The following is an 82003-nucleotide window of genomic DNA, read 5'->3' on the forward strand; positions in this document are numbered from 1 at the left end:
TAAGTTTACCGAGACGAGTTCCTTGCCCACCAGCAAGAATCAAAGCTAACATTTCATTCTTCATTTTCTACTCCTTTTTGGTTTTTACTTGTGACAGTTTTATCAGATTTCAAGCGACGCTTGATTTTCCATATACTAGCTCCCATAGCAGGCAGGGTAAAGGTCAAGGTCTGCTCATAATCCTTCCATAGTCCTTCTTGCGTTTGAACAGTTTGATTGTGTTCTTTCCAGACACCGCCCCACTCTTCTAACTCAGTATTCCAGACTTCTTCGTAAATTCCTGCAATAGGAAGTCCGATTGTAAAATCTTTTCGTTCAACAGGTGCCATATTAAAGACACAGACTAACATATCGCCCTTTTTACCCTTACGGATGAAGGACAGAACACTCTGGTCTCGATTATCCGCATCAATGATTTCTATACCATCATAGCTGGTATCGATTTCCCACAGACAGCGATGGTCTTTGTAAAACTGGTTTAGCTGAGAAGTGAAAGACTTCATCTTAGCATTCATTGGATCTTCTAGATTAGACCATTCTAGTTGTTCTTCAGATTTCCATTCTAGGAATTGTCCATATTCACTACCCATGAAGAGCAATTTTTTACCTGGGTGACAAATTTGGTAAGTGTAGAGATTGCGCAAGCCTGCGAATTGATTATATCGATCTCCCCACATCTTGTGCATCATACTCTTCTTGCCATGAACCACTTCGTCATGCGAGAATGGTAGGAGATAATTCTCCTTGAAGACATACATAAAGCTGAAAGTCACCAGGTTAAAGTCATATTTACGATAGATCGGATCTTCTTCGTAGAATCGGAGGATATCATTCATCCAGCCCATATTCCACTTATAATCAAATCCTAGACCATCTGAATCCTTGGTGTCAGTAATCTGAGTAGCTGATGAACTTTCCTCAGCTATCATCATAACGTCTGGATGAACTTGTTTAATCACATCGTTCAAGCGTTGAAGGAAATAATAACCCTCATAGTTGAGATTGCCGCCATCTTTATTAGGCGTCCATGGCGCATCATCATAGTCAAGATAGAGCATGTTGCTAACCGCATCCACGCGAATACCGTCTAGATGGTAAAAGTCAATCCAAAACTTAATGCTAGAAATCAAGAAGGACTGGACTTCATTTTTCCCAAGGTCAAAATTGAGTGCTCCCCAACCGTAGTTATGAGCCTTATTATGGTCTTGGTATTCAAAAGTCGGTGTTCCATCATAATAGGCTAAGGCATCATCATTAATAGTAAAGTGACCAGGTACCCAGTCTACAATAACTCCAATATTGTTTAAGTGACATTCCTCAACAAAATCTTGAAACTCCTCAGGTCGACCATAGGCATGCTCTAAAGCGAAGTAACCCATAAGCTGATAGCCCCAACTCAAACCTAGCGGGTGAGACATCAGAGGCATAAACTCAATGTGAGTATAGTTCATCTCAACCAAGTAAGGAATGAGTTCGTCTTTCAATTGAGCAAAACTATAGGGGCTGCCATCAGGATTTCTCTTCCAAGAGCCAGCATGAGCCTCGTAAATATTGACAGGACGCTCTTCAAAGCTCAAGCGTTTTCTACGGGCCAGCCAGAGACCATCCTTCCATTTCTTTTCTGGAATATCTGTTAAAATAGCACCAGTCCCAGGTCGTGCCTCATACCTTACAGCCAAAGGGTCAATCTTCATCAGCTGATGACCATTTGCACGCGTGATATGGTACTTATAAATTTGGCCTTCTTGAGCAAGACTGGTAAAGACTTCCCAAACTCCAAATTCATTCCGTTCCATTGGGATTTGATTTTCAACCCAATTGGTGAAATCCCCTACCAAGTGTACAGCTTGAGCATTGGGTGCCCACACACGAAAAGTGTAGCCATACTCACCATTTTTTTCTTCCCTATGAGCTCCCAGATAGTGCTGGAGGTGAAAATTTTCACCTGTCATAAAGGTTTCTAAAGCTTGTTTCTTATCCATACACCCTCCTATTTCTGTAAGCGTTTTCTATAGATTTATTATACTACCTTTTTAGAGAAGATTCAAGTAAATTACGGAATTTGCTAAAAATTCTTTTGAAAGCCTTCAACAAATTCACTGATCTATTCACTTGTAAATCAAGAAATTTTCAGAAACGCTTTGAAAACGAATTGTTTTTTTTACAATACTACCATAAAGTTCGTTATTTAGCTAACCAAAATATAATTTTAAGTAAAAAAATAAATCAGGAAAGCAATTTCCTGATTTTATTGTTTTTAAGAGATAAAGTACTGCAAATAAATTTAAATTGTAAATCTATTCTACAAAACTTTAAAGACGCTGGCGCTAACGCCACCAACCGTGTCTTTATCAGCTAAATGGCTATTGGTCACCAAGAGTTCTAGATTTCCAGCATTTTCAAACTGGAAGTCTTGCCCTTTAGCATTAAAGACAACCAATAGATGTTCTTCCCCATGAATTTCATAAATAATCCAACCACTATGCTCATTTGCTGAATGAACAAAGACATGATGGTAAATGTCATCATAAGTAGGGTAAGAAAAGGCGCTGGTTTCGGTCTTCAATCGAATCATCTGACGAATAAACTCAATACTATCTTGACGCTCATTGATCAAGTCCCAGTTGACTTGATTCACACTGTCAGGAGCATTGTAGCTATTCATAGCACGTTCTCTATCATCATGGGTCAACTCACCAGTTGCAACCAGTTTGGTACGACCAAATTCTTGACCGATTTCCATAAATGCCATCCCTTGCATGAGTAGGTTCATAGCTGTGGCTGTCTCAACCTTGCGCATAATTTGTTCTGAACTTTGGTCTGGATGTAGGGTTGCCAACAAATCGTGAAGATTGTAATTGTCATGGGCTTCTACATAGTTAAGCACCTGATTTGGATGTGTATAGGTACCTAATTCACGACTTCCTAGAATTGCTTTGGCTAAAATTGGCTCTGTAGCAGCACCACTAACAAAACCTGACTTGATAGCACCATAAACTTCTCCCCCTTTGACAGCATCACGCTGATTGTCATTAAAGAAACCAATATTTGGCATCTGGTAGGCATTGTCTTTCTTAGCCTTATCATATGGAGCAAGACCTGTTCCCATATCCCATCCTTCTCCATATAGGATAATGTTAGGGTCGATTTCATCCAAGCTCTGACGAATCATCTGCATGGTCTTGACATCATGAATCCCCATTAAGTCAAAACGAAAACCGTCAATATTGTATTCCTGCACCCAGTATAGGAGGGAATCAATCATATACTTGCGGAACATTTCGTGTTCGCTGGCTGTTTCATTTCCAACACCCGTTCCATTCTGGAAGGTACCGTCTGGATTCATACGATAATAGTAATCAGGGACTGTTGTTTGGAAAGGTGCATCAACAACTGAGAAGGTATGGTTATAGACCACATCCATAATGACACCAATACCCGCATCGTGATAAGCTTGAACCATGGTCTTCAAATCTCGAATAACCTGAGCTGGATCCTCTGGATTTGTTGAAAGGCTCGTTTCTGGTGCATTATAGTTTTGTGGGTCATAACCCCAGTTGTAGGTTACATTCCCATCCGCATCGTATTCTTTGTGTCTATCTGCAATTGGTTGCAACTGAACATAATTGTAGCCCAGCTTTTTGATGTAATCAAAAGCAGTTGACTGACCGTACTGGTTAACTGTTCCAGTCTGAGCAGCACCTAAGAAAGTTCCTCGAAGATCTTCATCCACACCCGAGGTCTGTGATTTGGTCAAATCACGAATATGCATTTCACAAATAACTGCCTTACATGGATTTGCCAAGCGCCAAGTAGCCTCCGAACCGTGCTTGACCTCAAAGTTTTCAACTTGCTTTTCTTCATGACTCAAAATAGCTGAACGTTTGCCATCAGGACTGGTCGCAATTGTGTATGGGTCGCGTGTCAGTGTTTGGTGATGAGGAAATTGGACTTGATACTGATAAGCCTTACCAGTCAAATCTTCCTCAACATCCAAACTCCAGACACCGATTGTATTGTCCTTATGATTATAAGAGTAGCTATTGCCTCTTTCCATCTCAAAAGTCTTCCAAACAGGGGCATCGTTAGCAGCTGATTCATAAACAACAACCTGCACTTCTGTCGCTGTTGGAGCCCAAAGGGCAAAATGAGCCTGATTATCCTCTATACGGCAACCCAATTCCCCTTGATAACCCCAATGATGGTCAAAACTAGCACTATTAATGGCCTTATCAAAGGCAAAAGGATTTTGATTTTTATAAGCAGGACTTGCAATTGCAGGATTTTCAGAATAATAAATCCTATCATCCCCTTCCAAAATCCAGACCTCTGTTAAAAGAGGGTAGTGATTGAAACGGATAGCATATTCTTTACTGGTTTGTCCTGTATGAACCACAAAATTCAAGCTTTCTAGGGGATGAGCGCTTGGATGTTCAAAACTAAATAAGGCACCAAAATAATCTTCTTTATAGGTCAGCAAATCAATCCGTTGATCCTGACTTTTTACAAAAGAGCAAGTGTCATATTCACCATTCTTACGATGGTAATGAATACGCATAGGGTAGTTATACATTTTTTATTTTTCCTTTATATTTCTTAATTTATTTCTATTTGACTAATAAGTTCTAGACCGATTTTGTTCCGATTAACAAACATAGTCCTCTTATCTAAACTCTGCTTTTAAACGATCATTACAAACTTTCTAGCCAAGCTTCGTCTCGAACCTCGATACCAAGCTCTTGTGCTTTTTGCAGTTTGCTTCCAGCATCTGCACCTGCAACGACAAGGTCGGTCTTTTTAGAAACACTGCCTGTTACCTTGGCACCCAGACTTTCGAGTTTACTTTTAGCTTCTGAGCGCTTGAGCCGTTCCAATTTCCCAGTCAATACCACTGTCAAACCTGACAAGGCTGCATCCTCTACTACCGTCTGACCTTTATAGTCCAGATTGACTCCTGCTTCTTTCAATTCTCTGAGGAGAATTTCAGAGCCTTCTGTCGCAAAATAAGTCTGAAGACTCTTGGCAATCACGCTACCCAGACTTTCAATACTAGCCACTTCCTCTGGAACTGCCTGAGCCAGATTTTCAATCGAATGGAAATGTTGGAGTAAGAGCTGACTGGCCTTGCTTCCGACATGGCGAATTCCTAGACCAAACAAGAGCTTCTCAGCAGAATTTTCCTTTGATGCTTGAATGGCTTGATACAGTTTACCAGCAGACTTTTCCTTGACCCCCTCTAAAAGGAGGAAATCTTCTTCTTTCAAACGATAAATATCCGCAACATCCTTAACCAGATTAGCAGCAAAAAGCTTCTCAACAATAGATGGACCAAGGCCTGTAATATTCATAGCATCACGAGAAGCAAAATGAATCAAACCTTCCATGATTTGAGCAGGGCAACGTGGATTGATACAACGCAGGGCCACTTCATCTTCGAAATGCAACAAGTCAGAGTCACAACTTGGGCAGCTTGTTGGGATATCTAGTTTTTCTTCAGAAACCCGTTTGGACTCTACCACACGTAAAACAGCAGGGATGATGTCCCCAGCCTTATAGACGATAACCGTGTCGTCTTTGCAGATATCTTTTTCAGTAATATAATCCACATTGTGTAGGGTCGCACGGCTAACAGTCGTACCAGCAAGCTGAACTGGTGTCAGATTTGCAGTTGGGGTTACAACACCCGTACGGCCAACTGTCCAATCAACTGAGAGTAGTTGAGCTTCTTTTTCCTCAGCAGGGAACTTGTAGGCTACTGCCCACTTTGGAGCTTTAACGGTAAAACCGAGTTCCTCTTGACCTGCTAGGTCATTGACCTTGATTACTACTCCATCAATATCATAAGGTAGATTGTCCCTTTCATGCCCTACTTCTTGGATAAAATCCCAGATTTCATCTATGTTTTCAGCCAAGATTCGCTTAGGATTGACCACAAAACCAAGTTGTTCTAGGTGCTTCAAAACCTTTTCTTGACTATCACGAGTTGAAGGGCTGGCTTCTTGATAGAGGAACGTTGCAAGATTGCGCTTGGCAACTACTGCTGTATCCAGCTGACGCAGTGTTCCTGCCGCTGCATTACGAGGATTGGCAAATTCAGGCTCTCCATTTTCTTGGCGAGCTTGGTTGACCTGATCAAAAGAAGCGCGTGGCATATAACATTCCCCACGAACTGTGATATCTAATTCTTCTGGCAAGGTCAAAGGAATGTCCTTAACGCGCTTGAGGTTTTCCGTGATATTTTCCCCAACAGAACCATCTCCGCGCGTTGCCCCAGCAACTAAAATCCCCTTTTCATAAGTAAGAGAGATTGATAAGCCATCGATTTTCAACTCACAAATATAGGTTGGATGAGCCACTTCCTTACGAACACGCGCATCAAAAGCTTCAAGCTCCTCACGTGAAAAAGCATCCTGCAAACTGTAAAGAGGATACTGATGACTGTATTTTTCAAAACCATCTAAAACCTTACCACCAACACGATGGGTCGGACTGTCTGCTAACACTTGATCTGGATAGGCAGTTTCTAACTCAACCAACTCTCGGTAAAGGCGGTCATACTCACTGTCAGAAACCGACGGATTATCGCTGGTATAGTACTCAGTCGCATAGCGATTGAGCAAGGCGACTAACTCATTCATTCTTTTATTCATAAGACCATTTTACCACAAAGTAAGCCCTCCTCACAAACGAGAAGGGCGGAAAAAACACTTAGATTGGAATTATTTTTAAAATGCAAACAGACTTATGTCTCTTTTTCAAAATGAGTTCGAACATACACGAGGGATAGACAAGACAGGATGATAACCCCGCTTCCAATTATCAAGAAAGAAAAGAGATGTACACTTGGTAGCACTGTCATAAAACCTTTGGCAATAGGCATAAATAGAATAGCTAAGGTAAAAATTGTGCTTAATACTCTCCCCAAATATTCCCCCTCAACCTTGGTTTGCACCTGAGTAAAAAAGTGAATATTAAAAATTGTCATAAACAATTCACAAACTAAATTTCCAGAAAAGGAAAGCAAATTTGGAAGTGGTAATCCCATCATAAGAACTCCGACACCTGTCAAAGCCAGTAAAATCAAAAGATTATAAACATTAGCTTTAATTTTACTAGCTAGAAGAGCCCCAATGATGGAACCAATAGCCCCCATAGTCAAAATACTTGCGTAAGCTCCTTCTACTCCGTAAAGCCTATTTGAAAAGGGGAGGAGAAATTCAAAGGCGGCAAAAAAGAAATTAACACTGGAAGCTACTAACAAAAGGAAAAAGATTTCTTTCTGGCGCCAAATATAGCCAAGTCCATCTTTCATATCAGCAAAAATGGCTTTCCAGCTGAAAGTCTTTTTCTCTTGTTCCTGAGTCTCTTTTTTAGGGAGAAAAGCTACCAAGGTAAATGCGATGAAAAAACTAATGGCATCTAAAACAAGCGTCGTATGGAGACTGGCAAATTGTAAAACAAGGAAGGAAAGTACAGGAGAACTTACAGCTACAACCTGCAAGGCTAACTCTAAACGAGCATTGTAGGTCACAATCTCGTCTTTCTCAACAACCTCAGTTATGATAGCTTTATTGGCTGTACGAGAAAATGCAAATGCAACCGCCTGAACAATATTGGCAAAAATCAAAGCCCCAATCATCCAGCTGTCATTCCTTATGAAAGAAATAGCCAGACAAAGAAGCCCACAAACAAGGTCTGTCGTCATTAAAATCTTACGACGAGAAAAACGATCTGAAATGACTCCGCCAAAAGGGTTTACGAGAATGGAAGTAACGAGTTCAGAAATCTGATACATTCCTAAAACTGTTTGTCCGATAGCCCCCATGGACGCCAACCAAACACTATTTCCATAATCATAGAGCATATTCCCTATCTTGTTAATAGCTCCACGACTAATCAACTGTACTGCATAGCGATTCATATAAAAACTCCTCTCAAATTTTGAAACTATTGTATCAAAACTGAAAGGAGCTTTTTATTTTTTCCCTTATTTGGGAAAATTAATCTTTGACAAATTTCTCGTAGTGTTCCTGATAGTAGGCTACTTGCTCTGGAAGACCTAGTAGGTCAAAAATATGCATGGCCTCTTGCATTTGGCTACAACCTTCTTTACACTGTCCTTTTTGGTACAAGGAAAAGCCTTTTAGATAATGGAAAATATTACGCTCATACAGTTTGATCCCTTTACCAATAATCTTCTCTGTATAAGTCTCAAAATAGCTTGCATTGTCAAAAGAAAGATGCTCTAAACAATGCTGGTAACAATTGAGGGCCAAAATCAACACTAATCTCTTATGGCGCCCAATTTCTTGATAAAATTCCTCCCTCTCCATAACTTCTCTGCCAATCCGAGTGACATAGTCCACATCGTAGAAACTATAGAGGTTACCGAAAAGAATCAACTCATACATGGTCCATTCTTCTGTTTTGAAGAGATAATCTGCCACCTTATCCAAATCATCCTGCTTCATATCATAGCTCGCATCTCTTTGACAAATCAGACCTTGCAACAAAATCCAGTTCAGCTCAAAATAAAGGGGAGTCGTCGAACTCTTAGCTTTTTCAAGTTGTTCCCTTTGAAGCTTTTGAAAACCTGCAATATCATTTGAATAGTAAAGAGGCACAATTTGTCCCATCATGGCAACATGTTCATGATTATGAAAATTCCTTGCCTTGTCCATGAAATTTTCGATTGTGACATGAATGTTATCCAAAATCTCAAAAAAACGTGAGACTGCTAGGTCAGACTCCCCAAGCTCAAAGCGAGATAACTGGGAAGTTGAACAGGACTCCCCTGCCGCTTCCTTTAAAGAATAATTTCCACTTGTCCGAAATTCACGAAATACTTTTCCAAGATGTTCCATCTTTACACCTGCTCTGATAATTCTTCCCACTCAAGCATCGCTTCTTCCTGACGGTGGCTGATTTTGTCCAACTCAGCCTGTAATTCCATCAATTTGTCTGCATCGTTTGTTTCCAACATTTGTTCAGAAATGGCTTGACTTTGACTTTCTAACTCTTCAATTTCAGCTTCTAGATTTTCGATTTGTCTCATGAGCTTGCGAACTTCTTTTTGACTTTCTTTCTGGGCCTGGTAATCATTGACTAGACTTGATTCTTTTACTTGATTGTTAGTTGAAGCTTCCTCAGTCTGGCTCATTTCTACTTCTGCTTTCTTCTCAACATAGTAGTCGTAATCTCCCAAATAAAGAGTCGAACCATTCTCAGACAATTCCAAAACATGAGTTGCCACACGATTGATAAAGTAACGGTCGTGGCTGACGAATAGAAGGGTACCATCAAAGTCAATCAAGGCATTTTCTAGCACTTCCTTGCTATCAATATCCAAGTGGTTGGTTGGCTCATCCAGAATCAAGAAGTTGTTATTTTCCATAGACAATTTAGCCAAAAGCAAACGAGCTTTTTCGCCACCTGACAGCATGCCGACTGATTTTTTAACGTCATCTCCTGAGAAAAGGAAGGCACCTAGACGGTTGCGGATTTCAACTTCTGGTGTCAGTTTAAAATCATTCCAGAGTTCATCCAACACAGTATTACTTGGTGTCAGCTTGCTTTGGATTTGGTCATAGTAACCAACCTCAACATTAGCGCCAAATCGCTTTTCTCCCTTAATAAACGGAATCTGGTCCACAATAGACTTGATAAAGGTTGACTTACCGATACCATTTGGACCAACAATAGCGACAGCATTCATCTTACGAAGGTCTAGGTTAATAGGTCCTGACAATATTTCCCCGTCATAGCCAATAGCCGCATTTTCAACAGTCAGAACAACATTACCAGACGTTTTCTCAGACTGGAAGGTCATGTTGGCTGCTTTCTTACCAGCTTTAGGCTTGTCTAAACGCTCCATTTTTTCCAGTTGTTTGCGACGAGATTGGGCACGTTTGGTCGTTGAAGCTCGGACTAGATTGCGATTGACAAAGTCTTCCAGAGCTGCGATTTCCTTCTGTTGCTTTTCATAGTTTTTTACCTCAGTAGCTAGCTTTTGCTCCTTCAGCTCAACAAAACGAGAGTAATTGCCCACATAGCGATCCAAGGAATGCTTGGTCAAATCCAGCGTAATCGTCGCAACCTTATCCAAGAAATAACGGTCGTGGCTGACAATAATGAGGGCACCGCTATAGTTTAGCAAGTAATTCTCTAGCCAGGCAATCGTTTCAATATCCAAGTGGTTGGTTGGCTCGTCTAGTACCAAAAGATTAGGTCTTTCAAGGAGCATTTTGGCTAGAGCCAAACGAGTATTTTGACCACCAGAAAGTTCAGCTATTTTCATCTGCCACATAGACTCGTCAAACTTGAATCCATTCAAAATCGCTCGAATATCAGCTTCATAGGTAAAGCCACCTGCTTGGCGAAAATTCTCAGATAAGCGATCGTAATCTGACATCAGTTTATCCAAATCAGCACCAGACTTTTCTCCCATCTCTAGCTCCATCTGACGCAGTTGTTTCTCCGTCCGACGTAAGTCATCAAAGACATGAAGCATCTCATCGTAAATGGTATTTTCAGACTCAAAACGGCTATCTTGGGCTAGGTAAGACAGAGAAATATCTTTTTTCTTATTGATTTCTCCACTAGTTGGCTCCTCTTCTCCAACCAAAATCTTCAAAAGAGTAGACTTACCTGCTCCATTTTTCCCAACAAGGGCTATCCTGTCTCGTTCATCAACCTGCAAGTTGATATTATCAAAAAGAACCTCTCCTGCAAAAGAACGTTCAATTTTATTAGCTTGTAAAATAATCATACAAGTAGTATAGCATGTTTCCCTAAGGCATTCAAGACTTGATAAACATACATATGTCACCACTATTATGAAAATTATGCTACCGTTTTACTAAAACGCTAAAAAGTGCTATAATGTGAACGGTTAAAACAATTTACAAAAGGAGAATGTTAATGTCTTACCAAGAAAATTACCAGAAATGGGTTGATTTTGCGGAACTTCCTGACTACCTTCGTCAAGATTTGGAAAATATGGATGAAAAAACAAAGGAAGATGCCTTCTATACAAATCTTGAATTTGGTACTGCAGGTATGCGTGGCTTGATTGGTGCGGGTACCAACCGCATCAATATCTACGTTGTTCGCCAAGCTACTGAAGGATTGGCTCGTTTGATTGAGTCAAAAGGTGGAAACGAAAAAGAACGAGGTGTAGCAATTGCCTACGATAGCCGTCACTTCTCACCTGAGTTTGCCTTTGAATCTGCGGCAGTTCTTGCTAAACATGGTATCAAATCTTATGTATTTGAAAGCCTTCGTCCAACTCCAGAACTATCATTTGCAGTTCGTCACCTCAACTGTTTCGCGGGTATCATGGTCACAGCCAGCCACAACCCTGCTCCATTTAACGGTTACAAGGTTTACGGTGAAGACGGTGGACAAATGCCTCCACACGACGCAGACGCTTTGACTACTTATATACGTGCAATCGAAAATCCATTTGCGGTAGAAGTTGCTGATGTGGAAGTTGAAAAAGCTTCTGGCTTGATTGAAGTTATCGGCGAAGCTGTTGACGTAGAATACCTTAAAGAGGTTAAGGACGTAAACATCAACCCAGCCTTGATTGAAGAATTTGGTAAAGACATGAAGATTGTCTACACACCACTTCATGGTACTGGTGAAATGTTGGCTCGTCGTGCTCTTGCCCAAGCAGGATTTGACTCTGTTCAAGTCGTTGAAGCGCAAGCAACTGCCGACCCAGACTTCTCAACTGTAAAATCTCCAAACCCAGAAAGCCAAGCAGCCTTTGCTCTTGCTGAAGAACTTGGTCGTCAAGTTGGTGCAGATGTTCTTGTGGCAACTGACCCTGATGCTGACCGTGTTGGTGTTGAAGTTCTTCAAAAAGATGGTAGCTACCTCAACCTTTCAGGTAACCAAATCGGTGCCATCATGGCTAAATACATCTTGGAAGCCCACAAAAACGCTGGAACTCTTCCTGAAAATGCAGCTCTTTGCAAATCTATCGTATCAACTGACTTGGTAACGAAGATTGCTGAAAGCTACGGCGCAACCATGTTCAACGTTTTGACAGGTTTCAAATTTATCGCTGAGAAAATCCAAGAATTTGAAGAAAAACACAATCACACTTACATGATGGGATTTGAAGAAAGCTTCGGTTACTTGATTAAACCATTCGTACGTGATAAAGACGCTATCCAAGCTGTTCTAGTCGTTGCTGAACTTGCTGCCTACTACCGTTCACGTGGTTTGACACTTGCTGACGGTATCGAAGAAATCTACAAAGAGTATGGCTACTACGCAGAAAAAACAATCTCTGTTACCCTTTCAGGTGTCGATGGTGCTGAACAAATCAAAGCGATTATGGCTAAGTTCCGTAACAATGCTCCAAAAGAATGGAACGCAACAGCTATTACGGTCGTAGAGGACTTCAAGGCTCAAACAGCTACTGCTGCTGACGGTACTGCTACAAACTTAACAACTCCTCCAAGTGATGTGTTGAAATATACACTTGCTGACGGTTCATGGATTGCCGTTCGCCCTTCAGGGACAGAACCAAAAATCAAGTTCTACATTGCAGTTGTAGGTGAAACCAACGAAGAATCACAAGCTAAGATTGCTAATATCGAAGCAGAAATCAATGCTTTTGTAAAATAAGACACTATAAAAGATGAGACCAACCAATCTCATCTTTTTTTCGTATCAAATCTAAGCAATTTTAGAAACTTTATGGCATACTAGACTTATCAATGAAAGCGAGGTAATCTCATGGAACAATTTTTAGATAATATCAAAGACCTTGAAGTCACTACAGTTGCGCGTGCACAAGAAGCACTTGATAAAAAAGAAACTGCAACTTTCTTCATCGGTCGTAAAACTTGCCCTTACTGCCGTAAATTTGCTGGTACCTTGGCAGGTGTCGTAGCTGAAACTAAAGCTCACATTTACTTCATCAATAGTGAAGAGCCAAGCCAACTCAATGAGTTGCAAGCATTCCGCTCACGCTACGGAATCCCAACTGTACCAGGATTTGTTCACATTACAGATGGACAAATCAATGTCCGTTGCGACTCTTCAATGTCAGCACAAGAAATCAAAGAATTTGCAGGATTGTAAAAGATATAAAAAGAAGGCACCCGCCTTCTTTTTAATTATTTTCAAAATAGGAATCAACCAACTCCTGAATTCTTCCTTCTTTAGCTGCTGGAATGGTATCTTCTAAAACAAAGTTCTTTCTACTAATGTCTTGTGAGAGATTTCCAAAGATAAAATTAGTGGAAATGTTATAGATAATTTCGGACGGTGCAAAGCCATAAACTTGATTTTCCAGGATATGTTTTAAGCGTTCTTCAGAATTTGGAAATGCATCTTTCAAGCCTTCGCTATTATATAGTCGCTTAACAAGTTCAGCAATATAGAGACCAGACTTCATGTACAAATCAATGAATGTCTTAAATGGATCATCAAATATTCTTGGATTTTCTTTTTCAAGATCATCTACCATCCTCTTCACTACCCGTTTAGGAGTAAAAATCTGATTGGTTTTCTGTGGTGGAATATAGTCGAAAATATCTTCTTTTTGGTCTTTAAAATAATCCGCCAACTCCTCTTTCTTGCGAAGAAATTCTTGGATTGCTTCATCAAATGTTGCTCGATCAAAGAGATGTCCTGCAAAATCTTGTCCACCATCTCTCAAATAACGAAATTGGTCAATCGTAATACCAGTCACCTCAAAGAAGACTTGCTCAGGAACAAAGGTATCAAAATTATCAAGTGTTAGAGATTGATTGCCATAGGCCATGATGAAACTTGGAATTGTTCGTGCAAATCCACGAAGATGGTCACGAATCTCATCTTGAGCTGATTGTTTCAACTGTTCAACACGTTTTATCTCAACCTGTTCAATAAACTTCTCAGGCATTTTTTCCACTTCTTTTTTGAGTGTTTGCTCTAGTTTTTCTCTGTGAATGAGATTATTTTCTTCTAAACGTTTATCAAAATCTTCTTGAATCTTATCCTTCTGTTCCTTATCAACCGCTTCCTTGATTTGTTGCTGCAATTCTTCCCTGATATGAGCTTCAGAAATTTTTCTTTCGATATCATTTTTTCGAATTTCATTCTCAAATGTTACTGTAATTTGTTTCTTAATTTGCTCAGTTTCCCGAGTTTTTAGGTTGTATTCACCTTTCAAATCTTCTACAATCACTGAAGAAACTGTCTTGCTCAAATCATTAACCAGCTGTTTTTGAGTTCTGTCCTTATCCTTAGTGAACAAATCTATCACAGATTGACTAAGTCCATAGACTTTTTCACCAAAAAGTCGCATTTGCTGATTAACTACAATTTCATGGTCAACTACTTCATTGCCCTCATCATCTACTGTAACATCTGAAAAGTCTAATAAATCAGAAGGTTTTTGAAGCTTCCCTTCCTTTTCAACTGGTAGCTCATTTAAAATATCTAGAACTGTTTGACTAGCTTGGAAAATACCGCTGATATTATCAAATAATAGATTGGACATAAAGCCTCGTTTAAGAACTTCTCTAGCTTTTATCTGGCGAGGGATGGTTAGAACTGCCTTAGCATCAATTTCAACCATCTTACCAGCACGATCTTCGGCTATGACAGGGAAGAAATTTAGTAATTCTCTGATATTTTCTTCACGAGTCGCAGAAGTCCCACCACCTCCTGCGGTTGCTAGTGATAAGTTGTTAGCAAACTCATCAAAGAGAATCAAGGTTCTTTCTGGCGCAAAGTCAAATACATAGGCTTTTTCTTTGCGGAAGTGATTTCCTTTGTTATCGCTCCATGAGTATGGATTTTGAGCACGGAAGGCGGCCTGCATATAAAGTGCAGGTGATTTCATGTTCGATAACATCAATACACCTGTCCACTCAGGGATAGTGACACCTGTCGTCAATTGACCGACGGATAGGGTGATGGTTTTGTCATTCTCTGCTATCGCTTTCCTAACCAAGTCTAACGATTTCAGTTTGACTTTATCGTCTTCTTCGGACATACGTCCGTCACCAGCAGCTAGAACAATCTCATAGTTTTCATAGATTGGGTGTTCTTCTAGTAGTGCTTTTAAAGCCTTAGCTGAGGCTACACGCTCCAACAACCAAAAAGTATGCTTGAGTTCATTTCGAAGTTCTTTGGTTGAAAATGGGTATTTTTCATTGCTCGATAGAGTATCTAACCAATTTCTGACATCTTGCTCATGGATAAATTTCCCTTTATCATCTGTAGCGAAAAATTCACTCAAGTCAAAAGCATAGTCAATATTTTTACCATCGAGTTGAGCGCCTTTTTCTAACTCTTCACCAATCATCTGAGACATTTGATAGGTAAAGAGATTCAACTGAGGCAAGCTTTCATAAGGATTTTCCTCTTCTTGCTCAGGAGACCAAGTAAATTTGGCAGACTGTTCATCCGCATAAGACCAGTTGTAAATCTGCTCCTCTGTAAAATCTCCTTTAGCCAATGCTTTAAATGGAGTTCCAGAAAGGTGTAAGGTAAAGTTTCGACGGATCTTATTAAAAGCTTGGTCTGTCTTAAAGGTATCAACTCCTTCGTGAGCCTCATCGATAACCAACAAATCCCAATGCAGATCAGTAACCCATTTGAGTTTATTGTGCTCTCCACCAAGATAAGCAGAACCTTTCAAGTCTTGGAGACTGATAAAAGCAAGTTGTCTTACATCGTCATCTAAAATACCAACAAATTCTTTACGTGACAAGGTTGGACGACTCTTAAGGCTATCTGATTCAGAAACAAACTTATAAGTCGTTTGACCTGCTATGAATGTTTCAAAATCATCATACCATGAGTTAGCAATGGCAGGGCGGTTTGTTACAATCAGGACATTAACAGCTTCCATTCGGCGAGCTAGGTCATAGGTAGACAAGGTTTTACCAAATCGTGGCTTGGCATTCCAGAGAAATTTTCCTCCTGGATAATTCTTGAAATAAGCTAATGTCTTAGCAATCGCTTCTTCTTGCTCCTGTCGCAGAGTATAGTCCTGTCCTTTTCCAGGCTGATAACCAGACAAATCATGCTGAACAAATTTATCGAATAGATTTTTTGATTTCTCAGGAGTTCCATTAAAGTAAAACCATTCCGTCTTAGGGCGACGTTCTACATCATGGAAAGAAAGGAAATGGTGGAAATCATGATCCTTGAAAGTTTTCCCCTTATCAGGATCTTCTGTATAGGTCGCATCGCCAGTCCATAAGACATCTGTAGCTATATGAGCAGTGTGCGTTTGCTCCTTGATACGTTGTGTGACATCACGTTCTGTATAACCAATCTTAATCCAGCCTTCATTACTGGTTACCGTAGGAGTTGTGTAGGCATAGATTTTAGGATGAATCTCTTTAGTGGTTTTAATTTCTACTGGCATAAGTTTTCCTTTTTTTAAAGAACTAAGATAATTTTTCTAACTCTGTTAAATCGATTCCCATCGTGTTTAAAATGTCATCAAACACTACAGTTTTAAATTCATCAGCATACTGATTGAATAGATTCATTAAAGCTTTATATAATCTTTGAAAATCTTTCTTATCAAGTACAATTTTTAAAAATAGAATAACCACTATAAAACGTTTATTATCATATCTCCTTATCCCAAAATGGTTTGCTATTTGAGATATTCTGACATTTCTTAAATTAACATTATACAGTCGTTCATCATGTGCACAGATATTTCTAACTAGGTTAGCCACTTTCAAACATGCACTTAAATCTGCACTAGATAGTCTGAATGTATTGTCTTTATTTTGTGTTCTATATTTATCTGTATAAAATTTTGCAATGATATTCTTTGTACTATCCGTTAAAATATTGTAAAAATTAGCAATGTTTCCCATTGTAAGAAAATTAACTAAAACCCAAAGTGGTACTTCCCCATGTTCCTCAATGTAATGTTTAATAGCGCCAGTTCTATCTACCTTATCATGAATCGTCTTGGTTAAGATAGAGATTTGTTGAAGAACTTTTTTAGGATCATTGTCTACAAAATTTGCAATATCTAAATAAGCATTCTTACGAGGGTGTTTTTTAGAGAATTCATATGCAACTGTTGTCTTTATTGAATTTTCGAATATCAATAAATATTTCAATAATAATATCCTTAATTCTCTATCAAATAAAAACAAGGCCTTTAGTTCGTTAAAGTGAGTTCCTTTTTGATAAATTTCAGGTTCAACAGGTCGATTATTGCTGTCCTTTACTAAAAATAAATCTTTATAACCGTTTATAACATTGTAATAGTTTTCTTGTTCTAAAAATCTCTTTGGCTTCCCATTCGTTGGTACTACAACACCCCTATTTCTTAAGATTGTTAACTGTTGATTAAATGTTTTATGTTCCTTCAAACTTATCTCCTATAAAATAAAAAGGGTCAGGGCATCGTATGCTTCCTGACCTAATCCTATGTGTCTATTATAGATCACTGAGCGCTATTTGTCAAATAAAATACTTCTCTAATCCATCTCCCTTACATGTGTCTCAATAAAGGCAATTTCCTCTGGAGAAAGACCATATTTTTGATAGAGCTGACGGTCAATATCAGCCACTGATTGTGTCCAATCAATGTCTGAATTGACCGTAAAGTCTTGGAGAGGGACATATTTCCATTTATCTTTAGTATTATCTTGGGTAATTTTTAAAATACCTAACATAGCTCGAGCAAATTTAGACTTTATGTATTTCAACATAGCTTTAGCTTCATTTTCAGTATCAAATGCACCAAAAGAGATAAAAGTATCTGTGAAACCCACGAGTGGGGTACCCACGAGTGGGGTCGATAGGACTTCGCCAATCGCCCCACTGCCGTTAGCAGCAGGTACTAGAACTTTATATTTCAAAAGATTTTCATGTGGAGCTATATATTTTTTGGGAATATATCGATAAACTCTTTCATTGTTTAATCTGCCTAAAATTTTAAAACAATCCTCTGTTTCTTCTTCAGAAAAAATATCAAGTCTTCCTAGAATTGGTTTTCTTAGTCTCTTATCTTTACCATTACTGCCTATTAAACTTTTATAATTAGGATAGTCTTTATAGAGTTTTTCCAAATCAAATTTTGACTGTGTATAAATTATTTCCATTATTGATCTAAAGTCAAAATTATTCTCAACTTTTTTTAATATACTATTAGGTTCTTTAAAATGAGTAAATGTACCTATAGGTCCTTGCATTTTTTGAGCATCATAATAGGTAATTGCTACACCACCCTTTATATCAGTTCCAACAAAAACTTCTGAACTATTTTGTTTATAATAACACACCTTATAATTTTTGCTACTAAGAATTTTTTTATTCCATGATTTCGGTGTTTTTCCAGCATTGAATAAAAATCTTGCTGGTGTAATTAAGATTGATTTATCTGAAATTTTACTCGCTTCATCAATAAACAAATGATATACTGGGTCATCACTTGTACTTGTTCCCTGTGCCTCCTCCTGATATGGCGGATTTCCTATCACGACATCAAATTTCATTTCACTTTCCTCACTTGATAGGCGCTCAAAACCTATCATTTTATTCTTTTTCCAGTCTTTGATTTGGGTTTTAGATTCTTCTGCTTGTTCTACTTCCAGCTCATCTGAAAACAAGCTTAACTGTTGAGATTTCTCTTGTCTAGCTGAATAAGGACTGATTTTATTCAATCCATCCATTTGAAAGACATTGTAGGAGATAATAGTCGCAATTTCTTTCTTTTGCTCTAAGGTCGGTTGATTTCCAGTCTTTGCAAGATAGTAGTCCTCAAATGTTGCTAAAAGATTTTCACGCGCCAAAAGGAGAGAATCTCCTTGATACTCATAACCATAAGAAGCTCGATAAGCTTTTTTAACAAGTTCATAGAAGGTAGCTTCGTCCGAGACCTCACGACTAATGCGCTGCAATTTTCTATCAACAAAACCAACTCGCTCAGATAATGGAATTTCCTCACCAGTCACTGTATCATAGCGAGTAACCATATAAGGTGCTTCACCACAGGTAATTTCTAGCCAGCGCAATTGTATATAATCTTCAAGATTCAGAGTTTCAAGTTCAGCTTCCACGTAACCATTTTGCTTTTCAACTAACCAAGTTGGTGTAAAAACTTCGGCTCTAATCTTAGTTCGGTCTTTTTGCTCATACTTAGACTTTTTTGATCGGGGCTGAATCAAGTTTGCATAGGTTCCCGTCACCTTACTTGGATTGATGCGATCACTTGGAGCAAATCCCTTTCCTAACAATTCATAAGAATGCGTTGCCCAAACAATATTTTTCTTGGTCGTTCGATCTTTTAAAAGAATTTTTAATAAGTCATCCGATTCTTTAGATAAACTTTCTTCACTAATATCTATTGTCATAAGCAACCTCTCTTATATTGTAAGCCCTATTATATCATATTTTAATACTCTTCGAAAATCTCTTCAAACCACGTCAGCGTCGCCTTACCGTACTCAAGTACAGCCTGCGGCTAGCTTCCTAGTTTGCTCTTTGATTTTCATTGAGTATAAAGAATGAAAATTTACTTGGAAAAAAGTAATTCAATAAATATCTCTCCGATGACCAACTTCTAAAGTAGCAATGACTAATTCATCATCTACAATTTGTACGATAACTCGATAATTACCAATTCTATAGCGCCATTGACCAACGCGATTACCAACCAAAGCCTTTCCGTGTCGTCTTGGGTCTTCCAAAACATTGGTTTGTAAATAGTTTGTAATTAGCTTCTGCGTATAACGGTCCAATTTTTTCAATTGCTTGATGAATCGTCTTGTCGGAACTAATTTATACAAATTATTCATCCTCCAAGCCTAAATCATGCATCATTTCTTCCCAAGTAATGGGTTCAACTCCTTTTTCCAAGTCGTCTAAATACTCTTGATAGGCTAAATCTGCCACACGAGCGTCGTATTCGTCTTCTAAAGCTTCAAGAGTTTTAGTGCGGATAAGTTCCGACAGAGAAACTCCTTCAAACTTAGCCATTGCTTTCATAAATGTTTTATCAGCTTCAGAAACTTTTAATGTAATAGTAGCCATCTTTTGTGCTCCCTTTTTTAACGGTAACACCATTGTATTACTTTTTAGGTCTTCAGTCAATATAAAAAGAACACCTTCTCAGCGTTCTTTCTATATCTCTGTCAATGGTGTTGCGGTATCTGGTGAGGTATCATAAACCTTAAAGTCTACTCCAACTCCCAGATCAGCTTGTGCTAGTTGGTTGACCATGGTCATGTGAGCCAGTTCCTTGATATTGTTCTCCTTAGATAAATGCCCAAGGTAGATTTTCTTAGTGCGGTTTCCCAAGGTACGAATCATAGCTTCAGCGCCATCCTCGTTAGAAAGGTGACCCAGATCCGATAGGATTCGTTGTTTGAGTCGCCAAGCGTAAGAGCCAGCTCGCAAAATCTCAACATCATGATTGGACTCGATAAGATAGCCATCTGCATTTTCGACAATCCCTGCCATACGGTCACTAACATAACCTGTATCTGTCAAAAGGACAAAACTCTTGTCATCCTTCATAAAGCGATAGAACTGAGGTGCAACTGCATCGTGGCTCACACCAAAACTCTCGATGTCAATATCTCCAAAGGTTTTGGTTTTGCCCATTTCAAAGATATGCTTTTGTGAAGAATCTACCTTGCCAAGATACTTGCTATTTTCCATAGCTTGCCAAGTTTTTTCATTGGCATACAAATCCATACCATACTTGCGAGCCAAAACACCCACACCGTGGATATGGTCTGAATGCTCATGCGTAATCAAGATGGCATCCAGTTCTTCTGGTTTGCGATTGATTTCAGCAAGTAGGCTAGTGATTTTCTTACCAGACAAACCTGCATCCACTAAAAGCTTCTTTTTTGGGGTTTCCAAATAAAAGGAATTTCCACTGGAACCCGACGCTAAAATACTGTATTTAAAGCCTGTTTCACTCATTCTAGTCTTCTACTTCGTCCTCCCATACTTCTTCTTTCACTGCATCCTTATCATAAGGGAGCACAATGGTAAAGGTCGATCCCTTATCGTATTCACTCTTAGCCCAAATAAAGCCCTTATGTTGTTTGATAATTTCTTTAGCAATAGCTAATCCCAGACCAGTACCACCTTGAGCACGACTTCTAGCACGATCCACACGATAAAAACGGTCAAAGATACGTGGTAAATCCTGCTTTGGAATACCCAAACCTTGGTCTGAGATGGATAAAATCATCTGATCATCAGTTGTCTTCATGGTCACTGTGATTTTCCCACCGTCTGGAGAATATTTGATGGCATTGTTGAGAATGTTATCAATCACCTGTGTCATCTTGTCTGTATCAATTTCAATCCAGACTGAGGTAATTGGATAATCTCTCACCAGTTCATATTTCTTCTCTTCATCCTGCCCTCTTATCTGATCAAAACGGTTGAGAATAAAGGTTATAAAGGCAGTAAAATTAATCAATTCCACATCCAGATGACTGGTTGCATTATCAATTCGAGAAAGATGAAGAAGGTCTGTTACCATCCGCATCATACGGTTGGTTTCGTCTAGAGACACCTTGATAAAGTCTGGTGCTACAGGTTCTGACAAGGCCCCCTCATCCAAGGCTTCAAGATAGGATTTTACACTAGTCAGAGGTGTCCTTAACTCATGACTAACATTAGAAACAAAGAGTCTCCGTTCGCGCTCTTCCTTCTCCTGCTCCGTCGTATCATGCAAAACAGCAACCAGACCAGAAATAAAGCCAGACTCACGACGCACCAAGGCGAAGCGTACACGAAGGCTCAGATACTCACCATTGGCATCCTGAGAATCAATCATTAGCTCAGGAACTTGGGTAATCAAATCACGAAGTTCATAGTCATCTTCAATCTTAAGCAATTCTAAAATACTTTTATTAAGAACATCTTCTTTCTGAACGCCTAATTGTTTCTTAGCCATGTCATTAATCATGGTAATCTTACCGCGACGATTAGTCGCAAGGACGCCATCTGTCATGTAAGAGAGGATACTATGTAAACGTTTGCTCTCTTGTTCCAGATTTTCTTGGGTTAAACGAATTACTTCTGATAAATCATTGAGATTATTGGTAATGTTAGTAATTTCAGAGCTTCCCTGCATATCCAAAACCTGAGAATAATCTCCTGCAATCAGGTCTTTTACCTTTTGATTGATTTGCTTCAACCGAATATTATCCCGACGATTTTCTAGCAAAAGTAAGGTCACGACTAAAATAAAGCCAAGTAGAATGAGGATAAAGATAAAATCACTGGTTAAAACTGTGTCTTTTATTAGTTTAATCATTATTTCTCATATAATAACCAACGCCGCGACGTGTTAGGATATACTCAGGACGACTTGGTGTGTCTTCAATCTTCTCGCGCAAACGTCTGATAGTTACGTCAACAGTCCGAACATCTCCGAAATAATCATACCCCCAGACCGTTTCAAGCAAGTGTTCACGCGTAATCACTTGACCGATATGAGAAGCCAAATGGTACAAGAGTTCAAATTCACGGTGAGTTAAGTCTAGTTCTTCACCGTATTTCTTAGCAACATAGGCATCTGGCACAATCTCCAAGTCCCCAATTTGCAAGGGTTGGGTTTTCTTTTCATCTGACTCTTGATTATCTACAGAAGTCAAATCTGTACGACGAAGAAGAGCTTTGACACGCGCCTGCAACTCACGATTTGAGAAGGGTTTTGTCACATAGTCATCCGCCCCAAGCTCTAAACCGATAACCTTATCAAATTCGCTATCCTTAGCAGAAAGCATGATAATAGGCACACTACTAGTCTTGCGAATAGTCTTCGCAACTTCTAAACCATCAATTTCTGGAAGCATCAAATCCAGAATAATAATATCTGGTTGCTCTGCTTCATATTGCTCTAACGCTTCACGACCATTAAAAGCAGTTACAACCTCGTAACCTTCCTTGGTCATATTAAACTTGATAATATCCGAGATTGGTTTTTCATCATCTACAATTAATATTTTTTTCATTTGTTCACCTTTTTCTCTACTATTATACCAAAAAATAACAAGAAGACACAATAGCTAGTCTTTTCTACTGTCTAAGTTGGCTTTTGCATAAGCCTGCCAGATTTTTTGTTGGGGTTTGGCAAGTGGAACATCCTTGAACTCTTCTGGTGAAAGCCAGCGAACTTCCCTATCTGAAAAATTATGGAAGTCAGTCACCTGACCTGCTACAATTTGAACATGCCACTTACGATGGCTAAAGACATGCTTGACAGTCTCAAAATGCAGATTAAGCCAATCAACATCTAAATCATAGTCCTGCTGGAAACTCTCTTCTGGACTTGGGCCAAAGTTCACACTTTCTTCTGAAACTTGATGAAAGAGGTCAAACTGCTCTTCTTGCGAAAAGTCATCTACTTCTATCAAGGGAAAATGCCAAAATCCTGCTAACAACTTTTCGCTTTCATTTTTTTCAAGAAGAAATTTTTCCTGACTATTTTTTACCACCAAGGCTTTAAAATAAATAGGGACAGGCTTTTTCTTGGGAGCCTTGATTGGATAACGGTCCATAGTTCCATTCTGATATGCTGCACTAAAGTCCTTCACTGGACTCTCTTTTGGTCTAGGATTTACAGGAGCCTCAATGTCTGAACCCAAGTCCATCAAGGCTTGATTAAAGTCACCTGGCCGCTCTCGGTCAATCAAGATTTCCATCATCGCCTGAAAAATTTTACGATTACTTGGAATACCAATATCATGGTTGACTTCAAACAGACGTGCCAAAACACGCATTACATTACCATCTACAGATGGCTCAGGCAAGTTAAAAGCAATACTGGAAATAGCTCCTGCTGTGTAAGGTCCAATCCCTTTCAAACTGGAAATTCCTTCATAGGTGTTCGGAAATTGTCCACCAAAGTCAGTCATAATCTGTTGAGCAGCAGCCTGCATATTGCGAACTCGAGAATAATAACCCAAACCTTCCCAAGCCTTCAACAAACGTTCTTCAGGCGCATTCGCCAAACATTCTACTGTTGGAAACCAGTCCAAGAATCTTTCGTAGTAAGGGATAACCGTATCCACCCTGGTCTGCTGGAGCATGATTTCAGATACCCAGATGTGATAAGGATTTTTACTTCTTCGCCAGGGTAAATCTCTTTTGTTTTCATCATACCAAGTGAGAAGTTTCTCACGGAAAGAAACAATCTTCTCATTCGGCCACATGACGATACCGTATTCTTTCAAATCTAACATATCTCTAGTATAACACAGAAGATTCTAACTGTCCTTTTCCTAGTATTAATACTCTTCGAAAATCTCTTCAAACCACGTCAACGTCGCCTTGCCGTAGGTATGGTTCCTGACTTCGTCAGTCTTATCTGCAACCTCAAAGCAGTGCTTTGAGCAACCTGCGGCTAGTTTCCTAGTTTGCTCTTTGATTTTCATTGAGTATAAAAAGCCTCTTCCCAAGGGAAAGAGGACTAAATCTTATTGATGAACAGCTTGGGCTGCTGTGATGAGGGTCAACTTGTAAACATCATCTGCGTTACATCCACGAGAAAGGTCGTTAACTGGCTTATTCAAACCTTGTAGAACAGGTCCAACAGCCGCAAAACCACCAAGACGTTCTGCCATCTTGTAGCCGATATTTCCTGCCTCGATACCTGGGAAGATGAAGACATTGACTTGACCAGCTACCGTACTTCCAGGAGCTTTCAGAGCTGCAGTTTCTGGAACAAAGGCCGCATCAAATTGCAACTCACCATCGATTTCAAGGTCAGGACGCAAGTCGTGAGCAATTTTAGTTGCTTCAACAACCTTATCAACACTTTCTCCAAACCCTGAACCTTTAGTAGAATAGCTTAGCATAGCAATTTTAGGCTCGATTCCAAACATCTTAGCTGTGATTGCTGAGTTGATCGCAATTTCAGCCAAAGCTTCTGCATCTGGATTGATGTTGATAGCACAGTCCCCAAAGAGGTAACGTTCCGTACCACGAACCATGAGGAAAGCACCTGAAGTACGAGTCACATTTGGACGAGTTTTGATGATTTGAAGGGCTGGACGAACTGTTGAAGCAGTTGAATGAATCGCACCTGACACCATTCCGTCAACCAAGCCCAAGTACACCAACATAACACCAAAATAGTTGACATCTTCAACTAACACCTTACGTGCTTCTTCTTCAGTCATTTTACCCTTGCGACGCTCTACTAAAGCAGCAACCATTTCTTCAAATTGAGGATAATTTTGAGGGTCGATGACCTCATAACCATCCATGATCCCTTCAATTTCAAGATAAATTTTAATTTTTTCAGGATTTCCAAGCAAAACAGGAATCACTTCTGTTTCTTTTACCAAGCGTTTAGTTGCTTGAAGAATACGAGGCTCTTCCCCTTCAGGGAGAACGATACGAGCATTTTTGCCAACAAGGTTGGCTTTGAGACTTTCAAAAACTTCCATGAGTTTTCTCCTTTAAAATAATAATTATACTCTGAATCAGTTTTTATAGAGTATTAGTTGATAACTGTTTAATAAGGTTACTGAAATCATCCGGCAAGGGACTTTCTAACTGCAAGTCTTGCTCTAAAAATGGATGATAAAAAGATAGGTAATGGCAATGCAGAGCCTGACGTTGGATACCGTCGTCCAGACTACCACCATACAAATCATCTCCCAACAAAGGAAAACCAATATGAGAAAAGTGGACTCGGATTTGGTGGGTTCGACCAGTATGCAGGCGAATGTCAACCAAGTGAATATTCCCATAAGAAGCTACAATCTTGTAAGAAGTATGGGCATATTTTCCACCTTTAGCCACCCGTCTAGTGATAATGGAGTCTTCATCACGCGCAATAGGAGCAATAATTTCACCCTCTGGTTCCAAATATCCATCACCTTTAACCAAAGCAAAGTAGCGTTTCTCGATAGATTTCTTCTGCAACTGCTTGTCTAATCGTGCATGGGCATAGCCGTGCTTAGCAAAGAGCATCAAGCCAGAAGTATCTCTATCAAGTCTAGTTACAATGTGAACCTGCTGATTTTCATAGTTTTGCTTGACATAGTAACCCTTGATAAAATTAGCGATAGTGTTGGAGTGATTGACACTAGGAATAGAAGCCACTCCATAGGGTTTGTTCAAGACTAGAAAATGGTCATCCTCATAGAGAATATTCAGTGGACGCTCGATAGCTTCCAGAGTTTCAAAACCTTCCTCAGCAGGAATATCAATGGTAACGCGGTCTCCAAGATCCAATAGATAGGTTGCATTTTGCGGTTGGTCATTGACTAGAATAGCTCCACCTCGAAACTTAATCTTGGCCAGCAGTCCCTTCGAAACCTCGTGCTTTTTTAAGAAGGTCTTAACCTTTACATGCTCATCTGCGATAAATTCAAACCTCATTCATCCACCTCGCCGATAAATGCATCCTTAACACGATTCCAGAAACTGGTGTGGCTCGGAGACGCGACAAAATGAATCTTATGATGGTCGATTTGATACTCGATTCGCTCAATATTGCGGAAGGAATAGACACTATTGTCAACCGAAATGGTATGGTAATCGTTTCTCGTTGGAATGAGTTCAATCTTATCCTTTTTAGGAACAATAATGGACGAACCCAGCGTTCGATAGACCCGATTGTTAAGACTAGCAATTTCCGTTAATTGCAAAGCTTCAATGGTAGGGTGTAAAACAGCTCCACCAAGTGATTTGTTATAGGCTGTACTACCAGTCGGTGTTGAAACTGTTAGCCCATCTCCTCGAAAACGTTCAAAGGGGACACCATTGATTACAATATCTGCCACCATTGTTCGATCCGACCTGCGGATACTGGCTTCATTTAGTGCCCTGAAAATCTTCACTTCACCATTTTCAAGAAAGACCTTCGCATTTAGAACAGGGTAAGAGACTCTTGCTCCCGTATCTAGCTGCAAATTAGTCACTAGCTTATCCAACTCAAAATCACGGTAGTCCGTATAGAAGCCCAGATGTCCCGTATGAACACCAATAAAGCGTACCTTGTCAAGCTGGTTTTCATACTTATGAAAGGCCGACAAGAGCATGCCATCCCCACCAATGGAAATAACGATATCTGGATTGGTATCATTGAGTATAAACTGATTTCTCTTCAAACGATCTCGCAATTCATACAAAACCCTTTGACTCTGCGGTTTTCTATTGGCTATCAGGTCAATTCGTTTACCTGTATTCTTCATCTGTATCGTCACTGTTTCCTACACCGTCATTTAATTTTCTACTCAAAGGATCAAAAAGTGCCTGGGCTTCCTGGATATCATCACGAATTTTACCCATTTCTTCATCTAACTGATGGGCAATCTTGGATGTAATTTCCAGTCGCTTCTTAATCTCCTCTGGGAAATCCCCTTGGTACTTGTAGTTGAGAGAATGTTCTATCGTTGCCCAGAAATTCATGGCCAAAGTACGAATTTGAATTTCTGCCAAAATGGTCTTGGCTCCATTGATGGTGTCAACCATATATTCTACTACCACATGATAGGAACGGTAGCCTGAAGCCTTTCGATGAGTAATGTAATCTCGCTCCTGTATGATCCGCATATCCTGACGCTTACGCAAAATAGCTACAACTTCTTGGACATCATCTACAAACTGGACCATCACACGCAAGCCAGCAATATCTTGCAAATCGTGCTCTAAGGTCGCATAAGTAATACCACGTCGAGCCATTTTTTCCTTGATACTTTCAATTGGCTTGACTCGACCAGTCACAAACTCAATCGGAGAATGCTTATTTTGCTTACGATATTGCTTACGAATCCCACGTAGTTTAATCTTTAACTCACCAACAGCTTGAATGTAAGGATCTAGAAATTCTTCCCATTCTAAGGTCATATATTCTCCCTTATTCTCATATTATCCTTCAAAAATATCTTTGATTTTTTCTCCAGATGCATATACAATAAATACAATGCTTATTATACCATAACTGAAAAGCGTTTACAAATAGTTATTATCGCTTTTCAATAGTTGAGTTTTTACTTATTTTTCATTAAAATCATTTTCATTAATTACTATCATTTTTTAAAATCGTATTCATTTTCATGCTCATATTTGCCCGCATAGCTGAGAAGGGTTTTAATTTAATTCTAATAGTTTACAAAAGAATCAGTGAGTAATTTCACTGTTTTTTTCTTTGTCTTAAAAGGAGTACTACTTTCAGGAAGACACCTAAATATGACTTAGAAACTGACAAAAAACTCCACCTGATTGGGTGGAGTTAAGGGAGATTATTATGAAAAAGGTAAAATAAAATCTTATTAAATCAACACTCTTGGAGGGTGTCCCCTCCAACTCCCCGACCTCTGGACAAGGTCTATTTTTTTGAAAAAAAGTTAAAAAACTTCATCAAAACTATTGACATTATACAACTTTAGTTGTATAATGGATACATAAGGTTAAGGAGGAAACCTTAGACAAGGAAACTAGTAGAAAGGAAAACAAAATGTTTAAGTTCAAAAAGAAGCCACTCAAAGTCAAAACAAATAAGCTCGTAGTCAAAATAAACTTATTTATAATCAGCTTTGAATGGCACCTAGAAATTGGATAGTGAGAAATCACTATCCACCCCTTCGGGGGTGTACTTAAATTATAACAGGAAAAACAATGAAAGTAAATCTTAAAATTAGAAAAACCACCAAGCGTGAAAAAGTTGAATTTATTATTGGACTTCTTCTACTCCTATTTGCAGTTTGGTATTTTACGAGGTAATATATGTCAGTAGATATTAAAGCTATCCGCTGGCTTTTAGACAACGCCACAGCCTATGCTATCAGCAAAAACTGTGGCGTATCTATTCAGGCAGTAGATAAGTATAAAAACGGTGTATCAGATATTATGAACATGCGTTTAAAACACGCTATCAGCATGACTTCTTACGCCCAGGAACTAAATAAGCAGTGATTTCAGTCACTGCTTTTTTTATTGCAAACAAAAAACCGCAAGCCTAAGCCTGCGGTGGAAGAACAATTTAGAAAGTTTCCTTTCATTTTATTTTTTGAAATTTTAAATAAAAAAGGAGCATTTAAGCTCCCTCCTTTGAAATAACGGACACTTGGCTGGTCGGTGTACCCAGCATCTCAGATACCTTTTTCAAGGTGCGGCAGGAACCTTTCTGCCCTCAAATGTCTTTCGTTAATGTTATTCTAGCACTATCTGCTTTTTTTGTCAAGCTTTCTCAATCTACCAGATTTAATACGATTTTGTAATTTAAAATCTTGTAAGCGATACATGGTCGGAACATAAAAGAAATCCCCACTTTTATGTAACTTGATGGCAACGAGAACATTATCATCAAATCTTTTTACATATTCAAAACTGACGTCTTTCTCTCGTGGATTGACCCCAATGAAATCTGGATTCCTTAGTATAAGTTCCAAATCTTCAATATGATGAATCACATCATTATGATGGCGTTTCAACATATGGCTTCTCAAACCTTCTTTGTTGACTTTGATTTCACTTGCTTCAAGAACAATATTAAAAATTTCTTTTACTTCGTCAGTCACCTGACCGATTTTTTCGTGATTCATAATTTCCTCCGTTATTTCATAACCATTATATCACATTTATTTAGTCGTAATAAGCCCATCAGGCTCCACAGTAAATGCAGCCTTGTCTGCCAAGCGACCATCTGGAAGAAGCAGATAGTATCCGCCATTGTACGGCACAAATGTGTTCGATTTCATATCGCCATTGACGGCATCCAGGTAATACCATTTTTCATAGTATTTCACCCAGCCAGTCTGCATAGCGCCATCACGATTAAAGTAGTACCATAATCCACCAATTTTCTTCCAACCAGTAACCATAGCGCCACTAGTATCAAACCAATACCAATATCCATCGATATGTTTTAACCAGCGCTCAGCATACATATAGCCAAGAGAATCAAAATAATACCAAGTATCTGCAATCTTTTCAAATTTTGAAGTAGGATACGAGCCGTCTTTACGACGCCACCACCAACCAGTGTCATCATGCTTCCAGCCTGATTCATCCTCTTCAGGCGGCACGATATACCCCACAATCGAATCAACAGAGCGCTCGTTGTAGCGACAAGGACCACCGACTTCGAGATAGTCCCAGTTACCATCGATATTCTGCTCAATCGTCTTGATGGTAGAACCGTCAGAGTCCTCGTAGACAAGACCAGTATGGCCATAATTCACTCCATCTCCTGCCACGAAGTTCTTAACGAAGAACCAACCAGCTTTTGGATGTTGAGCGCCATAGACCACTTGCAAGCCTGCTGATTCTGCAGACCGTAGCAAGTCGATAGCATTCCCCCATAGACGAGTACCGAAATACTCGTAGATTCCATAGCACGTCACATCAGCACATTGATATCCGTACATTTTATCATAATCAACCCCAGTTCCTGCATCAGCGTGAGCCATGAAGTCGTTAATCATATCTTGTTTCTTAGACATTAGCATCGTCTCCTTTCGGTGCTTCATACTCAAGTGCTTGCTTGCTATCTGTGATACCGCTTGTTGTCGGATCAGAAACAACCCCAATCAATACAAGCAATGCAAGAGCTGTATTAGCTACATCATTGATGTTGTCAGGCAATTTAAAGCCTAGTTGTTGCGCTAGCAAGATTGCTGTAGCAACGATAGCGGCAAGAGTCGCCTTGTTCTTAAAGCGTAGTTTCCAGTTGATTTTCATGATTTCATTCCCTCACTTCTAAAATATTGTATTTTTTATACAGGCTATCAATGTACCCATTTCCGCCTAATTTCTTGTAATTTTTGTGCATTTTGTGCACAATGTCCGACTCATGGACAGTAGTGTATCCACGATTGATAGCAGTAGTCATGTCTCTCTCTAGTCTCAGATACATTGTAACTAGATGAGCCTCGTCATGGACTACTAGCTTGTCGTTGACCTCACTGATTTTCTTGTTATTATCCTCTCCCACTACTCGGATGTCGTTTACTGATGATTGAATAGTACCTAGCTCGTCTTTTAACTCATTAAACTGTTGTTTGTTGAGATTACCAGACTTACCAGCACGCATACCAAACCACCCCGTAGCGATGACACCGATTGTTGTAGGGTTTGTCAAGGCATTTATTATTTTTTCGATTATATCAACCCATGTCATACCCTCTCCTTACTCAATACGAGGCATGACCACAGTAAGCACGCCTTGCTGAAGCATATCAGATAGCGACTGTTCTTTCCAAGTGTAGCCCTCTGTTACTTGCATCTGGAACTTAAAGATAGTCTTGGTCCCACTCGGCCATTTTGGATTCGTATCAAACGGATAAGGCATAGCTACGATGTCGCCATTTGCATAGCGAGTGCTCTTGACAAGTGGCTTGATGAACCCAGCAACCTTGTTGTAAGCATGAGTAGGCATGCCTCCGTTTTGAGAAATAGCCAAAGCGATCAGAACCTCAGTGATAGATGATACCGTGTCAAGATTTTCCTTATTCTCTACGGCCGCTTGCTCTACCTTAGTTGCCATTTCCTTATTTTGCTTGAGTTGCGCCTCTACCTGGTTAAATTTCTCATTTTCAGCACGATTTGGGAAATTCTCTTGATAAAGAGCCTCAAGAGCTAACTCAAAAAGTTCGCTATTTGATAGGCTGATTTTGTCAGCTGGTAGCAAGATAGGTACGATAGCACCGTCTGAATTAACAAGTGTGACCTTTGTAGCTGATGCTGTTCCGCTTGCATCAAATTCTTGGGACTTTGTCCCGTACTCTAATTTCATATTTCCTCCTTAAATTTTGAATGATATGTTGTCAAAGTTGAGCCATGTAGCGTCAACGTTCCTCTTGACAGCTACGTCACCGCTCGGATAGATTCCGATAACCGCAGAACCATAATCATTATTTAGTGCGGTCTTATATAATATTGTGGATGGTCTGAAATTTTCAGGCAAAGTAAAGATAATTGACTCACGGGTAGTCTTTCCGCCTTTACAAGTACCTTTTAAATAAACAATACCGTCAAATGTTTTTGAAAATTGAACATTTTCATAATCTCTATGATGAACCCATCCATTTTGTAAATTAGCATTTTGCCAGTTAGTTGAAGTGATCATCCTTGAAATATCATCTTTGGTAGCAAGATACTTCCAAGGTTTCCATGTTCCATTTACTTTCGCACGGATTGCCCCTATTTCACCTCCAAAATCATAGGCTACTTGTACTACCCAGTTGTCATTGTATTTAAAGACCTGCACATGTTTCCAACCATTGCCCCCCTGAGGAGAGTTTGATAGATTATAACCCATGTATTGACCTGAATCTGTGTAGTTGTTCCAATCAATTTCAGCGCTCAAGGAGTTTCCTCCATTTTTTGTCAACTGATGTTGCTGAATGGGCTTGTTGTCTGCGTAGATGTTGCCCTTGACATCAAGAGCGCCCTGCTCACGAATTTTGTTGACCCCAACTCCTGACCTGTCATAAGACAAGACTACGCTCTCTGTGGCCACGTTGACCATGAAATCAGACCGTGTGAATTTGTCCTCTAACGTGCCTATGACAACCCATGACTGATTAGCTAGATAATTACCTGCAAGATTAGCCTGAGAATTGACTAGGTTTGAGATACTTGTCCAGGATCCAGTGGCTGATCCTGTGTCTACTTGAAAGTTAGTAGTCCCAAGCCTTGCGACCTTGAAAGTCAGCGACATTGTGTTTTTCTGACTCCCTGAGACAGTCAAAGGCGCTACTCTGGCGTTTCTTGTAACTGTCAAGGTACTAGAGGTTGAGCCTGTTCTGGCTATGCTAAAGCTAAGAGCAGGAGCGAAATACTCAAGCACGGTTACAGATACCTCTCTAGTATCCGACCAACAGCCACGGCTATCAGAGACTCTTGCTCTGATTTTGATAGCTCCGTGATAATTCATAATGCCCAGACTGCCACCGTTTGAACTTGTGGATTGGTTTTTACCAACAATTTCAGCATAATATCCAGTGATGGATGAGCCGTAGACTCCCTGAGCACCACTGAAAGCCACTTTGATATTAGAGATGACCTGAATGAACGTGTCAGATTTTGGGATGAGATTTTGTGCTGCACCATTTAGATCTGACAATGAAACCCCTGCAAAAGTAGGCTTGATATTAGCTGGCACGCTAGCCGTCAGTGTGGTTGACTGTGTGCCTGTTTTGGTACTTCCTGAATAGGTATCTACATAGATAGTACCTATTCCACTTGCAGAGTTTGGAATGTCGTTGGCAAAATCAAGAGGGATCGTCCAGCTGGTGGATGTGTCTACATTCGTTGCAATCGTCCCTGACTTACCTGCCCATGAATAGCGCACCGTATGCTTGAAGCTTGAACTTTGACGGTTAATATTGATAGTAACCGAACTACCAATAACTCCAGCGCTCACGCTTACAGAGCTAGAGCGTGGTATAGTCGTCAGGCTAAGGCTTGCTGATACTGTGATAGTTCCATGCAAGCCATTATTAGGATTGAACGTACAAGAAATAGGGAGCGTTTTAGTCCCGTCTGCATTGTGGCTGATTGTGCTTGAGCCACTAGCAAGAGTGTACTCCTCGCCTGATGTCTCCCACGTCGGATAGCTGTAATGCACGTTACTACCGTCTAAATTGAGAGACAACGTACTGTCTCCTTGATGGTTATAAGTGTAATAGGCGCCTGTCCTACTAACTGTCATCCGCCAGTTAACGGTTGAGGTGTTAGCTGTGATACTCTGAGAGCCCTGTTCTACATAGACATTGAGATACAAGCTCCCATTTGAATTACTAAACTTTGCCATTTTTCCTCCTTTTAACCTACATACCTGATGACATTCATGTCAGGGTTGATATGATACTGTTCCTCTCTAAAACGTCCAATTTGGATAGTTTTAGAGAAAATCCCGTTTTCAATGTGGATTACTCCTTGACTGATGTACATAACCTCTACACCAGCGCTAAACATAGAAATACGGCCATTAGGGTTGAACATCATACTAGAGCTACCATCGTTCTTACCAATGACAAGACCCTCATTACTAGAGCTCATATAAGTATCAATGAAATTCCAGCGGTCAGATAATTCTCCAAGATCCTTAGCAATGTTAGAAACACGCTGACTAGCTGAAATTAAATCTTTCTCAGCTTGTGCCCTTGCGGTCTCATTTGCGTTGACAACGTCCTTATAAGCCTTTATCCAGTTATCAAGCGTGTCAGCGCTAGCCTTGCCCTCAAGCTCAGCTTGGATAATTCCAGCTTTCTCATTGAGAGCGTTCAGTTGCTCCTGAGTTAGCCCTTGATCGGCTTTAGAGTCTATATCCCTCTGAACATCTTCGGGAGCTTCTGAAAAGTCTGTAGAGACTGTTCCTACCTCTACTTTTGGAAAGGCAATCCAAACAGTAGCAGCAGTAAAAACATGTAAAATCAACTCATTACTTGCATTGGAATTTTCTTTTTTCGTCAACTCGATGTCATAAAATTTCCAATCCGTAGTGAGCGAGACACCTTGCATAGTATTTCTATACCCTGCTCTAGCTTGAAAATTCGTATTATTGACAGTAGATTTTGCCCAAAAACTGAAACGAACAGATTTATTTTTCATCTCGTCAGCGGTGCCCAAACGTGTATCCCCACCGGTTCTAAACGTAACTTTTTGATTAGTCGCCTTACCGTTATAAGTAGATACAATTTTCAAAGTATTAGCTCCTCTGAATTTGCTATTAGTATCTATGCTTAAGGTAAGTTGTCCTTGTGTTTGCTCCTGACTATCATCTAAAAAGTAAGTGGAGTATCGCTCTCTTAGACTACGTTTGAATAGTGAATTAAGAAAGAGATTTCTTCCACCGACCTCAACTTTAGCCCAACGATCAGCCCATTTGTACTTCGTTTTATCTGCGCTATCAGGTTTCTCATAATCTGAATAATGACCAAAATAACGCTGCCCGTTATCTGTCATTGTTAAACCAGAACCATCCGCATTGTCAGAATAAGCAAAGTGAACATACGGTGTTCTTCCATCTGCTCCAGCTTTACCTGGTAATCCATCAGCACCATCCTGACCACGCCATCTCGTCCATAAATATTTCGTGGGATTGTTGCTATTGGTTTCAGTAAAATCTTGATAAACGCCTATAAACGCCTTGCCCTGTCCTGAAAAGCTAAATCCCCCACCGGTTGCATTGTCAGCGTAAGCAATATGGGTATACTGAGTGCGGCCATCTGAACCTCTTTCACCAGGCAAGCCACGGTCACCTTTCACTCCAGGTAAACCACGTTCTCCCTGTATGCCTTGCTCACCTCTTGCACCAGCATCTCCTTTATCTCCCTTTTCTCCTTTTTGACCATCAAGAACATTTGCAAAAGAAATCTCGTCAACAGCAACTTGATTGTTCTCAATGTAAGCAGCGACAGTTAGCGTAGATGTACCTCTTACGCTTGAGCCTCTAACCAAGTAAGTCATCCCTGTTGTTACTTCTCCATCGAGCGCCCAACGCCAAGTAACACCAGTTACAATAGGTTTCCCTCCCTTGTATAAGGTTGGGGCTACTAGACTCTGGCCAATCTGATTTTTAAAGATAACACCATTGTCCGTTGATAATTTAATAGTATATGGCTTAGCAGCCTCAAATAATCTCTCAAAAGCCTCTTGTATTCCGTCTGATAACTGATTTTCAAAGGCTTTAAAGTTTGAAAATACTGTTTTGTTGCTTGCTGGATTTGAAAAGCTGATTTTCTGTTCAGTAACTCGTGCTTGAACTACCAGCAAAGGATTGAAACCAGCATCATGAATTTTGACTGTATCGCCGATTTCAACATCGACAAAGCCATCGACTTCATAAGTGATTGCTGGATAACAATGTTTTTTCAGTTCATTGTATGCCAAACGTCTTAATTCTTTAGGGTTGTCAGTATCGTAAGAAAAATCTTTTCTTATGTACTGGTCTAGTTCACCTGTTGAATTTGTGAAAGTTGACGGATACAGTTGCATTGATATAGGTGCGACAAGATAAGCACCTATTTGATAAAATTCACAAATGCCATCTTTATTAAACTTTTTCCAATCATCATTCAATCCTTGGATAGTTACTACTTCTTCTGTATCTTCTTTTCCTTCATTTTTGACCGTTCTTTTACCGGTTGGACGAATTAAGTTAAAGATACCTGTCTTGTCTATTTTTCTAGTGATAGATGTGATGTTGTTACCGTATTTTAAATGTATATCATTTCTAATACGGCCTACTCCTTGGTGGTCATCGTCATTTTCGTGATAAACATTGATGCAAAACTTCTTGATTGTGCTGTCCGCATTTAGCTGTGTATCGAATTCTATTTCGGCATCAAAGCGATTTGCAAGACTAAGTAAACGAGAAAGTTTAGTGTCTTGCCCTGACCATTCAAGTGTAAGTTTTTTATCTGACACCTCATTGATACCAATAGAAAGATGAGAATAGTTTAAAATACCAAACTCATTACAATATTCAACGAATGTCATTGATTTTGTGGCTTTATATGGATTGGCTAGTTCGTTAATTAGTTCGAGATTGAGATTTTCACAATAGCATTTAATGGTTTGTTCGTTCTCCTCAACTTGCATAACGTTAAAAAGAAAACTCTTGCCATGATATTTGAAAGATACCCATGCTCGTTCATTAAGGTACGAATAGGCTTTTTGTGTTGGAGTGTCTGACTTAATAGCCTTTTTGAAAACAGTAAATTCAAAAGTGGATGATCCTGTTTGCAAACTCCTAGTCCATGTATCACCATAGTAATTAAGTGTGTTTTGTTTACTATTATCTACAAAAGCGACCTTTTGCAAATTTGTATCATGAATAGTTAAAAGCATGATTAAATCCACCTTTCTTCAAATTCGATAGTTACTGTTGGTTTTTTCTTGATAAAGCTAGAAAAATACATCTCAAGTTTGGACTCTCCAGGCGGTATAGATAGCCATTGTGAGCCATCAACAACCTCTCCAGCTTTAGCGATGCCATCAATGTAGACCGTATCATCTTCACTGTTGATAACAACATTTGAACCGATAGGATAACGGTTAGGAATATCTCTTGATACTTGCACAAAGTCCTTACGATACATCAACTCATCGAGATAGAGATGAGGGATGATTGGCTTTCCGTGAAAAGCACCTACTGTAACATGAATCTTAGCTGATTTTTTACTTTTTATTTCAGGAACGAAAAACTCATAATGTGATCCGTTGAAATAGACCTGAATCCTCTCATCATTTCTCGTAATTTCAAACTGCCCTCTTGTTTTCGCAAAAGGGTTTTTATTCGCGTCACTTGATGAGTCAAAATCAAAAGTTTTTAAGAAATTATAGTCATTATTGTTATTTGTTGCGAAAACATTGAAACCACAGTATAATCCTTTATATCGCTTGTACGTTTCAACTCCATACAAAAATTGTCCTGCTGTATCTGATACAGCTACCTTGATAAAGCCACATTGATTTATTGACTCTAGCTGATAGACCAATTTGCAAAAGATGTAATCGTTGAGTGAGCCTTTTTGACCTGTTGAGTCTGCAGGTATCTCCCATGACAGCCCTGTTGAGTAGCTGACATTATATGTTCCTCCAGATTGTTCTATCAATTTGACACGTTTCTTGCCATCTACTGTGACTAGTTCAGATGTCCCAGTTATGTTCTCCCATCTACTATTGGTTACTGAGCTATTTTTCACTGCTCTAGCAAAGCCGTCAGCGATTTTGTCGCCTCTAAAATCAAGCAAGACCTCAGACCGTTTGACTGTTTCAGTATCAGCCTCCTCACGGTTTCCCATCTCAAAAGCCGTATTATTATTGACAAGGCCAATATATCCATTTTCAGCATTATGCTTAACTCTGATAATTGGAAAGGTCTCAACCGTCCCATTGTTTACTAAGTCAAAAACCATTTTATCGCTTGTAGTTTGTGCATTTGAATCGCTATTGAAATTCTTATAAGCTGAGCTATGGGCTACACCGTCTGGAACAATAAATTTTATAGAACCAGTTGACCTTCGACCGCTCGTTTCTTGCATTGAAATACTCTCAATCGGCATGACCAGATAGTATTTGTCTGGCTCATCTGAAAAGGTCAACTCTTTCGGGCCATCAACATTAAAAATACCCGCAAGTTTGTGCTTGAGGGTATTTCTGTCTTTGGACCAGATGGAAAAGTCCACCTTGATATATTTTGCATCAATGGTTTGGTGCTGGATATTCACTCCGATTCTTGGTGCATGGTCAATAGAGATAGAGCGATTATTTCCGACATCACGTTGGATGTCATGAATTTCAATAAGCTCTCGTAAATCTGTTTTATTAAAACGAATAGTCACTTCGCTCATTCAATCACCCCTTTCATTCTTAGTAACATTTTCTCACGCTCTTTCTGAGTTTTAGTGATAATATCCGTAACTTTTGTGTTATCCAGATAAGCGTTTGTGTCCTTGTTAAGGATAGCAGTAAGCAATTTTTCTAAACTTGACCTCAGGATCCTCATCTCAGACACGACTTTATCTGTATCTTGCCCACTTTGGACACTAGTGGTCTGAATAGTGATATTACGTTGAGCTTGTTCGATTTCTTTAAGAAATTTAGCATCGCTCGGGATTCCGATACCAGAAGCATATTTAGGAACACCCATCTCACGCATCAATCTTCTTGTCTTATCCGCTCGCAAGACCTTTGAACCTTTTGGAAGAGGGAGCAAGACATCACGACCTTGTGGGATGAAACTCCTACCATTTGGCAGTGTAACCATTTCCTTATAGTTGCTGTTCCTTTGGTCGTTGACGATAGCAAGACCACCAGGGTGATAGTTGGTACCGTGAGCATGCTTACTCACAGAGATATTCGTAAAGAAATTACCAGTTACACTATCAATCCAACTCCTAATACCTGATAGAACTCCAGAGGCATTATCTCGAGCGTTAATAGTAACAGTTTTGTCCTGAATACCGTTCACTCCCGTTTTCACCTCATTAACAGTACCATAAGTGCTATTCTTAGCAAGAATATCCACTGGATTATATTGCTTAATAGCATTGATAGCACTGCTTGTCTCATTTCGTACACCAGCAGTCTGATCAGTCGCAAACAAATTGATAGGAGCTTCTTGTTTCGGAGAGTTTACACTTGCTTGAGCACTTCCAACAGCAGCACTCGTATTATCTACTGCATTTAAAGATTTAGTCTCGACAGCCGCAAAATTCCAAGCTGTAATCTTGTCAATAGATAACCGACCATTGTTCAGAACATTAGTAGGGTCTACCTTCAAATCTTTTGTAAACGGTGTGGTTGCATTCCAGGTTGTCAGAGTATCAGTAGAACGAGCAACTGCCTTTCTTAGACTTTCATCAGTAGCGAGTAATTCCTTCTGTTTTGGTTTCAGAGCTTCATAGTTAGACAGAGCCTTTGAGGCTTCCTCCGCCTTGTTCATGATGTCTGTATTCTTCATGAGAAGTTCTTTGACTTCCGCTGGCATACTGTTCCATGTTTTAAGATGGGTTTCGCTATCAAAGATAGCTTGTAGACCAGTTTGATTCTTGACAATAACTTGTTTCTCTTCGAGAGTCATGTCTTTCCATTTGCCGGATTCGACAAGAGCCTCAGCAATTGTAGCACGAGCATTTGAATTGATATTCGCATTTTTAACAATAAATTGCAATTGTTCCCAACCTTCAGCTGACTGGGTGGCCTCGCCAATTACTTCTTTTACATTAGATTTGACTTCAAAATTACCATTTTCATTGATATTTGCAACCAACAAAGACCATGCATCATTTGCTTCTCTTGTTTCCTTGGTCATATTACTAGTATACTTAGCAAGGATGCTATGGGAATCACCCATTTTTTGAGAAGCTTCTGCTGCCTTTTGACCGATTACTTCATAAGACAAACCATATTCTTCCAGAACCTTTTTAGCTTCTTCCCAGTAGTTCCAGCTTTGACCAGTTCGAGCTTTTACCTTAGCATCAAGATTTTGCATGACCTGGTAATACTTACTTCCTAAGGCTTCCATGGTTTGCTGGTGATTTGTTTCAAGTTCTTGAATTTTTTTATTGTAAGTTTCTTGATCGATACGTTTAGCGTCTAAGAGTTGTTTCAAGCCATCTTTTGATGTTTTGTATAATTGATTTTCTTCATCAAGAGCTTTCTTCAAAACATCTTTAGTGTGTTTTAGCTGGGTCTCGTTTAAAGTGCTAATCTCTCCATTCAGAGCCTGAAGCGCAGCCTTCTGTTGTTCGCCAGATAATTCCATCATTTCGATTCTAGCTTTAATCATCTCTCTCTGATTATTTAAGACGATTTCTTTTTCTTCTTGAGAGAACTTGCTAGCATCTCCATTATGGCGTTTGTAAATCTCACTAACTTGATTAGCCATAGCATCTGTATTAGCCACTACTTGTACGTTTCGTGACTTCATTTTAGCGATTTCTTCATCGCTAAATCCCAACTTCTTAGCCAATTCTTCCATACGTTGATTAGCTTTTTCAGCACCTGCCGCTACTTCTTCATGAAGTTTTCGAAAAGCACTAGAAACTTTTTCAGCATCGCCAGCGTGGGTTCCAAAGTTGGCTACTGCTGTGCTGGTATCATCTACCTTACTTTGGAAATCTCTTAACTCTTTCCTTGCAGTATCACTCAACTGTGAACCAAATTCCTCCGCCTTAATGCGCGCCTCGTCTTTCTTATGTCCTAGATAGACCAATCCTCCAGCTAGTAAAGCAGTACCACCCACAAGCAAACCAATCGGATTTGTCAAAGCCCCAATAGCTCCAGACAAGAGACCAGAACTAGATGCAGCAGCACCAGCTCCTTCCGCTAAAACAGTGGCTTCACTTCCTACTTTAGCAAGACCGAGACCACCTTGTAAAAGTCCTTTTAATTTACCAGCGTGTTTTATCAAGATACTAAGAGCTGTCGCACCATTGCCTAGGAAGTTCAATAAAGGATATCCTAGAGCCAAAAAACCACCAATACCACCCGCCAAGCTCTGAACGGCTGGAGGAGCCTTACTTAACCAGTCGATAAATTGATTCACCTTATCAATCGTAGGAGTCAGTAAGGGTAATAATTTCTGACCAATGTTAATCTGTAGAACTTCCAAACTAGATTTAAAACGCTCCACCCCATTTTTAGAAGACTTAGATAATTCATTTGCTAAATCCTTTGTATAAGTTGTCGCGCCCTTGGTTTCATTAGCGAGATTACGCAAAGCATCTCCACCTTGGTCAACCAAGATATTCATCGCTGTCTGAGCTTCTGTACCAAATGCTGTAGCAATCAAGGCTGATTTCTGAGCATCTGTCATCCCTTCCGTATTCTTTTTGATACGATCCAAAATATCAGGTAGCTTAATCGCCCCACTACGAAATTCTTCTGCAGAAAAACCAAGCTTCTCCATTGCATTTGCATTTTGCTCTGATGGTTTCAGTAGCCTTGTTAAAGCTCCACGCAGAGCCGTACCAGCCTTTTCACCAGCAATACCATTGTTGGACAAAAGACCAACAGCAGCGGCAGTCTCTTCCAAGTTCATACCAACGTTTTTAGCAACGGGACCAACATACTCCATTGCAGCCCCCATATCAGCAAAACCAGCAGCCGTTTTATTGGCGACAAAGGTTAAGCTATTGGTTACTCGCTCTGTATCCTGAGTAGATAGCCCAAATTGTTGCAAAATATTCGTAGTGGCGTTCATAACCGTATTGAAGTCCTCACCAGACGCCTTTGCAGCATCCAGGATAGCAGGCATGGCTTCGATTGTTTGATTGGCATCAAAACCTTTCTTGATAATTTCTTGCATCCCTTCATTGATAGATGCAGTAGAAATCCCATACTGCTTCGCCCAATTTTTTGAACTTTCTCCCAGCTTTTGTGTGGTACTGTTCAGTTCATCCGCTGTTGGAATGGTATCAGCTAACAGAGATTTAGTTGTATTCATCTGACTTTCAAAGTCAATAGCTTTCTTAGTAGAAAGCGTAAAACCAGCTAATAAAGCAGCAGACACAGGCTTCATTGCATCGCCCATAGCCCGCAATTTTTCTCCACCTTTAGCAAATCTCTCACTCAAGGCATCCATCTTACCAGACCAACTATTTTCACGCCCTACATCTTGCAAAGCTTTTTCAACACCACGTAGCTGACCTTCCATTGCTGCTAACTTGGCATTCTCACGCTGAATATCAGCAGCAGCCTTGTCAAACTTAGCTGTTCCAGGATCAAGTTTATCAAAACTTTTCTTCATCTCATCCAAAACTTTACGTTGTGAATCAATGGCTTGTCCCAAAGTCTTGTATTTCGCTTGAAGTAAGCTAGCGTTTTTTTCATTCCCCTTTAAAGTACTATCCAAAGAACGGACATTATTTTGAAAGTACTTTACAGCGTTTTTTGCACCAGTTAGAGTAGGATTGAAATTCGACACGTCCAGCCCTAGCTCGATATACATTGCTCCTAACGGCGTACCGCTTGCCATTTTGTTCTCCTTCCTAACTCCTCAGAGCAAAGAAAAAAGCCCTTACGGACTTTTCATCATTCTTTATAAAAATCATCCATTGCCAGGCTCATAAAAGCCCAGATAAACAAACCAAGAAATAGATAAGCATAGAGCGGCAGGGAACCAATGATAAAGGGTGATAATAAAATCATACCCACGGTATCTCCAAAATTTGTACAAATACAATACAAGCCAAAAGCAAGATAAAGGACAAAAATGGTAAACCAAAACCAATATCTTCTACACGCCTTTTCTTTTCGAGACATTTCTTCCACCTCCCTTATATAGCTCTATTATATGCCTACCTTTCCTATTTGTAAAGCAATGACTTATAGACTTTCCAAAAAATCTGCCAAGGCAAGCACTTCTTCTTGTTCACTCGTTTCCATTGTTCCCAAGACCCCCATCAAGTCCTCCCAGCTAGTATCCATCACATCACGAATACTCATACCATAAGGACCCTCTGTAACTTGCTTGACAAATCCATAAAAACGTTGAATAGCTTGCCCAGGTGCTAGCTCTTTCCCTTTGGGGCTACATCACCTACCAGATGAGCATAAATGTCTGTAAAAATAGAAATCGCTTTTGCAAAATCTGTGTATTCTAGTAATTGTTCTACTGTCACATCATCAAATAAACTAGCAATAAATCCCAGTTGCTTATCAAGCTTCTCTACCTCAGATAAATCACTTGTCAAAGAGTCGTTCATGACCAAATAATCACGATAATCACGAGTTGTGATTTCCTTGCTCGTTTTTAGGACATCTTCTCCCTTGTCATTTTTGATTGTAAATTGAACCTTAGCCATATACTTTCCTTTCTAGAAAAAAGATAAAAAGAGAGCTTGCGCCCTCTTCTTACCCTGCAGCAACCATTTTAAGTTGACCTTTCAATTTTTTCAACTTTTCAGCATCTGAACCATAGACAATAGCTCCATAACGACCATTAGTTGCAGCGTCTGAACTAGCTGTCGCAGCGAAATTCACATTAGTAGTAGCTAACTCATTCGCCTTATCCTTGATTGTTTCAAAATCAATAGCATCCATAGAAAGCTGTCCTTTGTAAAAACCATAGTAAACTGGCTCTCCATTAGCGGTGTTACTTTCAATGAGAATGGAAACATTCTTGGCAACTGTGTCTGCACCGAAGTAATAGATACCATCATCATCGCCATACCCCAAAGCATTCGTATATAAAGCCAATGGGACATCAAGCAACCCCATCTCTACTTTAACATCACCTACCCCTCGATTGGATACGTGATAAGCCACATTACTACCATAAGTCTTTACAGGATCGCTAGATAATCCAGTTACTTTAGCGGTCTGTGTAGCCCCTTCATTATCTTTACCTTCTAGTGTGAAAAGATTCTCTCCAACTGTTGGAGTCTTTCCATCATGCACACAAATGGTAACTGATTTAAGTCCAATAAGTGCAGTTCCTTTTACTGTCATTTCTTTTTCCTTCTTTCTAGTATTTCTTATATAGAGCGCTCATACCACGATAAGTCCGAGCGTCTACATAGCGTTTGATATCAGGAATCCATTGTTCCAGACCACCTTCAGTCTGATAAAATCCCTGATCTTCCATTATTTTTTCAATTCTTCCTTGGAGTTCTTTACACTCCACTCGATTAGTAGACTCTACATTGATTTGATAGAGAAAAGTCTTTGCCAGGCTAGTATTACTACCGTGAACGCTCTGCATTGGAGGTCCTACAGGGATAATGACAATACTCGTCTCGTCATCTCCCAAGGTCTCAGGACGTTCAAATGACTTGATACTAATACCAGATAAAGACTCATCCTCCTCCAAAGCGTTAGAGAGTTCAGTTAATTTGTCTTTAATCATTACAAAAACTCCTGTTTTAACTTCATGCCAACTTTAGATTTAAAAACTGGTTTGCTACCCTCAAAAAAGCGGCGCATAATACCGAAACCACGAGGATGCCCATTCTTTGCGTATCCAAATTCGTTCAAGTGAATTAGGGTCCAACGAGGACTTTTAAATCCTAATTTAACCATTGGAACACCGCTGGATGTACCAGTCACATTCCCATGGACGACAGCTCCGACCGTCTTACCAGTGTCAGCGTACACTGCCATAGCTCGTTTGAAAGTCGGCTCAAACTCCTCAACTGTACCCTTCAATACTTTGTTGACTTTTCTACGAACTACTGGCTCTCCTAGTCGAGCCTCAATCTTCCTCAAAACATCATCAAATCCTTTTAGATTTGCTCCACTAGACATCACGACTACCTCCGATAATAACTATCAAAAAATCCCGATTATCATAATCAGGACGCACATCGATAACCTGCCATTTCTTACCAACTAAACGGATATCTCCTACTTCGACAAAATGCCGACTTTCAGGCTGATAGTCTGTCAGAGGGTCACGAATCTTCAAAGTCATCTTAGCTTTCATAGCTTTTCCTGTAGCAATCTCAATATCTTTGAAACTAGGTGAGTAAACTTGACCCATCGTATAAAAAGCCTTCTTGTAACTCACATCACGGCCATCAACCCCCTCTTTAACTTTAGAAGTATAGAAAGTCAGAGGAGTTCTCAGGTCTCCATTTTGAGACTCAGGCTTTTTATAACGATAACTGGGGCGATTAGTATGATGGGCCATCAGGAATTATTACTTCTGTGTGTTTTTCTGACCATTCAACAAAGTTAGGCAATGCTTCATTGATTTCATCAAAACGTTCTTTTGTCGCTTCAAATTCTGAACCAACTGAGCGATATTGACCTTCTTTGAGGTCATAAAATTCTTTCAAAACCTTAATCATCTATTTCCTCCAATTTGTAATTTTCTAGTGATAACGCCATCAAATCTCCTTGAAAGTTTTGATAAAAAAATTCAACTTGATCATTGTAGGCATATCGTGCACGCTCTAAAATAAACTCTCTCACTCGTGGATTGTGGTTTGTAGTACCCACGATTTGAAAAATAGCCTGTTCAGAACTTTCTAACATTCTGGAAAGGTTAGCATCCTCTCCGTCGTGAAAAATCCTCATTCTCCCCTTAAACGCATCAAGGAGAGAATGAAGTTCTACTTCGGCAGTCATGACTCAACCCCTAAATTAAGCTTCAGGGAATTTTAAAACCCAAACAGCAGCAGTCTTTTCATCATGAGCTTTACCGTAAGCAAATTGCTTCGCAGTGTAAAGATTCAAATCTTCCAAAGCGTATGTTTCGGTAAATCGACCAAATTCGATACCACCACCAACAAAAGCATCGTAACGACCTTTGACAAATGTAGTGACTTTACCTGTAGTTTGTGCTACAGATTCAACTAAGATTAGGTTGTAAGGCATTGCAGTAACATAAACACCTTGAGCATTCAAAGAAGTGTATTGTTTCTTTACATCCCAAGCATCGGCTGGGTTAACAACCATCACGAGATTTCCTTCCACTGCAACTGGAGTTTTTCCGTCTGCTTTAACAGAGTGATGTTTGTAAACCTTTGTCAATTCTTTGACTACGGTAGCTGAGTCGGCAAATGTCAACTTAGTAGTTTGAGCTGTTTTTTCATCATGAGTTGTATGGTCGCCTGAAACAGTTCCTGTAAGAGTGCGAGAAAGCCCAATAGGTTTATTATCCCCATCACCGTTCAAGAAAGCAGCTTCAAGTGCGACTGCAAAGGCTTCTGTGATTTGAACAGAGACGAATTTTGCCAACCAAGCTGGTCCAAATTTTTCGGCATCTTTTGGAATTACAACGAAAGCAGTCAATTTGTGTTGGATTGCTTCTTCTTCGTTGAATTTTTGTTTGAGTTGTCCTTGGATTTCTCCATTGATTTTCCCCCAAACAGCTTGACCTGTTTGTTCTGATTTGAGGAATTTCAAGCGGATACCAGCGTTTTTAAGGCCAATGTGTTGAAGGAGAGGGCGAGATTGTACCAGATCTTCAAAGATACGGTCAATAATTTCTTGTGGGATGAACTTCTCAATCCCTTGAGGTGCTGCCTTTTCAATGTTATTGAAGAACTCACGAGCTTCTGCAGTCAGCTTAGCATCGTATGGATTCAAAGCTGAAACTTCTTCACGAGCAGCATCACGAGCTTGAGCCATCATTTCATTGGTCATGGACTCAATCATGTCATTGTATAGCTTCGCTTGTTCTTCTTGAGGAGCGCCATTTGTAACGGCATCCAAAAATGCCTGACGTTGTTTTTCAAATTGATTAGATAATTTCATTGTCATTCTGTTTTTTCCTTTCTTAAAACATAAAAAGACCGAACCCTTTAGGAACAGCCTTGTCTGTGTTATTTTCTGGACTTTCTGGAAGATTGAATCTCTTCTGTAGAAATTCACTATTTTCGAAAGCCTCTTTGTCGATTTGTACATCTGGCAGTTTAGTTTTTAGCTTTTCAGCTACCAGTTCAGCGATTTTATCAATATCCGGTGTCATTGCTGACCTCATTTTCTCGATAAAGTCACTAGGGATCATAGGAGTTTCACTCGCAACTAAAGTCGGAGCGACTTCGTTTGTAAACATAATCTTGTCTACAAATCCGTGATTCAAAGCTGATTCAGCATCAAACCAAGTAGTCTTGTTCATCAATCCAAGCAAGTCATCAAGAGCCTTGCCGGTCTTATGAACATAGGCACTAGCAATAGATTTGTTAAAACCTTCTAGCACACCAGCCTCATGAAGCAGGACATTGTGGTCTCCGTTCACTTGCGTTGAAACGTTATGGATCATGATTTGGGCAGTCGGACTGATTTCAACCGTATCTCCTGCCATTGCAATCACACTTGCTGCGCTCGCTGCAATACCGACAATCTTCACGGTCACATCACCAGGATACGAACGTAGAGCAGTATAGATTTCACTACCAGCATAAACATCTCCACCACCCGAATTGATATGAACCTCAATCGGTTCCCCATTCTCAGGAAGGACGACATCTTTCGGAGCGGTTGCATCCCACTCAAGCCAATCGTAAAGCCATCTGTCATTATTTGACACAATCGTACCCTTAATCGGAATTACTTTCATCTTCTTTCTCACCTCCTTCCTCTATATGCCCACCAATTTGATAGTTTTTGGTGATGAGAGGTTTATCCCCCCATGGAACAGCTTCTAACCCAAGCTCAGCTCGAACTTCATTAATCAACATTGAACCAGAAGAAATAAGTTTATCAATGCTTTCAGCAAGTGCAAATTTATCTCTTTGACCTTCTCCTACGATGACAAAGCGGCTTAAATCGTCATATCTTCTTCTTGTTAGCAATGAAAAATTTAAACCATCACTCATCTTCTTAACAAGAGACTGAAAACAATAACTATTGAACATTTTTTGACTATTCTCCAGATTAGCCATGTCACCATGTAGCAAAGCTGTTGGAATACCCAATATATCAGCAACTTCATCATCAAATTGTCTTCTGAGTTTTTTTAATTCTTCAACAGATATATTTGATATTCCTGTTGTGTTGGTTAACTCGCTATATTCCATTCCATCCTGAGATGGAACAATTGCAATCGTTTTGGTGCTAAATGACTTAAAAAGTCCATCGGCATAAGCTTGAAGTTTTTCACGCATTTTATCATTGAAACTCCCGTTTGTTCTCGTGCTAAGAGTCCCCCTGATTTGATTCGTTCTCGCCAAAGCTTCGACCAGACGCGTATGAAGTTTCTCATAATCTGAAAATAAATCAGATACATACTCTTGCAATCGATTATTGTTATATTGCAAGAAAATCACTTCACTCATCCTAAATCTTTTTTCAAAAGTATAGCCCCTACAAGATACATACTCAAATACATCGTCATAAACAGCATATTTAGTTCGTGTAAAGGCATCTGCAACAAGCAACTGATCATCATCAGTAAGAAAAATTAGAACTTCATTCTTAGTAATTAACCTGTATACGACTTTTTGCCAAAAGTCTGACGCAGATTCATTTTTGTTTGGCCTTACATTCAGCAAGTAGTCCCAATCAGAAGGCTTAACCTTACCGTTTTCTTGATATTTAAATGCTGACTTAGCAAAAATCCGAGCGATGAACTCAGCTGACTTATCAATCGCTAAGCTTTTGAGTTGCAGATTCCCAAACATCCGCTCAAGATCCTCGAACTCAAAACCAACCTCTGGTACTTCACGCTTAAATAAATTCAGTAACCCCAATGCACTTCCTCCTTTCTTTTAATTTCTGCCGACCACCCACCCAAAATTTATGCTTTAAAAATCCCAACTATCAATCATGTCAAGGAATTCCCCAACATTCGACTCTTGCACCAGCTCCCTCTTGTAAAGAGCAGCTATCAAAGCATGGAACCCATCTGTCTTTCTTCTGACAGGTTCTTTCTTCAAGAAACGCTTATTGCCATCCTTATCCTCTTTGACATAGGTATTATCCGTATACCAAATCATAGAGTTGTCACCCTCAAAGATAAAACGCTCATTGGCAAATCCGTCTTCGATAATTGGCGCAACCTTAGACTGGATAGCCCCTGGATTCCGTAAGAACTCATAGTCAAAACCAGCCTCTTCCAAAAGAGGTTTTAATAAGTCCATTCTAAAACCATCGGCACAGACTAGCTCGATTTGATACTCTCTGCTCCAGTCATTCAATTTTTCAACCAATAAACGAGGGTCAATACTAGGACCATCCACGATGGTAAACAAGCCTCTGTCTGCCCATTCTTCAATAGGCGCTTTTAGTTTGAAAGCTTTCAAAAACGCTTTACGAGCAAATGAATGTTGCTTCCAGATGAACTCATCACCATTCTTAAATAGCAAACCAACACTCGCAAAGTCTCGGATGCTCGCATAGTCAAACCCAGCCACACATGACCGACCTTTCAAGTCAATACCAGGCTGACGCAAACAAGCAAGTAATTTTTCACGAGATGTCACATCTTTCTCAAGGTCAGCTTCAGGAAGATTCATCCGTTTAGTCATGAACTCCTGACGGCCAGACGGCTCCAGCTCAAGGTCATCATAATCAGCCTTGGTTCTTGCAAGCAACCTTTTAGTATAAGGAGTGCTTTCATCCAACATCGGATTAGCTTTCGGCCAGTTCTTCATATCATCTACTTCGTCCACATTGTCTAGCTTGCAAATGAAAGGAAATAGCCTGAAATCATCAACCTCTCCATTCAAGATTTGCATAGACTTCTCTATCAGCTTGTCATAGAATCCCTCACGCACATACCCATTCGTACCGTTGTAGAAAGTCCGAGCATGAGCAATCTTACCAAGACCTGACCGTTGAACCTTCACGGCCTTATCATCTTCAAACTGGTGAATCTCATCAAACTCAAGACAGCCATCACGAGCAGAGTCCATGGTCTTCGGATTATTCGTCCGAAAAGAAAAGACCGAGTTGTTCGCTCGACCTGTAATAGACATTTTAGTTAGATAGAAATGGTCCTCAAGGCCACGCCTTTGAATAGTCTCATAGACCTCCTCAAATGAAACCTTGCCCTGTTTCTCAGAATTGGCAGTGATAGTCACATCATAATCTCTGATAGGGTAGATAGGACTGATAAAGAACGATGACCTGGCAGACATAAACCCATTCTTACCACCACCACGAGCCAAAGTATACAGATACTCATCGAAGTGTGGTTCCCCGTCTTCCTTCCGAAAAAGGAAAATAAACGGAGTCAAGAAAAGCTGGTACTTAGCCAGAGGAAAAAAATTCTTTTCCGCAAAACGAATGAACTTGTCAATCAAGTCATTGTCAAAATACAAATCATCACGAGGATAGATTTTCTCCTTGATAATTTTAAACAGCAGCTTTCTTTCCTTGTTGACGACAATTTTTCCACTCTCGGCCATTTTGATGTAGTTATCAACCAGCGGATGAGAAATCATAACAGATCACTTCCAGACGTAGCTTTCTCAACAGGCGAGTTTTCCACCTCAAAATCAAACGATCGCTCAATAGCTAAAAGCTGGTTGCTTGTTGTGTTGATTTCCTTGATGAGAGAATTCGCTTTTTGAAATCTCTGTTGCCCATTGTGAACAGTGATGACCAAGCCGTCTTCATGAAGTTTAGCTTTCAGCTCGTACAGCAATCTGACAAGATAAAGATAACGATTCACTTTTTCGTACTGGATTGCATCCTTTTTTCTAGGACTGAAATAGCCGATTTTGGAAAGTAGCTGATTTTCTAATTCTTTTATATTTTTTTCCGAGTATTCTTCCATTACCCCCCACCCCCTTTAATTTTTTGTTAAAAATTTGGACAGTCGAGTGCAGACCGCTTACCGACATCTTTAAAAATTTCCGATTTTTTTGACCGGGGGGTGTTTATGTTCCATTCACCTAACCCCACCATTCATCTTTTCTGAAATTTCTGTCATTCTTATCAAAACGATCATGCCTCTTATTATGACATGCTTTGCACAGTGTTCTAAGATTATCTAAGTCAAGAGCGAACTCTGGATAGAACTCTAGCTCCTTGATGTGGTCAACTTCCAAGTTAGCAGTCGTGACCTTGCCTTCATCCCTACACCATACACATTCGTAATGATCTCGTTTAAGTGCTTGCCTTCTTATGGTTCTCCACTCGCTGGAATTGTAAAATTGGTTTCGTTCTTCTCGAGTTGAAACTTCAATCATTTTCGTGAGGTAGAAACTTTTAGTTCAAACTCATTAAGCTTGTCAAGGCAATGATTTAAATAATTAATTGCTTCAGCTGTCTCTTTAGCTAATTGACGAAACTCTGAACTATTTTCAATTTCAACACCGATTACAATTTCTCCTAATGGTTTTTGTCTATTGGTTGTTTTATTAAAAAGTCTTTTAATAATGCCTTTCATAACTATGTAAACTCCTTTGTTTTCACTCTCTCAATTCCTTGTTTTACATATTCTAATGAATTCGCTACATGAGTTTTAACTCAGACTTATCAAGCGTTTATCTTGCATGCTTGAAATGAAATCATCATAACCTTAAAACAATGAATTGATGTTAAAATAAAAAAATTAAAAGCCTTGAAACTTCGTCATGGCTCGGTCTTGTGAATCTTGATTTTTGCCGATATATCGTAGTGAAATACTCTGGCTTGAGTGGTTCAGTAGGTCCATTATCAGAGCGACATCCTTGGTTTGTTCGTACATGAATAAGCCAAAGGTCTTTCTCATCGAGTGAGTAGCTATGTTTTCTAGACCAACTTCTTCAGCAGCTCTTTTGATAATCTTATAAGCTGTGTTAGGTTTTATGTGTTGGTGCTTACCGTTTCGGCTTGGAAAGAGGAAGTCTTCATCTTTCTTGTCTTTGATGTACTGTCGCATAGCATTCTTGAATTTCTTTGGCATCTTTCGTTTGGTTGGCTTGTCTGTCTTTTCATCGACGATCTGGACATGCCAACCTTTAACGTGCTTTACTTTCAGTTTAACAATATCGCCAATACGAAAACCAAGATTAACACCAGACAAAAAGAGCATGAGGTTACGTTGTCTATCTAACTCTTTGACTGCGCTATGCAACGTCAGCCATTCAATCATAAGCTGAACATCATCTCTATTTCTGATTGGTTCGACAACTACCACATATCCTCACCTCCTTTTCTAGGGCACAAAAAAAGCAGAGGTTTTCTCTGCTATTCTTCATGATACTAATTTACCACATTAAAATTATCATTTGCTATCATTCTTATCATACATTTTAGATAATTTTAGTAACGCTTTATGTTTTGCTCGCTGGATGGTTGCAGGGCTACAATTTAGTTTGATTTGAACCTCTTTCCAAGACAATCCGTCAATATACAATAATCGCATCACAATGTTTTCCACTGGATCATCGAGCGACTCAATCGCTTGAACGAGTTCGTCACGTTCGTGGTACATTTGTTTGATTTCTTCATATAGCTGATCTGACTTGTCAATGATCAACACATTCAATTCTTCAGTTTGATTCTTGTTGCTTTTTGATTTCGGCATGCTATCGAACTGCTGCCCTCGTAAAATACCTGACTTCAAACTGATGATTTCCTGGTGCTTTGACTTCGCTTTGATATCAATATAAGGCAGAGCCTTCAATCTTTTTTTGATGTCTATTGCCAAACCTTACCTCCTGATGTATTTTTACGCAATTGATAATATTTTACTCATGATTAGTAATCACGTTGCCCGCACCGTTAACAGTGACCCAGCCGTGTTTCTCTCTGGCTCATGCTCCATCTCCTCAATCAACCAATCAAGGTTCTTGCGTGCTTTCTTCAGGTCCTCAAGACCATTCTTTTTCTGAAACCGAAGCATATACTTGATTGCGTTGCCCCAAAAGAAAGCAGACGCTCCAGAAAGGTTCCCAACGAAGTTATGCACAACATCGATAGCCTCAAGACCGTTTGCGCCTTGGTAGTGGCTTGGTTTATTTACGTTATCAATTATTTCTGGTTTCATTCCTTATCCTCCAAAAGTTCAGGGTTTTCATAGACGTTGCCAACAACTCTATAAGAGTAAGTTTCATCGCTAATAATTTCATGAAAGGGTGCAATATCATCTACACTTATTGCTTCTATCATAAAGACAGCTTGCTCATTATCCCAAGTCAATTTTGCATTCCCAAGGACTTCTCCTTCATCTTCAATTTCAAGAACATCCCCATCAAAGATTTCCTTGCCGTTCTTATCTTTGAGTCCTGTTGATTGCATGAGATGAAGGTCGTTGTTTACTATCCAGTCACCAGCAACAGAGTCCTCATCAATAATCCAAATATCGCCATTTCCAACCATCACCTCGTCTGGTTGATACATACGATTTAATGAGCCGCCATCATACGCTCTAAATTTTGGTGTCATTTTTCTTCCTCCTTAATCTTCTTCATTTTTCTATTTATCCTCAAAACTGCCCTTTTTCTCTCAGTTCTGCGTAGTCATTTAAAATTCCTCGCAACTCTTCTGGTTCTACTTGAAACTCTTTGAACCAACTACCACTGAGCGATATATGCATATACTTCATATCTACAAAATCCATTGGAAGCAAGAGACAATAAGGGTTGTCAACGCCTGTACTTTGTTCTCTTTCCAAAAATGCAACTATGAAATCCTGCTTACCTTTGCACCTAATCCTCCAATAATTTGTATTTCCTCCAGAATATAACGAACTATATTTCACATCAATCGTCATATTTTTAAAAACAAAATCATAGACAGGGTTATTTTTCTCGAAAAGCGAATTGGCATCAACAGCGTCAGGTACTAGAGTCTGAAACAACTGTTCTGCTTGTCCGCCTAACTTAGCTCCTTTACTACCAAATTGGATTTTGTCAGTAATCTTCAAGACACCAGCTTTACGTAATTTGATATGTGCAATGTGCATTGGTAAACCACTCAAGCGTACAGCTGTTCTAAAATCTCCATGCTCCAGATATAAATCTACAATATCCATTACAACTCCTTTTAAATATTTTCAACATGTCCAGTTTCTAGCGCTTTTTGTGAAAATTCTTCAAACTGCTTAATACAATCATCGTATTTTTTGTTACAAAGTGTCACAGCATCACCTCATCCCCAACTTTGACTTTCTCATACACGTCCTTCGTAACCACGAACACCCCGTAGTCACGAATGGTCACTGTATACAACTTCCCATGTCGTCCTTTCTCAAGGACTCTACCGAATATCTCAGCGCCTGCGTTATCTGCCTTGTAGATAACCATAGGACGCTTCTCTTCCAAATCTCGAATCCTGTCCATTTGCCAGATGTTTAGTCCAGCAGATACAAGAATCCAGATTGCGATAAAACGTTTCATTCTGTAATCTCCTCAACAGTGAATTTAATTCGATGACTTCCAATGTTGAAGAAATTATCAACACCTATTTTCTTTTCACTTGATACAATTTTCATTGCAGATTCCATCACTTTTTTACCAAATAAAAATTGATTTTCATAAAAGCGTTTTTGAACTTCGTCTAATTTTTGGTAAGGCGATACATAATTTTGTTCAACCGTCATTTCTTCTTCAAATCTCCTATTTTCATCATCAGGAGAAAGGGAATGATTGTAGATTTCTGGGAAGTTAAGCTCTTTTAACTTTTCTAACCCTCTCATCATCTCTGAATAAGCATTTCTTTCTTTTGCGTGTTTCTTATAATTCGTAACGCCTGGTTGTTGCTTAGCTAAAAATTTAATCTCTGCATTGGAAAGTTTGTACTTGATACACATCTGGGCATCTATCCAAAAAACATCTGCGTCTCCTCTATGCCAATTAAAATCATTTCTTTCTAAATCTAATAGCAAATCAACGACTTCTTGGCCACGTTGGCTTTCTAGCAAATCATTGTCAACAGGCTTAGTTACCATAACCTCGGCAATCCAGTCTAGCCAAACACTGTCTTCCATCACTCCACCTCCTTAATCTCAATCCCTGGGCAATCAAACACCCAGCCGAACCCAACTTCTTCAAGCTCTTTTCGGGTGTGATTTGTGCGATGATTCTTAGAATTACCACTTATACCAAAGTACCAAGTAGCAAGTTTTTTGTTATTGGCTAGACATCCATTGATACGATTCATACCTTTCACCTTCACCAAGTACCGCTTCTCTTTCTCGACCTCGTAGCCGTCCAGCCATGCACGAGCGAAGAGGTCTTGGTTGCTCGCCTTTTTAATCCATAATATAAAATCGAAACTTTGGTTGTGTTCTTTCATAAAGTTTGGAGTCATAGCAGTATATAGACTAGTTGTTAAATGTTCTTTACAAACCTCAATCCAATCCGCCACAACCTGCGGAACTTTGACTGGTTGCGGTTCGTCTAATTGTTCTAAATCTTGTAAAAAGATTTGGCGCGCTAGCTCTACCCTTTCATCCCATACACCCTCAAGTTTTTCATACTTCTCAATCAATCGCTGTACTTTCATCTTCCGACTCCTTCACTTTCTTTCTTAATTCTTTATTCTTTTTCTTCAACAAATCACGCTCCAGCGCTCTAATCCGTCTCTTGCGTGAATCGCACGGCTTAGAATACTCGATTATCTTTTCTTCGTTTTGCTCGATTGTACGTTTCAGTCCTTTAATGACTGACTGTTTGCTGTATTCCATGTTTTATCCTGTTTATAAAAATCCAGCTCTTGCCCCTCATGGCTCAAAGACACAAGAGCTAGCAAATTCTTTATACGTCATTCGTCCAAGTCTGACGCATATTCTAGCTCGCTTTTAACGTGGTTCGCGGCACGTTGATTTTGTTGCTAAGTAATAGCAATCTACCGCACCATAATCAAACCTCACATCGTCTTTTCCGATATATTTTTTGAATTTTGGTCTGGTGATACCAGAGAAAGCCCACTGATGGTCTTCCATCTGCTCAATGAGATCATCGACATTGTCAAACCTCCCAAGGTAAAACTTGCAGTGCCCATTGTAGACGAAGTAGAGATTTAACATCACTCCACCTCGACAGGGTAGAAGTTCCCAAAGGAACCCCTCAATGCCTTGCCGACCTGTACGGCGGCCGACCGAGAAATAAACCGCATGGCTTTCTTCTCTTCTGAACATGAAATGTCCAAGCCAGTCACTCCGATAACTGCGGACATCAGAAACGGCTTATCCTCTCTTGTCCCATGCTTTAAAATAAACATCAGCCACCTCCATTCTAGAAATATTGCTTCCGCTTGTTTGTCAAATCATTGAAAACCATCAAATGGTCTTTATCCACACCCTTCATCAGTCTGGACATGAAGGGTCTCCCATATCTTTTCTGAATATCCGCAGAAATCAAATTCGTGGTAATGATTGTATTTGAACGCTTATTAAGGATATTGTAGAGAATAGTAAACGACCATTCGCTATCCTTCTCCATGCCCAAATCATCCAAAACCAAGAACTTAGCACTAGCAATCTTATTGACCAGAAACTCTTCCTGACTAAAATCAGCTTTAATTTTCATCAGCAAGTCCGTCACGTTGATAAAAATAGCAATCTCTTTCGTGTACTCAGATAAAGCTTTTACCATCGCAAAGGCCAAATGGCTCTTACCTGTCCCAGCTTCTCCTTGTAGCACGATGTTGTTCCTAGCACCCTCAGACCACTCACGACAAATCCTCTTTGCAAAAGCTAGCTTTTCTGCTTCTTTTTCAGTGGGTATCTCAAAGTTGTCCAAGGTCGCATTTTTCAAAACCTCATCATAAAGAGAAAACTTCTCAAGATAGTATTTCCTCTTTCGCTCATTCTCAGCGTCGGCCAGTTCATTCACTCTTGCTTGATTTTCCTCATGGATCCGCTCAGATTCACACATGCGACATACAACACTGTCAGTACGCAATATCTTTATCAAAGGGATGTTATGCTTTTCGCAAAACTCATCTTGTTGTTCAGTATTCCTGTGATAAGATAAGGCAATTTCCTCAAACACATTGTCTACCATACTAGCCGACCTCCTCATTCATGCCAGCTGGCCATTTCAGACAAGCAGGCAATCACTTGATGAATTGGCTGGCTTGCTAAAAGAGTTTTCTTCTCGTAGCTTAATGGATAGTAGTCTATCTCGAATTGCTCAATTAGTTCTAGTACCCCCATTCGTCCTTAGCCTCCTGTTCTTCTTTCTTATCCTTGTTCTTCTTTTCCGATTGACGAACCTGTTCAACAGTGGTAACATTGTTCATCTGCCAATTTCTTAAAATCCCACCAATATATTTGATGTTCGGCTTTCCTGAGTTAATAGCAGTCTTCAGTGCTTCTTTCACCAAATCCACATCATTCTCATTTAGTAGATGGTTGATTTCTTCAATTTCAAATCCAGATAAGAGCCTACGAAATTCAGATTGAAAAAGTTCTAAAATATTTTCTTCACTACCACTACTAGTAGTAGTTATTCTTTTCTTATTCTTATCTTTATCTAATCTATTCTTATTCTTATCTTTATCTTCTTCTAGTGCGTTACCATGCGTTACTGTAACGTTACCTGTAACGTTACCAAGAGCAAGATTTTTCTGTTTTTTACGGTATTTGGCTACACGGTTGCGTGTCTGTTCCTTGATTTTCTCCATTCCGTCAACGTTTTGATGTTTTTCCCAATTTGGCAAGCTAATGATACCATCAATAATCTCAACCATCCCAAACTGTTCAAAAACTCCAATAGCCATTCTTACTGTATTCAATGGTCTACGAAAAATAGTAGCTAACATTTCATCTGTATAGTGAACCTTATCAGTCATCATCAGCAAACCATTACTGTTATGTTTTCCAGCAAGTGTCAAAATCTTGAACCATATCACTAAGACGGCATCAGGATCAGGCAAGGCGTCAATCAGACAAATCTTTTCATCGTCAAAAATATCGGTTGTGATTTTAATCCACTTGATTTCAGACATACCGAGCCCCCCACTTCCTACGGTTGGCACGGTACTTCATCCGCATATCCTCATAGATGTGCCTACCTTCTAACTCTAGTTTTTCAAGCTTGAGCAGACGATTTTTAGAGACCACATCACGATAGTTCTTAGCTAGTTTTTCATAGTCATTTAGGTATTTTTTGATAAGTGAAATTTTCTTGTTTTCCTCCTCTGCAAGGAGCTTGAAGTCCAATCTTTCTTGGTTGGATGCGATGGTATGGTTGTTTAGTTGGATTTCACAATCCAGCCATTCAATCAATTCTTCCATTTCCTGACCTCCTCATTACAAAAATCTGATTGTAGACTGTTTCGGCTCTGGCAAGGCTAGAGGCTCAGGGCGCAATCCTACAGGCGGTTCGTTGTCATAGGTGAATCCTTTGAAGTCTCTACGGATATTCTTGCGAATTTCTTGCCATTTGTCCTCTCTACCACGTTCGTATGCACGATTACGCACTTGGATAATCATAGACGCAAATTCTTGCTCTTCTCGTCTTTCTTCTTCCTTGCGTTTTTCCTGCAATTTGATATGACGGCAAAGCCCTGCAAATCCAAGTAGCAAGGCTCCAACACCCATTAACTGGTCTAAAATCGGTGGTTCAAACATTTTTATCTCCTTATGCTCTTAATTTTCGTACTTCTTTCTCTAATTCCAAAATCTCATAAACATCATTGATATCGTACATAATATATTTCCCTTGCTTACGAAATCTCAATCCTTTACGTTCTAACTTCTTAATATAGCCATGAGTGAAGCCAAACTTCTCCATCAAAGCCTGTTGATTGATTGGCATGCGATCATTCTCTAACTGCTCCTTGACTTGCTTTTCAGCAAAGGCCAATAATTGATTCGTGAACAATTCAGCACTTTCGCCATCCAATCGTAATTGTAACGTGATACCTTCCATTTTCTACATCCTCTCAACTATGCGGGCAAGCATTTTTGTGATATAATGGTTTTAATTATTTAAGTATGCGCCTGATTGCCGTCAGGTGCTTTTTGTTTGAAAAGTTTTACTTTCCATTGCCCTGAGTTCTATCTCATGGCTGACTTGTTTCAATAGCTTCTCACACGCTATCTTAGCTTCTCTGTACGTTGTGTTCTCGCTGATGAAGTAATCAGCAAGTTCAATGATTTTATCTTCCATGCCTACCCCTACGCTTGACTAAATGCGTTCAGTTCCATAATCTTCATTTTAGTATTAGTGCTTGGCTCCCACGTCATCCAGTAAGCAAGAGCGGCATCCGCATGCTTCTTGGGTAGCAAGTCATAGCGACTAATGTTGAAGTGGTCTTTAAAATCAATCTCAGCTTGTCTAAAGACTGACTGAGCGAAATTCTTATCCGCATAAGCTGGGCTATCAATACCACCTAAACAAGCCACAACCCTAGCCTTACGCTTCTTCAGGAGCGATTTAGCATAGCTTGGATGAATCGGTTGCTCGCTCTTGAGGTAGTCGATATCTTCTAGCATGGTCGCCTGTTGCTCACGCAATTTCTTCTGTCCAGTAAAGAGAGCAATAAAGGCATCCTCGTCCAAGTCCTCACGGATAAATCCGCCCTGCTTGCGAATAGCTGGCAAGACTTCTGAGGTCACCCAACGTTTAAACTCTTTCGCTTGAGGTAATTTACTGGATAAGATAAGAGAGTAGAGCCCAGATTCGTTGATGATTAACATATCCTGTGTTCCACCACTAGTAGGGATGCCCTGTTTTAGGGCGTCCTCTTCATCAACGTGAAGAGCAATCGCATTTCTAGCCTTGCTATATCCTAGGATGTCTGCAACATCTTTCCCAACGAACCAAGGCTCGTCATCAATTGTTAAAGTACGGACTTCCTGCCAGTGAAAATTAAAAATTTCGTTCATAAAGTTCCTTTCTAAATCTAGTTATGATTAGGTGTTTTTTGTTGCATAGCACGTTTTCTGATAGCTTTCCTCAAACAATCAGCCAACTGTCCTATGTCAGCAATATTGCTTCCATTGATGCAACCAACAGCACCCAAAGCTTCATAATAGGTTTCTGTATGTGCCAAAACATCGTCAACCATATTTTCAAAATGTTTCTCAACGATTTCTTTGATAAAATCACTATCTTGTCTTGGATTGTCCATTTTTTACTCCTTTTCTAAAAATATACTCAACTACTATTTCTGTTATAATAAAGCAGAAAGGAGGTGAGAATAGGCACAAAATAAAAGTTACTTTTTCAGATGGTACCGAAGCTATTTTCCACGAAGAACAAACTTTTCAAACTTGGAAAACTTCAAACAACTCAGTTTCATTAGGTGAGCTTAGTGGACTTTGGTATCATCATCACGATGGTTTAGTTCCTAGTTTTTTAGAAATAGTAGCAAACGCTCCGTTTTTCTTTGATATTGAAAATCCATCTCTTATCTATGCTTCTGCATCTATTGTGAAAATAGAAGCTATATAATTTCACACTAGGCTATTCAAGGCACGTTTCCTAATTTCGTCTTGAATAGCTTTTGTCATTGCTAAACCATGTTCTGAAAAATCAGTATATTTTGACACAAGCGAAATCGCTTGTGAATATGTCCTTGATTGTTGAATTGCTTCATCAGCCCTCTTCTCAATAAAGCTTTGGATGTCATCTTTTAAATTCTCTAGTAGCATCTCCACCCTCCTACTCCAGCACCTTACTGCCGACTACCAATCGTTTAACGACAACGTCCATCTCCTTAAATTCGGCATTCTCTGCACAGTAGCGGACACTCTCGCTGATGATGTGACAAATAGATACGCCGTACTCGTTCGCCAACTCCGTAGCAATCTCCCAGGCATCTTTGTCAATCCGTGTTACTTTTTGCGCTGCGTTGTTCATAATATTCCTTTCTAAATTTGGTATAATTAAAATAAAAATTTGAGGTTATATATGCTTAGCGATATTATTAATATTATTTCCATCATTGCTTCTACATCAGTCAGTATTATATCGATTTACTATTCACACAAAGCCGTCAAAATAGCCAGTGAAGCCAATAAACTTACAGCAGAGATAACTGAAGAAGCAAATCGTCCTGTTATCGTTGCGTACTTAGATACTATAGAAATCAATGACTTCCATAAATATCTAGTTATAAAAAACTTTGGGAATACTTCTGCAACTATCCTAGATTTGAAATTTTCAAAAGAAATTGACGAACTGGGTTTTAATATGTCATCCCTAGTCGGTTATACCATGGCTCCCTCGCAAAAATTTATGCACATACTTGATAATCGCTTTAAAGAGACCATTGTTGCTAATATCATTTATCAGAACCAAGCAGGTAAAGTCTACGATGAAGTATATCTAGTAAAAACTGATGCAACATCAAAACTATTGTGGATAGGTAGTAGTGATACTGATAAGACAAGAAAACTTTTAAAAAATTCTGTTGAGGCTATCATCAAAAACCTTAAATAATTATTCTGGCAACTGTGAATATTTCTCAATTGTCTCAATAGTATCAGCAAGAACTGCTTTAGCCAGTCCGCTATTCAGATTATGATTACGAAGAACTTGCAAAAGTTCTTTTTTGATTTTTTCCACGTCATCTTCAGTTAGATATTCTAAACACATCATCCCTCTTTCCTTTCTTTCTCCTCAACAATATAGGTCACTGTCCTCAATATCTCGTTGAGGGCTGTTCTTTCTAGTTCGTTCATTCCGTTTTCCTTCCTCCTACAACATATCTTCCACCCTACACCCTAGCGCCTTGGCGATGACCACCGCCTGCGACAGCGTCACTGCCTTCAAGTCGTTCTCGATACGTGACAAGGTCGTGTAGTCTATCAAGGTTCGCTTGGCAAGTTCACGCAAACCCAGCTTTTGAGCCGTTCTCAGCTCCCTCATTTTCGCTCCATACATTGACTTTTTCCTTTCTACTAATAGGTCTTTTCAAAACTGTTGGTACTTGTCAACAGTTTTGATAGAATTATTCTATCGATTTTGAAAAAAGTTTGACCTTTTTGACCAGTTTAATTTATTAAACTTTTTATTTACATAAAATCTTTCAAAGCAACATTCAAGCCAACTGCTATTTTATTTAAAGTTCCTAACTTTACATCTTTAGTCACACCTGTTTCTAGGTATGTAATTGTCATTCTTGAAACTCCTGATTTTTCGGCAAGTTCATCTTGAGACAAGCCTTGTTCTTCTCTCAGTTGCTTTATTTTCTTACCAATCAATTTAACCTCCTTATATAATATGCTCGTTGTTTAATTTATTAAACTTTTTATCTTTTGTATAAGCTGGTCTATAAAAAAACCAGCTTATACATTCAAGAGATAGTATCCTCTAATAATTGCTTTTCCATTGAAACTTTCTTAAGTTCCTTCTGAATCTTGTAATCCTGATAAGAAGACCACAAGAAAGCAATGATTAGACCAGCATAAATGATATTTAGTATTGTCATAATGCTTTTTTTATGATATGATAGATTTACAAGTATCAGCTGGGGCTTTCGCCCCTAGCCTAACTTGATTGGGTTATCTACTAGCTTTCTTATTTTCGAGAGCTAGTTTTTTTATTTCTTGCTTTAGTTTCTCTATTTCTGCTCTCTTATGCTGTCTTTCAACATGCTTGTCAAGCAAGAAACTGATTGCTAAAGCTAGTATAACACCTTGTTCTAACATATCTTTACCTCCTGATTATTTGCAAGGTTTTGGTCGCCCTATCAACCTTACACTTATAGTTTAACAGATTAAACAACAGTTGTCAAGCGGATTAAACAAAAAATTTGATTTTTTTTTGATTTTTTTGTAAAATATATTAAACAACAGGAGGACTGGTATAAAATGAGAATAGGTACAATTATAAAAGAATATAGAAGCGTCCATAAATTATCTATGGAAAAATTCGCTAAACTAGCAGGGAAAAGCAAGGGATATATTTCCATGTTAGAGAAAGGTGAAAATCCAAATACTAAAAAACCAATCTCTCCTTCATTAGAGACATTACAAAATATCGCTTCAGCTATGAATATGGATTTTGATATTTTGGTTTCTCAATTAGATGACAACCAACTCATTTCAAACTCCACTACTCTTTCAGTATACCCAGATTTTCTTACACATCAAACAACTGACAAAATAGGAAATATACAAGATATAGCGAACAGAATTAGAGAATTGCGTTTAGCAAATAATTTAGAACAAACAGAAGTAGCTGATTACTTAGGATATAAATCAGATACAACGGTCTCTAAGTGGGAAAATGGAAAAAATTTGCCAACTGGTGCTAAATTAGTGAAATTAGCAAAACTTTTCAACACAACAACAGATTATATTCTACACGGTAAAGATATAAATACCACAGCGTCCCCAGATTTGCTCACACAGCAGATAACGGACAAGGTGGTACAATTAACCCCCGATAATAAAAAAATCGTCCTACGGACTTCTGAGGAGCTTCTGGAGAGGCAAAAAGCAAACGGCGAGATGTACACAGAGCAAAACGAAGAAGAAACGAAGATAAACGAAGTATCGGAAGTTATCAGCTTGTACCAAGTTGAGGTTGTATCTGAGACGGCAGCAGCTTGTGGATTTAACTATGGATTTGGGTACGACGATACAGACAGAGAGATTATAGACGTTGACGAGCAACCACCACGTCACGATATTGCGACTAAGGTCAGCGGAGACTCCATGCAACCTGACTACCAAGACGGAGACATTCTCTATTTAGTAGACAAAGGACTGACCACCTACAACGGAGACCTAGCAGTTATCGCATACGGAGACCGTTCTTACTTCAAGAAGATCTATACCGAAAACGGACGCTTACGCCTAGTGTCCCTCAATGACAAGTACGAAGACATCATCCTAGACTTCCCACCAGCCGAAGACACACACATCAAGATTTATGCAGTTGTCGGGGTGTATAGAGGGGAATAAAACCAAATTTAACAAAAAGCTTGACAAAAACAACAAAAGACTCTATAATGAAATTAATCTAAGTGAATGCTCCCCCCTGGGAGCCTAGAAGAGTCTTTGTATCTATACAGAGGCTCTTTTTGATTTACGGAGGAGAGATATGGAAACAAAACCTTTTAAAACATTTCGAGAGCAGATAGAACTCCTAAAATCTCGAGGGCTTACCATCCGAGATGAAAACAGGGCAATCAGCATTTTATCGACATACAGCTATTACGAAATCATAAACGGCTATAAAGAAATTGGTATTGAACAAGGAGAGAAATTTAAAGAGGGCGCAACATTTGAAAAACTCGTAGACTTTTTCCTCATGGACAAAAGCATACGAACAAATATCAATCTAGCATTACAAGAAATAGAGGCTCATCTTAGAACCGTTCTTTCCTACGTAGTCGCAGAACATTACACTGCAGACCAAAATAAATACCTTCAAAGAGAGAACTATGAACGAGGTGCTAAAAAATTCAAAGAGTCTGAACGATCTAAGTTTCTACGTAAATGTTATAAAATCACCCAAGATAAGACTCAACCATATAAACATTATCGAGAAAAGCATGGCAACGTGCCGCCTTGGATTCTTGTTAAAGGGATGACTTTTGGTCACCTAATCACTTTTTATAAACTACAAAAGTCGCATATAAAGACAGAAGTTATCCAGCGCATGACAGGACTAGACAAAGAAAATATAGATAATGATATTAAACAATTGTTTATCAATGTATTTTACTTCTTACTCTCCTATCGGAACAGATGTGCCCATCTTGGAAGAGTTTATAACTTCACAACAGAAAAGAACAAAATCAATTACAATAAATTCTTTCACAATCGATTGCACATCACAGAAGAAGATTACAAGAATGGGCAAGGACAAAACGGCTTGAGAGCACTCATCTTTTCCCTAACCTTATTCAAAACTTGGGGTCCAGTATCACCAGTGGGATTATTGAACTTCCAGATTATGGAAGCTATCAACTCCTATCTGTTGAAATATCCAGAAGATAGAGATTATATAAACCAACAAATAGGCGGTGAACTTATTCCTATCGTCTAAACAAAAAATCCCCACACTCGCCATCGCCAAACGTTGAGTGTGAGGATTCAACTTTCCATCAAGCAAGCAATGGAAAGGATGATAAAAAAATACACCTATAGTTTATCATAAGTTCTACACCTTTTCAACTATGCGGGCAAGCAATCGAAAAGAAAGGACTTTTTATGATAAAAAAATATATTACAAAAAAAGGAGAGACTAGATATCTCTTTCAAACATACCTGGGCATAGACCCTGCAACTGGGAAAGAAAAGCGTACAACACGCCGTGGTTTTAAAACCATTAAAGAGGCAAAGGCTACCGAACGTGACCTTCTCTTAGATGTTGAAGAGAACGGTTTTTCAAACAATGAAGATTTCCAGAATCCTACTTTCGCTGAAGTTGCTGAGTTATGGCTTGATAGCTATAAAAACACTGTGAAACCAACAACCTATCAGAACGTTAAGAAAAAACTTGATGTTATGATTGACTTGTATTTTACAGATATGAAAATCCAGCAGATTAGTGTAGCTTATTGCCAAAAAGTTGCTATCCAGTTAAGTAATCGCTATATCCTCTATGCCAATTACTACTCTGTCATCAGCCGTATTTTCAAGTATGCCACTTCTATTGATATTATTAAGTCAAATCCCTTAGATAAGATTATCAAGCCGAAAAATAGGCCATTAAAAGCCAAAGAAAACTACTATACAAAACAGGAGCTAACAGAGTTTCTTAAAGTTTGCAGAGTAGATTGTAAGCCTGTAGAGTATACCTTTTATCACTTACTAGCTTTTACTGGTTTGAGATGTGGTGAGGCACTTGGGCTCATGTGGTCAGATGTTGACTTTGAAAATAAACGATTAAGCATTTCTCGGACAGCTGTCGTTGTGAATAAAAAACAAACTGTTCAGGGCCCTAAAACCAAAATGAGTAAGAGAGTTATCACTTTAGATGATGAAACTCTGAATGTATTAAAAATCTGGAAACGTCAGCAGATAAAAGAATATTTTAAGTCTGGTGTGCCTTACAAAAATGATTCGAATTATATTTTTACGAATAGTTTTGGAGGTTGGATTTCTCCTTCAGCTGTGAAAGAGAGACTTAGAAGGTTCTTTTGTGAATACAATGATATCAAGAAAATTACTCCTCACGGGTTCAGACACACACATGCTTCTCTTCTCTTTGAAGCTGGTGTTACAGCAAAAATCATTTCAGATAGATTAGGTCACAATAATGTTCAAACAACCCTTGATATGTATACCCACATCAATGACAATCAACGTGTTGAAATCGTGGATCAGCTCATGACTTTTATCCGTTCAAGCTAAAAGTAAAGTCGTATTCAATCTCGTATTCACTTTTAGATAGACACTATAAAACCAATGATTTCAAGGGTACAGGAAACCGTGAGCAGTTTATACCATAAATCCGCTTTCAACGATAAAGAAAAGGTAAGAAAAATGAAACATTTAGAAATTGAATTGAAAACACTATTGAAAAAAGATGAATACAATCGTCTAAAAGACCAATTCACAGGTGTCACTCCTGTTCTTCAAAAAAATTACTACATCGACACGCCTGATTTTGAACTGCGAGAAAAGAAAGTCGCTATGCGCATTCGAACCTTTGAAGACTGGGCAGAATTGACACTCAAAGTCCCGCAAAGTGTTGGAAACATGGAATACAACCAAAAATTGCAACTAAAAGATGCTGAAAACTATCTGATCAAGGAAGAACTTCCTCAGGGGCTGGTTCTTGATGAATTAGCGAAACATGGTATCCAAACTAGTGAGTGGCATGTGCTTGGTTGTCTCACAACGCTTCGCTATGAAATGCAAACAGCTATTGGTCTCATGGCGCTGGATGAGAGTCAGTACTTTGATATTACAGATTACGAATTAGAGATTGAAGTTGAAAATCACGAGAAAGGCAAACAGGATTTCCAACAATTTTTAGAGGAAAATCAGATTTCCTACCAAAAAGCTCCTTCAAAATTGGTTCGATTTGTCAAAAGCATGAAAAATAGCTGAAATAATCTCCATTTTTTGGTAAAATAGAAAAGATAAAAATACACACATCCTAGTTCATATATGTAAGGTAGATATAACTAGGTTTTATAAAGTTTACAGAGGACGGTCTATAATGTCAGATAGAAAAAATATGAAACTTTTCGCACTCAACTCTAACCAAGAGATTGCTCAAAAAATTGCTCAAGCTGTTGGTGTCCCACTTGGAAAACTATCATCACGTCAATTTTCTGACGGAGAGATCCAAGTGAATATCGAAGAGAGTGTCCGTGGTTATGATGTTTACATCATCCAATCTACAAGTTTCCCTGTTAACAACCACCTAATGGAATTGTTAATCATGGTCGACGCTTGTGTGCGCGCAAGTGCCCACAGTATCAACGTTGTCCTTCCATATTTTGGCTATGCACGTCAAGATAGAATTGCATCATCTAGAGAACCACTAACAGCTAAACTAGTTGCTAACATGCTGGTTAAGGCTGGTGTTGACCGTGTCCTTACTCTTGATTTGCATGCCGTTCAAGTTCAAGGCTTCTTTGATATTCCTGTTGACAACCTCTACACAGTTCCCCTATTTGCAAAACATTACTGCGATAAAGGTCTACTTGGCTCAGATGTTGTCGTGGTTAGCCCTAAAAATTCAGGGGTAAAACGTGCTCGTAGCCTGGCTGAATATCTTGATGCTCCTATCGCCATTATCGACTACCCTCAAGACGATGCAACTCGCAACGAAGGTTATATTATCGGTGATGTTGAAGGTAAGAAAGCTATCTTGATTGACGATATTTTAAATACAGGACGTACCTTCTCTGAAGCTGCTAAAATCGTTGAACGTGAAGGGGCTACAGAAATTTATGCTGTTTCTAGCCACGGTCTCTTCGTTGAAGGAGCTGCTGAACTTCTTGATAATACTAATATTAAAGAAATTCTTGTAACTGATTCAGTAGCAACAAAAGAAAAAACTCCTAAAAACGTATGCTACATCACTGCTAGTGAGTTAATTGGTGATGCCATCGTCCGTATTCACGAAAGAAAACCAGTCAGCCCACTCTTTGCCTACAACAAAAAGAAATAAGGTGATTCTTTGATTTATTTGGACAATGCTGCAACGACTCCTATGTCAGCAGTTTCTATTTCAGCGATGACCAAAGTTATGCAAGAAACCCACGGAAACCCTTCTAGTATTCATGGTCATGGTCGGCAAGCTGGCAAACTCTTGCGAGAAGCCCGTCAGGAGCTAGCTCAGTTACTGGGGACAAAACCTCAACATATCTTTTTTACTTCTGGTGGGACTGAAGGCAACAATACTGCTATCATTGGTTACTGCCTTCGTCACCAAGAACAAGGAAAACATATCATCACAACTGCCATTGAGCATCATGCTGTCCTTGAAACCATTGATTACTTGGTTCAACACTTTGGGTTTGAAGTAACCATTATCCAACCAGAAAATCAAGAAATCACAGCCCAGCAAATTCAAAAGGCATTGCGTGACGATACGATTTTGGTTTCTACCATGTTTGCTAATAATGAGACAGGAAACCTACTGCCCATTGCTGAAATTGGCCAAATACTCAAGCAACACCCTGCTGCCTATCATGTCGATGCAGTTCAAGCTATTGGAAAAATCCCTATTCACCCAGAAGAATTGGGCATTGATTTTCTCACTGCTTCTGCCCACAAGTTCCATGGTCCTAAGGGAATTGGTTTTCTCTACGCTTCTAGCATGGACTTTGATTCCTATCTCCATGGCGGAGACCAAGAACAAAAAAAACGTGCAGGAACTGAAAATCTGGCTGCCATCGTAGGCATGGTTGCAGCCCTAAAAGAGGACCTAGAAAAACAAAAAGACAATGTTCAACATATACAAAATCTAGAAACTGCCTTTCTGGCAGAGCTAGAGGGAATTCAGTATTACTTGAATAGAGGAAAACACCATCTTCCTTATGTCCTCAATATTGGGTTCCCTGGTCAGAAAAATGATCTCTTACTCCTTCGTCTAGATTTAGTTGGAATTTCAATCTCTACTGGCTCAGCCTGTACAGCAGGCATTGTCCAATCAAGCCATGTTCTTGAAGCCATGTACGGGGCAAATTCAGAACGCTTGAAGGAATCCGTTCGCATCAGTCTCTCGCCACAAAATACTGTTGAAGACCTACAAACCCTCGCAAAAAACTTAAAAGAAATTATCGGAGGTTAGCCATATGGCATTTGAAAAAACCATTCAGTTAAAAAATTGTCGTTACGACTACACTCTTAGCCCTTCTGTTAAAAAATTCACCCTCAAAGACAACACCTTTTTTGAGACCAAAGTTGGTAACTATGAACTAACTCGCCTTTTGGAAAAAGTTCCAAACAGCGGTGAAGGATTCCAACTGAAAATCATTATTAACAAGGAACTTACAGGTGCTAAAATCAATATCACTGACAAGTTCGGACTACGTTTAGTTGATATTTTCAAATCAGAAGACCACCACATTCATCAGGAAAAATTCTATTTCCTCATGGATAGCTTGGTAGAGCGTGGTGTCTTTACAAAATCAGAAAGATAAAGCTAAGATGTTTGAACTTACCTATAAGGATAGCTACCAAGTAGAGCGTACACTCAAGTATGAAGATTATGAAGCTCTCATGCTGGCTTTGTCAGGATGTGTGACCCTACCAGATACACTTTATGTGACTTCTCTGACTTTTGAGGGGCAGGAAGTTTATCAAGGGTTGGTCGGAGATCTCTACCGTTTTCTATCACAAACAGAATTTTTTCATCAAAACTAAGATTTTTCTTAGTTTTTTCTTATTTTTGTTGATTTTTTCACAATGTTTCTATAAAATAGAAGAATAGAAAGGTTGTGATTTTGTGAAAGATAAACAGTCTGCTATTCCAAAAGCTACAGCAAAAAGACTCTCTCTCTACTATCGAATTTTTAAGAGATTTCATGCAGAAAAGATTGAACGTGCCAACTCTAAGCAAATTGCAGAGGCTATCGGTATTGATTCAGCGACCGTACGTCGTGATTTTTCCTACTTTGGTGAACTAGGTCGTCGTGGTTTTGGCTATGATGTCAAAAAACTGATGACGTTTTTTGCCGATTTGCTCAATGATAACTCCATTACTAATGTTATGCTGGTTGGTATTGGAAATATGGGTCATGCCCTTCTACACTACCGTTTCCATGAGCGTAACAAGATGAAGATTATCATGGCCTTTGATCTAGATGACCATCCTGAAGTCGGTACACAAACTCCTGATGGTATTCCCATTTACGGGATTTCTCAAATCAAGGATAAAATCAAGGATGCTGATGTGAAGACTGCTATCCTAACTGTTCCCAGCGTCAAGTCACAAGAGGTTGCCAATCTCTTGGTGGATGCTGGCGTGAAAGGTATTCTCAGTTTTTCACCAGTCCATCTACATTTACCAAAAGACGTGGTTGTTCAGTATGTCGATTTGACAAGTGAACTCCAAACCCTCCTCTATTTCATGAGAAGAGAGGATTAGAAAGCGAAAATCATTTTATGAAAAAACCAGTTATTGGGATTACAGGAAACGAAAAAACTCATCCAGATGATGACATCATGATGAGCTACGCAGCAAAAGGCTTTGTTGAAGGCGTTAAAAACGCTGGAGGGATTCCCATCATCCTACCGATTGGTGATCAAGAAATGGCTTGCCACTATATCAGTATGATTGACAAGCTCATCTTGACAGGTGGGCAAAATGTTGATCCAAAATTCTATGGTGAACCAAAAACCATTGATAGCGATGACTACCATCTTCAAAGAGACATCTTTGAACTGGCCCTCATCAAGGAAGCTATTAGCCAGAAAAAACCTATTTTCTCCGTCTGTCGTGGGACTCAACTCTTTAACGTTGCCATGGGTGGAACTCTGTACCAAGATATCGAAGACCACTGGCAGGATTGTTCTGCCGAGTACACAACTCAACGCTTGGTGACAGAATCAGATACTGTTCTCCGAGAAATCTATGGAGAAATTTCTCATATCAACTCCTTCCACCATCAGAGTATCAAAGATTTAGCACCAAATTTAAAAGTTGTGGCTTATGATCCTAAAGATGGTATTATCGAAGCTGTCATGAGTACAGATGATGTTGCCTTTCTCGGTGTCCAATGGCATCCAGAATTTCTATTTGAAAATCGTCCCAAAGATAAAAACCTCTTTGACTATGTCGTTAATGAACTTTAGATTAAATCCGTCTTTTCACGGTAACTAAAGTAACTAGAATGAGAGACAATCAAATGGTCCAAGAGGACAATCCCCATCAGGTCGCAGGCTTCTTTAACAAGTTTAGTGACATGATCATCATTTTGGCTAGGGGCTACTGCTCCCGAAGGATGATTGTGAACCAAGATGAGTGAGGTCGCCATATGCTTGATAGCATAGTGAAGAATCTCTCGCGGCTCAGCGATACTGCGAGTGGCTGAACCTATAAAAATGGTCTGTTGATGGATGATTTGATTTTGAGTATTGAGATAGAGCGCCACCAGGTGCTCTTGTTTTTTATGTCCCAACTCCTGTTGCATCTTCTTGGCCAACTTTTGACTACTGAGAATACTTTCCATCTCAAGGGTCTCATGTTTATGAATACGATGGCCCAGTTCAATCATAGCTTGTAACTCTATAGCCTTAACACGACCGATACCAGATAGACTCTGCAACTCCTGCAGGGTCATTTTTTTCAAATCAGTTAGGCTTGAAAGATTGCTCAAGACTTTCTGGGCAATTTCAAAAACGCTAGCTTGACGTGTTCCTGTCCTGAGTAAAATAGCTAGCAACTCTTGATTACTGAGCGCTTCTACTCCTTCCTTGGCCAGTCTTTCTCTTGGTAACAATGAATCTTCTTGGAATGAAATACTATACATAAAAATCCTCCTCACTTTATTATTCGTGAGAAGGATGAAAAATTAGATTTTTTTCTCAATTGGGGCTACACTAGCTAAAAGTTTTTTCAAACCTACTTCTGGAAAATTGATTTTTAATTCCTGAGTAGCTCCGTTACCTGAAACTTCCAGAACGGTTCCCTCTCCCCATTTCTTGTGGAGAGCAATGTCACCAATAGACCAATTTGCTTCACTAGACGCTGATTTTGCTCCAGCTGTAAATTGACCAAATGGGAGACCGCTTGACTGGATAGTTTTTGGGGCCGCACTGCGTTTACGGTCTTGGAGGGCCTGAGCCAAACTCATACCTTGACCGAAGGCAACCCCACCACTGCTATAAGATGCCTTAAAGCTTGTATTGGCTGGACGAGCCAATCCTTGATACTCAAGTAAGTCTGAACTGATTTCGTTAATAAAACGAGTTGGACGGTTGTAGTTGGTACGACCAAAAAGCAGGCGTGAGTTGGAATTGGTCAGATAGAGAATTTTCTCTGCACGCGTAATTCCCACATAGGCCAGACGGCGTTCTTCTTCTAATTCATCTGGATCTTCAGCTGCACGGCTAAGCGGAAAGACATTTTCTTCCATCCCAATCAAAAAGACAACTGGAAACTCGAGACCTTTGGCAGCATGCAGGGTCATCAAGGTTACTTCTGATGTCTCCTGACTCCCTGAATCTGTGTCGGCAATCAAGGCCAGGTCATTTAAGAAACGACTTAGTTTGTCCAAACCAGTTTCTTCTTCTGGCCCATCAGAGGTGTCATCAAAGTTTTTCGTCACAGAAAGGAACTCTTCGATATTTTCAACCCGAGCCTTACTTTCCAGAGTTGCTTGGGCATTAAGAATATCAACGTAACCTGTTTTTTCTAGAACATCCTCAACCAACTCAGTAATGCTTAACTGATCCAGTTGCTCTCGCAAATCCAGAATCATATTGGCAAAATCCCAGATAGACTGAGCTGCCTTACCCTTGATACCAGACAACATAATATTAGCAGAGGCATCCAGCATAGACATATTTTGCAAATTTGCAAAATCACGGATTTTCTCAACTGTACCTGGCCCAATTCCACGTTTAGGCTCGTTAATAATACGCTCAAAACTGATATTGTCACTCAAATTAGCAATGAGGTTGAGGTAAGCGATAATATCGCGGATTTCTTTACGGCTGTAGAACTTGGTTCCACCAACCATGGTATAAGGGATGTTAGACTTGAGCAGGGCTTCCTCAATAGTACGAGACTGGGCGTTTGTACGATAGAGAACTGCAAAATCCTTGTGAAGAAAGTTTTGACTGCGACTAAGTTCATCTATAGTTTTAGCTACAAATACAGCCTCATCCAGCTCATCATCGGCACGATAGTAAACGATTTGTTCCCCATCAGCATTTTGGGTCCAGAGATTCTTAGGACGGCGGTTTTTATTGTTTTTAATGACCTCGTTGGCCGCTTGCAGAATGGTTTTAGTTGAACGGTAATTCTCCTCCAACAAAACAACCTTGGCTTGGGGATAATCCTTTTCGAAGTCTAAGATATTCTGCATATCAGCACCACGCCAACCGTAAATAGACTGGTCCGCATCTCCAACCACACAGATATTTTTAAAGCGCGAAGCCAAAAGTTTGACCAATTGGTACTGAGCGTGGTTGGTATCTTGGTACTCATCAACATGGATGTATTGAAACTTCTGCTGATAGTAGGTCAAGACATCAGGATTTTGATCAAAGAGACGCAGGGTCAACATAATCAAATCATCAAAGTCAACCGACTCAGACTGACGAAGCTCTTTTTGGTAAGCAGTATAACACTGGGCCACGATTTGCGTATACATATCACCAGCTTGGGCAGCATAAGCCACATCATCAATCAAGTCATTCTTAGCATTGGAAATGCTTCCCAAAATTGTCCGTTCATTCCATTTTTTAGGATCTAAGTTCAACTGCTTGAGAATGCGTTTCATGAGGGTTCGTTGCTCTCCTGGATCCACTATAGTGAAGTTACGATTGTAGCCAATATGATCCGCATCGCGACGCAAAATACGAACGCACATGGAGTGGAAGGTCGCAATCAGACAGTCCTGAGTTGCTGGATTAAGGCTATAAGCACGCTCCTTCATCTCACGCGCAGCCTTGTTGGTAAAGGTAATAGCCAAGATATTCCAAGGATTGACCATCTTTTCATCAATCAAATAAGCAATACGGTGGGTCAAAACTCGAGTCTTCCCAGAACCAGCACCTGCCATGATTAACAAGGGACCTTCTGTCGTTTGCACCGCCTCAGCCTGACGGTCATTCATTCCATTTAATAATGCGTTCATCTTCTCTTCCTTACTCTTGAAGTCAATATTTCTATTATATCAGAAATCAGGGAAAATATCTTTACCTAGACTGGTTACGTGTAGATGGCAACTCCTTATATCTAGATAAAAAATGAGCTTGGATATTATTTCCAAACTCATTTGAATTCAATTAAACTATTAGAACAAGCCTAGAACGGTTCCATCGCTTTCAACATCCATGTTGAGGGCTGCTGGTCGTTTTGGAAGTCCTGGCATGGTCATGACATCACCAGTTAATGCAACGATAAAGCCTGCACCTAATTTTGGTACCAATTCACGAATGGTAATTTCAAAGTTTTCTGGCGCCCCAAGTGCATTTGGATTGTCTGAGAAACTGTATTGAGTTTTAGCCATACAGATTGGCAATTTGTCCCAACCGTTTTGAACGATTTGAGCGATTTGTGTTTGAGCTTTCTTCTCAAAGTTCACTTTGCTACCACGGTAGATTTCAGTAACAATCTTTTCAATCTTTTCTTGGACAGAAAGGTCATTGTCATACAAACGTTTATAGTTAGCTGGGGTTTCAGCGATAGTCTTGACAACTGTTTCGGCAAGTGCTACTCCACCTTCTGCACCATCAGCCCAGACACTAGCCAATTCAACTGGTACATCAATTGAGGCACAGAGTTCTTTCAAGGCTGCAATTTCAGCTTCTGTATCAGATACAAATTCGTTAATCGCCACAACTGCTGGAATACCGAACTTACGGATATTTTCAACATGGCGTTTCAAATTGGCAAAACCTGCACGAACTGCCTCTACATTTTCTTCTGTCAAAGCGTCTTTAGCTACACCACCATTCATCTTAAGGGCACGAAGGGTTGCGACAATGACAACTGCATCTGGAGATGTTGGCAAGTTTGGTGTCTTAATATCAAGGAATTTCTCGGCACCGAGATCTGCACCAAAACCAGCTTCAGTAACTGTGTAATCAGCCAAGTGAAGGGCTGTTGTAGTTGCCAAGACAGAGTTACATCCGTGAGCGATATTGGCAAATGGACCACCGTGTACAAAGGCAGGTGTTCCGTAAATTGTCTGAACCAGGTTCGGCTTAATAGCATCCTTCAAAATCAAAGCCAAGGCACCCTCAACCTGCAAATCGCCAACAGAAACTGGTGTACGGTCGTAACGATAACCGATAACAATATTCGCCAAACGGCGTTTCAAATCTTCAATATCAGTCGCCAAGCAAAGAATAGCCATGATTTCAGAAGCAACTGTAATGTCAAATCCATCCTCACGTGGAATTCCATTTAGAGGACCACCTAGACCAACTGTTACATGACGAAGGGCACGGTCATTCAAGTCCACAACACGTTTCCAAAGGATACGACGTTGGTCAATTCCCAGCTCATTCCCTTGGTGCAAGTGGTTGTCAATCAAGGCAGAAAGCGCATTGTTGGCAGTTGTAATGGCATGCATGTCTCCAGTAAAGTGGAGATTGATGTCTTCCATTGGCAGAACTTGAGCGTAACCACCTCCTGCAGCACCACCCTTAATCCCCATTACAGGACCAAGAGATGGTTCGCGGATAGCAATCATGGTTTTCTTGCCAATTTTATTCAAGGCATCCGCCAGACCAATGGTAATGGTTGATTTTCCTTCACCTGCAGGTGTTGGATTGATGGCAGTAACCAAAATCAATTTCCCAACTGGATTGCTCTCAACTGCACGAATTTTATCAAAGCTGAGCTTAGCCTTGTACTTTCCATACAACTCCAAATCATCGTAAGAAATACCAAGTTTCTCTACAACATCAACGATTGGCTTCAACTCAATACTCTGTGCGATTTCAATATCTGTTTTCATTCAAAACTCCTCTAACCTCTTATATGATAATTCATTATAACACAAAACAAGATTTTTAACATCCTAAAACTCTCTAAACGTTCGTAAATATCCCTGTTTTTAAGATTTTTAGAGTCCTTTCTTAAATTTTATATGGCTTTATAGTTTAAAACTATATTCTTTCCTTTTACCAAAATTTTATCGCTTTTATTTTACTTACCGTTTATTTTTGTGTACAATAGTGCTATGAAAATTTTAGTTACATCGGGCGGTACCAGTGAAGCTATCGATAGCGTCCGCTCTATCACTAACCATTCTACAGGTCGCTTGGGGAAAATCATCACAGAAACTTTGCTTGCTGCAGGACATGAAGTTTGTTTGATGACGACAAAACGAGCTCTGAAGCCAGAATCCCATCCCAACCTAAGCATTCGAGAAATTAACAATACCAAGGACCTTCTACTGGAAATGCAAGAACGTGTTCAGGATTATCAGGTCTTGATTCACTCAATGGCTGTTTCTGACTACACTCCTGTTTATATGACAGGGCTTGAGGAAGTTCAGGCTAGCTCCAATCTAGAAGAATTTTTAAGCAGGCAAAATCATCAAGCTAAGATTTCTTCAACTGATGAGGTTCAGGTTTTGTTCCTTAAAAAGACACCCAAAATCATCTCTCTAGTCAAGGAATGGAATCCTGCTATTCATCTTATTGGCTTTAAACTGCTGGTTGATGTTACCGAAGATCATCTGGTTGACATTGCTAGAAAAAGTCTTATCAAGAACCAAGCAGACTTGATTATCGCAAATGACCTGACTCAAATCTCAGCAAAGCAGCACAGAGCTATCTTTGTTGAAAAAGATCAGCTTCAAACAGTCCAGACTAAAGAAGAAATTGCAAAACTCCTCCTTGAAAAAATTCAAGCCTATCATTCATAGAAAGGAAAGCTATGGCAAACATTCTCTTGGCTGTAACGGGCTCAATCGCCTCTTACAAGTCGGCAGATTTAGTCAGTTCTCTAAAAAAACAAGGTCATCAAATCACTGTCTTAATGACTCAGGCTGCTACAGAGTTTATCCAACCTTTGACACTAAAGGTACTCTCACAGAATTCCGTCCACTTGGATGTCATGAAGGAACCCTATCCTAATCAGGTTAATCATATCGAACTTGGAAAAAAAGCAGATTTATTTATCGTGGCCCCTGCAACAGCTAACACTATTGCAAAACTAGCCCACGGCTTTGCGGACAACATGGTAACCTGTACGGCTCTAGCCTTGCCAAGTCATATTCCCAAACTAATAGCTCCTGCTATGAATATAAAAATGTATGACCATACTGCAACTCAGGCTAATCTGAAAACATTAGAAACCTACGGCTATCAGCTGATTGCTCCTAAGGAATCCCTACTAGCTTGTGGAGACCACGGACGAGGAGCCTTAGCTGACCTCACAATTATTTTAGAAAGAATAAAGGAAACTCTCGATGAAAAAACGCTCTAATATTGCACCTATTGCTATCTTTTTTGCAACTATGCTCGTGATACACTTTCTGAGCTCACTTATCTTTAACCTTTTTCCATTCCCAATCAAACCGACCATTGTTCATATTCCTGTCATTATTGCCAGCATTATTTACGGTCCACGAGTTGGAGTTACACTTGGATTTTTGATGGGGCTACTTAGTTTGACGGTTAATACAATTACGATTCTACCGACAAGCTACCTCTTCTCTCCATTTGTACCAAACGGAAACATCTACTCAGCTATCATTGCCATCGTCCCACGTATTTTGATTGGTTTAACTCCGTATCTAGTCTATAAACTGATGAAAAATAAAACTGGTCTGATTTTAGCTGGTGCCCTTGGTTCACTTACCAACACAGTCTTTGTACTTGGTGGAATTTTCTACCTTTTTGGAAATGTTTTTGATGGTAATATCCAAAAACTCCTAGCAACTGTTATCTCAACAAATTCGATTGCTGAATTAGTCATTTCCGCAGTTCTAACCCTAGCCATTGTTCCAAGACTACAGACTTTGAAAAAATAAAAATAATCTCCACTTTCAAGCTTGAAGGTGGAGATTTTGTTTGAAGTAGTTTCTTTTTAGTGAAATCTTTACCAATATTTAACTTACAAACGACCTATAAACCCAAGTAAATCCTTGCTTTATTATCTTCTTTATAGTACTATACTAGTGTATATACAGATAAAAAGGAGATTCTTATGAACACACGGAAAAAGACACAATTTATGACAATGACTGCCCTCTTAACGGCTATTGCGATTTTGATTCCGATTGTGATGCCTTTTAAGATTGTCATTCCTCCTGCTTCTTACACTTTGGGAAGCCACATCGCTATTTTTATCGCTATGTTCTTGTCGCCCTTGATGGCAATTTTTGTCATCCTAGCCTCTAGTTTTGGATTTTTGATGGCTGGCTATCCTATGGTTATCGTATTTCGAGCTTTTTCCCATATCTTTTTTGGTACTTTGGGTGCTCTTTACCTACAAAAATTCCCCGATACCCTAGATAAACCAAAATCTTCCTGGATTTTCAACTTTGTGTTAGCGCTTGTCCATGCCCTTGCTGAAGTATTAGCCTGTGTCCTTTTTTACGCAACTTCTGGTACTAATGTAGAAAATATGTTTTATGTTCTATTTGTGCTAGTTGGATTTGGCACAATTATCCATAGTATGGTAGACTATACATTAGCACTAGCTGTCTATAAAGTGCTTCGAAAACGCCGTTAAAAGGAAGAACTATGACAAAAGATCGCAAACAAGCCCTGCTCCAACTCTTGAAAGAAGCCCCTAAAGCTCTTAATGGCCAAAGTTTGGCGGAGCATTTTCACGTAACACGCCAAGTCATTGTACAGGACATTGCAATTTTGAGAGCCGATGGAGCGCCTATACTATCTACTAATCGTGGCTACATCTATAAGCAAATTGATACCAATCCTTATGTTCACAAACTGTTCAAAGTGAAACATGAAGTTGAAGAAATCGGTCAAGAACTCCTTGCTATCGTTGATAATGGTGGACGTGTTCAAAATACCTTGATTGACCATCCCGTTTATGGAGAAATTGAAACCTTGCTGAAACTGTCTTGCCGCCGAGACGTTCAACATTTTCTAGAACAAGTCGAGCATTCTGACTTTAGACCTCTATCTGAATTGACAGATGGCATTCATTACCACCTAGTCGAAGCCGAAACACAACAAGACCTCCACTATATCGAGGAGGCCTTGGATCAGCTCGGTTATTTAGTAAAAGACTAGAAGATTTTCTTTTCCCAATCGTCTTCTGTACGGCGAGGGTAGAAAAACTCTGATTTGTCAGGAGCTTCCATCATTTCCATCAAGGGTAACATATCATAGGCCAGATCCAAGTTTGGAATCTGGTCTTTTTGCACCCAAGAAACTTCTCCTTCATCTGAAGAGCGAAGGGTACCAGAGAACTCAGTTGCCTTATAGTCAAGTGAACTATAAAAAAACTCCAGATTAGGAACTATGATTGAATTCACTAACCTGGAGGTTTTAGATAATTATTCGACTCTTACAAATTTGCTAGCTATTTTAGCAAGTAAATATACTGATTAAACTTCTTCATCCTCTTTACGACGACGTCCTCCTACAAGACCTAAACTAAGTAAAGCACTTGTAATTGCAACTGGAATAGCTAATGTTGATTTTACTGTACCAGTATTAGGTAATGCTTTCGCTGCGGTCTTAAGCGATTCTAGGTCTCCATTGTTGTGGACGCCTCGAATTGCTGCTTCACCTGCGGTTTTCGCTGCTGCTACTGCATCGGCATCGACTGCTGAAGTTCTGACCTTCTGCTTCTGTTTTCTTAGTGTCTACTGCGTTTGTTTGCGTTACGCGGTCTGCACTTGTAACACTATTATCAGAGGCGATTTCTGATTTTTCTGCTTTCGCCGCTTCTTCTAGTGCTGCTTTGGCATTAGATTTTACAGTTGCTAAGTTTCCTGGGGTGTGGACACCTTCAATCGCTGTTTTAGCAGTTTCTTTCGCTTGCGCGACTTTATCTGCATCATTTACTGACGCTGCATCGATGGCTTGTTCACCTTGAGTTTTCTTAGTATTAACTTCTTGTACCTTAGCTGTCTTCTCTGTAGTCGTTAAACTTTTATCTCCGTTAATAGCGGTGATCTCTGCTTGAGCAATTCTACCTAATTCAGCTTTGGCATTAGATTTTTCTGCACCAAGATCAAATGCTGGTTTAGGTGCTTTTGGAATTACCACAGGATCACTCATGTCAGATGCAGTTTCTCTAGTTGTAAAAGTATTTCCATATGCATCTCTAGGAGGTATTCCGCCCTTTGCGATATTTTTAACAGTAATTCGATCATTTTCTCTCAGTGCATTAGTTGGTGTCCACGTTGCCTGTCCATTTGTTGCATTTACTTCAGTTTGCTTTTGCCCATTAAGATAAAATTCTACTTTACTTATAGATGTATTCGCAACTGTTGCTGTAACAACCGGCTTTTTCCCTTCTGCATTTACTAAATCAGCAACACTTACAGTTGGTTTTTTAGGTTTTACAGTTATTGGCACATTTAATGTTGCCATTTGGGCATTATTCCTTTTATTATTTAGTACGTGAACATGCAAATCATAAGTACCAATCATATCATTTGGAATTGAACCTACTAATTTTATATTAGTCCCACCATCATACGGTCCAATACCATCTTGCTGTCTTCTTGTATATTCAGTTCTTGGTCCAGTATTTGGGGTTGTAGTAATATATACATCTCTAGTACTAATGACTTTCGTATCATATTTTACTTTAATAATAATCTTCTTGCCATATCCTAATTCTTCACCAGCAACTAAACTAGATAAATCTGCGCCGTCGGTTTCATATCTGAAATTTGCATTGTTTGGTGCAGCTCGTAGTCCACTACCTTCAGGTAAAGTAATCCCATTCAAGATATGATTATGTCCTGCGATATTCCTATCATTTGGCTCAGTATTTTGGGCTTTCTTCCCTACTGTTTCTTTACCATTTGTTGTATCTAGTTTAGGAGTGTTTTCCTCTAGTGGTTTATGAGTCATTTTCACACGTCTTAAACTACTGTTTTTGTAATTAACTAACTCTTTATATACCGAATTAACTTCCTCTTGATTTTTAGCAATTGTTAATACTTCTTTAGCTTTTGCAACTTTTTCTTTTAAGCCCTTTACTGAATCCTCAGTGTATTTTTCTGGATCTAATTTGTCAATTTCTTTTAAAAGCGTTTCCAATTTGGTTTTATTAGTAAACACTTCCTCGACTTTGACATCTTTTACAGATTTTTTGATTTCTTCAGTCTGATTAACAAGTGTCACAGCATTCTCTGATACTTCAAACTCTCTTTTATCTTGAACTTTAGAACCAGATCTATCTTCCTTGTTAGAAGCTTTATCTTCAGTCTTAGACTTAAGTTGACGTACTTGCTCTGTAAGAAATTGAACTCGACTTACTTGACTTGCAATCGCTTCTTCAGAAATATTTTCTCCATTAAGTAAACGGTTATTTTCATCGGTTAATTGAGTAAGTTGATTAGATAAACTTAATAAACTTTCCTCGTCTACTTTTGCAATCGCAGCTTGAAGATCACTAATAGCCTGAACGAGAGGAGACTTATCCACTAGCTTCTGAGCAACAGTTGTTTTGTCACCCTCTACTTCTTTTGATTTCTCTATAAGATTCTCTTTAGGGGGAACTCCCTCTGTCAGTCCCGTAACACCAGCATTTACCTTTTCAGTATTAGCCGTAACAGGTGATACAACTAAAGTATCTGCCTTAACCGCACCATTAGCGAAAAACATTAATGCCGCTACGGCAACACTTGCAGCACCAAAATGGTACTTACGAATAGAATAACGGAATACCTTTTCTCCGTTCACTTCTCGATTTGATTTTCTCATCTAATCGCCTCTCTCTTATTTTTATTTTTGAGGTACTAAAAAATACCCCCCTTAAATATTTTAGGAATTTAAGGAAAGGATACGTTTTTTAATTTTGGGTACCACACTTGTTTTAAAAATATAGTACACTTTCTATTTTACATCTTTCTTAGAAAAATTAACAGTATAACCTATATGTTTTTTCTAATTTAGCATTTAAGGTAACTTCTCAAAGTAACTTCCACTTGGCTAGCCGAAGTGGAAATTAGTCTAAAACGGATTTTTATGGTGGAATTAAGTATGAGACGTTTGAGTTAGAAATGAGGTCCACTATGACAAAACATA

At 39.4% G+C, this 82003-nt stretch carries 97 protein-coding genes and 2 pseudogenes (1 of these 99 running past the window's edge); 21 read left to right on the top strand and 78 right to left on the bottom strand.

Annotated features, from left to right (window positions below; genetic code table 11):
• From GEZ84_RS04860 to abc-f, 7 genes are all read right to left on the bottom strand, one after another.
• A protein-coding gene (locus GEZ84_RS04860; RefSeq protein WP_000787249.1) for a glucose-1-phosphate adenylyltransferase crosses the window boundary here: on the bottom strand, nt 1-64 show its 5' portion. 1079 nt of this gene lie to the left of the window's left edge; 64 of the gene's 1143 nt are visible here — the first part of the coding sequence; the start codon lies at nt 62-64; its stop codon lies beyond the left edge, outside the window.
• On the bottom strand, nt 54-1982 hold the full coding sequence (gene glgB, locus GEZ84_RS04865) for a 1,4-alpha-glucan branching protein GlgB (RefSeq protein WP_153223694.1): 1929 nt from the start codon (nt 1980-1982) through the stop codon (nt 54-56). The genes GEZ84_RS04860 and glgB overlap by 11 nt, the downstream gene beginning before the upstream one ends.
• A gap of 320 nt (nt 1983-2302) precedes the next feature.
• The gene (pulA, locus tag GEZ84_RS04870) at nt 2303-4573 is read right to left on the bottom strand and encodes a type I pullulanase (protein WP_153223695.1); all 2271 of its coding nucleotides are present in this window, start codon (nt 4571-4573) and stop codon (nt 2303-2305) included.
• Nucleotides 4574-4691: 118 nt separating this feature from the next.
• The gene (gene ligA, locus GEZ84_RS04875) at nt 4692-6650 is read right to left on the bottom strand and encodes an NAD-dependent DNA ligase LigA (RefSeq protein WP_153223696.1); all 1959 of its coding nucleotides are present in this window, start codon (nt 6648-6650) and stop codon (nt 4692-4694) included.
• A 92-nt stretch (nt 6651-6742) separates the two neighbouring features.
• Nucleotides 6743-7921 (bottom strand): MFS transporter, encoded by a 1179-nt coding sequence (locus GEZ84_RS04880; protein WP_153223697.1) that lies wholly within the window; start codon nt 7919-7921, stop codon nt 6743-6745.
• A 79-nt stretch (nt 7922-8000) separates the two neighbouring features.
• Nucleotides 8001-8864, bottom strand: coding sequence for a MutR family transcriptional regulator (locus GEZ84_RS04885; RefSeq protein ID WP_153223698.1), 864 nt, complete (start codon nt 8862-8864; stop codon nt 8001-8003).
• A gap of 2 nt (nt 8865-8866) precedes the next feature.
• The gene (abc-f, locus tag GEZ84_RS04890; RefSeq protein ID WP_153223699.1) at nt 8867-10768 is read right to left on the bottom strand and encodes a ribosomal protection-like ABC-F family protein; all 1902 of its coding nucleotides are present in this window, start codon (nt 10766-10768) and stop codon (nt 8867-8869) included.
• Nucleotides 10769-10920: 152 nt separating this feature from the next.
• On the opposite strand from abc-f, the gene GEZ84_RS04895 reads away from it, so the two are divergent.
• Together GEZ84_RS04895 and GEZ84_RS04900 are read left to right on the top strand one after the other, a co-directional pair.
• Nucleotides 10921-12639 carry a phospho-sugar mutase gene (locus GEZ84_RS04895; protein WP_153223700.1) on the top strand — a complete coding sequence of 573 codons (1719 nt, stop codon included), beginning with the start codon at nt 10921-10923 and terminating at the stop codon, nt 12637-12639.
• A gap of 111 nt (nt 12640-12750) precedes the next feature.
• Nucleotides 12751-13098, top strand: coding sequence for a thioredoxin (locus GEZ84_RS04900; RefSeq protein WP_153223701.1), 348 nt, complete (start codon nt 12751-12753; stop codon nt 13096-13098).
• 31 nt (nt 13099-13129) lie between these two features.
• Here the strand turns inward: GEZ84_RS04900 and GEZ84_RS04905 are convergent, their stop codons facing one another.
• The 14 genes from GEZ84_RS04905 to GEZ84_RS04965 form a co-directional block, all read right to left on the bottom strand.
• Entirely contained in the window at nt 13130-16384 is a 3255-nt protein-coding gene (locus GEZ84_RS04905; RefSeq protein WP_153223702.1) for a DEAD/DEAH box helicase family protein, read from the bottom strand.
• A gap of 22 nt (nt 16385-16406) precedes the next feature.
• Complete coding sequence (locus GEZ84_RS04910; protein WP_000658133.1) at nt 16407-17357, bottom strand: Abi family protein; 951 nt, start codon at nt 17355-17357, stop codon at nt 16407-16409.
• 108 nt (nt 17358-17465) lie between these two features.
• Nucleotides 17466-19343, bottom strand: a complete 1878-nt coding sequence (locus GEZ84_RS04915) for an Eco57I restriction-modification methylase domain-containing protein (protein WP_153223703.1) — start codon at nt 19341-19343, stop codon at nt 17466-17468.
• 180 nt (nt 19344-19523) lie between these two features.
• The gene (locus tag GEZ84_RS04920; RefSeq protein ID WP_007284771.1) at nt 19524-19778 is read right to left on the bottom strand and encodes a type II toxin-antitoxin system RelE family toxin; all 255 of its coding nucleotides are present in this window, start codon (nt 19776-19778) and stop codon (nt 19524-19526) included.
• A 1-nt stretch (nt 19779) separates the two neighbouring features.
• The gene (gene relB, locus GEZ84_RS04925; protein ID WP_194252029.1) at nt 19780-20022 is read right to left on the bottom strand and encodes a type II toxin-antitoxin system RelB family antitoxin; all 243 of its coding nucleotides are present in this window, start codon (nt 20020-20022) and stop codon (nt 19780-19782) included.
• 90 nt (nt 20023-20112) lie between these two features.
• A complete protein-coding gene (locus GEZ84_RS04930; RefSeq protein ID WP_153223705.1) occupies nt 20113-20922 on the bottom strand; it encodes an MBL fold metallo-hydrolase in 810 nt (269 codons plus the stop codon).
• 1 nt (nt 20923) lies between these two features.
• Entirely contained in the window at nt 20924-22273 is a 1350-nt protein-coding gene (gene vicK / locus GEZ84_RS04935) for a cell wall metabolism sensor histidine kinase VicK (protein WP_153223706.1), read from the bottom strand.
• Nucleotides 22266-22973, bottom strand: a complete 708-nt coding sequence (gene yycF, locus GEZ84_RS04940) for a response regulator YycF (RefSeq protein WP_153223707.1) — start codon at nt 22971-22973, stop codon at nt 22266-22268. Before yycF ends, vicK begins: the two co-directional genes overlap by 8 nt.
• 54 nt (nt 22974-23027) lie before the next feature.
• Nucleotides 23028-24203, bottom strand: coding sequence for an A/G-specific adenine glycosylase (gene mutY / locus GEZ84_RS04945; RefSeq protein WP_153223708.1), 1176 nt, complete (start codon nt 24201-24203; stop codon nt 23028-23030).
• Between the two features lie 45 nt (nt 24204-24248).
• Nucleotides 24249-24395 carry a hypothetical protein gene (locus GEZ84_RS10830; protein ID WP_023933630.1) on the bottom strand — a complete coding sequence of 49 codons (147 nt, stop codon included), beginning with the start codon at nt 24393-24395 and terminating at the stop codon, nt 24249-24251.
• A gap of 42 nt (nt 24396-24437) precedes the next feature.
• Nucleotides 24438-25412, bottom strand: a complete 975-nt coding sequence (gene pta, locus GEZ84_RS04950; protein WP_153223709.1) for a phosphate acetyltransferase — start codon at nt 25410-25412, stop codon at nt 24438-24440.
• Nucleotides 25413-25455: 43 nt separating this feature from the next.
• Complete coding sequence (locus GEZ84_RS04955) at nt 25456-26352, bottom strand: RluA family pseudouridine synthase (protein ID WP_153223710.1); 897 nt, start codon at nt 26350-26352, stop codon at nt 25456-25458.
• Nucleotides 26349-27167, bottom strand: a complete 819-nt coding sequence (locus tag GEZ84_RS04960) for an NAD kinase (protein WP_153223711.1) — start codon at nt 27165-27167, stop codon at nt 26349-26351. Before GEZ84_RS04960 ends, GEZ84_RS04955 begins: the two co-directional genes overlap by 4 nt.
• Complete coding sequence (locus GEZ84_RS04965; protein WP_153223712.1) at nt 27151-27822, bottom strand: GTP pyrophosphokinase; 672 nt, start codon at nt 27820-27822, stop codon at nt 27151-27153. Before GEZ84_RS04965 ends, GEZ84_RS04960 begins: the two co-directional genes overlap by 17 nt.
• A gap of 879 nt (nt 27823-28701) precedes the next feature.
• On the opposite strand from GEZ84_RS04965, the gene GEZ84_RS04970 reads away from it, so the two are divergent.
• Complete coding sequence (locus GEZ84_RS04970; RefSeq protein WP_153223713.1) at nt 28702-28890, top strand: hypothetical protein; 189 nt, start codon at nt 28702-28704, stop codon at nt 28888-28890.
• 248 nt (nt 28891-29138) lie between these two features.
• Here the strand turns inward: GEZ84_RS04970 and GEZ84_RS04975 are convergent, their stop codons facing one another.
• The 44 genes from GEZ84_RS04975 to GEZ84_RS05170 form a co-directional block, all read right to left on the bottom strand.
• Nucleotides 29139-29519: a PBECR2 nuclease fold domain-containing protein gene (locus GEZ84_RS04975; protein ID WP_153223714.1), complete on the bottom strand. Its 381-nt coding sequence runs from the start codon at nt 29517-29519 to the stop codon at nt 29139-29141.
• A gap of 36 nt (nt 29520-29555) precedes the next feature.
• A complete protein-coding gene (locus tag GEZ84_RS11060) occupies nt 29556-30419 on the bottom strand; it encodes a CHAP domain-containing protein (RefSeq protein WP_153223715.1) in 864 nt (287 codons plus the stop codon).
• The gene (locus GEZ84_RS04985; protein ID WP_153223716.1) at nt 30412-30657 is read right to left on the bottom strand and encodes a phage holin; all 246 of its coding nucleotides are present in this window, start codon (nt 30655-30657) and stop codon (nt 30412-30414) included. The genes GEZ84_RS11060 and GEZ84_RS04985 overlap by 8 nt, the downstream gene beginning before the upstream one ends.
• Nucleotides 30658-30661: 4 nt before the next feature.
• Nucleotides 30662-31096 carry a hypothetical protein gene (locus tag GEZ84_RS04990; protein WP_153223717.1) on the bottom strand — a complete coding sequence of 145 codons (435 nt, stop codon included), beginning with the start codon at nt 31094-31096 and terminating at the stop codon, nt 30662-30664.
• A 9-nt stretch (nt 31097-31105) separates the two neighbouring features.
• Entirely contained in the window at nt 31106-31711 is a 606-nt protein-coding gene (locus tag GEZ84_RS04995; protein WP_153223718.1) for a DUF1366 domain-containing protein, read from the bottom strand.
• 9 nt (nt 31712-31720) lie between these two features.
• Nucleotides 31721-33733, bottom strand: coding sequence for a DUF859 family phage minor structural protein (locus GEZ84_RS05000; protein ID WP_153223719.1), 2013 nt, complete (start codon nt 33731-33733; stop codon nt 31721-31723).
• A gap of 11 nt (nt 33734-33744) precedes the next feature.
• Nucleotides 33745-36774 (bottom strand): phage tail protein, encoded by a 3030-nt coding sequence (locus tag GEZ84_RS05005; protein WP_153223720.1) that lies wholly within the window; start codon nt 36772-36774, stop codon nt 33745-33747.
• 2 nt (nt 36775-36776) lie between these two features.
• Nucleotides 36777-38279, bottom strand: a complete 1503-nt coding sequence (locus GEZ84_RS05010; protein WP_153223721.1) for a distal tail protein Dit — start codon at nt 38277-38279, stop codon at nt 36777-36779.
• Nucleotides 38276-42409, bottom strand: a complete 4134-nt coding sequence (locus GEZ84_RS05015) for a phage tail tape measure protein (RefSeq protein ID WP_153223722.1) — start codon at nt 42407-42409, stop codon at nt 38276-38278. Before GEZ84_RS05015 ends, GEZ84_RS05010 begins: the two co-directional genes overlap by 4 nt.
• A gap of 56 nt (nt 42410-42465) precedes the next feature.
• Nucleotides 42466-42696: a hypothetical protein gene (locus GEZ84_RS05020; protein ID WP_153223723.1), complete on the bottom strand. Its 231-nt coding sequence runs from the start codon at nt 42694-42696 to the stop codon at nt 42466-42468.
• 248 nt (nt 42697-42944) lie between these two features.
• Complete coding sequence (gpG, locus tag GEZ84_RS05025) at nt 42945-43238, bottom strand: phage tail assembly chaperone G (RefSeq protein ID WP_153223724.1); 294 nt, start codon at nt 43236-43238, stop codon at nt 42945-42947.
• A 49-nt stretch (nt 43239-43287) separates the two neighbouring features.
• Nucleotides 43288-43884: a major tail protein gene (locus GEZ84_RS05030; protein WP_153223725.1), complete on the bottom strand. Its 597-nt coding sequence runs from the start codon at nt 43882-43884 to the stop codon at nt 43288-43290.
• A 16-nt stretch (nt 43885-43900) separates the two neighbouring features.
• On the bottom strand, nt 43901-44281 hold the full coding sequence (locus tag GEZ84_RS05035; protein ID WP_153223726.1) for a hypothetical protein: 381 nt from the start codon (nt 44279-44281) through the stop codon (nt 43901-43903).
• Nucleotides 44281-44679: a hypothetical protein gene (locus tag GEZ84_RS05040; protein ID WP_153223727.1), complete on the bottom strand. Its 399-nt coding sequence runs from the start codon at nt 44677-44679 to the stop codon at nt 44281-44283. The genes GEZ84_RS05035 and GEZ84_RS05040 overlap by 1 nt, the downstream gene beginning before the upstream one ends.
• Nucleotides 44672-45064, bottom strand: a complete 393-nt coding sequence (locus tag GEZ84_RS05045) for a phage head-tail adapter protein (RefSeq protein ID WP_153223728.1) — start codon at nt 45062-45064, stop codon at nt 44672-44674. The genes GEZ84_RS05040 and GEZ84_RS05045 overlap by 8 nt, the downstream gene beginning before the upstream one ends.
• Nucleotides 45048-45224: a hypothetical protein gene (locus GEZ84_RS10695; protein WP_194252030.1), complete on the bottom strand. Its 177-nt coding sequence runs from the start codon at nt 45222-45224 to the stop codon at nt 45048-45050. Before GEZ84_RS10695 ends, GEZ84_RS05045 begins: the two co-directional genes overlap by 17 nt.
• A complete protein-coding gene (locus GEZ84_RS05050; protein WP_153223729.1) occupies nt 45217-45504 on the bottom strand; it encodes a phage gp6-like head-tail connector protein in 288 nt (95 codons plus the stop codon). The genes GEZ84_RS10695 and GEZ84_RS05050 overlap by 8 nt, the downstream gene beginning before the upstream one ends.
• 15 nt (nt 45505-45519) lie before the next feature.
• On the bottom strand, nt 45520-46641 hold the full coding sequence (locus GEZ84_RS05055) for a phage major capsid protein (protein WP_153223730.1): 1122 nt from the start codon (nt 46639-46641) through the stop codon (nt 45520-45522).
• Between the two features lie 16 nt (nt 46642-46657).
• Nucleotides 46658-47440 carry a head maturation protease, ClpP-related gene (locus GEZ84_RS05060; protein WP_153223731.1) on the bottom strand — a complete coding sequence of 261 codons (783 nt, stop codon included), beginning with the start codon at nt 47438-47440 and terminating at the stop codon, nt 46658-46660.
• A complete protein-coding gene (locus GEZ84_RS05065) occupies nt 47421-48572 on the bottom strand; it encodes a phage portal protein (protein ID WP_153223732.1) in 1152 nt (383 codons plus the stop codon). The genes GEZ84_RS05060 and GEZ84_RS05065 overlap by 20 nt, the downstream gene beginning before the upstream one ends.
• 54 nt (nt 48573-48626) lie before the next feature.
• Nucleotides 48627-50267 (bottom strand): terminase TerL endonuclease subunit, encoded by a 1641-nt coding sequence (locus tag GEZ84_RS05070; protein ID WP_153223733.1) that lies wholly within the window; start codon nt 50265-50267, stop codon nt 48627-48629.
• On the bottom strand, nt 50264-50602 hold the full coding sequence (locus tag GEZ84_RS05075) for a hypothetical protein (protein WP_153223734.1): 339 nt from the start codon (nt 50600-50602) through the stop codon (nt 50264-50266). Before GEZ84_RS05075 ends, GEZ84_RS05070 begins: the two co-directional genes overlap by 4 nt.
• A 118-nt stretch (nt 50603-50720) precedes the next feature.
• A complete protein-coding gene (locus GEZ84_RS05080; RefSeq protein ID WP_153223735.1) occupies nt 50721-51017 on the bottom strand; it encodes an HNH endonuclease in 297 nt (98 codons plus the stop codon).
• Nucleotides 51014-51217 (bottom strand): hypothetical protein, encoded by a 204-nt coding sequence (locus tag GEZ84_RS05085; protein ID WP_153223736.1) that lies wholly within the window; start codon nt 51215-51217, stop codon nt 51014-51016. The genes GEZ84_RS05080 and GEZ84_RS05085 overlap by 4 nt, the downstream gene beginning before the upstream one ends.
• Before the next feature lie 165 nt (nt 51218-51382).
• Nucleotides 51383-51949: a tyrosine-type recombinase/integrase gene (locus GEZ84_RS05090; protein ID WP_319946422.1), complete on the bottom strand. Its 567-nt coding sequence runs from the start codon at nt 51947-51949 to the stop codon at nt 51383-51385.
• Between the two features lie 87 nt (nt 51950-52036).
• Nucleotides 52037-52462: a DUF1492 domain-containing protein gene (locus GEZ84_RS05095; RefSeq protein WP_153223737.1), complete on the bottom strand. Its 426-nt coding sequence runs from the start codon at nt 52460-52462 to the stop codon at nt 52037-52039.
• Between the two features lie 57 nt (nt 52463-52519).
• Complete coding sequence (locus tag GEZ84_RS05100) at nt 52520-52801, bottom strand: DUF3310 domain-containing protein (protein ID WP_153223738.1); 282 nt, start codon at nt 52799-52801, stop codon at nt 52520-52522.
• Nucleotides 52798-53199, bottom strand: coding sequence for a YopX family protein (locus tag GEZ84_RS05105; protein ID WP_153223739.1), 402 nt, complete (start codon nt 53197-53199; stop codon nt 52798-52800). The genes GEZ84_RS05100 and GEZ84_RS05105 overlap by 4 nt, the downstream gene beginning before the upstream one ends.
• Before the next feature lie 40 nt (nt 53200-53239).
• On the bottom strand, nt 53240-53788 hold the full coding sequence (locus GEZ84_RS05110; protein ID WP_153223740.1) for a hypothetical protein: 549 nt from the start codon (nt 53786-53788) through the stop codon (nt 53240-53242).
• Between the two features lie 103 nt (nt 53789-53891).
• Nucleotides 53892-54152 carry a DUF1372 family protein gene (locus tag GEZ84_RS05115; RefSeq protein ID WP_153223741.1) on the bottom strand — a complete coding sequence of 87 codons (261 nt, stop codon included), beginning with the start codon at nt 54150-54152 and terminating at the stop codon, nt 53892-53894.
• Nucleotides 54149-54742 (bottom strand): hypothetical protein, encoded by a 594-nt coding sequence (locus tag GEZ84_RS05120; protein ID WP_153223742.1) that lies wholly within the window; start codon nt 54740-54742, stop codon nt 54149-54151. Before GEZ84_RS05120 ends, GEZ84_RS05115 begins: the two co-directional genes overlap by 4 nt.
• A complete protein-coding gene (locus tag GEZ84_RS05125) occupies nt 54742-55260 on the bottom strand; it encodes a DUF1642 domain-containing protein (protein ID WP_153223743.1) in 519 nt (172 codons plus the stop codon). The genes GEZ84_RS05120 and GEZ84_RS05125 overlap by 1 nt, the downstream gene beginning before the upstream one ends.
• Entirely contained in the window at nt 55238-55441 is a 204-nt protein-coding gene (locus GEZ84_RS05130) for a hypothetical protein (RefSeq protein ID WP_153223744.1), read from the bottom strand. The genes GEZ84_RS05125 and GEZ84_RS05130 overlap by 23 nt, the downstream gene beginning before the upstream one ends.
• Before the next feature lie 114 nt (nt 55442-55555).
• On the bottom strand, nt 55556-55783 hold the full coding sequence (locus tag GEZ84_RS10845; protein WP_153223745.1) for a hypothetical protein: 228 nt from the start codon (nt 55781-55783) through the stop codon (nt 55556-55558).
• Nucleotides 55783-55977, bottom strand: coding sequence for a hypothetical protein (locus GEZ84_RS11065; RefSeq protein WP_319946423.1), 195 nt, complete (start codon nt 55975-55977; stop codon nt 55783-55785). Before GEZ84_RS11065 ends, GEZ84_RS10845 begins: the two co-directional genes overlap by 1 nt.
• A gap of 14 nt (nt 55978-55991) precedes the next feature.
• Nucleotides 55992-56762 (bottom strand): ATP-binding protein, encoded by a 771-nt coding sequence (locus tag GEZ84_RS05140; protein WP_153223746.1) that lies wholly within the window; start codon nt 56760-56762, stop codon nt 55992-55994.
• Nucleotides 56763-56776: 14 nt separating this feature from the next.
• Complete coding sequence (locus GEZ84_RS10700) at nt 56777-56914, bottom strand: hypothetical protein (RefSeq protein ID WP_194252031.1); 138 nt, start codon at nt 56912-56914, stop codon at nt 56777-56779.
• A complete protein-coding gene (locus tag GEZ84_RS05145; protein WP_153223747.1) occupies nt 56902-57708 on the bottom strand; it encodes a phage replisome organizer N-terminal domain-containing protein in 807 nt (268 codons plus the stop codon). Before GEZ84_RS05145 ends, GEZ84_RS10700 begins: the two co-directional genes overlap by 13 nt.
• Nucleotides 57701-57997, bottom strand: coding sequence for a hypothetical protein (locus GEZ84_RS05150; protein WP_153223748.1), 297 nt, complete (start codon nt 57995-57997; stop codon nt 57701-57703). The genes GEZ84_RS05145 and GEZ84_RS05150 overlap by 8 nt, the downstream gene beginning before the upstream one ends.
• A gap of 15 nt (nt 57998-58012) precedes the next feature.
• Complete coding sequence (locus tag GEZ84_RS05155) at nt 58013-58333, bottom strand: hypothetical protein (protein ID WP_153223749.1); 321 nt, start codon at nt 58331-58333, stop codon at nt 58013-58015.
• Between the two features lie 10 nt (nt 58334-58343).
• Entirely contained in the window at nt 58344-58634 is a 291-nt protein-coding gene (locus tag GEZ84_RS05160; RefSeq protein ID WP_138702333.1) for a hypothetical protein, read from the bottom strand.
• Between the two features lie 81 nt (nt 58635-58715).
• Nucleotides 58716-58874 carry a hypothetical protein gene (locus GEZ84_RS10705; RefSeq protein ID WP_194252032.1) on the bottom strand — a complete coding sequence of 53 codons (159 nt, stop codon included), beginning with the start codon at nt 58872-58874 and terminating at the stop codon, nt 58716-58718.
• Nucleotides 58875-58882: 8 nt separating this feature from the next.
• Complete coding sequence (locus GEZ84_RS05165) at nt 58883-59593, bottom strand: ORF6C domain-containing protein (protein WP_153223750.1); 711 nt, start codon at nt 59591-59593, stop codon at nt 58883-58885.
• Nucleotides 59594-59610: 17 nt separating this feature from the next.
• Nucleotides 59611-59838: a hypothetical protein gene (locus GEZ84_RS05170; RefSeq protein WP_153223751.1), complete on the bottom strand. Its 228-nt coding sequence runs from the start codon at nt 59836-59838 to the stop codon at nt 59611-59613.
• On the opposite strand from GEZ84_RS05170, the gene GEZ84_RS05175 reads away from it, so the two are divergent.
• Nucleotides 59826-60161, top strand: coding sequence for a hypothetical protein (locus tag GEZ84_RS05175; RefSeq protein ID WP_228113019.1), 336 nt, complete (start codon nt 59826-59828; stop codon nt 60159-60161). The genes GEZ84_RS05170 and GEZ84_RS05175 overlap by 13 nt on opposite strands.
• 2 nt (nt 60162-60163) lie before the next feature.
• On the opposite strand, the gene GEZ84_RS05180 is transcribed toward GEZ84_RS05175, so the two are convergent.
• The gene (locus GEZ84_RS05180; protein WP_153223752.1) at nt 60164-60361 is read right to left on the bottom strand and encodes a hypothetical protein; all 198 of its coding nucleotides are present in this window, start codon (nt 60359-60361) and stop codon (nt 60164-60166) included.
• 10 nt (nt 60362-60371) lie between these two features.
• A complete protein-coding gene (locus tag GEZ84_RS05185; RefSeq protein ID WP_001057654.1) occupies nt 60372-60569 on the bottom strand; it encodes a hypothetical protein in 198 nt (65 codons plus the stop codon).
• A 51-nt stretch (nt 60570-60620) separates the two neighbouring features.
• Here GEZ84_RS05185 and GEZ84_RS05190 point away from each other — a divergent pair, with 51 nt between their 5' ends.
• Nucleotides 60621-61151 (top strand): hypothetical protein, encoded by a 531-nt coding sequence (locus tag GEZ84_RS05190; protein ID WP_153223753.1) that lies wholly within the window; start codon nt 60621-60623, stop codon nt 61149-61151.
• Here the strand turns inward: GEZ84_RS05190 and GEZ84_RS05195 are convergent, their stop codons facing one another.
• The 5 genes from GEZ84_RS05195 to GEZ84_RS05210 all read right to left on the bottom strand — a co-directional run bounded on the left by GEZ84_RS05195 (nt 61152) and on the right by GEZ84_RS05210 (nt 62362).
• Entirely contained in the window at nt 61152-61310 is a 159-nt protein-coding gene (locus GEZ84_RS05195) for a hypothetical protein (RefSeq protein ID WP_153223754.1), read from the bottom strand. It abuts the gene before it with no gap.
• Nucleotides 61311-61409: 99 nt separating this feature from the next.
• Complete coding sequence (locus GEZ84_RS05200; RefSeq protein WP_000274132.1) at nt 61410-61595, bottom strand: helix-turn-helix domain-containing protein; 186 nt, start codon at nt 61593-61595, stop codon at nt 61410-61412.
• Between the two features lie 131 nt (nt 61596-61726).
• Entirely contained in the window at nt 61727-61915 is a 189-nt protein-coding gene (locus tag GEZ84_RS05205; RefSeq protein WP_153223755.1) for a helix-turn-helix domain-containing protein, read from the bottom strand.
• A gap of 92 nt (nt 61916-62007) precedes the next feature.
• Nucleotides 62008-62142 carry a hypothetical protein gene (locus GEZ84_RS11025; RefSeq protein WP_265586402.1) on the bottom strand — a complete coding sequence of 45 codons (135 nt, stop codon included), beginning with the start codon at nt 62140-62142 and terminating at the stop codon, nt 62008-62010.
• A gap of 73 nt (nt 62143-62215) precedes the next feature.
• Nucleotides 62216-62362, bottom strand: coding sequence for a hypothetical protein (locus tag GEZ84_RS05210; RefSeq protein WP_153223756.1), 147 nt, complete (start codon nt 62360-62362; stop codon nt 62216-62218).
• 162 nt (nt 62363-62524) lie between these two features.
• On the opposite strand from GEZ84_RS05210, the pseudogene GEZ84_RS10850 reads away from it, so the two are divergent.
• The 11 genes and pseudogenes from GEZ84_RS10850 to GEZ84_RS05260 form a co-directional block, all read left to right on the top strand.
• A pseudogene (locus GEZ84_RS10850) lies at nt 62525-62713 on the top strand (helix-turn-helix domain-containing protein); the annotation flags it as partial.
• A gap of 105 nt (nt 62714-62818) precedes the next feature.
• Complete coding sequence (locus GEZ84_RS05215) at nt 62819-63622, top strand: XRE family transcriptional regulator (RefSeq protein WP_319946425.1); 804 nt, start codon at nt 62819-62821, stop codon at nt 63620-63622.
• A 139-nt stretch (nt 63623-63761) separates the two neighbouring features.
• Entirely contained in the window at nt 63762-64712 is a 951-nt protein-coding gene (locus GEZ84_RS05220; protein ID WP_153223758.1) for an Abi family protein, read from the top strand.
• Between the two features lie 164 nt (nt 64713-64876).
• On the top strand, nt 64877-66022 hold the full coding sequence (locus GEZ84_RS05225; protein ID WP_153223759.1) for a tyrosine-type recombinase/integrase: 1146 nt from the start codon (nt 64877-64879) through the stop codon (nt 66020-66022).
• 132 nt (nt 66023-66154) lie between these two features.
• Complete coding sequence (locus tag GEZ84_RS05230; protein ID WP_153223760.1) at nt 66155-66724, top strand: CYTH domain-containing protein; 570 nt, start codon at nt 66155-66157, stop codon at nt 66722-66724.
• A 112-nt stretch (nt 66725-66836) separates the two neighbouring features.
• A complete protein-coding gene (locus tag GEZ84_RS05235) occupies nt 66837-67796 on the top strand; it encodes a ribose-phosphate diphosphokinase (RefSeq protein WP_153223761.1) in 960 nt (319 codons plus the stop codon).
• A 9-nt stretch (nt 67797-67805) separates the two neighbouring features.
• Nucleotides 67806-68921, top strand: a complete 1116-nt coding sequence (locus GEZ84_RS05240) for a cysteine desulfurase family protein (protein ID WP_153223762.1) — start codon at nt 67806-67808, stop codon at nt 68919-68921.
• A gap of 4 nt (nt 68922-68925) precedes the next feature.
• Nucleotides 68926-69273, top strand: coding sequence for a DUF1831 domain-containing protein (locus GEZ84_RS05245; protein ID WP_000863540.1), 348 nt, complete (start codon nt 68926-68928; stop codon nt 69271-69273).
• A 7-nt stretch (nt 69274-69280) separates the two neighbouring features.
• On the top strand, nt 69281-69496 hold the full coding sequence (locus GEZ84_RS05250; protein ID WP_153223763.1) for a DUF4649 family protein: 216 nt from the start codon (nt 69281-69283) through the stop codon (nt 69494-69496).
• Between the two features lie 82 nt (nt 69497-69578).
• A complete protein-coding gene (locus GEZ84_RS05255) occupies nt 69579-70220 on the top strand; it encodes a redox-sensing transcriptional repressor Rex (protein ID WP_319946424.1) in 642 nt (213 codons plus the stop codon).
• A 17-nt stretch (nt 70221-70237) separates the two neighbouring features.
• Nucleotides 70238-70927, top strand: coding sequence for a gamma-glutamyl-gamma-aminobutyrate hydrolase family protein (locus GEZ84_RS05260; protein ID WP_153223764.1), 690 nt, complete (start codon nt 70238-70240; stop codon nt 70925-70927).
• Here GEZ84_RS05260 and radC read toward each other — a convergent pair.
• From radC to GEZ84_RS05275, 3 genes are all read right to left on the bottom strand, one after another.
• Nucleotides 70924-71604, bottom strand: coding sequence for a RadC family protein (gene radC / locus GEZ84_RS05265; protein WP_153223765.1), 681 nt, complete (start codon nt 71602-71604; stop codon nt 70924-70926). The genes GEZ84_RS05260 and radC overlap by 4 nt on opposite strands.
• A gap of 42 nt (nt 71605-71646) precedes the next feature.
• Nucleotides 71647-73938, bottom strand: coding sequence for a DNA helicase PcrA (gene pcrA / locus GEZ84_RS05270; protein ID WP_153223766.1), 2292 nt, complete (start codon nt 73936-73938; stop codon nt 71647-71649).
• A gap of 159 nt (nt 73939-74097) precedes the next feature.
• Entirely contained in the window at nt 74098-75768 is a 1671-nt protein-coding gene (locus tag GEZ84_RS05275; RefSeq protein ID WP_050242748.1) for a formate--tetrahydrofolate ligase, read from the bottom strand.
• Between the two features lie 225 nt (nt 75769-75993).
• Here GEZ84_RS05275 and coaB point away from each other — a divergent pair, with 225 nt between their 5' ends.
• From coaB to GEZ84_RS05300, 5 genes are all read left to right on the top strand, one after another.
• Nucleotides 75994-76683: a phosphopantothenate--cysteine ligase gene (gene coaB / locus GEZ84_RS05280; protein WP_153223767.1), complete on the top strand. Its 690-nt coding sequence runs from the start codon at nt 75994-75996 to the stop codon at nt 76681-76683.
• A gap of 11 nt (nt 76684-76694) precedes the next feature.
• Nucleotides 76695-77246: a phosphopantothenoylcysteine decarboxylase gene (coaC, locus tag GEZ84_RS05285; protein WP_153223768.1), complete on the top strand. Its 552-nt coding sequence runs from the start codon at nt 76695-76697 to the stop codon at nt 77244-77246.
• Entirely contained in the window at nt 77230-77793 is a 564-nt protein-coding gene (locus GEZ84_RS05290) for an ECF transporter S component (protein ID WP_000747412.1), read from the top strand. Before coaC ends, GEZ84_RS05290 begins: the two co-directional genes overlap by 17 nt.
• A gap of 176 nt (nt 77794-77969) precedes the next feature.
• The gene (locus GEZ84_RS05295; RefSeq protein WP_153223769.1) at nt 77970-78497 is read left to right on the top strand and encodes an ECF transporter S component; all 528 of its coding nucleotides are present in this window, start codon (nt 77970-77972) and stop codon (nt 78495-78497) included.
• Between the two features lie 11 nt (nt 78498-78508).
• The gene (locus GEZ84_RS05300; RefSeq protein ID WP_050104668.1) at nt 78509-79024 is read left to right on the top strand and encodes a transcription repressor NadR; all 516 of its coding nucleotides are present in this window, start codon (nt 78509-78511) and stop codon (nt 79022-79024) included.
• On the opposite strand, the pseudogene GEZ84_RS05305 reads toward GEZ84_RS05300, so the two are convergent.
• From GEZ84_RS05305 to GEZ84_RS05315, 3 genes and pseudogenes are all read right to left on the bottom strand, one after another.
• Nucleotides 79021-79233 (bottom strand): annotated as a pseudogene (locus GEZ84_RS05305) (NTP pyrophosphohydrolase); the annotation flags it as partial. The gene GEZ84_RS05300 and the pseudogene GEZ84_RS05305 sit on opposite strands and share 4 nt — an antisense overlap.
• Before the next feature lie 108 nt (nt 79234-79341).
• Complete coding sequence (locus GEZ84_RS11120) at nt 79342-79515, bottom strand: LPXTG cell wall anchor domain-containing protein (RefSeq protein ID WP_413777002.1); 174 nt, start codon at nt 79513-79515, stop codon at nt 79342-79344.
• A 7-nt stretch (nt 79516-79522) separates the two neighbouring features.
• On the bottom strand, nt 79523-81679 hold the full coding sequence (locus GEZ84_RS05315; protein ID WP_153223770.1) for a YSIRK-type signal peptide-containing protein: 2157 nt from the start codon (nt 81677-81679) through the stop codon (nt 79523-79525).
• Nucleotides 81680-82003: the final 324 nt, after the last annotated feature.

This window comes from Streptococcus mitis (assembly GCF_009496155.1).
Classification (GTDB): Bacteria; Bacillota; Bacilli; order Lactobacillales; family Streptococcaceae; genus Streptococcus; species Streptococcus mitis_BQ.

Excerpts from the sequence above, each read along its gene's own strand:
- GEZ84_RS05040 (WP_153223727.1), bottom strand. The coding sequence starts at position 44,679 with ATGTCTAGTGGAGCAAATCTAAAAGGATTTGATGATGTTTTGAGGAAG.
- GEZ84_RS04915 (WP_153223703.1), bottom strand. The coding sequence starts at position 19,343 with ATGACAATAGATATTAGTGAAGAAAGTTTATCTAAAGAATCGGATGAC.
- pulA (WP_153223695.1), bottom strand. The coding sequence starts at position 4,573 with ATGTATAACTACCCTATGCGTATTCATTACCATCGTAAGAATGGTGAA.
- GEZ84_RS05160 (WP_138702333.1), bottom strand. The coding sequence starts at position 58,634 with ATGGAAGGTATCACGTTACAATTACGATTGGATGGCGAAAGTGCTGAA.
- pcrA (WP_153223766.1), bottom strand. The coding sequence starts at position 73,938 with ATGAACGCATTATTAAATGGAATGAATGACCGTCAGGCTGAGGCGGTG.
- GEZ84_RS05015 (WP_153223722.1), bottom strand. The coding sequence starts at position 42,409 with ATGGCAAGCGGTACGCCGTTAGGAGCAATGTATATCGAGCTAGGGCTG.
- GEZ84_RS05115 (WP_153223741.1), bottom strand. The coding sequence starts at position 54,152 with ATGAAACGTTTTATCGCAATCTGGATTCTTGTATCTGCTGGACTAAAC.
- GEZ84_RS05180 (WP_153223752.1), bottom strand. The coding sequence starts at position 60,361 with ATGCTACTAGAGAATTTAAAAGATGACATCCAAAGCTTTATTGAGAAG.
- GEZ84_RS05230 (WP_153223760.1), top strand. The coding sequence starts at position 66,155 with ATGAAACATTTAGAAATTGAATTGAAAACACTATTGAAAAAAGATGAA.
- GEZ84_RS05010 (WP_153223721.1), bottom strand. The coding sequence starts at position 38,279 with ATGAGCGAAGTGACTATTCGTTTTAATAAAACAGATTTACGAGAGCTT.
- GEZ84_RS04880 (WP_153223697.1), bottom strand. The coding sequence starts at position 7,921 with ATGAATCGCTATGCAGTACAGTTGATTAGTCGTGGAGCTATTAACAAG.
- GEZ84_RS04975 (WP_153223714.1), bottom strand. The coding sequence starts at position 29,519 with ATGAATCACGAAAAAATCGGTCAGGTGACTGACGAAGTAAAAGAAATT.
- GEZ84_RS05125 (WP_153223743.1), bottom strand. The coding sequence starts at position 55,260 with ATGAAAGTACAGCGATTGATTGAGAAGTATGAAAAACTTGAGGGTGTA.
- GEZ84_RS05225 (WP_153223759.1), top strand. The coding sequence starts at position 64,877 with ATGATAAAAAAATATATTACAAAAAAAGGAGAGACTAGATATCTCTTT.
- mutY (WP_153223708.1), bottom strand. The coding sequence starts at position 24,203 with ATGTTAGATTTGAAAGAATACGGTATCGTCATGTGGCCGAATGAGAAG.
- GEZ84_RS05150 (WP_153223748.1), bottom strand. The coding sequence starts at position 57,997 with ATGGAAGAATTGATTGAATGGCTGGATTGTGAAATCCAACTAAACAAC.
- GEZ84_RS05220 (WP_153223758.1), top strand. The coding sequence starts at position 63,762 with ATGGAAACAAAACCTTTTAAAACATTTCGAGAGCAGATAGAACTCCTA.
- GEZ84_RS05050 (WP_153223729.1), bottom strand. The coding sequence starts at position 45,504 with ATGACTGCCGAAGTAGAACTTCATTCTCTCCTTGATGCGTTTAAGGGG.
- GEZ84_RS04930 (WP_153223705.1), bottom strand. The coding sequence starts at position 20,922 with ATGAGTGAAACAGGCTTTAAATACAGTATTTTAGCGTCGGGTTCCAGT.
- pta (WP_153223709.1), bottom strand. The coding sequence starts at position 25,412 with ATGGAAGTTTTTGAAAGTCTCAAAGCCAACCTTGTTGGCAAAAATGCT.
- GEZ84_RS05070 (WP_153223733.1), bottom strand. The coding sequence starts at position 50,267 with ATGATTTCTCATCCGCTGGTTGATAACTACATCAAAATGGCCGAGAGT.
- radC (WP_153223765.1), bottom strand. The coding sequence starts at position 71,604 with ATGTATAGTATTTCATTCCAAGAAGATTCATTGTTACCAAGAGAAAGA.
- GEZ84_RS05055 (WP_153223730.1), bottom strand. The coding sequence starts at position 46,641 with ATGACAATGAAATTATCTAATCAATTTGAAAAACAACGTCAGGCATTT.
- GEZ84_RS04885 (WP_153223698.1), bottom strand. The coding sequence starts at position 8,864 with ATGGAACATCTTGGAAAAGTATTTCGTGAATTTCGGACAAGTGGAAAT.
- GEZ84_RS04985 (WP_153223716.1), bottom strand. The coding sequence starts at position 30,657 with ATGAAAATCAACTGGAAACTACGCTTTAAGAACAAGGCGACTCTTGCC.
- GEZ84_RS04905 (WP_153223702.1), bottom strand. The coding sequence starts at position 16,384 with ATGCCAGTAGAAATTAAAACCACTAAAGAGATTCATCCTAAAATCTAT.
- GEZ84_RS05105 (WP_153223739.1), bottom strand. The coding sequence starts at position 53,199 with ATGACACCAAAATTTAGAGCGTATGATGGCGGCTCATTAAATCGTATG.
- GEZ84_RS05155 (WP_153223749.1), bottom strand. The coding sequence starts at position 58,333 with ATGTTTGAACCACCGATTTTAGACCAGTTAATGGGTGTTGGAGCCTTG.
- GEZ84_RS04990 (WP_153223717.1), bottom strand. The coding sequence starts at position 31,096 with ATGACATGGGTTGATATAATCGAAAAAATAATAAATGCCTTGACAAAC.
- GEZ84_RS05145 (WP_153223747.1), bottom strand. The coding sequence starts at position 57,708 with ATGTCTGAAATCAAGTGGATTAAAATCACAACCGATATTTTTGACGAT.
- GEZ84_RS10845 (WP_153223745.1), bottom strand. The coding sequence starts at position 55,783 with ATGTTAAATCTCTACTTCGTCTACAATGGGCACTGCAAGTTTTACCTT.
- GEZ84_RS05000 (WP_153223719.1), bottom strand. The coding sequence starts at position 33,733 with ATGGCAAAGTTTAGTAATTCAAATGGGAGCTTGTATCTCAATGTCTAT.
- GEZ84_RS05295 (WP_153223769.1), top strand. The coding sequence starts at position 77,970 with ATGAACACACGGAAAAAGACACAATTTATGACAATGACTGCCCTCTTA.
- GEZ84_RS05165 (WP_153223750.1), bottom strand. The coding sequence starts at position 59,593 with ATGAACGAAATTTTTAATTTTCACTGGCAGGAAGTCCGTACTTTAACA.
- GEZ84_RS05080 (WP_153223735.1), bottom strand. The coding sequence starts at position 51,017 with ATGATTGAAGTTTCAACTCGAGAAGAACGAAACCAATTTTACAATTCC.
- GEZ84_RS10700 (WP_194252031.1), bottom strand. The coding sequence starts at position 56,914 with ATGGGGGTACTAGAACTAATTGAGCAATTCGAGATAGACTACTATCCA.
- GEZ84_RS05120 (WP_153223742.1), bottom strand. The coding sequence starts at position 54,742 with ATGGAAGACAGTGTTTGGCTAGACTGGATTGCCGAGGTTATGGTAACT.
- GEZ84_RS05085 (WP_153223736.1), bottom strand. The coding sequence starts at position 51,217 with ATGAAAGGCATTATTAAAAGACTTTTTAATAAAACAACCAATAGACAA.
- gpG (WP_153223724.1), bottom strand. The coding sequence starts at position 43,238 with ATGGCTAAGGTTCAATTTACAATCAAAAATGACAAGGGAGAAGATGTC.
- GEZ84_RS05045 (WP_153223728.1), bottom strand. The coding sequence starts at position 45,064 with ATGGCCCATCATACTAATCGCCCCAGTTATCGTTATAAAAAGCCTGAG.
- GEZ84_RS10695 (WP_194252030.1), bottom strand. The coding sequence starts at position 45,224 with ATGATTAAGGTTTTGAAAGAATTTTATGACCTCAAAGAAGGTCAATAT.
- GEZ84_RS05245 (WP_000863540.1), top strand. The coding sequence starts at position 68,926 with ATGGCATTTGAAAAAACCATTCAGTTAAAAAATTGTCGTTACGACTAC.
- GEZ84_RS05195 (WP_153223754.1), bottom strand. The coding sequence starts at position 61,310 with ATGATGTGTTTAGAATATCTAACTGAAGATGACGTGGAAAAAATCAAA.
- GEZ84_RS05290 (WP_000747412.1), top strand. The coding sequence starts at position 77,230 with ATGAAAAAACGCTCTAATATTGCACCTATTGCTATCTTTTTTGCAACT.
- coaC (WP_153223768.1), top strand. The coding sequence starts at position 76,695 with ATGGCAAACATTCTCTTGGCTGTAACGGGCTCAATCGCCTCTTACAAG.
- GEZ84_RS05130 (WP_153223744.1), bottom strand. The coding sequence starts at position 55,441 with ATGGAATACAGCAAACAGTCAGTCATTAAAGGACTGAAACGTACAATC.
- GEZ84_RS05005 (WP_153223720.1), bottom strand. The coding sequence starts at position 36,774 with ATGCTTTTAACTATTCATGATACAAATTTGCAAAAGGTCGCTTTTGTA.
- glgB (WP_153223694.1), bottom strand. The coding sequence starts at position 1,982 with ATGGATAAGAAACAAGCTTTAGAAACCTTTATGACAGGTGAAAATTTT.
- GEZ84_RS05140 (WP_153223746.1), bottom strand. The coding sequence starts at position 56,762 with ATGGTAGACAATGTGTTTGAGGAAATTGCCTTATCTTATCACAGGAAT.
- GEZ84_RS05030 (WP_153223725.1), bottom strand. The coding sequence starts at position 43,884 with ATGACAGTAAAAGGAACTGCACTTATTGGACTTAAATCAGTTACCATT.
- GEZ84_RS05250 (WP_153223763.1), top strand. The coding sequence starts at position 69,281 with ATGTTTGAACTTACCTATAAGGATAGCTACCAAGTAGAGCGTACACTC.
- GEZ84_RS04965 (WP_153223712.1), bottom strand. The coding sequence starts at position 27,822 with ATGACCTTAGAATGGGAAGAATTTCTAGATCCTTACATTCAAGCTGTT.
- vicK (WP_153223706.1), bottom strand. The coding sequence starts at position 22,273 with ATGATTAAACTAATAAAAGACACAGTTTTAACCAGTGATTTTATCTTT.
- abc-f (WP_153223699.1), bottom strand. The coding sequence starts at position 10,768 with ATGATTATTTTACAAGCTAATAAAATTGAACGTTCTTTTGCAGGAGAG.
- GEZ84_RS05060 (WP_153223731.1), bottom strand. The coding sequence starts at position 47,440 with ATGAAAGTAATTCCGATTAAGGGTACGATTGTGTCAAATAATGACAGA.
- GEZ84_RS10705 (WP_194252032.1), bottom strand. The coding sequence starts at position 58,874 with ATGGAAGATAAAATCATTGAACTTGCTGATTACTTCATCAGCGAGAAC.
- GEZ84_RS11065 (WP_319946423.1), bottom strand. The coding sequence starts at position 55,977 with ATGTTTATTTTAAAGCATGGGACAAGAGAGGATAAGCCGTTTCTGATG.
- GEZ84_RS05300 (WP_050104668.1), top strand. The coding sequence starts at position 78,509 with ATGACAAAAGATCGCAAACAAGCCCTGCTCCAACTCTTGAAAGAAGCC.
- relB (WP_194252029.1), bottom strand. The coding sequence starts at position 20,022 with ATGGCTACTATTACATTAAAAGTTTCTGAAGCTGATAAAACATTTATG.
- GEZ84_RS04970 (WP_153223713.1), top strand. The coding sequence starts at position 28,702 with ATGTCAGTAGATATTAAAGCTATCCGCTGGCTTTTAGACAACGCCACA.
- GEZ84_RS05200 (WP_000274132.1), bottom strand. The coding sequence starts at position 61,595 with ATGTATGGAGCGAAAATGAGGGAGCTGAGAACGGCTCAAAAGCTGGGT.
- GEZ84_RS11025 (WP_265586402.1), bottom strand. The coding sequence starts at position 62,142 with ATGACAATACTAAATATCATTTATGCTGGTCTAATCATTGCTTTCTTG.
- GEZ84_RS11060 (WP_153223715.1), bottom strand. The coding sequence starts at position 30,419 with ATGTCTAAGAAACAAGATATGATTAACGACTTCATGGCTCACGCTGAT.
- GEZ84_RS04955 (WP_153223710.1), bottom strand. The coding sequence starts at position 26,352 with ATGAGGTTTGAATTTATCGCAGATGAGCATGTAAAGGTTAAGACCTTC.
- GEZ84_RS05190 (WP_153223753.1), top strand. The coding sequence starts at position 60,621 with ATGCTTAGCGATATTATTAATATTATTTCCATCATTGCTTCTACATCA.
- GEZ84_RS05315 (WP_153223770.1), bottom strand. The coding sequence starts at position 81,679 with ATGAGAAAATCAAATCGAGAAGTGAACGGAGAAAAGGTATTCCGTTAT.
- GEZ84_RS04995 (WP_153223718.1), bottom strand. The coding sequence starts at position 31,711 with ATGAAATTAGAGTACGGGACAAAGTCCCAAGAATTTGATGCAAGCGGA.
- GEZ84_RS05210 (WP_153223756.1), bottom strand. The coding sequence starts at position 62,362 with ATGTTAGAACAAGGTGTTATACTAGCTTTAGCAATCAGTTTCTTGCTT.
- GEZ84_RS05035 (WP_153223726.1), bottom strand. The coding sequence starts at position 44,281 with ATGATTAAAGACAAATTAACTGAACTCTCTAACGCTTTGGAGGAGGAT.
- GEZ84_RS05275 (WP_050242748.1), bottom strand. The coding sequence starts at position 75,768 with ATGAAAACAGATATTGAAATCGCACAGAGTATTGAGTTGAAGCCAATC.
- GEZ84_RS05185 (WP_001057654.1), bottom strand. The coding sequence starts at position 60,569 with ATGAACAACGCAGCGCAAAAAGTAACACGGATTGACAAAGATGCCTGG.
- yycF (WP_153223707.1), bottom strand. The coding sequence starts at position 22,973 with ATGAAAAAAATATTAATTGTAGATGATGAAAAACCAATCTCGGATATT.
- GEZ84_RS05110 (WP_153223740.1), bottom strand. The coding sequence starts at position 53,788 with ATGGATATTGTAGATTTATATCTGGAGCATGGAGATTTTAGAACAGCT.
- GEZ84_RS05260 (WP_153223764.1), top strand. The coding sequence starts at position 70,238 with ATGAAAAAACCAGTTATTGGGATTACAGGAAACGAAAAAACTCATCCA.
- GEZ84_RS05075 (WP_153223734.1), bottom strand. The coding sequence starts at position 50,602 with ATGGAAGAATACTCGGAAAAAAATATAAAAGAATTAGAAAATCAGCTA.
- GEZ84_RS05100 (WP_153223738.1), bottom strand. The coding sequence starts at position 52,801 with ATGAAACCAGAAATAATTGATAACGTAAATAAACCAAGCCACTACCAA.
- GEZ84_RS10830 (WP_023933630.1), bottom strand. The coding sequence starts at position 24,395 with ATGAAAATCAAAGAGCAAACTAGGAAACTAGCCGCAGGTTGCTCAAAG.
- coaB (WP_153223767.1), top strand. The coding sequence starts at position 75,994 with ATGAAAATTTTAGTTACATCGGGCGGTACCAGTGAAGCTATCGATAGC.
- GEZ84_RS04960 (WP_153223711.1), bottom strand. The coding sequence starts at position 27,167 with ATGAAGAATACAGGTAAACGAATTGACCTGATAGCCAATAGAAAACCG.
- GEZ84_RS05235 (WP_153223761.1), top strand. The coding sequence starts at position 66,837 with ATGTCAGATAGAAAAAATATGAAACTTTTCGCACTCAACTCTAACCAA.
- GEZ84_RS05170 (WP_153223751.1), bottom strand. The coding sequence starts at position 59,838 with ATGGACAATCCAAGACAAGATAGTGATTTTATCAAAGAAATCGTTGAG.
- ligA (WP_153223696.1), bottom strand. The coding sequence starts at position 6,650 with ATGAATAAAAGAATGAATGAGTTAGTCGCCTTGCTCAATCGCTATGCG.
- GEZ84_RS05020 (WP_153223723.1), bottom strand. The coding sequence starts at position 42,696 with ATGTCTCGAAAAGAAAAGGCGTGTAGAAGATATTGGTTTTGGTTTACC.
- GEZ84_RS04900 (WP_153223701.1), top strand. The coding sequence starts at position 12,751 with ATGGAACAATTTTTAGATAATATCAAAGACCTTGAAGTCACTACAGTT.
- GEZ84_RS04895 (WP_153223700.1), top strand. The coding sequence starts at position 10,921 with ATGTCTTACCAAGAAAATTACCAGAAATGGGTTGATTTTGCGGAACTT.